Raw genomic sequence first — 82,084 nt, forward strand, 5'->3', positions numbered from 1 at the left:
CAAGAGATAAATAGAAAGTTAATACTCCAAGGTGTCGACTACCGACCGCATCTTGTTGAATTAAACATTGAATGAAGTACTCTGTATAGAGTTTAAATTCACTTTCTAAAAAGACAAATGGTTTTGCCCGAGTGGTGGGATCGGTAGGTACAAGGGATGTAAAATCCCTCGCACTTTTGCTATAAAGTGCGTGTGCCAGTTCAAGCCTGGTCTCCGGTATCATTTCTCTAATCAAGAATATTAAAGCCCTGATACATGTCAGGGCTTTAATATGTCTATTTTTAATTAATAGTTACTCTTGAAAAAATATAAATTCTACATATCCCGCCAAAGCAGGATTAGTGCTAAAACCATTAAAATATTCACATGAGTCACTATTTACACTGGAGTAAAGGGCTTGAGAATAACTTCCACCGCCTCCACCGCCAGAATAGCCCATGCCACCACCAGCGCCACCAGCACCACCAGCGCCATTGGCATAATGATCACCATAAGCACCAGCACCATCTCCATTATGTAGTCTGGTTAGTACTTCGGATGTATACCACCCTGAAAAGGTATGGTCTCCAACTCCACCAAAACCAGATTTCCCCCAATAAACTGAATTTTCGGGAGCATGATTATTAACGCCTTCGATCGCTTGAGAAGACAAGAATACGCTATCACTACAATCAGAATTGTTAAACTCACCAGATATACCGCCTCCTTTACCATACCAAGCATGGCCATTTGCACCGCCGCCATTGCTTCCTGCAGAAAAATTACATACACCTGAAATACTCGTTGATACGATTCCACCATCACCACCATGTCCACCGTTAATACCACTAGTCGCATCCACCCCATCTGCTCCGCCTCCAGCCATAATTAATATGTCATTGGCGTTAAATTCATAGGAGTTATCTTGAATTGAGTCTATCTCATCTTGTGGATCTTTAATTAATATGGTTGTTGATGTATTATATCTTCCAAGGTAAACATAAAGTGTATCTGTCATATTATGGAAATCAGAATATTTCAATACCGTTTGAGCCACTCCTCCGTATCCAGTAGTTCCACCTGTATTGTATATATTCTTTTTGAATGGCCTTGATTTAAAATAAGAATTTCCATGAAAGCCGGCACTGCCAAAGGCTCGAATACAAACAAGTGAATTTTCATCAATGTTATCATTTACCACTTGGGCGGTACTGAATATTTCCTCAATAATTATCTCACTGTTTTGACAGTGGTTTTCAAAAGAATGGTAGTAATCAGTAGTGCAAGTTGCTAAGCTATTATCACTGGAAGTATTTTCACAAATAATGGCACAATTTTGATTATTGCCGACCCATAACTCATCCTCTTCATTAGTATGGCCATATATTACGCTGTTATCGGCTTCAAAGACTTTAATTGTTTCTGACTCATTATTGTTTTCTGTTAAATCGTTAGGCTGTAGGTAGTGTAACCGCATTTCAATATGGTGATCATTTACAGATGGTAGTGCGATTCTTTGAATCTCTCTATAATCATCAACAATAATGGTTTCAACCACCTCATCAGTATCATTATCCTTGATGATATATTCTGTATAAAGATATTCATCTAAATCACCTTGTTCAGACTCACTTCCATGAATTAAGTATATTCGACCTATCGATGTTGGCTCTATGCTTAAGATTGCTGTTGTTTCTTCAAAAGTGTCAAAGCTATCGTTGTAGTCATCATCATTGCACCCTGCGGCTAATAATAGACTGGATGATATTAATGAAGCGTAAAAAATAAATCTTGATTTGAATGTCATAACTATTTCCTTTTGTCATATCCCTAAGATTACTCCCACTTGTATTTTAGTTGATAATAACCACAATATTTATCGTTTGTTGCTTTTGTGAGAGGGGAATAGTCGTATAAATGGTTGTAATTTATTCATCGTTCTATCCTGTCAACGACATTGTTAAGAAAGCGGGGGGCATGGGATATTTATCGATATGTAAGCCGTATTACTAGCTCTCGAACAATAAAATGTTCGCTTAAAAATTAATTTATGTTTGGGAGAATATCTCGGTATTTGTGGTAAAGAATGTTTGGATAAGGGATAAATTACACTGACATGCTGAGTGTCTATGTTTTTAGCGATAAAGTTTTTAGTGACTAAGGTTTTAGTGCGTTAGCTTGCTTCTTTCTAGCAATAACGATGTTGGTAATATCGTATAAATGAACAAGGCTCTCATAATGATTGATATCAACGAATTTGTTATAATGTCAATATTTACAATACTATGGGAAGTGATGTTAAATGAAAACCACAATACTAGCTGATGTACCAGAGACACAATCGCCTGCGGGTGCTGATGTTCGTTTTATGATGGAAGGCCAATCGGGAGGGATGATCCATTGAACCTTACCTCCCTTTCAAATCAATAAGGCGGTTGTTCATGCCACTGTTGATGAATTTTGGTATGTGCTTAAAGGACAGGGAGAAATATGGCGTAATAATGGCTTAAAAAGCAAGGTGACAAAACTTGTCGCCGGTACGGCAATTGATATTGCATCTGGCACTGTGTTTCAATATCGTAATATTGCTAATGAAGAGCTAACGTTTCTTTGTATTACGATGCCATCATGGCCTAACGATACAGAAGCAAGCTATGTTGACAATGGAAAATGGATCCCCACTGTTTAGCTCCTTGTTAAGGAAAATAGACATATTTTATTATTGATTTTTTGTTGGATGAATAACTAAGTGTAAATGAGCTTTAGGTGAGATATTGATTGAGGACGTTTTTCTTTCTTGGAGCTTAGGTACAGTGTTTCTCTTTAGTACAGTTGGGACCTTTGTTGCAGAACGGCAGAATTTATCTAAGTATTGTACAACGTAAGGAGGCGCTTGTAGAGGCATGCAATCCGATCCGGCTTTTTTATTATCTGTGATAGTGAATTGCTTAAGCTGACGTTTTTTTAGTGTTGAATTGAAGTTGGGAGTTATTTTTTTAGTCATAACTTAAATCCTTATAATCTATTTAAATAATACTATTAACTGTTATTAATATTATTGTTATATGTTTCATTACTTAGAGTATATTAAATTTTCAAATAAAGCTATTTATTTAAGGTGCCACCGAAGATGTTGTAAATAGAAAGGGTTTAAAGTGAATTGGTATTTCATGTTTGTAAATTAATGTATATACATATTTACCTAAGGTCATAATATGTGAATTTTAATTTTTTTTGTTGATTTTTTTATTATATCTTTCTGTTGATAAATACGTGGTTTTAAATAACATGATCTCTTTTATATAGTTTTTTATGTGTCATTACTTTAATGTATAGATGGTTTTTGTTTTTCGCTATTGAAAATTTCTTATTATCACTTAATTAATAGTGATATAACATGATTAATTTACTGTTTGGTGGTGTAGTTTTGCCTAATAAAATCAAGTGTATTTCTTCAAATAAGTTTGTCTTGCTATTGTCTCTTTATTATTTACTTGTCTTTAATATTCCTTTTTTTTATATGGTGAGGCGGGGACTTGAAGCTCAAAGTGATGTCAATGGACTATTTGTTTTTTCTATTCCTATTTTATTATTTTTGTTATTTTATTTTTTATTTACGATTTTCTCTGTAAAATATGTTGTTAAACCCTTTTTTATTGTTTTGACACTGTTATCTTCTTTAGTTTTTTACTCAAGTATGAAATATGGAGTTATATTTGATAGTAATATGATCCAAAATATTGCAGAGACTACTCAGTCTGAAGCGCTGTCTTATTTTAATGTGAGTGCGATATTTTATTTTTTATTGACTGGAGTGCTTCCTTGTTTGTTGATTTATAAAGTCAATATTACTTATCATTCTTTTTTTAAAACACTCATTGTTAAGCTATCAAGCTTGGTGGTTTCTTTCGTGGCCATTGTTATTATTTTAGGCTGTTTTTATCAAAACTATGCAGCTTTTGGACGGAATAATGATAATTTAAAGCGATTGATTATTCCTTCTTATGTCGTTGGTTCTCTCGTTAAGTATATTGATAATCGCTATTTTACAAAGCCAATTCCCTATCAGACACTGGGTACAGATGCTGTTGTGGTGAATGCAAAAGAAAAAAAACCTAATGTGATTGTAATGGTCCTTGGTGAGACAGCAAGAGCAAAAAATGATGCTTATTTTGGATATGATAGAGTAACAAATGCTTTTACAAAAGAATTTAATTTACTGGCTTTTCAAAATACTCGCTCCTGTGGAACGGCGACGGCAATATCGGTCCCTTGTATGTTTTCTCATCTTAATCGTACTGATTATAATTTGGCAAAGGCCCAGAGCCAAGATACTATTTTAGATGTGTTATCTTATGCTGACATTGATGTTCAATGGTTTGACAATGACAGTGGTTGTAAAGGTGTGTGTAATAAAGTAAAGCATAAAATGATCACTCGTCAGGACTTTCCGAAAGCATGTACAACAGCATCTTGTTTTGATGAGGCTTTATTAGCGCCTTTGAGTCAGGCGTTATTGGAAGTAAAACAGCAAAATACTCTGATTGTTTTACATCTTATGGGATCACATGGACCGACCTATTATTTGCGGTATCCTGAACGTTTTAGACAGTTTATTCCAGATTGTCAAAGAAGTGATATTCAAAATTGTAGCCAACAAGAATTAACCAATACTTATGATAATACGCTACTTTATACCGATTATATTCTTTCAAAAGTGATTCAAGAATTAGATAAATACCGTTCAGATTTTGATACTGGCATGATCTACATGTCAGATCATGGCGAATCTTTAGGTGAAAAAGGGTTATATTTGCACGGCGCTCCATACAGTATTGCGCCTGATGAGCAAACACATATTCCTTTTTTATCTTGGTTTTCTGATACATTTTATCAGCAAAATGGCTTAGATAAATCTTGTCTTCAAGATGTAGCTAAAAAAGGAGGATTCTCCCATGATAATGTGTTTGATAGCCTGTTGGGGATATTTAATGTTAAGACGAAAGAATATCATGCTAAACAAGATATTTTTAGTCAATGTAGAGCATAATTCTCTCTATTCTGGCCGGTTATTGTGATGTGGCTGGGAATAGAGGGAATTAGGCGTTCATACTTTGTATGACCTTGTCTGGAAAACCAAAGTATTGCTGATTACCGTCGGCATCGAGTAATAAACAATTATTCGATGCTGCAATAAAATGTTGACTATTAGTTGTATAAATAACCGTTGACTGGGCGAGTTTATCTGTTAAGAGTTTATCAATATAAGGTGCGTGCTCTTGCTCTACGCCGCAGAAAGGCTCATCAATGATAATGACTTGAGCATCACATGGACCTAAGCCTAACGCCAGTCTAATGGCTTGTAAGTGGCTACTGGATAATTGTTGAAGAAAGACATTATCCAGTATAGTGTCGAGCCCTTTAGGTAAGCATTGATTAAGATCTAAAATATTAAGAATATCATGCATTTGTTTTTCAGTGATCATGCCATTATGTAAAATAAAATTTGATGCAATACTGCCTTCAAATAGTCTTAAATCAAACGGCACATAATTGATGGCTTTTCTATATCGATAATTATTAAATTGTTTTATGTTATATCCATCCATATAAACAACGCCCTGATACTTATCTTCTAAACCCGCAAGAATAGAGAGTAATGTTGTTTTTCCTGAGCCCGAAGGTCCTGTAATTGCAACATTATCACCTATGGAAAATTTAAAACCCAAATTAGTGAGTCCTTTAGCGGCATGTAAATGTCGATGAGTTAACCCACTCGCGATTATTTCACCATCAAATGTACGAATAGGAGGGCTTTTTTCGAGGAAGGTTTGGTCATCATCAAGTGACATTAAGGCATTGATTTGTCTTGCTGAAGCTTGTATAGACTTGAATTTTACAATGGCGTTATAAATCCCCATGATAGGACTGAGTGCTTTCCAGACTAAGATCACGATAGCCAGCATAGCCCCTGCATCTGATGTACCGTTCATCACACCTAACACTGCAGTAACAATACTGGCTGTGCCTATTGTTTGTATAAGGGCTTGACCCATGCTTTGTATTTTACTGTTTGTTATAGAGACACTCTCTCCATCTTCTAAACTTTGTGAATGTGCCGCAGAAAAGCGAGATTGTATAATCCTTAATAAAGGGAGCCCTTGCATGCTACCTATACCCCTTAATAATTCATTCCATTGGTAAGAAACCATTGTATTTGCCCGTGAATTTTTTGAAGTCGCATGGATGTAGATATAACGAGCATAAATACAAAATAACAGCATAACGACGATACCAATTAAAACGGTTAATGCTGCTGCACCGGATAAAATAGTAATGGCCAAAATAAATACAATAATGAAGGGCATATCAAAGTAGCTTAAGGTTGACTCTGCAGTGACCAGTTTTCGAAATTGATCGATATCTCTTAATCGGGACAATTGGCTGGATACCCCTGCCGATGATGTCATTGAATAGGGAAGCCAAAGTAATTTTCCGACAACATTTTTTGAAATATGAATAGCGAGATCTTTTCCGGATGTTGTGAGTATATTCATTCGCATACGCTTGAAAAAAAACTCGGCTATTGCTAACAAAATAGCAAAACTGCCTAACCAATATAATGTGCTTATTGAATCTGAGGTCAGTGCAAAACTATAAACACTCATGATGAAGAAAGGTTGGAGTGCGCCTAAGATATTAACAATTAAGCTTAAAACAATAAGACTTTTAAATTCACTATTGTACCGATGAAAAGCATATTTAATCCAGTTTGATTTGTCTTGTGATTCAGGAGAGGGCTCTCGAAAAATCTTTGAATATTCTGAAACAATGCAGACGGTACAAGGAATAGCGTCTAAAGGGTGTTTTACTAAAATATTATTATTATAATCAAATAAATATGCAGTTTCATTTTCAATGTTAATTAGAATACCAGAAATATTTTGACATGCAACAAAAGCGGGACAAGTGATATTATTGAGATCTTTCATATGTTTGAGCTGAGTAATATTACATTGATACCCTAAACGGATCAGTGTGCTTTTAAATGACTCAATATCATTGTGCTCAGGAATAAAGGCATCTGAGAGGATGTCTGGCGTACCTTCCCATTGCAATGAGATTAAACTTAATGCAATGCCTTTTATGAGTGGTGAACGATGATATCTCGCACACATTTTAGATGCTTCAAAATCATTAAGTCTTTGTTCTATATCTCCAAAATCGATAAGAATACTCATATTAATATCCTTGTTTAATATGAATGTATTGAGTTGATGGATCTTGATAACTGAATTTATTTGAAATAATGATAACAATAAGATTACTTTTTTTGGATAATACTGTTGAAACCAGCATTTTCTCAAATATTTCATCATGGATCATATCAATATCATCCAATATAACAATGGATTTATGACTGAGTAATGCTCGAATGATGAGAAGGCAATAGTTGACTTTTCTAGAGAAGGGATGTTGTTGATGCCCTGTTATTTGAGTATAAAATCCATCTTTGAGTGCATCGATTTCACTTTTTATATTTAAGTTTTCACATAAAGTGAAAGCTGCATCATTAAGATGATTCCTAAAGCAGGTTAAATTATCAATGATGCTACCCTCTATGAGAGCACTATGAGTATCAATTTTTATTGATTTGCTTTTCCAAGTGTCATAATCGAGTGATGATAATGATTTATCATCAATGGTGATTTGAATATTGTTATCGTCTCTTTCCATTGTTAAACATTGTGCGATATAGGATTTCCCTGCATCTGCAGAACCATGTAGTACATACAGTTGCCCTTTGGTGAGAACTAAAGACGGATTATTATTTAACATTACTGATATATGATTAATCGTAAAATCTTTTATGTTGATGTTTTTTTCGTTTTGAAGATAGAAAAGCGTGCTTATTCTGGCAATATTGAGCTTATTCACTTTCCACTTACTTAGTGTCCGCATAACTTGTTGATATGGAGAAAAATACCGATTAGTTAATAGGATAATGGCGGCCATCACTCCTTGACTGATTTCTTGAGCAATAACCGATAAGGCGAGCATGACGACAACAGCAGCAATGGAAAGTTGTTGTATAAAAGAAAGAATAAGGCCTAATAATGAATCTAACTTTTCAAAAGAAATGCTGTGCTCTTCTCTATCATTGATCATAACATTCATTAGGCTCTCAATACGATACTCCATTGTTCTGCTTTTGATATCAAGGGGACTTGAAACAATTTCGATAATTTTTGAATTTGTTTTTCCTTCAATATCAGAGCGTTTTTCTAATACTGTTACTTTCTTAGAGGATATGATGACTGAAGAGATAATAAGGATTAATGAGGAGAGTAATATGATCACTCCAGAACCAACATTGATAATACCAATGATTAGAACAGTTATAATACTCGTGAGTGAATTAATAATGGCTTTAACGGACTCGCCTCCGAAAAAACTTTTTAATTCAGGTATGATAGCAATTCTTTCTAAGTACTCTCCTGGTGAATACTGAGTATATTTTGAGGAACTAGAATAGCAAATATCTTTAAATATTTTATTGGTTAGATCATTATCGAAATGTTTCATTACTAGTGAGGTGATCATTTCTTCTTTATTTTTTAAATAATAATCAAAATAGATGGCACTAATGATAATAAACGACAATAAAAATAAGGAGTCTTTGGATTGATTGGGTAAGATCCTATCAAAAATAATGAGTATAGAAAATGGAAGGACTAAGCCCAAAAGTGTTGTTATTATGGTTGATACGAATAAATAAAGTTTATCTGCTTTGCTTATTTTTCGAGTAAACCGCTCTGTTTTCATGTTTATCTCTTTATCTATTTGATTAAATGAAGCGGAATAGGTGATGAAGATAAATTGTCTGTCATAGGTACCATATCGCTCATAATACTGTTAATATAATGCATGTTAAGGAGGCCAATAACTTCATTTAAATTTATTAAATCAATCACATAGTTATATCTTGCGCTTTCATAGTCTCTAATGCTATTAAAAAGTTTACTTTCAGCAGAGAGCAAGTCAGTAATCGTTCTGGTACCCAGTTTGTGTGCTTTTTTTATGCCGTTGTAGGAAGCATAGTTTGCTTTAATAATTAAACTATAGCTTTCTAAAGATCGAGAAAAATCATTGATATTGGCGATAAGATTATTGAATGTTTGTAAGCTATCTTCCCCTGATTTGATGAGATCTAAATGACTTTTTTCAAATTCAACTTTATTCTTTCGATAGGTATATAAATCACTTCCACCTGTTGATAGAGGAAGACTGAAATTCAGAGAGTATACAATCGATTCATTAATTCCAAAGTCAGGCGGACTATTAGAGGATGGGTTGTTGGTATTATCTTTCCGATAACGAATATCCCCTGTTAAAGTTGGACTGAATGTAGATTGTGCCTCTTTAATTTGTTGTTTACTTTTCTTCAATTCCTTTTTTGAAATCAGAATGTTAGTATTGAGAACAAACATTGTTTTTCTGAGGAAAACTTCTTCAGGCTGGTTTATTTTAGGGAAGTGAGTCAATTTACTTAAGTCAAAAGAAGGGATTGTATTGACTTGTAAAATATTATTTAAATTATTTAGAATGACTGTTTTTTCTTTTTTTAATGTGAGTAGCCTATTTTTGATGTTTTCTTTTTGAGCTATTACTTCATATATTTCACTCTTAGCAGTATTACCTAATTGAATATTTCTTTCCATTTGTTTAAATCGTGCTATGGAGGAGGAAAATTCTGTTTCAGTGGCTTTAATTTGTGAACTATTCTTTAAAAAATTAAAGTATTCTGTTGCAGCTTGCTTGATAACTTCTTGCTCAGTTTGTAAGGATTGTAATTCACTCACGTCAATGTCAAGCTGGGTTGAAGTGATGGTATAAATATCATTAAGGTTAAAAAGACTTTGACTTAGCAGTAAGCTATAGCTATTTGAATTATAATCATTTTTAATGTGTTGATCCGTTGTTTGGAACTCTTTGTTTTCGTTCCATATAGTATCAGCATGAAGTGATAAACTGGGCAAAAATTTCGAACGGTGAATATCAGCATTGTACTGACTCGCTTCATAATTTTTTTTAGCACTTTTTAATGACAAATTATTGTTGAGAGCAATATCAACAATATCAGATAAACTGGATGCTTTTAATGTTATAGCGTTCCCTAATAAAGGAAATAAAATAATGATGAATTTTATTTTCATTTTATGAAACCTGTTTTTTATTGATATGGATATATTTCTTTATGGTTTTTAATATTTCATCACTTTTGTAAGGTTTACTGATTACAAAGTTCATTCCGGCTTCTAAACAAGATTGATGTTCAGAACGACTGGTGAGTGCAGTTGCACCTATAATGATACAAGGCATAGGTGTTTTTATTTCTTTTTCATGTTGCCTAATGAGTTTAGTGGCTTGTATACCGCCCATGCCCGGCATGATGCAATCCATGAAGATAATATCAACTTGATGCGTTTTTACCCAATTAACGGCTTCTAGTCCCCCGTTAACAATTTCGGCATCGTACTCGCATTGTTGTAATATTTTCTTGAGAATAAATTGTTGAATACGGTCATCTTCTACAATTAAGAATTGGTGTTTGATATCATCTTGTTCTTCTTCATTTTCGAGTGCATTAACAAGTTGAGGAATGAAATCATCGGGAACAATAGGAGTATAAAAAATATGATCGACATAAGGCTCTGTATTTTTTGCGACTTCATTCGATGAAACGGTTAAAAATAATTTTGTTTCCTTCTCTTTCGCTATTTTACTATAGAGTGTTTTACAAAATGATGTAAGTTGGATACCTTCAATGGTATCAGTTAAGATTATTGCATCATAAAGCTTTAAATTTGAAAGAGATTTGAAAATATCATTAGGTGAGCGTGCCACTTTTACTTTAGCGTCGTGTGAAATAAAAATATCTGATATAATATCGATTCTCAGCTCGGATCCAGCACAAATAAGAAAGAATTTATTTTTTAATAGGGGAGTTTTTTTGCTATAGGAAATAGGAGTGACTGATATTTTTGTTTCAAATTTTTGCTGTTTTCCTGATTGATACCAGCAAGTTGAAAATGAAGTCACTTTATCGAGAATGGATAAAGACCACTCATCATTTTTCATTGCATTGGTTTGCGTTTTTTCCCAATGAATATGATCAACCTTAGTGATATTAATATTAAGTGTGGTCAAAAATATGAGTTCTATTAAGATAACGGACTCTGCAATATCTGTTGCTGATTGACTATCGACTTTCATGAGTATGTTGCTGTTATCTTGTGCACTGATGGCATTTGATAATTGTAGAAATAATATCCAGAATAATTTTGTCGGATTACCAATAAGCTCATTAGGCAGGTTATTTTTGATGTCACATTCTATATTTAATGGGTGTTCACTATTTTTATTACTGAGGTGTATGATAATTTCGGTTAATAGTTGTATGAAGGAATAATGTTCTGTTTTTTCTTTTATGCCTTGAGAGAATAATTTATTATAGTTTTCAGCTAAATTAGATAAAGTTGTTGTGGCAATGGTGACATCTCGAGCAAAATTGACTGACTGTTCATCATTTTCGTTAATCAATAATTGAATGCCTCCTTTGATGGTGTTCGTTATCCCTCTTATTTCATAACCAATCATTGAGTAAAGTTGTTGTGATAAGTCAGTGTTTCGATTACTACTCTCTACTTTACTGTTTAACTCCTTTAGTTTTGAATATATTTTTCTTTCTTGACTACTAATATTAAAATCATTTAGCATTAAACTTGATGACGTATCATTAAAATTTTCAATGATTGATAGTATGTTATTAAAATCATTATTTTTCTTTTTTGCTTTGTTTATGATTTTCCTATTTTTAAATTCAATATAAATAGTAAAAGATATAGAGAAAAGTATAAGTATAATGAACAGAGAAAATATTATTTTATTGTTTGCTTCTTCTTTAGTAAGAAGACTATTGTTGAGCTTATCTATTATGTTACTGTGTTTTTTTTGCATATCAATAAGGACAGGAACTAATTGATTGATTGTCTTATCTGGTTCGTTATTAGAAGTGTATTTGTCTAATATTATGTTGAGCTTTGTGTATTCAGTGGCTCCAACTAAGCTAATTAGATTTTTGTCCTTTGATGCCATTAACTTAAATGCTTTTAAATTTTCTTTAATGGTACTAATTTGATTTGTGTATTTATCGCAAGGGCTTTCTTGGCATTGTATAAGGTTTAGTAAGAGTGTTTCTGTATTAACAATTAAATTATCTGAACTCTTTAATAAAGTAAGTGTTTTAGTATTTTTAGTATTGTTTTTAAAGAGCACCGCTGAGACTACTGTAAGAATAACAATACAAACCAACAACATTAGTACACTATAGGAGATTCTTTTGATTATTTTCATGTTTTACCTTTCATCAAATGTCTCTTCAATAGCTGACATAACGGGCTTTAGTGCATAGTCTATGACCGTTCTCGATCCGGTTTTAATTTCTGCTGTAAATTCCATAAAAGGAGATAAAGTGTATCTTATACCTGATTTTTCTAAATATGGTTGACTAATAGAGATATTGGCTAGATAAAACTCTGATTCTTTTTCTTCATAAGAAGAACGGCTAATAGATGCAATGACGGCGGAAACGCCCCCATATTGAGCAGAATTATAGGCATCAAATTTCAACTTGACTTCTTGACCTACTTCAACAAAGCCCATATCTTTCCTTGGGATCTTTGCTTCCCCATGCAATGTATTTTTTAAAGGCGCAATATCAGCAATACTTTCTCCTGGTGGGATCACTGCTGATTTAAAATTGTAGTGTATTTTATCAACGACACCATCTACAGGGGAGTAAACAATGAGTCTATCTACTTTATCTGATAATTGTGGCTTTTGCGCTTTTTTTATTTGTAACTGTTTGGCGTTCTCATTTATTTTTGATTGATATTCAGCATTTCGGTTAGATATTAAATCTGTGAGTTGTTTTGTTAATCTTTTTTGTTGAAATATTTCATTTAATGCCGCTTCTTCTAGATTTTCTATTTCGCGTAGCATATTCATTTCTTGTACCTGCATATTCAGTACATCGACATAAGAAGCCATTTCTTCTTCATGTAAAGTTTGTTTGATTAAAAGTTGTTTTCTAATGAGCGTTAATTGTTTTTTTGAGCTCTTGATTCGAGACTCCATGGAGTTGATTAGTTTATTTTTATGTTCAATATCATGCGTGATTAAGCCTTGGTTGGAGTTGTTTTTGTTGTACTCTAATTGCCATTTTTTTTGATAGTTATTGATGGCTTTTGGATACTGGTTGTATTGTGAAAAATCAGGAGAAAGCATGTTAGTTAAAGCGCGATAGGTGATAAGTTCTAATTCTAATTCAATAATTTCCAGTATTGTGGTATTGAGGGTTGAATTTCTTTCTACAGACTTTAGCTTTGCGATGGCTTGTCCTTCATATACGGTATCTCCCTGAGATACCATTAATTGCTCTAAAATACCTCCTTCTAGATGCTGTACTTTTTCGATATCAGAATCGAGGAGTAATTCGCCTCTGGCGGAGACAATAATATCGAGTTTAGCTTGCGATGTCAGGATTAAAACTATAATTAATCCAATAAATACAAAAAGTAATGACTTGTGTGTGCTTGTCATGACACTCTTGATTTGTATTTGATTATTTCTTTGAGTGATATCGTTTGATTGAGTTAGTGCTTTTTTTATATGCTTTTCTATTTCACTCATCTAAGAGACCTCGAGAGTATAAATTAACTCATCAGTATTTTATCTATTTGCTGATTAAGGCCTTCAATTTTATGACAAACAGTATCAATCACTTCTGAGGGGGGAACTTCACCTGACTTTGAACTTGTCTCGATATTTTCTAGTAAATCACATATTTCTTGTTCGAAAAAATTTGAAATGACACCTTTTAAAGAGTGAGAAACATGGAAGAGTTCATCGAGATTTTTATCGGCATAACTTGATTTTATTTTGATAATATCTTCGCCATGCTCTTCTTTATACATATTAAGGATGATGTCGACCATATCGGTATCATTGTCTAAGGTGTCTAAAAATTGTTGATAATGCTCCATAAATCCTCCTTGATAATGGTCTATTAATGCAATTGTGATCATAGGCTACATAACTTATATAACTGTAGACTAATAATATACAACTTGACATAAATCACATTTGTTTTTTTTATTTTAATTGTGATTTAACAGACAACTATCTTCAAAAATGACTGAATTTTGTTGTTAAATATTGTCATACTTATTGTCTTAGAGCGCTAATGTAGGAGATATTTATTCGAAAACGAATACTTTCTTTGATTCTGAATACCGTTCTACCTTGTATTTCCTATCATCCTAGTCTTTGCTTAAAGCCATAATGAGTCTATGCATGGAGCCGACATTATGGCTAAGAAACCCAATGAGCCAAGTGATATTAATGATACAGAAGAAAGAATTGTTACTGATGAGGGGCGGGTTTCGCCTGAAGAGGCGAAGAATCAGGTCAATACCGTTACCGGCGTTGCTGCTTCAGCTGTTGAAGCGGCTGATCAGGTTGATAAAAGGAATGAAGAGCTTAGCGAAGGTGCAACGGGCTCAGGTGTTGACTCTGATCTAACCGAGAATGGAGAAGTTCAAGGAGGGGCTAAAAATGCAGAGGAGCTTTCAGATGAGAAGGGAGCTCAATCGGCTGTTATTGATGGCCCTGATCATGATGAAGAGGCTCAGACTGTTAAGTCATCTTCTAATGAGCCTGTGGGACAACAATCCGTAGGCGGCGCTGAGGCTGTTTCAAGTACCGGTACTGTGCCTGATGTTAAGGGAAATGCCAATAATGTAAGTGAAGGCATCGCGGCTGCTCCGAGTGCATTCAGTGATAATGACCTTCAGGGAGAAGAGCAAGAGGAGGATGATTTTGATTCAAAAACCACTACCCAATCCATTGATGTTAATGTACAAGATACTGCAGAGGAAGGAGAGTTAACATCACATATAGAAGATAATTTTGACTCAAACACTTCAAGTCAAACCATCGCGGTGAATGTTCAGGATGTGAATGATGGGCCAACAGCGGATGATGTTTCTTTCATTATAGAAGAGGAAGGTTCATTAGTCATTACCTCTGAATATTTAATTGCCAATTCAAATGATATTGATAGTGATGATTTATCGATTATTTCCGTACGCTATGAAGGGCCTCATGGTGTATTACAACCCATTAAAGGGACAGATGATTATCATTTTTTTCCTAATAAAGATTTTTCGGGTGATTTGCAGTTACATTATGTTGTTACAGATGGCATAGACTCTGCGACAGCATTTATTGATATTCAAGTGACAGAAGTTAATGATGCACCGATTATTTCCGGTCCATTAGCATACAGTGTGGATGAAGATGGCTATCTGTGTCTGAGTCAAGAACAATTATTGCATAATGCAACGGATGTAGAAGGGGATCATTTAGTTGCACATAACTTGTCTGTTGGCGAGTTTGGTGAAGTAAGTGACAATCATGATGGCAGTTATAAGATAGTACCAGATCCAAATTATAGTGGACCACTTGAAGTGTTGTTTGATGTATCTGATGGTGAATACTCTACTCAACAACTCATGAATATCCATGTTGAAGCTATTGCTGATTCACCTGACTTAATGGTTAAGGATGATGAAGGTCGAGATTTGGATGGGACGACTCTGATAACTGATCCCAGTAATAGTATCGATTTTAGTATTGATGCTGCTTTAGAAGATACTGATTTATCTGAAACCTTAACTTTGGCTGTGGAAGGCATCCCAGAGGGAGCGGTGATTAGATTTGATGGTGACAGTGTATTACAAGGGCAAGATAACGGCTTACAATCTTTTGTTGATACACCAGTGACCGTGACCTTTGAGGGTGAAGGAGCTGGATTTAAAAATTCAATTGGATATTACAAAGTTGATGAAGAAGGTCATATTGCCGATGTAGAGCTGGTTTACAGTAATGCTTCTGCGGTGAATAGTGGAGGCAACTTAATACCAGGAGAGTCTGCTTTTTCTTTTGAACTTCAAGAAGGAGAATCATTTAATCTTTTTACCATCCCTAATGGGGCCAGTGCAATTGAAAGCTTGAATACTGCCCTTGGTGAATTTGTTTTTAGAAATGATGATGGTAGCCCGGCTACTGTGGAGTCTGTATCACCTCAATTAGTTTTTATTGACGACACAGGTAATGAAACTGTGATTAAAGGGCAGTTTGATGATGCTGTATTTCATGGCGGCAACCACACTCAGTTAAATGCAGACGATATTAAACATACCCGTTCTGACATTAATGCAGATGGAGAAATCGTTATTGGATTTGAAGATATCTTGGGGGGAGGTGATCGTGACTACGATGATTTTTCTTTCAGTATCGATATGGGAGAGATAAATCAACAAATTTACGCCGGTGAAATTGTGGTAGATGAAACGGGGATAACTGAGATCCCAACAACAGCCATAAGCGACAATATTAGTATTCAGTTACCCCAAGATTTTAGCGGAGAATTAGATATTTCTGTTAAAGCAACAGCCACAGAAATAGCGAATCAAGATCAAGCTTCTGTTATTCAAAGTTTCCATGTAGACGCAAGAGAGCATGCACCTGAAAGTATGGATCAAGCAGCGCGTATCGATGAAGATACTCATTATCATTTTACTTTGGATGATTTTAGTTTTAGAGATCAAAATGAAGACGATGTGTTGGAAAGTATCACATTGAATCATTTACCCAGTAATGGGCAAATATTTTTAGATGGCGAGCCTGTGAGTGATGGGCAAGTGGTGAATGCTACAGACATTGATATCGGATTATTACATTTTGAGCCTACAGATAACTTTTTTGGTGAGGTGAACCTGATTTTTACGGTATCGGATGGAAAAATGGTATCACTGCCACATGAGTTTACGATTAATGTGGCGTCAGTAAACGATCCAGTGATAGCACGTGATGATTACAGTACATCCTTAAGTGATCCCATGATTCGATTAGATGAAATGCCGGAGTATGGCATCATGCAGTTTTTCGAAGATGGAGAATGGAGGAACATGGAGTTAGGGGTTGAGTACCCCGCTGATCTACAAGTTCAATTTATGGCAAATGTAGAAGAAGTAAGAGAAATTACTCGAGATATTAAAGTGGGCAGTTTTGATAATAATAATGATAATAGTTCGTTTAGCGGTACGACTGACGTTAGCGATTGGGGGAATATTGAGGGAAATAAAGCCGTTTTTGAAACCACTGATGGTGCAAAAATTATCACAAGTGTCTCAGAAGGACACTTGACGGCTTGGAATGGTGAAGGACATGTTGGTTCAGGAATTGGTAATGAATCTGAAAATGGATTGAGTCGTAATGAGGAGCTTATTGTCAAAATTGAGGATGTCTTTGTTAATCATGTGACGTTTGCTATGGATGGGCTAGGTAGTTATTTTGATAAAGATAGCTCACATGCAACTGAAGTGATGATTAGGGCATATGATACTGATGGTAATATCATTGATACTCAAGGAGATTATAGAGATTCAGGAACAGAATATGATGAATATCATTTTACAACTGATAGACCTGTTGATCATTTCATTTTAGGAACAAAAGGGGGAGATGGAACCTATGTCGTACAAAGTATGACAGTATCAAGAACAGCGGCAGATGAAGTCAAAATGACTACGATACAAGGAGATGGCAGTGAAGTACAAAATGTTGTGCATCTTGATCTTAAACATGAAAATGCCGATGTCCCCTTAAATTTAACCGAACAGCTTATCTATGTTGATCCATCCATCGAGACCTCACCTTTTACCGTTCCTGAAGACACTGGTTTTATTTTGAGTCCTGATGAATTACTTCGAAATGATTTTGATATTGATGGTGATGTATTAACGATTGTTGAAGTGCATGCAACCGATGATACTTTTGGTGAAGTGCATATCGATTCTCATGGACAAATTGTATTTATGCCAGCACCCAATTTTAATGGCCAAACGAATTTTGATTATACCGTTAGCGATGGACAGGGGAGTGTTGATACTGCAACGGTTTATTTGAATGTTAAACCTGTGAATGATGGCGTCATTGCTGAAGATGACGTGGTGGGTGCACGTGAAGATATTGAGACCATTTTCGCTTCTAAAGAATTATTGGCCAACGATTTTGATCTTGATGGTGATAAGTTGTATATCACAGGAGTGGATACGGGTCCCCATAGCCATGGCGAAGTCTATTTAGATAAAGCAGGAGATGTGGTTTTTATTCCTGAGAAGGACTTCTTTGGTGAGGCAGAGTTTGTATATACGGTGTCTGATGGTGCAGGCAGTACCGATAAAGCCAGTGTTACAGTCCTTGTTACCCCAGAAAATGATCCTGTGATTGCGAAAGACGATTGGGCTGATGCACATGAAGACCAAACGGCCTTATTTACCGCTAAAGAATTATTGGCCAACGATTTTGATCTTGATGGTGATAAGTTGCATATCACAGGAGTGGATACGGGTCCCCATAGCCATGGAGAAGTCTATTTAGATAAAGCAGGGGATGTGGTGTTTATTCCAGAAAAAGACTTTTTTGGTGAGGCAGTCTTTGAGTATACGGTGTCTGATGGGGCTGGCAGTACCGATAGTGCGATGGTCACTGTGTATGTGAGTGCAGAAAACGATCCAGTGATTGCCAAAGCCGATAAGGTTGAAACACATGAAGACAGTAAAACCGTGTTCACCGCGAAAGAATTATTGGTCAATGATTCTGATGTGGATAAAGATCAATTGTATATTATCGATGTGGAGACTGGCCCACAGACTCATGGCCAAGCTTATTTAAATGAAGCGGGAAATGTGGTTTTTATTCCTGAGAAGGACTTTTTTGGTGAGGCAGAGTTTGTATATACAGTGTCTGATCTTGCAGGTAGTACTGATAAAGCCACTGTTACCGTGTTTGTTACCCCAGAAAATGATCCGGTAATAGCCAAAGCCGATTGGGTAGAAACCAGTGAAGATACTCTGACGGTATTTCCTGCGAAAGCATTATTAGCTAATGATTTCGATATGGATAATGACAAGCTGATTATCACAGAGGTGGAAGCTGGACGACAGACCCATGGCGAAGCATATTTAGATAAAGCGGGCGATGTCGTATTTATTCCAGAAAAGGACTTTTTTGGTGAGGCAACGTTTGAGTATACGGTGTCTGATGGGGCTGGCAGTACCGATAGTGCGATGGTTACTGTGTATGTGAGTGCAGAAAACGATCCTGTGATTGCTAAAGCGGATAACGTTGAAACACAAGAAGACAGTAAAACCGTGTTCACCGCGAAAGAATTATTGGCCAATGATTCTGATGTGGATAAAGATCAATTGTATATTACCGATGTGGAGACGGGTCCGCAGGCTCATGGCCAAGCTTATTTAAATGAAGCGGGAAATGTGGTGTTTATACCGGAAAAGGACTTTTTTGGTGAGGCGGAGTTTGTATATACAGTGTCTGATCTTGCAGGCAGTACTGATAAAGCCACAGTTACAGTCCTTGTTACCCCAGAAAACGATCCTGTGATTGCCAAAGCCGATTGGGTCGAAACGAAAGAAGATGTGCAAACGGTATTTACTGCGAAAGAATTATTAGCTAATGATTTTGATGTGGATAAAGATCAATTACATATTATCGATGTAGAAACGGGACGGCAGACCCATGGCGAAGCGTATTTAGATAAAGCAGGGGATGTGGTATTTATTCCAGAGAAAGACTTTGTTGGTGAGGCAGTGTTTAAGTATACGGTGTCTGATGACGCAGGCAGTACCGATAGTGCGATGGTCACGGTTCTTGTTACGCCAGAAAACGATCCTGTGATTGCTAAAGCGGATAAAGTTGAAACACAAGAAGACAGTAAAACCGTGTTCACCGCTAAAGAATTATTGGCCAATGATTCTGATGTGGATAAAGATCAATTGCATATTATCGATGTGGAAACGGGTCCGCAGACTCATGGCCAAGCTTATTTAGATAAAGCGGGCGATGTTGTATTTATTCCTGAGAAGGACTTTTTTGGTGAAGCAGTATTTAAGTATACAGTGTCCGATGGGGCTGGCAGTACCGATAAAGCCACTGTCACCGTGCTTGTTACCCCAGAAAACGATCCTGTTATTGCTAAAGGCGATAGTGTTGAGGCGAAAGAAGATCATATTACTGTTTTTAGTGCAAAAGAGCTGGTGGGTAATGATTTTGATGCAGATCATGATTACTTGCGTATTATTGATGTGCATGTGGGCCCAGAAACCCATGGTGATGCTTATGTGAATGAATTTGGTGATGTAGTGTTTATTCCTGAAGAGCATTATTTTGGGAAAGCGGTATTTGAATATACGGTGTCTGATGGGGCTGGAAGCCAAGACAGTGCGACTGTCACTATAAGGGTGAGTGAAGAAAATGATCCCGTTATTGCCTTAGATGATTGGGTTGAAACGAAAGAAGATGTGCAAACGGTGTTTACCGCGAAAGCATTATTGGCCAATGATTTTGATGTAGATAATGACAAACTCACTATTACAGAGGTGAAAGTGGGGCCGGAATCCCATGGTAAAGCTTATGTGAATGAATCCGGGGATGTGGTGTTCACACCTGAGGCCAATTACTTTGGGGAAGCGGTGTTTGAATATACGGTATCGGATGGAAGAGGCAGTCATGATAGTGCTTCGGTCAATGTATATATCAGTGAAGAAAACGATCCTGTTATTGCTAAAGACGATAGTGTTGAGGCGAAAGAAGATCATATTACTGTTTTTAGAGCAAATGAGTTATTGGGTAATGATTTTGATGCAGATCATGATTACTTGCGTATTACTGATGTGCATGTGGGTCCAGAAACCCATGGTGATGCTTATGTGAATGAATTTGGTGATGTAGTGTTTATTCCTGAAGCGCATTATTTTGGTGACGCAGTGTTTGAATATACGGTCAAAGATTATGCGGGGAGTCAAGATACCGCGAAGGTAACCATTCGAATAACAGAAGAAAATGATCCCGTTATTGCCTTAGATGATTGGGTTGAAACGAAAGAAGATGTGCAAACGGTGTTTACCGCGAAAGCATTATTGGCCAATGATTTTGATGTAGATAATGACAAACTCACTATTACAGAGGTGAAAGTGGGGCCGGAATCCCATGGTAAAGCTTATGTGAATGAATCCGGGGATGTGGTGTTCACACCTGAGGCCAATTACTTTGGGGAAGCGGTGTTTGAATATACGGTATCGGATGGAAGGGGCAGTCATGATAGTGCTTCGGTCAATGTATACATCAGTGAAGAAAACGATCCTGTTATTGCTAAAGACGATAGTGTTGAGGCGAAAGAAGATCATATTACGGTCTTTAGAGCAAATGAGTTATTGGGTAATGATTTTGATGTGGATAGCGAACATTTGCATATTACGGATGTGCATGTGGGTCCAGAAACCCATGGTGATGCTTATGTGAATGAATTTGGTGATGTAGTGTTTATTCCTGAAGCGCATTATTTTGGTGACGCAGTGTTTGAATATACGGTCAAAGATTATGCGGGGAGTCAAGATACCGCGAAGGTAACCATTCGAATAACAGAAGAAAATGATCCCGTTATTGCAAAAGATGATTGGGTTGAAACGAAAGAAGATGTGCAAACGGTGTTTACCGCGAAAGAATTATTGGCCAATGATTTTGATGTAGATAATGACAAACTCACTATTACAGAGGTGAAAGTGGGGCCGGAATCCCATGGTAAAGCTTATGTGAATGAATCCGGGGATGTGGTGTTCACACCTGAGGCCAATTACTTTGGGGAAGCGGTGTTTGAATATACGGTATCGGATGGAAGGGGCAGTCATGATAGTGCTTCGGTCAATGTATACATCAGTCCTGAAAATGATCCCGTTATTGCAAAAGACGATCAGGTTGGGGCGAAAGAAGATCATATTACGGTCTTTAGTGCAAAAGATTTAGTAGGCAATGACTATGATGCGGATAATGATTACCTGCGTATTACGGATGTGCATGTGGGTCCTGAAACCCATGGTGAAGCTTATGTGAATGAATTTGGTGATGTGGTATTTATTCCTGAGAAAGATTTTTTTGGGAAAGCGGTGTTTGAATATACAGTTTCAGATGGAAATGACAGTCTAGACAGTGCCATGGTGACCGTTCTAGTGACACCTGAAAATGATCCTGTGATTGCGCGTGATGATTATACAATGAATGCCGAACCCATGATCCGCCTAGATGAACCCCTTGATTTTGGTTCGATGCAATATAAGGATCTTCAGGGGCAGTGGGCTGATATGAAAGTTGGAGTGGAATACAGTGCTCAAACAGAAATACAGTTTACTCCTGATGAGGATATGATTTTAGAGCAGTCAAATGCGCTTCAGTTAGGTTCTTTTGATGAAAATATAGAGACTGATGAATTTGATGGTTTAGCCAGTTTGAGCGATTGGGGAACGCAAGAAGGAAATAGTCTTGTTTATACACAGGGGGATATCACGATAACCACAACGATGCATGGAGATACCTTAGATGTTTGGAACCCGAATGCAGGAGATCCTAGTCATGCTGGAACGGGTATAGGAGGCGCTGGTCGTTTTGGCACTGATCAAAATGAATTTATGTCAATTGATATCTCTGGTATGAAAGCAAATGCTGTCACATTTTGTTGTGGTGGTCTGGGTAAGTTTTTCTCAAAAAGTACAAGTGGCAGTGATCCGGTTGTGATTACTGCTTATGATCAAGAAGGAAATGTAATTGATATTCAAAGTAGTTATGGTAATGAGGATAATGGTGGTGGACTCGATAATGTTTATAGTTTTGAGACGGATAAACCTGTAACGAGTTTTGATATTCGGGTTGAAAATGATGGCCATACCGGTAGTTTTACTGTCACGAATATGACAATAGAAAATACACTTGTTCAGGATCTTAATTTAACGACTATTCACTCTGATGGGACGGAAGAGATTAATTCCACCTCTTTAACCTTGCAAAGCTCTCATCTTAATCCTGTCCTTTTAACCGAAGAGTTAATTGCTAGCACCTTAGAGGGAGGTGAAGCTCCCATAACGACGGCCGAAGATAAGTTACTCAGATTATCTCCTGATGATCTTCTTAAGAATGATTCAGATATAGATGGTGATGTGCTGACTATTGTGGAAGTTCGTGCAACAGAAGAGACTCATGGTGAGGTGCATATCGATGAACATGGGAATATATTGTTCACACCTGCTCCTGATTATCATGGTCCTGCTCATTTTGAATATACCGTGACTGATGGTCACAATAGTTTCGATACAGCTAAAGTCATAGTCAATGTTTCTCCTGAGAACGATCCTGTGATTGCTCACCATGATTGGGTCGAGGTGCAAGAAGATAAAACAACCGTGTTTAAAGCCAAAGATTTATTGAGCAATGATGAAGACACCGATGGCGATAAATTATACATTGCTGAAGTGTTTCATGGCCCTCACACTCACGGTGAAGTGTTCCTTAATGAGTTTGGTGATGTGGTGTTTATTCCTGAGAAAGATTTTTTTGGTGAGGCGGTGTTTGAGTATGTGGTGACGGATGGCCATGAGAGCTTTGATACGGCAAAAGTGACGATGAAGGTGACACCTGAAAATGATCCTGTGATTGCCCATCATGACCGAGTCGAAATACAAGAAGATGCAATAACAGTGTTTCACGCGAATGACTTGTTAGCGAATGATTTTGATGTGGATAAAGATCAATTGCATATTATCGATGTGAATATTGGGCCGAATACTCATGGTAAGGCTTATCTGGATGATGCTGGCGACGTGGTGTTTATTCCTGAGCGAGACTACTCAGGTGAAGCTGTGTTTGAATATGTTGTCTCTGATGAACAAGGAGGCACGGATAAAGCGCAAGTGATAGTGAATGTAGTGCCCCAAGCCGATGCACCGGAAATTAGTATTGGTAATGATACGTTACAAATCAACGAAATGTTAGTTTTCGTGAATGAAGATTTTGAATCAGGTAATGAAGGTTGGAATGAGTCTGTACGTGATAGTGGTAATATGGATTCTGGTAATATGTTAGGTGCCTTTGATGGTGATAATACACATGATGTGATTACAAAAGATTATGAAGTGCCTCATGGGGTCGATAAGGTCGATATTCGCTTTGATATGCATGAAATTGGTTCCTGGGATAATGAAACTTTTGCTGTCTATATTGATGGTGAGCCATTCACTCGTATTGATTTATCACATATTTATCATGCAAAAGAAGAGCGCGAATATGAAAATGAGTTGACGCCATTAGTTGGGCCAAATGGGGACGTGGTCGGTCAAGTTGTACATGGTGAGGATGGTATTCGAGCAAATTTGAATGATTCAAGCTCGGGTTGGACCGATACACGTGATTCGAGTCAATCCCATGAATTTACCCTGACGGTACCAGTTAATCAAGATACCGGTATGCTGCAGTTGGGCTTTAATGCTCAGTTGAATGGTCCAGAGAGTGATGAAGCTTTAGGGATTGATAATATTATGATGGCTGCCCATGTGGATACGAACCAGATTTTGGCAACAGAAGATGTTGCTTTAGCGTTGGATATAACGGCAATGCTGACCGATATTGATGGTTCTGAACATTTAAGTGATATTACTTTTTCAGATGTACCAGAGACTATTACATTATCATCAGGCGTAAATCAAGGTGATGGTGTTTGGATTTTATCTCAAGAAAACTTAGTTGGATTAGAGCTTATCCCAGATGATGATTTTACCGGTCTTGTTCACATGAACATCTCTGCGACCTCAACCGAGGAGGCTAATGGTGATAGTGCCACTACAACAGAATCAATTGCCATTATGTTTCATCCTGTCAATGATAGACCGGATGCAACGGATGATCACTTCGTTGGAGAAGAAGATCGGACACAATTATTAAGATTTGATACCGTACTACATAATGACTACGATGTGGACAGTACTGAATTAACGGTGATAGATGTCAATATGACACCTGATACTCATGGCCATGTAACCTTGACAGCAGACGGATTTCTATTTGAGCCAGAGTTAGATTATTTTGGTATTGCAACGTTTGATTATGTGGTGGTGGATGACGATGGCCTAGAAGATACTGCAACGGTGACGATTGACCTTGCACCCGTAAATGATGCCCCCGTAATACAGGGGCAAGTTTATGATTTACCAGAACCGATAGTCGATTTTAATTTAAGTGGAGTCGAAGGCATTGTCGGTGAGGCTCAATTATTTGGCGACGGCGAAGCGCAAATTGATAGCGGAGTCGACTCAGATCAAACCGGTGAGACATCCTATACATTAATGGCTTGGGTACGGCCAGATGAGGGTTCTTCGGGCCGTGAAATGATTATTTGTGGTGACGACATGGGCTATGATTTTAGTTTACTGGCCGATAATGGCCGTGCGGCGGTTTATACTGGTTCTGGGGTCGTGAGTTTACCCGATAAGTTACCAACAGATGAAATGACACAGCTAACAGCGGTGTATGATACGGCTAATGACGAAGTGAATTTGTATGTGAACGGCGAGTTGACATTAACGTCTCCAATCACTTATGAAGGAAGTGGCGGAAATTGGACCGTTGGAGGGCATTCTTCAACAGAGCACCAGCGGTGGGATGATGCAGAAGATTTTAATGGCGTTATTGATGAGGCTAAAGTATATGATGAAGCATTAACGGACACTCAAATAACGACAGTTTATGATCTTGAATCGCAACATATTAGTGTTGATGATATACAAGTAGGCAATGATAAAACGTTGTTTAAGCCCAGTATTGGTGAAGACGGAAGCTTTATGTTACATGACGCTGATATTTTAAAACATGTTACAGATGTGGATAGTGATGTCGTTAAAGTAACGGATGTATCTTATCATCACAATGATGGTGAACTTTTGAAGTTGGAAGGAGGGGGTTATCAGTTTATCCCTAAGGCTGATTGGAGTGGGAGTGTTGAGTTAGACATCACAGTGACGGATGACGGGGGGTTATCCGATCATGGTCATGTTCGCTTTACTGTTGAGCCCATTAATGATGCGCCAACAGCACCCGCTCTTACCATTGATGGTAAAGAAGATAACTTGGTTATTATCAATCCCAAGCATATTCTTAGGGAGGTCACAGACAGTGATAGTGAGCATGTTACGCTTGAAGGGATCACAATCAGACATCCTGAAAATGCGACGTTGCAGCTTCAAAACGATGGTATGTATCATCTACTAACGCCCCCTAATTTTAATGGGTTGATAGAATTAGGTTATCAAGTATCGGATGGTATTGACGTAACTGATGGTTCGTTAAATGTTGATATTATCCCCGTTAACGATGAACCTTTCATTAATGGTAATGCACAGTTTACGACTAAAGAAGATAGCGCATTTACTTTTCGTGAATCTGATGTATTGAATTTATTTAGTGATATTGATACAGAAAAATTAGTGGTTTCTCGCATTATTACTCAAGAGGGAGAAGAAGGAGGTGAATTGGTTAATAATAATGATGGAAGTTGGACCTTTAATCCATCACCTCATTTCGCAGGTACATCTGATTTGCAAGTGATTGTCAGTGATGGTGAATTTGAAACCGCGCTAGATTTTCCTGTCTATATACGTCCAGTTGCTGATGGTGCCGTGATCACCACGGCTCATAAAGGCCCCTTAGTATTTGATGAGGACAGTACTGGATTGTTAGGCATAAACATGTCGATGATTGATAGTTCAGAAACCTTATGTAATGTAATGATAACTGGGTTCCCTGTCGGTTTTGAAGTCTCTGATGGCACCTCTCTGATCACCATCACTGTGCCAGGACAAGCAATTAATGTCACAACATGGGATATTGAGCAGCTAGCATTAACCCCGCCAGAAAACTATTCAGGTAATTTTGTTTTGACCGTATCTGCAACAACGGTTGATTATGGTGAGGAAGCTTCACAACCCGCATCAGCACAACCATCTGTGTCAACAGGGGATTTTCACATGGGGTCAAATGAATCCTTATTACTCACTGATGCTGAATTGTTAGAAATGTCAGACTCTTTTGATGCTAAAGGAGAGGGAGATGTACATATGGTCAGTTTTGCTAAACCTAATCAAGGTGAGATTAAGGACAATGGGGATGGTACTTGGACGGTAACGCCGGTAGAGGGCTTCATGGGGGAGCTGGATATTGTGTACTTGGTTGAACAAAATGGAATGTTACATGATGCGCAAAGTTCTATTGCTGTGACGGGTGATAATGGTCATAACCAAGCGCCAATAGTGGAGCGTATTGAGACCGCAGAGTTAGAAGAAGGCAATACATTATTTTTTACAAAGGCGGATATGTTGGATCAATTATCTGATAAGGATGATCTTGAGATACAATCTGTGTTTCTTTCTTCTGGAAAGGGAATGTTAGAAGAACAGGGCGATAGAGGTTATCAGTTTATCCCTGAGAAAGGGTTTGTCGGAGAGGCACATGTTGCCTTTGTGGCATCGGATGGTGAGAATAGCATTGAAAGTTATTTCAATGTCGAAGTTCTCCCTACTTCTACAGAAACATCGTTGTTAATGGATGATGATGGCGCTGTGCTGATAGAACAAAGTCATATTACGCATCAACTGGGATTAGATTCAGCAGAGACCATCATGGGAGTGGACTATCTTGAGGGACATGGAACCATTATTAATAATGGAGATGGTACCCATCATTTTTGGTCAGATAAGGATTTTGATGGAAAATTAAACTTAGAAGTTTCAACATTAAATGATGATGTGATTGAGACTCAGCAAGTATTGTTCAATGTTCCAGTATATCATTTAGCTGCAACAGAGAGTTTTTCAGAGGTGGAGGGACTTGATGGGGCGGCACCTACTACTGAAAAAGTGGATGAGGCAGAGCATGTGTTGTCTGATGAAGTGTCTGAGCCTTCAGAAAATGTAGAAGTGAGTGCTGAAATTACTGCTGCACCAGGTGGCGACGTACGAGTGGCTATGCCTGAAGATATTATGGCTCACCATGAAGCGGTAGATCATGTATTGATTTCCCATTTACCTGAAGATGCGATCATTTTAGGTGGATTGCCCCAACCCGATGGTGATGTATTGATGGCAGGGGATCTCTCTCAATCTATTGGCATTCACTTTGGTGAGGCATTCCATGGTGATGTTGATATTCACTTTCAAGGGTTCGATGAATATGATAAACCGATACAGGAGGCCGGTGGTGATGTGAATATCAAGGTCAGTGAAGAGTATGCCCTTGACCCTCGTCATCCTGAAATTGAGCAAGGTATTGATATTCCAAGAGAGCAAGAACAAAGTTGGACGCATGCTGATGGAACGGATACGGCGATAGATGTCATGGATGACAGTACTGGCTTGGAGGACCATTCCTCGGATAAAATGTCGCAACGCCCTGATGAAGATGATAATTTAATGTGATTTTCAGATTATTGTTTTTTCATTAAAGGGGTAAATAGACTGTTTTTTTAAGGCTCAGCATTCTTTATGCTGAGCCTATTTTCTATTTTCTATTTAATGTTCATTCTCGTTAAAGCGCTATCATCAGACCAACATTTTGGCCTTTATTTGTGTTCTACTTCTATACCTTTTTGCTGGCCATGAGGCAAAAATTCACTTTGATATTAATAAAAATGCCGGCATTACATGACTTGGGGGCTATTGGGGATAAAATTCAACTGTGTCATTGATGCTATTTTTATCCATTTGTAAAAAATATCTTTCATTTTCTGCTCAATTTGTTATAAATTAAAACAACTGTTTTAATCTAACGTTTGAGAATGTTGTCATGAACCCATATAGCGCCCCTTTAGCAGATATGCAATTTTTACTTGAGCGAGTCTTTAACGCCCAAAAAACCTGGCGCTCATTGCCAGCCATGGCCGATACGGTTGATATTGATACCGCTTTTGCCATTTTAAATGAGGCCAGCAAAATTAGCCGAGATTTAATTCACCCCATCAATCGCAGTGGTGATGAGCAAGGTGTTATTCATGAAGGCAATAAAGTTATTACTCCTGAAGGCTTTAAAACGGTATATAAAGAATATGCTGAAGGTGGCTGGATAGGTTTATGTGGTGATCCTGATTTTGGAGGCATGGGAATGCCAAAGATGTTAGGGGTGTTGGTCGATGAGATGGCTTATAGTGCTTCAAACGCATTTACTCTATATGGTTCATTAACCGCTGGAGCGGCATTATGCATTCATGCCCACGGAAGTGATGCGCTCAAGAATACTTATTTACCACCTTTGTACAGTGGAGAATGGGCTGGAGCGATGGGGATGACTGAACCACAATCGGGTTCAGACTTAAAAGGGATCCGTACTAAAGCCATTCCACAAGAGGACGGGAGTTATCACATTAATGGTAGCAAAATTTTCATTACAGGTGGTGATCATGATTTAACTGAAAATGTCATCCACTTAGTGTTAGCCAAACTACCTGAATCAAAAGGGATTTCATTATTTTTAGTCCCTAAGATTGCTTTAGATATGAATGGACAACTTGCTAACGAAAATGGTGTTACAGTGGGCGCCATTGAGCATAAAATGGGTCTTAAGGCGTCATCAACTTGTGTCATGAATTTTGATAATGCGAAAGGGTATTTGATTGGTGAGCCTAATCGCGGTTTAGCATGCATGTTTACTATGATGAATTATGAGCGTTTAGCGATTGGGATCCAGGGACTTGGTACATCGCAAGCTGCCTATCAAATGGCATCAGAGTATGCTAAAGAGCGTTTACAGGGGGCTGCAGCAGGAGCATCGAGACAAGAACACAAGGATCCTATTATAGTACATGGCGATGTCAGGCGTATGTTGTTAAATATAAAATGTCTAACTGAGGCTGGGCGGGCATTATCGGTTTATACCGGGCAACAACTTGATTTGGCAAAATATGCTGAAGGGGAAGTACAAATTAAAGCTCAACAATATGTCGGTCTATTAACACCTGTGGCTAAGGCATTTTTAAGTGATCGCGGTTTGGATGCGGCTATTTTGGGTCAACAAGTCTTTGGGGGTCATGGTTATATTCGTGAAACTGGGATTGAACAATTAGTGAGGGACACTCGAATCGCACAAATTTATGAAGGCACTAATGGCATTCAAGCAATTGACTTTCTTGGGCGAAAAGTGATTGGTGATAATGTAGTGGCATTAAGACTCTTTATTGACGAACATAAAACTAATATCGAAAACATGTCTCAGGTGGCGCCTCATTATAAGCAACGTGTCATTGAATTGTTGAGTCGCTTATTAGATAGTGCGCTACAAGTGAATGAAAATAAAACCCGTTACCCTGCATTAGTGAATGCTTGTGCTGTGGACTTCTTAGATGCCTTTGGCTATATCCTGTACGGCTATTTTTGGCTAGCCATGGCCGATGCGGCTAATGGGCATAGTGATCCTCAATTTGAGTTGCAAAAGCAACATCTAATGCAATTTTATTTTGATAAAATGCTCGCAAAAGCAGACTTTCATTTAAGTCAAGTTAACGTGGGGGATAATGCGACTATGGCCATGCCTGAAACACTATTTTAAGGACGATTTTATTACCTCAAAGATACTGACAGTTTTGTTTATTGTTGTCAGTATCTTAACTTATTGTGGTAAATAGGAGAGGCTATTTTTATTGGGCGGCTAATAATTCAGTGAGTCGCACGTTAAAAGCGGGGCGTTTATTTTGCTTTGAAGGAGGTGAGATCCCATTTTCTAAACTGACAAAAAGGAATTGTTTACCTGATTGAGTGTTAATAAAGCCAGCTAAATTATCCACGCCTTTTAGTGTGCCTGTTTTTGCTATTACTCGTCCTTTGAGCCTTTTTAAGTTAAAGCCCTGGCGATGTTGCAGCGTACCTCTAATGCCTGAGATCGGTAGCGCTTGGATCAAATACTGAAATCGATGATCAGTAGCGATTAATTGCAGTACAGATGCAAGTTGTGATGCGGTTATTAAGGTATATCGAGAAAGTCCTGAACCATCGATGATTGTTGCTTGACTTAAATCAATGCCAAGAAAGCGCAATTCAGCTTTTAATGCTTTTATACCTTGTTTAAATAAATCCTGTCCGTCGTATTTTTGCCCCATCTTCTTAACTAAACTGTCCGCAATAAAGTTATTAGAATCTGAGAGCATGATATCAAGTAGTTGGCTTAACGGTGCTGATGAATGGGTGGCAAGAGGTTGGAGAGGCTGAATATGGGTCTCTTTTTGGATAAATTGGCCTTTCAGTTCGATCCCTAAGGATGACATGACTTGGGCCAAAACTTGCTCTGCATATCGCTTTGGATCGGTAATCGCAATCTGTAATTTAAGTCCATTAGGTTTTGAAAAACAACCCGTGAGGTGAAATTGATTATCCGGCAGTGGAATGAGTTCAAGATCACAGTCTTTGTTATTAGGTGTATAAATAGCGTTACTGGTAATATTAACAGGAATAACTTGTTCAAGGTGCAATTGGGCTGCTGCAATGGCTTTATTGGGAGTCAATTGGGCTTTAATACAGTTCTGGTCAATGGAATATTGAGATAGGGGGGCGGCATAGCACAAAGGTAAATCTTCCCAACTCCAGCCTGGTGCACGCCAGTTATTTTTATTTTCATCTTTACTGACTAAATAAACATCGCCAGTGATTGTTGTCAGCCCCATTTTTTTAACGGCTTCAAATAGTAAATAGACATCCTGCTGCGTTAGGCTAGGATCGCCATCAAAAGCAATGAAGAGGTCGCCATTGAGCTTTCCTTGAATAATGGGGGCATTGCTATAAATAACCGTTTTAAAGGTAAAGTCAGCACCAAAATAGGAATTCGCTGCAACAGCAGTAAGCAGCTTCATTGTGCTTGCAGGGAGAAAATATTGGCGAGTATTTTTTTTAAATAACACTGACGAATGAGATTGAGTATTTGATGCGATCTCTTGTACCCACACGGCAGTTTGTGAGCTAATGGGTATAATCTTGTTAATTTGTGCTGATAACGATTCTTTTGCAAGGGCTGGGACAGTGAACATACTCGTTAATAGGATGGCACTGGCCAGTTTGCATGTAAATACGGATGTTTTTTTTATCATATTTTAGAATTATAAACTGAATTATGCATCTTGATCCTTATCGTCTTTTTCCATCATTCGAAATAATTGTAATGTGATAAAAAGAACCAAAATGAGAAAGAGTGGAAATAAGAAAATACCCAAAATGGATTTAAAATGAAATAATCCCCAGGCGGCTAAGAGAGAAATCAGTATCGTGATAAGCGCTTTCATAATGGTGTGCTATTTCTTGTGAGAGTATTCAAGGTGAATGCTTAATCTCTTATAATACAGTTTACTTCAAAAGTGAATATTTTTGAGGTATAGAAAAATAATTTCTTAAAAATTTGTTTCTTTCATGAAATTAATGGGTAATTGTTTGCTTTATGAAGCATAAAGGTGGGTATAGGTAAGTAACATTGTTTCTAATGTGAGGGGGCATTTTTGTGGTGAAAATGTTTTTACACAAGATTAAAATGAGTCGCCCAAACGCTTCAAATGGTAAATTGGCCCAATTTGAGTCTATAGATTGACTCAAATTGATGGGCTAATGGCTTTTAGTTGTGATAATGATAAAAAGTTAAGAGGCTTGTGAGGTTCTATCTTTAATACTGACCATGTTAGACAGCGCATCAACTAAGGCTAATCTGTCATGTAAGCCGACATGATGTTTACTTCTTAGTGGGTAAAAATAAGTATTGTGTTTTTGCGTAGGAATGTTAGCGTGACAAAGCACTTTATCGACAATTTTAATACCGAGTAATTGATGACACCATTCTAACTTATCTTTTATATTGCAATTACTTATTGGTGATGGTTCTTTGGTGAGATTATCAATAAGAATAATCTCAGCGTTTGATTGGGTGAGCGCCTCAGCAAATTGTGGTAATAAAAGAGGTGGCATGATACTGGTTAAAAAACTACCTGGGCCTAATATGATCAGTTCAGCTTCTTTCACGGCCTCGCAAGCTTCTGCGGTAACAGATACTTGAGGTTCGAGTGATAGAGCAATAGGTGTATCAGCCATATTATCAACATTTAACTCACCTAAAACACGATTTCCAGATGCTTCTATCGCAACAAGGTGTGTGGGGTGCTCAGACATCGGGATCACTTTTGTTTCTATCTTAAGTAATCGACGAATTAAATTGACGGCTTCTAGTGGTCGGACACATAATTCATCCAGAGCGAGTAAAATAAGATTGCCTAAATTATGTCCTGATAATTCCATTTCCCCTGTAAATCGATATTCAAATAATAACGTTCCCATTGAAGGACGTTCTGCTAATTCAGAGAGGCAATTGCGTAAATCTCCCCAAGCAATACAATCTTGGTCGGCGCGAAGACGGCCAGTAGAGCCACCATTATCAGTTGTTGCGACGATCCCTGTGAGGCGGTCGCCTAAAAAAGAAAGAGATGATAGGACACGCCCCAGTCCGTGACCTCCACCAATAGCGACAACATGATTAAAGCGATTGAGTGCATTATGTTTCATGAATGCCAAGCCTTTTGTGTGTTTAAGTTGTTTTTAAAACATAAAGAAAACACATTATACATGTTTGTTCGATGTTTTAGCGATGTAATCTTCACTAAGCTAGCATATAATGGGCTGTGTTTGTCTATTTATTAATGAAATAGGTTAGGGTCTGTTGATCTTTAGTGGTTAATGATGTTCGAGATAAACGTGTTTTAATCGCGGCTGGAGGATTAATACTTAGTGGCCTAAGCCCTATCTTTAAACTAAGCGGCTAAAAAATGAAACAATAGAATAGCTATAGGGACAAACTTTGCGTTTATTACGGAGCCACTAACTGATGTAAAAATCATGACTAAAGATCAACGAGCCCTAAGTTAAGTAAGGAGTTGTGGTGAAAACAGGAAAACTTGGACGTATTACAATTGTATTGGGCTGTGTCATTATTTTGTTTATTATAGTGCGCCTCATGGTGATCCCTTCACTGTTAACCCAAGAAGTGGGGAGTCAACATCTTGAAAAAAATATCATGCCAGCTTCCAAAGTCCCAGATTTTGCTAAATTAGGGACGATCAGTGAGAAAAAAAGAGCTTTTTTTGATTATTTAAAGCCGTTAGTGCATCAGCAAAATGCGATCATTAGTGATGAGCGTTTGTTTTTATTCTCTATTCGTTCTGAGCTTTTGCAAGATAGGGAGCTTACTGCTGCTGAAGAGTTTAGGTTAAATCAGATAACAGAAAAATATCAATTTACTCTGCGAAGTTTAAATCCGGCAATCATTAATACCTTATTAGAAAGGGTGGATACGATCCCTGAACCCCTTGTGCTTATTCAAGCAGCTAAAGAATCAGGCTGGGGGAGTTCACGTTTTGCGAGGGAAGGCTTTAACTTTTTTGGACAATGGTGTTATAAAAAAGGCTGTGGTTTAGTGCCGAGATCGAGAACTCAAGGCCTTTCTCATGAAGTGGCTGTTTTTTCAAGTGTTGAGGGATCTGTTGCTGCCTATATGAGAAATTTAAATACAAATGCCGCTTATCAGCTACTTCGTAAAATTAGGACTGATTTGCGGGCTCAAGGGAAGGTGCCAACGGCAAATCAATTAGTCTATGGATTAGTTAATTACTCTGAGCGTCAACAAGCATATATCAATGAGCTATTAAGTTTATTGAAACATAATAAAAAGTATTTAGTGGAAAATTATGAACACAAACCTGCTGTCTAAATGTATTATACCAACACGTTTATTATTGAGTTGCCTGATATTCGTTCAAATGAGTGTGTTTGCGGCACCATTCTCACTGGAGTATCAAGGTTTTTATCAACGATTAAAAAAAGTAAACTTGGGCCATTTTCAATTAATTGAAATGGCTTTTTTAGTTCCAAATAAGACATTATGTCGAATTAAAAGTGGCAACATTGCGACAGAGAAACACATTTATCCTTTAACCTATAATGATGATCAACAATTATATTTGCCTTTTGATGCTCAATTGAAGAGAGATAGGGCGCTGATCAATATGGATATTGAAGGTAATGCCAGAGACTGTCGCATCATGATGCAAATTAGAGGTAGGCAGCTTAAAAGTAGCTACAAAGCAACTGAAATGAAGCAAATACAAAATGAAATGAATAGATTATTAAAAAGTCTTCAAGGTTTTCCAATGAAATATTTTTATCAACCCATTACAGGGGTAAATATTGAATTTGATGAACCAACACAAGTGACGATTGATGATATTCAAGTTTATATTGGAAAACAGTTTCATTTAGGCTCTAAAACAATCGAACAGTTATCTCAAGTATCATTTAGCCACAAACCTAAGCTTATTAGCCCTTGGCTCGAGGAGCGTTAATATCAAACAATCAGTCATAATCCTTCAATAATTTAAGGATTATGACGAATAAAATCGCTACCTACATTCTAATTATGTTATAAATAGAAACATAACAAACCCACGTCTTCAGCAAGACACACAGCCTAATCGTCGCAATGGCACCAGTCAAAAACCGTAAACACCTTGCAACTCAGCTTATTAAGAAACATCAAATTGATGAAATATGTCGCATCAAAGCATCAAAAAGCCTTTATGGCTGATTTAAAACTTGTTTATCGAGCCGTTATGAAGGAACTGCCGAGATAGCACTGGATGAACTTGAGGCTAAATGGGGTAATGATTATCCATTGTTATCAACGCTTGGCCTCGAAAGTGGGATAACTTATCGTACTACTTTAAGTATCCAGAGCATATACAACAGCGTCAACTCATTATCCCCCTATGTATCCTGACTTCCATACCAACAAGAAAAAGAAAGTGGAAAGAGCCCTATTTAATTGATTGGTGTTAACTGAAATGTATTTTGGAAGGATTGATAACCATACCAGGTTGATGTATCTCTTTTTCCTCTGCCACTTCCCCAAGTACATTTAGCGTGAATTTTTTCTTTTTTCCATTTGTAGTAAAGTCCGCCGCATATTTCCAGCTTGTCATAGCCTAGGCTGGCTTGAGTGTCGCGAATACTTCGGCTGGTTGACCAAACATAAAAATTACGGCCTTCAAAGGTACTTCTGGCTTGGTTAGAGGGTGATTCCACCTTGGTATAGCAGGAGCTATTGCTCTTTACATCAGGTGAAGGCATTTTAAACAACGCCGCCATTTCAGAGTATGCTGTGGAATTGGATATATTCGAGATGCACAGGGATGCGACGGTGTTAGATTCTGATGTGGCAAAACTCATTCCTCCCGTAACAGAGGTCGTGTTTGATGAGCCTATTTGGGTAGTGCCGCTGATTGATTCAGTCAGTGATGTGGTATATGAAGACGTACTGCAGTTAGTTTGTGTAGCAGGAGATGACTCTACAAAGCCTAGCCCATCATAGGATTGAAGCACATTGTTACAATTATAGCTGCTGTTACATATTTCCAGCCCGCCATCTGTCGGGGTGAAAAGATAACCGCAGGTGGGGTTACCCGGCCTATGATATCTTAATACGCTGTGCAAACCATATTCGGTTGCAAACCAGGAGCGCTGGTTCTTATCATCATGCGTATAGGCATTATCCATTGCCAGCGTTGCGGATACTTTTACAATATGGAAGTCAGTGTCGAGATCTTCAGAATATACGGTATAGGTGTAGACATAAACGCTATAGCGGCTATTGGGGTAGTCAGATGCGATGCTGGCGCAATTGGATGTGTTTAGCTCATCACAGCTATAATAATCGTCGTCATAATAAATTCGATAAATATCGGTGCTTGATTGTGGAGTGACGATATTATGTATCAGATTACCATCATCGACTTCGTTAGTGGTTTCTACAGGCTTGAGTAGCGTTTCTCCTTGCTCTGTGGTGATCTGTTTGGGGCTATTACTGTTAGCGGCAAGATCCTTTAGCTCATTGATGTTAAGTACTGCAGCTGAGGTGGGGCTGCTTGCTTGTTTGATTTCAGCAATTAAATCTTCAATCGAGTGAGCGATGGCTTGTCTATTTAATTCCGTAATAAAGTCACTATCGCCGACAGTCTCTGTAGAGGGAATTTCATGCCGATGGTTGGTCCAAATAGGTATTTCGTCTACCAAACGTAATTCTCGCCATGTAAGCGTATCCAGTCCAACTGCATAGATATCGGAAAAGCCCAAATGAGCCATCAGCTTATTGGTATGTTCACCGTCGGCTTGTATGAGAGTGACAGGTTTACCCTGATTCAGTACGGTTTTAATGAAAGCCTCATTCAGACTACTGGACAAAACGTCATCAATATGTTCCCCACCAATAAAGATAGCTGCAATATCTGTATCTGATGATAAATCCTCCGAAGTACTGTATAGGGTGAATTTCTCTGAGAGTAGTTCTGAAATATCTGTATCGGTGGTTTCTGTGCCGAGGTAAACAACATTCAGGCTTTCGGTGCTATCCGAACTTGAGCTATTGTCATTGCAGCCAAGTAGGTTACTAAGGCTAAGGTTTATTAGTGATAGCCAGAGAAAAGTATTGAGGCGAGACATTTTTTTCATGGAACTAGTCCTTTAGTGAATAAATAGCTTTTATTTTGTCATGCTGTTTTAGGCTTTAGTGTATAAGGCGTATTTTTCGAGAAGTGCGACATTCTCACCGTGGCAATTGGATGAGAAACCTTCTCTAACAAACAAGCCAATACCTAAACCATTAAGATCAACAACTGGGCGTGTAATAAGTAGTATAAACATTCTTTTTTCCATAAAGCCTAATATTTGGTCATATTGACCTCTTTTTTACCCCCAAAGCCAAAATGAAATGCACATGGACTCACATTTCAACTTAATATGAAATAAGCATAATATTTCGTGTTGAGTTATTTAATAAGGGTTTTATTTCATGGGTGGTAAACATCTAACTCAGAAAGAGCGGTTTTACATAGAAAAACGCTTAGCCTGTAATGGGTTAAATCTGCTCAGCCGCCGATATTGTTAAATGATATTAAAAATGATGAAACTAATTTGCATGATGTCATTGATATTGGACGCAATGTTTATTCTCTTATCTATCAGCTGTGTCACGATGAGAGTTTGACTCAAGATTTATTACAAGAATTAGACCTGTTGCATTTACGGCGACATGGTTTTAGGCAGCTTTCTACTGGTGAAACTCGGCGTGTCATGTTAGGTAGAGCCTTGGCTATAGAACCTGAACTGTTAATTATTGATAATATTTTTAATGGGTTAGATGTAGAGCATAGACAATCCTTGATCCGCTATCTGACTAAGCTATCTGTAAGGGAAAAAAGCCCAATACAAATGTTAGTGATTTTTTCAAGAGAAGAGGATATGCCTGAGTGGATTGATAATGTGGCCCTTTTTAATCAAGGTGAATTTAAAGGCGTCATGAATAAAACCACCTGGGAACAACATCCATTAATATCTCAGATAAAAGCACAGTCTATTCAACAAAGTGAGCAAATGATCGCTCTTATTCGTCGTCATCAATATCATACTGAATTTGATGATCCTGTTTTTGAAATTAAGCAAGGACAGGTTAATTATCTTGATAATATTATTTTTACCGGTATCAATTGGCGCATAGACAATGGTCAGCATTGGCAAATTCAAGGGCCCTACATTACTCGGTCTCATTTTTGGCGATCATCCACAGTGCTACAGTAATGATATCGATATTTTTGGGCGAAAAAGAGGTACAGGTGAAACAGTTTGGGAAATTAAAAAGCAAATAGGGATGGTTTCTGCTTCACTACACTTACAATACCGAGTGAGTTGTAGTGCCTTACAGGTTGTATTATCAGGTTTTTATGATTCAATCGGCCTTTATACTGAACCGACTCGTCAAGAAAAACAACTCGCTAAAGAATGGTTAACCATTTTACATATGGGTCAATATGAAACAACCCGTTTTAGACAGTTAGATTACAGCCAACAGCGATTATTGCTTATTGCTCGCGCATTAGTCAAACAGCCTAAATTATTAATTTTAGATGAGCCTTATCAAGGACTAGATTATATTGGTCGAAGGCTCGTTAAAAATACAGTCGAATTGATTGCAAAAGAAAACTTAAGCCAACTGCTTTATGTTTCTCATTATGATGACGATCAAATAAAGAGTATTAACAATGTGCTGACTTTCATTTACGATGAACAAGTAAAGTGTTTTAAAGTGAAAGCTATACATAAAAATGATATAAATCATTGAGCTTGGCTTCGATATAAATAGAGTTGTGGACTAATTAAGTCAGCTTCATATTCACTAATTTTCTCTATTTCTGGTTTATAATAATCATCGAGTGGCGTGACTTTGAGTGTGTTTTTTGAAAATACCAGTACAGGAGTCGTTGCACTGCATTCTTTCGGACGAAGGTGAGTACAAGGTTCGGAGCCGTATGCATTTTTATAGGATAATTTAATCATTGGCTTAATACGAACAGGACGTCGTATAATGAGCTTATCATTGCACGTGTGTAAGCTATTGATTTGTAACTGTATTGACTGTATTTTATTTTCAGACTCTTTGGATAAAGAAGCTTGATGAAGTAATTTTTCTAATTGATTAAGTGCTTGCTTTTTCGTTACTTTGGGGGAACTGACTTTTTTCGCCCAATAAAAACGGAGACGATCTGGGGTTGTAGGTGAGTCAGCAATCAATATTTGACGTTTTAATTGATGTGTCATAATGCGTTTAAAAAGGTAATGGATAAGATCCCATTGCTGCTGATGATCTTTAGTATTGCTTTTTAAGTAATGCATAAAATGTTGTTTGGTTATGTTTAACTGATTAATCACTTGCTCTATTGCGTTGGGGCAGCTGTCTAAATCAAATTGAATGAAACCAGGGTAACGTCTGACGAGTCTTGTGCTGTATTCCTTTTCAGATGTATTATCTTTTGCATAGTAAGCCGTAAGAGAATGAAGGGAGCTTTCAAATGCCGCTTTTCCTGTGAGTGAAGACACTGAAATATGCGCAGGTTGCTCGAGTTCATCTTCTTTTTCAAATGAAGGTAATTGGAAGAGTTGACATTCTTTTAATGGTAATCGACGCAAATATGTTGCTAGTTGCTCAGATAACGTTTGGATTTCAGACATTTGCTGTTGAAGAGTCGTTTCAACTTTTGCTTTTATATCCAAAGTAGATCCCTTAATTAAAAATATTTATTAAAAATCATATCGTTAAAAAAATTGATGTCAACACGCAATAGACAATCAGGCAGGTTATTTATCTTAAAATCAGTAAAGTAGTATTATATTTCAGCATCACAATTGTCTAACTAAGGATTTTTTTTAAGAAAATAACGCATAAAATAATTATTTATCATGAATATTCGCACTTTAACAAACTCATTTTATTGGTAAAGCTCCATCCAGTAGTGAAGTGTGCTGTAGACTTCATAGGTAATTCTAGTACCACAATTTTTGGTAGGAGAGCCTGTTGTATGTACCCCTCGTACATAACCTTGGCTGTCGACAATTGCACTGCCACTCACACCATTTGAAGTATCTATTTGATAACATAATCTATAAGGTGTTGAAGTCACAGGACCAGAATCTGTCCACATCGTCGCATAAGGTTTCTCACTTGCATAACCGGTAATACTGTGTGTCCCAGATACATAGGGGCCAAAACCTAACGAACCACCATTTGCATTACAATCAAGTACAATGAGTCCATAATCAAAATTAGAATTTCCTTCCTTAAACCAAGCTTCTGTTGTAATAGCCTTTTTCCATGAACATTTATTCCATGGCTTGTAATGACCATTTTGTGCCGTTGTGAAATCTAAGTTACTGTACCAGTTACCATTTCCATCAGCAATACAATGTCCCGCAGTCAATACATGGCTTTTACCAATTAATGTGCCTGTGCAGCCCACATCAATTCTTCCGATAAGCCAATAAGGAGAACTCAGTGCAGGGTTTGTGACTTGTTTTCTATTATCTTCTCCCATAATAACCATAGGCTTGATGATATTATCAATATTAAATGTTCCACTGTAATATGCACTGGATTGCTGCATCTTATCTTGAAAATAGTCAGAGTATTGTTCTAAATATGTTTGGTTATTGAACTGTTTTAAATCATCAATACTGATTGAGGAAGAAAACAGCTCTCCATTTTTAGAGACTGCAATGGCTGTGAATGCTTGAGATAACTCTTCATCGGAATAAATTTCTTGCTGCTCTGCGTTTCCTAGGTAATAAGGGGGAGTGGGATTTGCGGCTTCTCCATTATGAATAAAGTTTGCAGTATCATTTAATCGAATGATATGCGTTTGTTTAGTTTTTTCATCCATATCTACGGCAAATAATGGAGTGGCAATAAATAAAAAAGCAAATAAAAACAATTTATTACATGAATTCTTCTTGATGCTTTTTACATTTGTTATCATACATAATCCTAACTGATTATTTAATTATAACTATAGCCAAATCAATCGATAAATCTAATCTAGGTATAAAGCTTGCCAGCATGCCAGAAAATAATCATGACCTCGGCCATGTTAAAAATCCACCAGCACCAAATTCAAATAGTCGTTTGATTAATACACTTACAATGATGAGTCCAGCTCATACCAGTTAAACATAAATAACTTAGACATTATATTTAACCATGTTTAGTTTTACCGTGTATGAAAAAAGGTAAAACTAAACGATAACTAGCTATATATTTTCAATTGAAATGTATTTCATAAGGATAAGGCTCTGGTCGCCTTTAAACTCAAAGTAGGGGTTTACTTAAACTACCCCGAGGGTCTTTTTATTCGTTCTCTTGCATTTAATAGAGGTTAAGTTTGACATTCTTATATCACAGATTTAGGCATCTACTCATTCCGGTGCTTTTAACCGTTATGGCGATAACATTAAGCCAGGTATACCAAGCTAATTTAAATATATGGACTGACATTATTTCATCCCTTCCTTATTGGTTATTAATCATTACCGCCTTTATTGCCTTACAGTTTAATCGAAGCCGACTTGCTTTTTTATCTGTATTGTTCATGGGATATTATGCGCTTTATCAAAATAATTTATTCACATTATCACTGAACATGTTTAGTGATAAGCCTGTTGTCATTGCTGGAGCATTGGTGATTAGCTTATTCGCTACGGTAAAAGATAGGGGTATTTTATCAAGTCACGGCATTATGCGATTATTTTTAATTAGTATGTGTCTTGGATTCGGTTTCCTATGGTTTTGGCTACTAAACCGTTACGATCAACAGATCAGTTTACTATTAACAACGGGGTTGAAACCCCAATATCAACTGTTAATCCCTATGATTATCTGTTCAGCGATTGTCAGTTTTAATGCTATTCGCCATACGAATTTAGTCAATTCAGCTATTTTTATTTCACTTGCAATATGGATTATGCATTATTATCAACCTCAATGGCTGCCTTTATCCTATTTATTGTCTATTCTTGCTATTGTTTATCTTATTACTATTTTAGTAGATTCTTATTTTTTAGCTTATCGGGACGAATTAACAGGTTTACCGTCAAGAAGAGCATTGTTTAATTTATCTCTATCATTAGGCAGAAAATACAGTGTAGCCATGTTAGATATTGATCACTTTAAAAAATTTAACGATACTTACGGCCATGATGTGGGTGATCAAGTATTAAAGTTAGTGGCTTCTAAATTATTAAATGTGTCAGGGGGAGGAAAAGTTTTTCGCTATGGTGGAGAAGAGTTCACGATTATCTTCCCAAGAAAAGATACCCATTACGTTATCCCCCACCTTGATGCTGTTAGACAGGCCATTCAAGATTATAATATTGTTCTCAGGGATGAAAAACGAAAAACACAAACAAAAGCTAAACGGAAAACCAATTCTACAAAAAAATATAAAGCGGTTAAAGTCACCATTTCAATTGGCACAGCAGAAAGGTTGGCAGGCCATTCATTTACTCAAACCTTAAAAAAAGCGGACGAAGCCTTATATAAGGCAAAAAAGAAAGGACGAAATCAAGTCTGCAGTTAACCTTCATTCCTGGTACACAAGGCCTACATTCAAGGGACAATGTGTACCAGGGAGCTTCCTCACACCAAAATCCTGCTATTTTTAAATCAATAAACAAAAAGTATTAATATTGACGTGCTTACCTTTAGTCATTTATCTCTTTTTTTCTATAAAAATATCATTAACCTTCTGCTGGCTTGTTTAAAGTTCAACCAAGTTAGCATTAAGTTGATTTTTTGAGTTTAATTTGTGACTTAATACGGGTAGGATCATATCAAATAATGTTAAAATGTAACATTGTATTTCATTTCGAATGAAGCATAATATTCGAGCAATACGCATTATTAAAATCAAAATTGAATTTCTGTACTGGATTGCAGCAGTATCCCTATCGATATATAGACCGTTGTATGGGGCAATCATGTGTGCCTTAATCATAAAACATAAGGGAAATATCAAATGAAGTTGGCATTAAAAGTCACCTGTCCGTTACTGATTAGTATACAAGCTTTTTTACCTGTTCATGCGTTTACTCAAAGTGGCGCAAGCGTCGACTTTATAGGTAGTGGTGTTCCAATGGGTCATGAATGGTTGACACGCATGTCTGCATTTGAAGTAATAGGAAATGATCCTATTACGACCCCAGATCCAAATGATCCCAGAAGTCACTGGTCTGCAGGGCTTTCTTATAATACACAGCTTGATAGTCTCGCACTAAATGAAATTAATCAGCTAATGGAAAGCACTTTAAGTGATACACGCTATGAATCCACCTATCAATTTATTCATTCAACTATTTTAGGACAACGTTGGGTAGACTTAGGAGGATTTAATGTGACGTCATCGAGTTTAGGAAATGTGAATTGCTTTGATGTTGTCTCACAAGAACCCGCTGAATTACAAAAAGATCACTATATGCGTCGTTACGATGACTTGGGAAACCAAGGGGGTATTGATGCTGCAATCCGCTCTCAAGCACGCTTCATTGAGCATTTTGTTGATGCAGCAATGGCGACGGATCAGCAAATAAAAGTATGGGATGGAGGCGCTTATTCTACTAAAGAAAATGTGAATCACCAATACTTTTTATTTGGAAGAGCGGTACATTTATTCCAAGATTCTTTTAGTCCAGAGCATACTGTAAGACTAGATAGTGATAATTACGAAACCGTTTATCAAGTCAAAAGTTATTTGTGCGCTGAAGGTTCAGAGCAGCATACTCACGACTCAAAAGAAGTCTTAGATTACAGTAGTGATGATGTGATTTGGAAACAAGGTGTTCGTTTCCAAACGGGTTGGGATAGTTACAAAGCAAGCAACATGAAAGATATCGCTTTAGTTGCCACAGAAGCCAGTAAAGATTTATGGGCAGCTTTTTTTAGAACCATGGGGACACCGATTGAAGAAAGGGAAGCTGTTGCTTTATCTGAAGCACAAACATTAGTTGATAATTGGTTAGCAATCGACACCTTATCAGCGCTATCTTGGTATGATGAGAAAACAAATCAAGATACTACTTATGTGGCTATGTTAGATGATCTTGACCCCAATTATACCCAAGAGCAATGTATGATTGATATTGGTGTTGAGTCAGGTGATCAACAAGAAAAAGTTGAGCAACTCGAAGAGGATAGATTAACTTGCATGTTCAATATTGAAGTTGAATCTGGCTATGAAGATGTCAATGATCCCCATATGGACATTCCATATAATTGGAAGTGGAAAAATGCCACGACTTGGTTGACTCCAAGTGATGATTGGTTACCAGAAGAAAAAGAGGCAGATTTAGGTAAATTGGTTAACATTGTTAGTGTGATTAATGATGAAGCGATGACATTAGATTCAAATACTCTGGAAGATAATGCGATTATTTACGTCGAAGAAGGTGAGCCATTAGCACTTATTCAGGTTAATATCAGTGATAATGATACTGCTTATTTTAGAGCAAAAGATAACCCTGATCTTTTCTTAAGTTATGCTACTTTTTCTGGAAAAGTAAAATTAGCTGATACACCATTAAATGCCAGCTATGAAATACAAACAGATTTAGGGGTCAGTAAATTATTGAGCCAACGTTGGGATGATTATATGTGGTTCTATGAGCAAAATGGAACAGCATATGTAAGCGGTGATGCGGGCAAAAATGATACAGAATCAAGTTGGTATATCGAAACAATCACCGCTTTTTAAACGTTGTATTCTTATTTGATAATTTAATACAGCGAATCAATAAAGAGAAAGGCGAACAATATACAAAGTTACGCCTTTTTCTTTAATCATATAAAATCCAAAATCACTAATTGCGACACATAACTAATCTTTAGGTTTTAAATAGTGTTTCAGTGAACGAGGATCATTGTGTCCAGTTCGAGACATGATATATAGATGATCTTTATCGTTTTCATAAAGTTGAGTAACACAACCACTTCGTAAACTGTGCGCACCAAAAAACGCTGCATTTAATCCTGCCTTTTGGCAGTACTTTTTAATCACTTGATAAATATCATCGCCAGTTAGAAAACCAGATTGGCGACAGCTAACTTGGGCATTCTCCACATCACTTTGAACTTGATATTGCCTTATGGTCTGCCCATCTCTGGACAAAGAACGAAATAAATGGCCACTTTCAATCTTAGCAAGTGTCATCCAGTCTTTAACGACATCATAAGCAGAGAAAGGCTCTGATTTAGGAAGGACTTTCCATTCTTTCTGACCTTGTTGGTTATTTTTAGAGTAGGGGAGGCGAACTCTCAGTTTATCTCTTAAAAATGCAATATGATCCACTTCGATATTGGCTAGTTCTGAACGGCGAAATCCCCCTTGCAGGCCTAATTGTAAAATAGCCTTATCACGAGTACGTGTTAATTTTTGCGGTTGATTATCAATGACTTGAATTAATAATTCTAATTCATCATACATAATGGGTTGTTGATCATAAACGCTTGTTTTTCTCTGCTGATTTCGGCTAAGCCCTCTCATAACCCGTAAGATCAAAGGATGTTCACTAGGAGAATGATAACCAGCTTGAATATGATAAAAACGAATCGCCGCTAAGCGGGTTGTTAATGTTTGCTTTGATAGTTGCTTACCTGTGGAAGCTTGGATCATGTCTTTTTGTTGCCCAATAAAAGAGATCACTGTTCTAGGATCAGCAGGCAAAGCATTAAGTTCATGTTGTTGACAATACTGTTCAAAAATAGAAAAGCTGGACTGATATATACGGCGTGTATTATCGGATATTTCATAGCGTGTTTCTTGAGCAGCATTTTGAAAATCATCCAAAATGGACAAGGGGAGCTCACTCTCCTTGTAGAATTTGTCTCTATCTGTTACTAATCCAGTGTTATCTTTATTTTCCCCTAATACTGAATAAGTATGCTTAATCGTGTTTTTCATTCAGGCCTTTTTTATTGATGTATTTTGATTCTTACCTTTTTTAAACAAAATAGTAAGAATAAGGTTTTGATTAAAGATGTTATTTTAGCCTCTTTATTGCTCAATATTATAGCATAAAAGCCCATCTCTACCAGTGATAATTGTCATTATCACTGGTAGAGATGATTGTAAAAAGGAAAGAGGTTATTCCTCTTATGGAATACTGAATTTAAACCAAATATGTAAGTGACTAATTTGTGATTAATTATTCAAAAGTAACAGATGCTATTTTGTTACAGATGGCATCAAATGATAGGAAAGTGCATTATTATTTTTGGTTATCTAGTAGGAAATTGATGCTATTTAAACCAACCTTATCTTTCTTGTTTCTAGTTGGACTACGGTTCAAGACTATCAACAATAAGATGGTTAACCATCTTATTGTTGTGTTTTTTATTCAATATCATATGTATCCGCTAATGACGAGCGGTAAAGAAAAATAATCTGAGAACACAATTTTATTTATTGCTTCAAGAATACTGAAAGGGTTATTGCTAAACTTAAAAGGCACCTTAAAAAGAGAAGGATTTAATCAATAATTTTTAAATATCATTGTAAGAGAAGTAACGTATCTATTGATAAGAATACAGAAACCTTCACCACTTACTTCTAGTATCAAAATATAAATAAAGTGGTTAAACATTTTATTTGACTAATAAATAGCTTTATATGCGCGCTTTTTATTATTCATAGTTACAAAGCAAAATGACGTAAATTGACAAATAAAAATCAGTATTTAAACAGAAATAAATCTTTGTTTGCAACTTGTTAACTTTGGTAGGTAATGAAATTAAAATCTCTTATTATTGTTAATAAATTAAACTGTAAATGTTTATGAATTAATAGTTTCACATTCATTTGTTTTATATTTATTTTCTAATATTCAAATAGTTATAGTCATAACCGTGTCAAATTAAACTATGTTAACCTTGATGTTGTTGTGATAAGTAACGACAAGAATAATAATCAATAAACACTTTGATATAAAAAATAACAATGAATCGATTTTTTGATAAATAAAGTAAGGAGGTGTTAAAGACAAATAAAAAATTATAAACCCTACATATAATAAAATATAAACGATCTTAATTATAAATATAAAATGGAGTTAAATATGAATTTTATATACACAAAAAAAACAAAGTTTATTACAGTTTGTATTCTTTTTTTAACCTCAAACGTATATGCAGAAAACATCCAAAATACACTAGAACATAAAAATATTTTGCGCATAGGAGGGAATCAAACTTACTTATCAAGCGCACTTGAACAAAACAACCAAATAACAACCGTAAAAAATAACAGTAATGATATTAATTTAATGGATACTCAATCCACAGCCCTTACCGAGGAAAAAAACACCATAGAAAAAGAAGTCAGTAGTGCGGATGTTGTCTATGCTAATTTAAAAGATAACAAGGATAACGAGAAGGTCGATTTAGTCGTCAAAGAGGCGATTAAACAAAATAAAGTCATCGTATTAGAAAATATGCATAAAAATCAGCTAAAAAGCTACCCTATGTTTTTTAATGCGGAAGTCGTGATTATCAAACCAAACTTAAATGCACCCAACAGAACAATCACTTTTGGTCAGCAATCCCCTTTAGTTGAACACAATATCCAAGATTTAAGTCAACAAGAGCAAGGTAATATAATATTAAGCCAAATAAATACCTTATATTCTGAAAATGACAAGGTACTTCCTACTAAGTTTGATGATATGCTGGATTACCAAAAAGAACAGGCCTTTCAACAAATTTCAGAGTCAATTAATACTTTATTAACGCCATCAACACCTGCAGCACTAATGCAGATAAACTCTGGTTCATCAGGTGGGCAAATTGGCTACCCTTGCCCAGCAGAAGCAAAACAAGAGCAACTTTGCACTAATGAAATAGTCACTACAAACCCTGTTTATTATCAGAATAATAATGGCGCCATTTTAAATGTCGTCCATGGTTTTTCTTATGCGGCATATCGCACCGACTCTGGCACCAGTATTTTTGTCAGTCCATGGGGCAGTGCAAACCCCACTTTATCTAGTAATAGTGAATCACATAGAGGTTATTATTTAAAACAGGTTCGACCAGAAATAACGGTAGAACCTTCGACATCAGCTGGTATGCTACTTTACAGACGTGTGCCAGAAAATCAAAATGGTTCAACTACAGTGTCAACGACTTCTGGTATGAGTTATGACATTAATGCTAGCGTCTCTGAAAAACCCTCGATGGGAGGAAAAATTTCATATTCAACAAGCCAATCACAAAGCACGAATTTAAGTGACTGGGCCACAACAACTCGATCCAATACAGGTTATGATGCAAAATGGGATTACCATTTAAATAAATACAAATCAATTAGTGATTGGGTCAGTCAAAAGCTTTTTCAAAAAGCTAAATTAGGATCAATTCCCTCTATCTCTGCCAATGGTATTCAATACTCAGCAGAGGCTATTTGGGCGGGGTCAAATAATACCGTTTCTGGTAACTTTAACTTTAATTTAAAAACCTATATCGTAAATGAAAGAATATATTTCACCAGTAATGATATCTTTCATTGGAATGCCACGGCTGAATGGTATACTCACACACTGTATACAGGAGGAAATGGGGTTTCTTTTAATACAAATTGGCTAAAACCACTTTAGGTTATAATAAATTTATTATATACGTCAATAAGCAAAGCCATTTCATTTACTTTGCTTATTGACTTTTAATTAAATATAACCCTCTTATTACTGCTTATTCATTACGATTTAGTCATTGCTCACCAAATAAATCCAATTACTTCCTTAATCAATACTTAACCTCTTGTTTTTTTGTTAAAAACAAAGATTAAACATAGTTAACCATAAATGCACAAAAATGATCAGCAAAGGTTCAGCAATAATAATGATAATACCGATGTGATTACTTATTTTTAAAATAAGCAGTTCTATTTAACATAATGAATAAATGTACTCTTAAAAGAGATAAATGAATTTTATTTATATTTTATAAAATTCAATTTCAAAAAATATAAATAGGGAATGATTAATGAAGATAAATAAAAAAATACTGTCATGTATTATTGCTGCCTCTTTTAATGCACAAGCAAACAATATTATGCCAGAGCAAAAAGGTAATGTTCTTATGGGATATTGGCATAATTGGTGTAATAGCCAAGGCTATCAAAGTGGTATCTCACCTTGTATTTCGTTAACCGATATTAATAGCAAATATAATGTGGTTGCGGTGTCTTTTATGACAGCGAGTGGTGATTCCTCTATACCCACTTTTACATTAAGTACCGATCTTAAATCACAACTGGGTATGAGTGAAGGTGACTTTATTCAACAAATAAGTGAACTCAATGAGCAAGGGCGCAGTGTTGTATTGTCATTAGGTGGCGCAGATGCTCATATTGAGTTGTCTAGCGGTGATGAAATTGCACTGGCAAATGAAATCATCAGACTCGTTGATACCTATGGCTTTGATGGTATTGATATTGATTTAGAGCAATCAGCGATTAGTGCTGGGGATAATAATACTGTCATTCCTAAAGCGCTTATTCAAGTTAAGGAGCATTATAAAGATCAGGGCTTAAATTTCATGATCACTATGGCACCTGAATATCCTTATTTAAGGGATGGTGGAGCTTACGTTACTTACATTGAACAATTAGAAGAGTATTACGACTTTATTAACCCTCAATTTTACAATCAGGGAGGAGATGGTATTTGGGTTGATGGAAAAGGCTGGTTAGCTCAAAACAATGATTCAGTTAAAAGCGATTTCATTTACCATATTGCTGATTCACTCATTAATGGTACGAATGGCTATACACAAATAGACAATGATAGATTGGTCTTTGGCTTACCGACCAATATTGATGCCGCTAATAATGGTTATGTCTTTAACCCTCAAGATCTATATGATGCTTTTACTCAGTTAAGTAATGAAGGACATCCACTTAAAGGAATAATGGGGTGGTCTGTCAATTGGGATGTTGGCAAGAATTCAAGTGGTCAAAGTTATAATAATCAGTTTATTAGCGATTATGCGTCATTCATTTTAGATGATCAAACAAGTCATGATGACATAAAATTTTCCGGTATTTATGATCTTCGTGTCCAAAGAAGCGAAAGCTTTAATGCACTTGATGGCATTAGCGCAACAGATGCAGATGGCAATGATATTACCAGCAATATTAATACATCAGGTACCGTTGATACATTACAAGAAGGTGTATTTACCGTTTATTATACCGTTACAGATAGTAATGGAAATAAGTCAGAAGCAGAGCGGATAATCACTGTCTATAATGACGCGCCTGTATTGATTGGTGTAAACGATACAACAATCAATATCGATAGTGATTTCTCCCCTTTAGATGGGATAAGTGCAACAGACTCCCAAGACGGTGATTTAACCAATAACATTAATATTCAGGGCAATGTTAATACCGCTGTTGAAGGCCACTATACGCTCACTTATACCGTTGAAGATCAATGGCAGGCAACGACGTCACTTTCAAGAATTATCACAGTCACTCGCGATGATATAACTGAATGTAGTGCCGCAGCTTGGTCCAATGATAAGCCTTATCACTCAGAGGATACCGTATCTTTCGCAGGAAAAATTTGGTCTGCAAAATGGTGGACTAAAGGAGAAGAGCCAGGCACAACGGGTAAATGGGGTGTTTGGATTAATGTCGAGGACTGTAGTGGCGATAATAATGATGAAGGTAATACTCCAAGTGTATGGACGCATTCGCAAGAGTACTCAATGAATGACACTGTGACTTATAACAATAAAACCTGGAAGGCAAAATGGTGGACTCAGGGAGAAGAGCCCGGCACAACTGGTGAGTGGGGGGTCTGGAAAGAAATAACCAAAAATTAAATAAGAATAAAACCAAAACATTATTTTCAGAAATTTAACTTTCATATTAACTTAAAGGAATACCCATGAAACTAACACTTTCAACATTAACATCTATTGTTTTTTTACCCTCTCTTTTAATGAGTAGCATTGCGCAAGGGCATGGATGGGTAGAGTTTCCCAGCGCACGTCAAAATACATGTTACAACGACGGTGGCTTTTGGAGTAATTCGATCCCTAATAAAGCATGTCAATTAGCTTATGATCAATTATCAAATGCTTACCCATTTGTACAGCGTAATGAAGTGGCAGCAAATGTCCCTGAACTGGATGGTGTTAAGGCATACAATGATATTGAGGAAGTGAAAAAAGTGGTTACTGACGGTCACTTGTGCTCAGCAGGAGACAGCCAAAAAGCAGGGCTTGATATTACCTCTCCAGATTGGCAAAGAACACAAGTATCTTTAGATGATAATAATCAATTTGAATTGACCTTTAATGCCACAGCCCCCCATAACCCCTCTTTTTGGGAATTTTATTTAACCAATGAAAATTATGACTCATCGACACCTTTAACTTGGGCTGATTTAACCTTAATCGATACTGCTGGTAATGTCTCGGTTGATAATAATAAGCAATACAAAATCAATGTAACCGTTCCTCAAGGCCGAAACGGAGATGCTATTTTGTATACCCGTTGGCAACGTGATGATGCTGCTGGTGAAGGATTTTATAACTGCAGTGATATTACGTTTAGCGATAATGGTGAGCCAAGCGATCCAGATGAACCGACCGATCCAACGGATCCAAATGAAAATCAACTCGTATCGCTTGGTTATTTTATCAGTACTGATTTTACGGGTGTAGAAGTGGATGATACTGTTCGTTTTCGTACCTTTAACAAAAAAGGGGATGAAACAACGGATGTCCAACTGGTAATTAATGATGGTAACTTAACCACTTGGCCAGCTTTACTTGCGGGTCAATTTAACGACAATAAAGCAGGGAAGTGGTATATCGGTATTTGGAGCGAAGATATGCAGCACTATATGTTCGATACACAAAACATACATGCTAACAAGGTATTTGCTCAGTCAGCAAACCCCAGTTATCAACTTTCATTAATAAAAAATAAAGATACTGATGAAAGATTATGGGATGAACAAACTGTCTATATTCAAGGCAATACGGTAGATTATCAAGGTTGTACTTGGGAGGCTCAGTGGTGGACTAAAGGCGAGGAGCCCGGTAACAACGAAAGTGGAGTATGGCGAAAATCAGATGGAAATTGCAACGAAGAGGGAGGCGGTTCAACAGATTATTCTCCTAGTTCGATATATCATCAAGGCGATATGGTGACATATAACAGCTGTACTTGGGAAGCTCAGTGGTGGACCAAAGGTGATGAACCAGGTACCACAGGCGAGTGGGGAGTTTGGCGTACTACTGATGATAACTGCTCAAATTAATTAAAATTGTCGTTAAGAAATAAAAAGTGAATAACGTTACTATGTTATTCACTTTTTATTCTTTATCTTTAAACCGTATTGCTTTATACATCACATACAAATAAAATGGTTACACCATAATATAATAATAAAAAGTCGAGACCATGTCTGAACAATGGCAATATCATGGAATAGCACCGAAAGCAGGACGCAGACTCCTTTTACTCAAACAAGATGAATTACATCTTGCTCTACCGTTAATTTACCGTCGTATCAATCCTAAAAGTGTGTCACTTCAACCTAAGTGGTTCAATGAAGCACTTAATAACCGAGAACAAGCTTATTTTCTACTGGAACCTTTGCTGACGCAACTGGTTTTACAACGTAAAAATAAAGAGAATATTGATAAATTACTTATCGAAGTCAATCGTTCTCTCAATGCTTATTTTAGTGACTTCGGCTGGCGTATGATCCGAAAAGAATTATCACAAATTAAAAAACGCCAAAAAAAATCACATATTGAATTAAGTAATGATATTATTTTCAAACTCAAACATTATATGCAAAAACATCAATTTGATAATCTCGATCAGACTATCGATAATCTATTGTCAGAGCATGAGTCCAACCTTTAATACCTTTTATCTCGATACTGATGAGAACCGTTAAATCAGCATCAATATTCTTTAAAGATATCACTGTCCTCTAAAATTTCTTTGTGTCAATTATCATCATCTGACATCACTTTCACCAAAGCATTCAAAAAGTGCTTTCCTCTTGGGGAGCCAAAGCCCGTAGTCATATCCCAGCCCACTGTCGTTGGATAACCAGGGACATCACCATAAACAACAGTCCCGTCATCAAGATATGTAAATGTTTGATTATTTTGTTGTTCTCCAGCCAATACAGTGCCTTGTGAAAGAGGTAAAATATCGTTGTAGGCTGTGTTATCATTAATTTGGTATAGCAAAGGGTTCAAGTGGCCAATATAACCCATGCCTTGTTCAGCTAAATACTGATTGATGAGCACAAAAAATGCAGCTACTTGCGGAACAGAAGCACTGGTTCCACCTTCAATTCCCCATACACCATCTGTATAAATAAGACCCGCACCATTCACCGCTGCATTCCATGCTAAATCAGGTATTCCACGACCATTGCCAGAATTAGTATAAATAGTTTCTTTAACTGAAGCTTGCCATTTGGGTATATCAAAAAGAATACTGCTTCCTCCTCCAGTAGAAGAGGCTACCCAAGGTTCATTCCACACTGTTTCAAGTCGCGTTAAAATAGGGTTAATGTTAAAATAATTGGGATTTCTATCGCCCGAATTTAAATATGGCTTATTACTGGTAGGGGAACGGCTCCAGCCATACTGTAAGAATGTACCGCCAACAGCAGTAACAAATGGACTTGATGCTGGATAACTAACTGTTTTTTCACTGAAGCCATTGCTACTACCAATATCTCCAGTAGAAGCAAAAAAAGTTATCCCTTTCATCACTCCAGCTTGAAAAGCTTCTTCTAAATTTTCAATTTCCAAGGCAGTATAATTAGACTCAATATCGCCAAAACTCATCGATACAATTGTTCCAGCAGGATATTCTTCAACAATGTAGGCAATGGCTTCTTCAGTATAAATATTTTCTTCATCGGGTAAAACAATGAGATCAATGTTTGCTCTTGGGGCAATAGCATGGGCCCATTGAATATCTAATGATACTTCTATTTCCCAACTATCATCGTTATTTGGCTCCCCAAATGGAAAAAGAGCTTGAAATGTAGGAAATAATTGTTCAGGAAAAAATGTATCATGGAACATTAATAAATCTTCTTTTGCAGTTGGGCTACCAAAGGAGTCAATAATCACTATTTGTCCCCCTTCACCAGTTAAGCCCATATCATAAAGAGCATTTAACTGATAAGCATCATGAATATCTTGTGGTGTATAGCAATGTAGTGATTTATATTGTGTGAGTGTTCCATCGACATTGTAATCAGGCGCAGTACATTGTTGGTTATCATCTTCATTAGAGCAGGCAGACAATAATAAAACGCTAATTATAATCATTATCTCTTTAGAAGTACGATAAAACATAATCATAAGATCTCCTTGTTTTTAGGTAAATATTATCGTTATACTTATCCTGTTAAAGTAAGAAATTGCCATCAACTTTCCTCTTGAAGGAACCCAAGGTTGTCACTCCCCAGCCTTCTCTGTTGAAGTCTTACACGCCTCTATGCATTAGATTATCTTCATTGCTTATTGAGCATTAGCTTCATTTTTCTTAATTTTTGTCAAAAATGCTCATACCTTAACAAAGCGTTAAAAAATATTGATTTGAGTATAGACCTGAATAACGACTAAACAATCATGTGTATTAATAATATATAAATTTATTTGATTTAATTAGTAATAAGGTCGCATTGTTTAAATAAGTGTTAACTGATATACCATTAAGGGTTGTTTTTTGAACAGCCAGAAGCGCCGTAATTTAATCTATCCAATAAAAAAATGTAAAGGAATAACATGAAACTGATACCAAGTTTAACCTTAACTTTAGCGTCAATAGGTTTATTTTCGACATCATTACAAGTTGTTGCGAATGAATCTAAAATTGAAGTGACTTCCCTGTACCAGAAAGAAGTGTTATCAAGTTCAATAGCCCATGAAAAAAGAGCCATATCAAAAGAACTTGCGATAAATTACAAACACTACCGTCGTCATTTAAAATCTCAAGTCAATCAGTATCAACTCAGTGTTAACCTTGAAAATTTTCATTATTTAGATCCAAAAACAGATGCCAATATTAAGCACCTTAATCAAAATATTAGACAATTAAAAGGGATCACAAAATACAACAGCAATATCATTGATTTACGGTTAGCTAATACGAAAATGTTAGGCCAGTGGCAAGCGGGTCAATCGCCATTATTTGCTTATGCACCGGAAGGGAATGACACTCAGTGGACTTATATTGAAGCCTTTGACGAAGCAGGTAATATCCATTTACTCGATGCCCATGTAGTGCCTGATAGGCCCGTGTTCATTATTGAACTTAATAATGAGCAAACAATGAAAGAAGGTATCGAAACGATGCGGTCTATGTTTAATTCCGCTAAGAACAATAATGGCATAAGCACATTGAGTAGTGAATTTTCTGCTTCTGCGGATGAACCATTATCAACGACTGCTATTAAAAATATTAAGCTTAAAAATGTAGAAGAATCTTGGATATCAGGTGATGCGGAGGTCTATGCTATTGTATCCGGAATAAGCCCTGAAAATACAGATATTGCACCTCAACTCGATATTTTAGAGTTTCCCTATCTAGATGAAGCTGACACGAATTACTCTCCGAATCAAATTATCGTTCAGTGGGAAAACTATCGTTGGCAAGCTGTCGATATTCTCCTTATGGAAAACGATGATAATACAAACTATAAAGATCTTGCTGGGACTATCTTAGACGCTGCAGAAGCCGTTTTAAGATTAATTCCCGATCCTACTGTTCAAGGTTATGCCATTATACCACAGCTAACCAATGCAATTATTCAAGCTATGCCGGATTCATGGTGGACTAATGATGATGATTATCTTGATGTATTTTACACTATTTTTGAAAATCAAACCTATACTAATCATAAAGGGGCAAGTAATAATGCCACTGTTGATTTAGAGCCATTGGTTATTCAGCCAAGAAACTAGCGCATAAAATTAAACTTCACATTAATAAAATATAAACGGCTTATATCCATGATACAATTAGCCGTTTATATTTGAAAATAAACAGAATGACTGTAAAACAACAAATAAGAAGCTAATGGATTAATTAGCAATGTTAATATAATAGTGCACTCTTATTTGTTTGACTTTTTTATTGTATATAAAAAGTAATAACGACTATCTAACTCACCTGCATTTTAATAATCAAATAATAATAAACTTGGTGTAAAACAAATGAACTTCACATTGATGTCGATTTACTTGATAAAAGAGATAAGGCTGCTTGGCTGATTTTTTGGCTAAAAGCATTATTTTTTGGGTGGTCAGCTGACCACCCCAATAAAAATCGCTGAAAATCCGCCCAGGCAAAGCTAAATAAGCCGCGCCATTCATTTTCAAGTTGAACAACATCGAGTAGTGGATGAGCGTCATTGGCAGATTGTTTTAATTCCGCGAAATAATGATCCAATAAATCATGATAATAATCTTCACACTCTTTTTCTGTTAAACAGCTCCCTAAGAAATACACCACATCTTTTATGCCACAACCCGCACCAATATACTGAAAATCAACCGCCGCCACCTCATCAATTGGTGAAAAGCAAAAGTTAGCAATTTTTGCATCACCATGGACTAACGTTTGAAACCGACAAGCATTTAATAAAGTATCAATTTGGCTTGCAGCTTGTTTAAGGGGCGAGGAGGGCATGTTTTCAAATTCATCTTGTCTTGTGGCCAAGTGCCAATAGGTTCCCGTTTTCCATAGTGGGTTGACCCAATTTTCTCGTGGATTTTCTTGCAAAAATTGACCATGAAAATGGGCAAGCCAAGTCAGACACGCTTTGGCTTGCTGTAGACTGGCATGTTGATGACGCAATGAAAATCCTTGACTATCCAAATCACTTAGTACTATCAATTTTTGAGCCGCATTATTGGTTATCTTCTCACCAATAAAGACACCATAGCATAAAGGCAGCGGCGTTTTATCTATACACAAATGTGACCAATGTTTATACCAATCAGCTTCTACTTTATATGACATTATTTTACGTTCAAAGGATCTTTGAGTATTCCAGCCTCTTGGATGCTGATAACTTTGCTGAGGGTGAATATATTTCACAATTACCGAGTGAGGTTGATTGATATGTAAATCGTTTGACGAATAAGTGATATGATAGCGACTAATCTCACCATAACCACTCCATAAAAACTGTATAACAGCTACTTTGTGGACCGCAATGGCATTAAACTGTTTGAATAAGATTGACTCAATATCCATGGAAGATAAATAAAAATTTGAATGAGATAAGCATAATAACAGAAGTAAAAAAAAGAAAAAGGCTCAAATAGAGCCTTTAATACTTCGGGTTCGTATATTAATCCCAGCGATTAAAAATCATATGAACACTATGATCCGCGCCAGTTACAAAAACAAAATACCCTGCATTGGTATTTGGTAACGAACAATATTGTGTTCCAGAAGTTAGCATTGAACATTGCATGCTTGAAGCTGGCTCATCTGTGGTTCTATAATAACAATAATCATTACGATTCGCGATTTCTTTAACGGTATCCCGTGTCGTTCGGGCTAATACATAACGAAAATCGCCAAAATAACGGTAACTGCTGGCATCCACAAGATAAGCCTGTGAGTCCATTCCACCTTGAAGTAAACCATCGTAACAATGACCCGGATTGGGCACATATAATACTTCTGAGTCATGACTATTATGAATACTCGGCCATACCGCATTATCGTGTTTGCTCAACACAATATTACTGGCATCAACATAATCTTTTACAATAACAAAATCACCCGTATCACTTTCTAGTGTACAAATATTAGTCCCACCAATTTGTGTCTCACATTGAATATCATCAAGACTTGCTTGCGTATATTGCTGACAAATAGAATCTGTTTCGGCAAACTGATGAGTCAGTTCTTTAAGGGCGGCAACGGCATATTCTTTTGGATCATTGTATTCATAATAAAAATCTGAAAACACGTTATATACTTGTGTGTCACGTGTATTACTTTGCGCTAATTCCGTATTACATTGACTAAAAACAGGCACATCGACTGTATTCGCGACAGCATTTGCTTGAAAAAAAACACCGACAACCACAGGCAAAAATGCGCGTCGAATAAATACGTTATACATAAATCCTCCCTTGATCTATTAAAAGCAGGTTAACCTCTTCCAGCCATCATCGACTTTAACCTTAGAGGGAAACGCCAACTTACAGTTGTTACAACAAAAACACTAAAACCCCAATCACGTAACATATTTAACTAGGCGGCACAGTAAAAAGGGTTTTGAAGGTAAAGTCAAAATTAATTGATATAAAATTCATTTTCTGCTTATTTTGTCACAAAAATGATTGTTTTTTACCTATATCTCACAATAAATTAGCGTTATCTATAAATTAATCGTTATATTTTGGTGTTCCCACCTAAAAATACATGCCTGTTTTCTCAAAAAAACCTCCTTCAGCTCGATTCATTCCGTTACTATTGTTTTTATTTTGTTTGTTAAATGTTGCGTGAACCCTGCTGCTCATGTAGTCTTTTTTGTCTGCTCAAAAAGAAGACAACTTGTTTGAGTGGCGGAGAATAACAATGACTTTCCATGTCAGTCTAACTCTTCTCAACAAGACATAGGAATACAACAAATAGAAAGGATTTTATTTATATGATTAAAAAAAGTATTTTATCCATTGCCGTGGCGTTATCTATCATCCCCGTAGTGGCCATTTCAGCGTCTCACTCGTCATCATCCGCTCCGTTAGATATGGTTATCGCTGACGAACAACGTCTTATTGAGATGTTAAAAAAATCTGGAAAAATTGCTCACAATGCGTCGATTTCAGAGGCTGAAGTTGCACTAAGAAACTATTTAAAAGCAAGGCAAGAACAAGAGAAACAAAAACGCCGTTTACGTCAAACTGCTGAAACAGATTTATTTGATATGGAACCCAAAGTTAGACAAAAACGTAAAAACCCTTACCGGCATCCCAGTATGGATGGAAAATTAAGTTCTGGACGTCAATATCGTCCAGAAAACATGGTGGAAGAAGTTTATCAAGGTGAAACTCGAGAAGGACGGGTGCTTGCCATTTTGATGGAGTTTCCTGATTTTCCTCACAACAGCATTTTACCTGAAGACAGTAAAATGTATTATGAGGATTACAACCAAGCACATTACCGTCAGATCCTTTTTGGCGAAAATGGTTGGGTTGCCCCCAATGGATTCCACGCAAATTCTTTCAATCAGATGTATCAAGCACAATCCGGTGGCAGTTACTCATTAACCGGTGACGTTGCGGGCTGGTATATGGCTAGCCAACCCGCCGCTTATTATGGTAATAATATCGATGGTGACGCAGCTAGCTTAATACGTGAAGGCCTTGCTGCAGTTGGTATGGATCCGACGATTGATTTAAGCCAATTTGACATCGAAGACAGATATGATCTCGATGGTGATGGCGATTTATGGGAAGCAGATGGCCTAGTGGATCATGTAATGGTATTTCATTCCAGTGTGGGTGAAGAAGCTGGAGGTGGTCAAATTGGAGAAGATGCCATTTGGGCACATCGTTCAAATTTAAGAAATGTCTTTGCAATTGAAGGCACTACCACTGATATTCCTTATTGGGGGGGATTGATGGCGGCTTACGATTATACCATTGCTCCGATAGACAGTGCTGTAGGGGTGATCAGCCATGAATATGCCCACGATTTAGGGCTGCCTGACGAATATGATACTAATTATACAGGTAAAGGTGAACCAGTATCCTATTGGTCTTTAATGTCATCAGGAAGTTGGGCAGGGCAGATTGGTGGTACCCAGCCCAGTGGTTTTAGTGCTTATGCCAAAGAAATGCTGCAAAACAGTTTGGGGGGAAATTGGCTTAAAGGGGCAAAAATCGATATCAATGATATTCCTCATGATGGAGTGATTGGTTTACTTGACCAAGCAGTCAGTAAAGGCACCAATTTCGATGCCATCCGCATTGATTTGCCACAAAAACAAACCATTATCACCACGCCAGTCAGTGGTGAATACACTTACTTTAGTGGTGCCGATAACGATCTTAATAATGAAATGTGGACGACAGTCGATTTAAGCAATGCTACATCGGCCACAGTGAAATTTAAAACTTGGTATGATATTGAAGTCGATTATGACTATGCTTATCTCGTCATTGAAACCAGTGAAGGGCAATCGTATATTGAAGGCAACTTAACAACGAATGAAAACCCAAATGAAGCCAATCATGGTAATGGGATCACTGGTCGTTCAGACGGTTGGGTAAATGCTGAATTCGATTTAAGTGCTTTTACTGGCCAACAGATACAGCTTGGTTTGCTTTATCAAACCGATGTCGCCGCAGTCAATGCGGGGATGTATATAGATGATATCAGTGTTGAGACCAATAATGGCATTATTTTACAAGCCAATGCCGACGACAGTGACAATGAAGCCTTTACCTTTTCAGGTTTTAATCCTGATACGGGCATTCAATTATCAGAGCATTACTATTTACTTGAATGGCGTACTCATCAAGGGGTTGATAGCGGTCTTGCCCACCTTAATGTGCGTGGTGAAACCATGCGTTATGAAGAAGGGCTATTGGTTTGGTATGTCGACCGCCAATATCGTGACAATTGGGTTGGACTTCACCCTGGTAACGGGTTCCTGGGGGTCGTCGATATGGATCAAAGCCCCTTATTTTGGAGTGATGGCGAAGTGGCTGATACACGATATCAAATCCATGATGCGACATTAACTATTCGTCGTCATGAAAAAATGTTCCTAGATTTAGATGATATTTTGGGTAAATCACTACGTGACAGTCGGATTAGTGCCAAAAGAGTGTTTAAAGATCACCGTAATTATGTGAATACAGCAATCCCAGATGCTGGTCGCAATGTGCCTCAGTACGGATTAAATATCCGCTTGCTCAATCAAAGCAATGATAAAAGTGTTGCTGCTGTTTACTTATCCCGTTAGCCTTTAATGCCTGACTATGCAAATAGACATGCTTATAATGGTATGTCTATTTTTTAAAGCACAACGCTTAATAAGATATTTATTGCTTTAATATGAATGTTTTTTCTGTTTGAAACCTATTTAACTTGATAAGACAGGAGGGAACCATATATGAAGCCGGAATGTCGACAAAAATATTGTCATTTAGCAAAAAATGAAATAAACAAATTTTAAGTCACTTAAGAGAACCTCCATATGTCTATTGCTTTTAATAGCACAATTAACAGCTACACTCTAGCAAACACCCACAATGTCAGCCAAAGTAAAACTCAACTTACTGAAATCGATCCCGTTTCGAATAAAGGCTATCAATTTGAATATAACGAATTAAGCCGTCGTGGCGTCCTTAACGACAGTAATGTGATATTTTCTTTTGAAAATGAACTTAACCTTGTTAATGCTGGTTATGACTCAAATACACAAATGGATTTTTCCAGTATCATTGGGGCTTATGAGCAAGCTCAAATCAAGATAGCATTACCAATACAAATTACAGATAAAGATGAACGTCAATTTAATGCTCATGTGGCGCCAGGCGGCAGCCTGATGTCAACAAGCAGGCCTGACGGGGACTTAGCAGCATATGCTAGCATGCTGAAAAGTTATAATGTTGGGGCACTCATTTCTATTGATGCTTTTGCCCCAAAAGCGTTAACCGCAGAACTTGATGCCAGAGGTATAGAGCATATTAACGAAGCAACATTTTTTATTGAAGACTTTTTCTCCAAAGGACAATTGCCAGAAACCAAGTTAAGTGACATCGTTAATAAAATCAAAGAATATGAAAGCCAAGGGCAGAATGTAGCCATTCATAACGATTTTCTTAGCCCCAAGGATGGGGGGAAGGATAATAGAGACAATTCACAAAATCGTTTTATGAGAACTTAATGTAAAATACGCGAACAAACTAATTACTAATACTCGCTATTTAACATAATATACATTGTGCGCACTGCTATATCGATCCATTGTAGATCCAATATAGTAATGTCACATTTCCCCAACTTAGAGATGTCACATTTTGGTATGCTGGGCCCAAATAATCCAGTGTATTAGATTGGTGCCATGTTAATTACGATGAGCGAAGAAGAGCTGCACCGCATTGGTGTTATTAAGGACGTTTGCAATAAACAATTAACCCAACTAACCGCCGCGTCGATGTTAGGGCTTACTCGCCGGCACACACAAAGGTTAGTGAATCAATTCCGCAAAAGTGGTGAAGCTGGTCTAGTCTCTAAACGTCGTGGATTGCCGAGTAACCGTCGTTTTCCATATGAATTTAAAGATAAAGTTTTAACGCTGGTTAAGCAAAAATACGCGGATTTTAAACCGACCTTTGCCTGTGAAAAATTAGCAGAGCTACATGGTATAAAACTCTCCAGCGAAACCTTAAGGCAATGGTTAATTACAGAGGGATTATGGCGAGTTCGCAAGCGTAAGCAGAAAAAAGTCTACCAACCTCGATATCGACGTGAATGTTATGGTGAGCTGGTGCAAATAGATGGCTCTTATCATGATTGGTTTGAAGGCCGTTCACCTAAGTGTTGCTTGTTAGTGTTTATTGATGATGCGACCAGTCAGTTGATGTCATTGCGCTTTTGTGAATCAGAGACCACTTATGATTATATGAATGCGACACGAGAATATTTGGATAATCATGGCAAACCCATTGCTTTTTACAGTGATAAATATGCGGTATTTAAGGTCAATTCACCGAGCAAGAAAACCAATAAGCAAATGACAGAATATGGACGTGCGCTCTATGAACTTAATATTGAATTAATCTGTGCTAACAGCTCACAGGCTAAAGGACGAGTCGAACGCGCCAATAGGACACTTCAAGACCGCCTGATTAAGGAAATGCGCTTAGCAAACATCAATACCATAGAAGAAGCTAATGTGTGGCTTCCTGAGTTTATGGCTGACTTTAATTGCCGCTTTGCTTGTGCTGCTCAGTCTTCTCAAAATGCTCATCGCCCAGTACAAGAATCAAAAACTGAACTGCATAATATTTTTTCAAGGCAAACAAGCCGAAAACTGACCAAAGCACTAACTTTACAGTATGACAAAGTAATGTATATTATTGACCCTACTGATAAAGCTAAAAGATTAATCGGTAAATCTGTCATGATTTATGATTACCCTGATGGCACCATATCGATTCAATATTGTGGTGAAGAATTACCTTATAGCGTGTTTGATAAACTCAGAAGTGTGCAGCAAGGGGCTGTTGTTGAAAATAAACGCTTGGGCGCAGCATTGGCCTTTGCAAAAGAGAGTCAAGCAGAGCGTTCAGAAACCTACGAACGTACTCGTAATGCTAAAAAAGGGAGTCGAAAAGCGCAAGCAAGGGCGATTAATCCACTTGTTGAACAAGAGGTTAAATTTAAGCCAAGTTTGACGCGAGAATAACCTCTATTACCAAAAGCTTTCAAATTTAGCTCAGCGATATGAGTGTTATATTAATTTATTCATTAAATTCAAAAGTAACTGAAATTGAAGGTGATTCTTCAATATTTATAGTAAAGCCTGATGGAGTAAGATAAGGGTTATCTTTATATTTATGTTCAAAATCAATTAACAATAAAATCAAGTTTTTGTACAATAATTCAGATGACTGAGTACTAAGTTTAGTGATGTTAGATAAAATATTTGAAGGTAGAACATCTGAAGATTCAATCCAAGCAAATTTTTTACCGAAGTATATAGCATTTAGTTTTACTGCATACCAACCTTCTTTTTTATCAATAACCTGATATGAAATAGCTTTGGTGGTAGTTGTCACTATTTTTGAAGTGATGCTTGCTTTAGAGTATAGATTGGCTTTATCAACTAATATATCAACATAAGCTGGGTTATTAACCTTGATTTTACTTTCTTTATGATTTTTCCTACTGAATATGTCAATTGTTTTTTGAATGATAGCCAAATCTTTAGACATTTCTTCGTAGGTTTCTTTTTTGGTTTCGGCGTATATATGGCTACAGAATAATAAAAGTAATATTAAATATCTCAATTGCATGAGTATTAGAATACTCCTGCTAAATATGCAATTAGTGTGTATAAAAAAGAGCCTACAAGTGCTCCCAATACGATCCCATTAAAAAAATTTTCATTTTTCAATAAAAACATGCACATACAAAATAAAGCAGACCATAAAGTAACCAGTATAAAATGATATGGTTTAGGCAAAACCCCATGAAATGAATTGTATAGCATAATTCCAACTTGAATAATCAATAAACCACCAAAAATTATCGCTGAAACTTTTTTTATCAAGTCAGTATCTGTATCTGTATTTAATTTCATATGATGTAACCTTTTGTGTTCTTACACTATAAAGTGTAGAAAATAGAGGTTATCTGTCAACAAAGATAAAAAAAGCCCTTAAAAAGGGCTATAGGCAACCTTAGATTGGATATCAAGTGGCTATGAAACACCTGATTTAAGAAGTTTAGTTGGTAAATCATTTTATATCTAATAACTAATGATGTGACATTTCTACTTTGCCCAACAATGTGACATTTGAAACTTGCCTTAACAGCTATATCGATCCATTGTAGATCCAATATAGTAATGTCACATTTCCCCAACTTAGAGATGTCACATTTTGGTATGCTGGGCCCAAATAATCCAGTGTATTAGATTGGTGCCATGTTAATTACGATGAGCGAAGAAGAGCTGCACCGCATTGGTGTTATTAAGGACGTTTGCAATAAACAATTAACCCAACTAACCGCCGCGTCGATGTTAGGACTGACTCGCCGGCACACACACAAAGACTCGTTAATCAATTTCGCCAGAATGGTGAAGTTGGTCTGGTGTCTAAACGCCGTGGGCTGCCGAGTAGATTAATTTAATAAACAAATAATTTTCCACTCGAAATAATCATTATTAGTAGTAAAATTAATGATGCAACAAAATATGATATGTTCAATAATATTTTTCTATATTTCATTCCAAAAAATCGATTCAACCTATTCATATTCAATCCAACTTAGCTGCGTGGTTATCATTAATTGAACACTTAGCTAAAACTTTAAATGATAGCTTACAAACTGTATAAAAAACATGCGTAAAATACCGTTGGAATACTTAACCCATACTGAATGGTTAAACAATAAATAAATGTTTTTTAAATTGAATTATTACTCTAATACAATAAGTTACCTTGTATCATTCTATATAAGTTAGTGTATACCATATTATTTCAGGTTTCAGTTATAAAGTATGCTATATAAACTTTTTTAAGTATTAATGAATATAGTATTCTCATCTGGAATCAAGACAATCGAGTTCAATGATGATTATTAAATTTAATGCCGATAAGTATCATTATCGGCATTAAAACGTTACGTTAACATCAACAGAAATCTACTCAATTCCATCCAAGTGATTAAGCGGTTTATTCATCGCACTTTGATGACGCTCAGTTTTTGTTGTATGTAAATATTGAGAGGTTGTATCAATACTTTCATGACCTGCATCAGCCTGGACGTGGGATAATGGCCTGTGATTTAAATTGATATCATGGGTGATCCCTGTATGACGAATATTATGGACGGTTAAGGCTCTCATATCGGCCGCATCATCATTAAAGCCCTCACTCTGTGCTTTATCGGCCGCTAAATTAATAACTTCCTGCACTTCATCACGTAAATGCCGAATACCAAGGTTAGCACTTAACACTCCACTATCCCGCCCTCTTCCTGCGGCCTTATGTCGAATGAATAATGGGTGTGTTTCTCGTGGTGTTGGGAGATCACTTAAGCCTAAATATCGACGATAATCAATTAAAGCTGTTAATAAAGCATTGGAGATCGCCACATGCCTGCGTTTTCCTCCTTTGCTTTGGGGAATATAAAAACGCCAAATTCCGGTTTGCCGATCCTGTTGGAATTGACTCATGATAGGTGAATACCCTGCTCTAGCAGCCACTTCAGAGATACGTAAATAACAAGAATAAATCAATTTAATTAAAAATAAGCTTCTTTGATATACAGCAGGTTTTTCAATCGCTAATGCCTCAATTGTGGAGATAACATAGGACCATTGCAACTCAGTAAACGCAAGTTGTGAGGCTTCTTCAGGATCGTATTGATATTTTTTCTTTGATGAAAACCGACTTTTATTGAGCCAAGCTTGAGCTGGATTGCGTTCACAATGATCTTCACTCATCAAGTAACCATAAAAAGATGACAAGATAGCCATTTTGGTTTTTAATGCATTATCACTGAGCTGATACGGCTGAATATCACCTAATTTTTTCTTTCCTAAAAAAGGCCGCCACTGAGGATTAGGCACACGCCTCTCCCCTTCATCATTATTGTTTTTATCAAGTTTAAATTGTGGCACATTATAATAGGCAATTAATGCCTGAGGTGGATGCTGACAATAGTCAACATACAAATTGATATCTTTACGGCTAACTAAAATAGGAGACTGTTTGAGTACATCAAAACACCAATGAAAATATGTCGTTAATTCACTCCGGTAGGCTTTGTAATTATTTTCATTATATTTTTGTTCGTATAGCCAATCACTGGCATGTTCAATTAACAACCCAGCATCTGTGACATGATACAAAGACACTTGGGTAATATGTTGACTAACGATGGCATTTCCGGATAGCAAAAAATCAGGGCCATCAAAAAGAGGCATAACAGGCGGTAATTCCATAAGCAATACAGTTCACTGAAAAATAAAAACATACTGTCTATTATAGATTTTAAACCCTAAAAGGGATAGTTTTAGCCGAGAAAAATAACTTATTATTTTATTTTAAAACAATAAGTTAAATATTAACCAAACGATAGTAAAATTCAAGTTATTTATCATTTATTGCCATCTGCTAACTGAGCCACAATACTTGATAGAATAGTAATCTCATTTTATAGATGAGATAAAAATCAACCGATTTAGGTGAAAGTAACATCAAAAGGCGATGGTATTTCTATGACAGGTATTATTTTTATTGAGTTTATTAAAATAGTTAAGACCAATTTCGGCACTGAAATATTTGAAGCCATGACAAAGGCTGCCGACGATAATGCACTATTTATTAAAACAGAAAGTTATTCTCACCAACGACTTTTTAATTTAATCAATGCATTAAGTAAACTCACTCACATTGCCTCTGAAGATTTATTAGCCCTTACTGGCCAACAAGTGTTTTTGCCTTTACTGCTCAGTTTACCCATCAAGATGGGTAGCATCAACAATACCATTGATTTTATTATTCACGTGGAAACTTACATCCATCATGAAGCACAAAAACTGTATCCTAATGCAACCATGCCAACATTTGATTTCATTTTTATATCATCAAATCAATTGATTATGGATTATATCTCGCCTCGTTGCTTGGGGTATATTTGCTTTGGGTTATTAAAAGGTTGTGCCGAATACTTTCAAGAAAAAATCAATATCACCTTGCAACTCATGAATGAATCAGGTTCTCACGTACGTTTCAACTTGACTAAAATTGAATTGCCTTAGCTCCGCTTTCCAGTTAATGCGTGTTGACGTTTTTTCTTTTGCCAATAATACTTAGCTAAAGCGTATATCGAGTATATCGTTTAACATAATCGTTAAGGAAGAGGATATGAAAGGGCTCATTTTTACCGAGTTTTTTGAAGTCGTTGAAGAAGCGTTTGGGCTTGAGGTTTGTGAACAAATGCTTGAACAAGCCAATGATGATGGCATTTATACCAGTGTGGGTAGCTATGATCATAAAAAATTAGTAAAAATGATCATCATATTAAGCCAATTAACCCAAGTGTCCGTTGAAGATCTACAACAGGTATTTGGGCAGAAAGCGTTCAGCACATTACTAGAAAGCTTGCCCATTCCCACAGGGAATATCACCAACACCATTGACTTTATTCAACATGTTGAAGCTTTTATTCACGTTGAAGTTAAAAAACTTTACCCTGATTCGACGCTACCCACTTTTGAATTTATCTCTATCTCCCCTACTCAGCTGATCATGGATTACCTTTCACCTCGTTGCATGGGACATGTTTGTCTTGGATTGATCAAAGGCTGCGCTGCACATTTTAACGAAGAAATGGCCATTGATATGGTACCCGTTGATGAATTAGGTTCGCACATACGATTTACCATCAATAAGTTGTAATCTATCGATATGGACTTAGAAAAAAATAACGCGTTACTTAACAAAAAAATTGCCAGAGAAAAAGCGGCCAGAAAAGCGGCTGAAAAGCTATTGGAAGCAAAAAGTTTGGAGCTTTACAATGCCAATATTCAACTACAAAAGTCACTTTCTAGCGCACAAACTAAGCTTGAACATGACTCAACACTGCTGGCTTATAATGCAAAAATGGACAGTATTTTACTGCATTTTAGCCAGCAATTTTTACAGCAGTCCCCCACGCCAGCATTACTGAAAGAGCTGGTTGAAGTCTTAATTGACGATAATTCAATATCGGGTATGCATACCCATATCAAATTACAAAGTGACGATCACATTCATTTTAAACATCGCTGTCAAGCAGGACGTAAACAAACCTGGACACCACCAGAAACATTATTAACTGATAACACTCACTGGGACGAAAAAAATAAAATATTTTGGGTCTCTTTGGCTGAACAGCCTGATTGTTATATCGCAGGGAAGATCGCAGCAACAGAGAGTTGGTTAGTTCCTATTCAAAAAAGTCTGTCTTTAATTGGAGAAGTGTTGAGCGCTGCCCTCATTCGTCAGTTGACATTAATTAAAGAAGTGAATGCGAGAAAGCAGGCGGAAGAATCGGAAAAAGCAACACAAAGCTTTTTAGCCATGATCAATCACGAACTCAGAACACCGTTAAATGGTTTACTTGGCAGTGCGGAACTATTAGCTGATACACGACTTCAAGATGATCAAAAAAGGCTACTTGCCACCTTAAACAGCTCAGGAGAATTATTAAGGAACATTATTAATGATTTGCTAGATTACAGTAAAATGAATGCCAATATGTTTGAGTTGATTAATGGAACCTTTAATGTTCAAAAAGTTGCCGATCTTCTCGTGGCCATTTTTACTCATTCAACCGAAGATAAAAGGCTCGATTTTGTTGTCAACTGTACTCCTGAAGTACCATTGAACCTAATTGGTGATGTGGATAGAATCAAACAAATTTGTGTTAATTTAATTGGTAATGCGATCAAGTTTACTGAAAAAGGCGGCATTAAAGTGAAATTTGACTGGCATGACAGTCAATTACACCTTTCTGTCACCGATACTGGGGCGGGTATAAAGGCCTGTGATATTGAAAAATTATTTAAACCTTTTAGCCAAATTGATTTATCCAGCAAAAAAGCACATGAAGGGACTGGTTTAGGTCTGTCAATATGTAAAAAACTATCCCAACTCATGGGCGGAGATATTCAGGCCAGTAGTGAAATAAATAAAGGCTCAACATTCAGCGTGACTCTGCCATTGGAAATCGCTAAAAAACAAGCGACAAATAATCAGTCTAAAAACCCATTAGACACGCCACTAGAAGGCATCAAAATTTTAGTGGTCGAAGATGTCAAGACGAACCAAATGATTATTAATCTCATGTTGAAAAAGCTAAAACTCACTCCCCAATTTGCCGACAATGGTCTTGAAGCATTAGAACAACTCAAAACAGACAACTTCGATATTATTTTAATGGACTGCCGTATGCCCGTAATGGATGGTTTTACTGCAACAGAAACATTACGTCACCAAGGGTATAATAAACCAATCATTGCACTCACCGCTGGCACAACGTCAACTGAACGGGAACAATGCATAAGCGCAGGCATGGATGATATTTTATTTAAACCTTATAAATTACAAGAGATCCAAGATACGTTATGTCATTGGAGTCAATCTACCTAATAAAACTTAGATAGGATTATCTGCTAAAATAGCAAATACTAGTTGGTGACTTTTGCCTAAATAATCAAAAGTGACAATGGCATTCCAAACCATATAACCACTACTGCAGCTACCATAAAGTAATTCGCCAGAAAAACTTGTGTCATCAATCGGTGTCAGCTTAACCGGAATAACCCCCATAAACATATCCCGACCTTCTAAACGCATGGTCACATTTTCAACCAGTTGACTCGTTGTTAAATCAAAACGAAATGGTACTTCACTTGGCGCATCTGGCTGAGATAAATGTAAGACAACTTCAACCTCGTTATTTGTCGTTTTCTTCAAGCAATCCGATGCTCTAAACTCACATAAAGGAGATATTTCAAGAGACGTATTAGAAGGAATTTCTTGATACTCACAGGCTAATAACAAGAAACAGCTTGCTATAACAATAACCAATTTCATGGGAATAATTCACACCTCAATATGCCATTTTTAATCTCAATTGATTAAACCAATAACATTCTATTGAGTAGCTTGATCCAGATCAACTTTTAACACCCCCTAATTCCTATCTTTTTTAACATGGCTACAGTATCATGAGCGCACCTTAAGGGGTACTTGTAAACCTTAGGTTACACGCTGGCATAATTGTAACTTTTTTTTAACTTATAAGTGTTAATTTTGTCATTTTTACCGAATCGAGTCTGTCTCTATTCTTACAATAAATAATAAGTAATAAGCAGTGGAAGCAATATGATGAACCATTCCCAGCCTAAAGGCGCTGATTACAATTACACCGTCGTCAGACAATTTGCCCTAACCACAGTGTTATGGGGAATTGTCGGCATGTCTGTCGGTGTGTTAATCGCAGCACAGTTGATCTGGCCTCAGCTAAACTTTGAAACACCTTGGTTGACTTATAGTCGACTTCGTCCATTACATACCAATGCGGTTATTTTTGCATTTGGTACCTCCGCTTTGTTTGCAACTTCCTACTATATCGTACAACGTACCTGTCAAACGCGCTTATTCGCGCCAAGATTAGCTGCGTTTACGTTTTGGGGCTGGCAAGCAATCATTATCGCCGCAGTCATCACATTACCTTTAGGTTACACACAAGGTAAAGAGTATGCTGAACTTGAATGGCCTATTGATATTGCCATTGCAATAGTGTGGATTTCTTATGCCACCGTCTTCTTTGGCACTATCATTAAACGAACCACGTCACATATTTATGTTGCAAACTGGTTCTTTGGTGCCTTCATTATTACGGTTGCTGTTTTGCACATTGTTAATTCAATGGCAGTACCTCTCACATTGTGGAAGTCTTATTCTTTATACAGTGGTGCGGTTGATGCAATGGTACAATGGTGGTATGGCCATAATGCCGTTGGTTTCTTATTAACGGCAGGCTTCTTGGGTATGATGTATTATTTCGTGCCTAAGCAAGCTGGTCGTCCCATTTATTCTTATCGTTTATCGATAGTGCATTTTTGGGCATTAATTGCCTTATATATTTGGGCCGGTCCTCATCATCTTCACTACACTGCCCTTCCCGATTGGACACAATCACTTGGCATGGTGATGTCGCTGATCTTATTTGCACCTTCTTGGGGCGGCATGATCAACGGCATTATGACCTTGTCAGGAGCTTGGCATAAACTGCGTACCGATCCTATTTTACGCTTCTTAGTCGTATCATTATCTTTCTATGGTATGTCAACCTTTGAAGGGCCTATGATGGCCATTAAAACGGTAAATGCGCTGTCACATTACACTGACTGGACAATTGGACATGTTCATTCAGGTGCATTGGGCTGGGTCGCCATGATTTCAATAGGTTCACTGTATCACTTGATCCCTGTGTTATTTAATCACGGTCGTATGTACAGTACCAGTTTAATCAATGTGCATTTCTGGCTAGCGACTATTGGTACAGTGTTATATATCGTCTCCATGTGGATTTCAGGTGTGATGCAAGGATTAATGTGGCGAGCAGTCAATGCTGACGGCACATTGACTTACAGCTTTGTTGAAAGTTTAGAAGCTTCTTATCCTTTCTACTTTGTTCGTTTCATCGGTGGCTGTTTCTTCTTAACCGGTATGCTTATCATGGCATATAACGTTATTCGCACCGTGAAGGCGCCTAAAGATTCTTTACCCGCCTTGGCTGAAGCCAAAGCTGTATAAGGAGAGATTTGATGAAATTTAATCATGAACTCGTAGAAAAAAATATCGGCTTATTAGGTATTTTTACCGTCATCGCCATCAGTTTTGGTAGTTTAGTTGAAATCACACCTCTGTTATTTCAAAAGGATACTACTGAGCCGCTTGACGGGCAGATCCCTTATACTGCACTGCAAATAGAAGGTCGAGATATCTATGTCCGTGAAGGTTGTTATAACTGTCACAGTCAAATGATCCGCCCACTACGTGCTGAAACTGAGCGTTATGGTCATTATTCCGTGGCTGCAGAGTCCGTTTGGGATCACCCTTTTCAATGGGGCTCTAAGCGGACGGGACCTGACTTGGCTCGCGTAGGAGGACGTTACAGTGATAAATGGCATGAAGTGCATTTAATCGATCCTCGCGCCGTCGTACCACAGTCAAATATGCCTGGCTTTCCTTGGCTTGCAGAAAATACATTGGATGGTGAATTAACCGGTAAGAAAATGAGTATCTTACGCAGTTTGCACCCTAACGATGATATGTATACTGATGAAGAAATTGCTAATGCAAAACAAGCTGTTGAAGGCAAAACAGAGCTACAAGCGCTGATTGCCTATTTGCAATCGCTTGGACATGCATTGAAATAAGGAGCAAATAATGGATTACGGTACATTACAGGGGATTATTACTCTGGTTGTCATGTTGACCTTTGTTGGCATCTTTGCTTGGGCATACAGTTCGCGTCAAAAAGCCTCTTTTGACGATGCGGCTAATCTGGTTTTTTCTGATGAAGAAACGGTAAGCGAAACGCGCCAGCAAGGGATAAACGCAAGGGAGCAAAAGTGATGGAAGATGTAATGACAAACTTCTGGAGTTTGTGGGTATCGATACTCACAACGGTGGTAATTTTAGGCTGTATCTTCTTATTGCGCGTGTGTACTAAAAACACCACAGGCGTAAAAGAGGGTGAGTCTATGGGCCACTCTTTTGATGGTATTGAAGAGCTCAATAATCCACTGCCTAAGTGGTGGAGCTATATGTTCTACATTACTATCGTTTTCAGTATCATTTATTTAATCCTTTATCCCGGTATGGGAAACTACAAAGGCCTGTTTGAATGGTCAAGCGCTAACCAAAGTATTCGTACCCTTGAAGAGTCAAAAGCTGCTGTGATACAAGCGGCAAAAGAAGGTCGCTGGGTACAATACGATCAAGAAGTCAAACATGCAGATGAAAAGTTTGGTCCTATTTTCCAAGCTTATGCTGATACGCCTCTTGAAGAGTTAGTGAAAAACAAAGAAGCCCTTAAAGTGGGTGGGCGCCTTTTCTTGCAAAACTGTGCTATGTGCCATGGCTCTGACGCACGAGGCAGTAAAGGCTTCCCTAACCTAACCGATGGTTCTTGGTTATACGGTGGTGATTTAGCCACCATTAAAACCACTATCATGAATGGTCGTAATGGCATGATGCCACCTAAAGGCGGTCTTCCTATCGAAGATAGTGAAATTAAAGGCTTAGCTGAATATGTTGTCAAATTGTCAGGACGTGAACATGACGCAGCATTAGCAGCTCAAGGTCAAGGTTCCTTCATGAAAGGCTGTTTCGCTTGTCATGGTATGGACGGCTCAGGTAATAAGTTCATGGGCGCACCTAATTTAACCGATAACGCTTGGTTATATGGTGGCAGCCGAGGTGCGATTGAACAAACCATCAAACATGGTCGTACTGGAGTCATGCCTGCTTGGAAAGATGTGCTCGGTGAGCAAAAAGTGCATGTCATTACCGCTTACGTGTACAGCTTGTCACATAAAGAAAATAAAGAGTAGTCACGGCCCATTTTATGATGCCAAAGGATAAGGCCTTCGACATGACGTCGAGGGCTTTTTTTTAAGCCATCTTTATTATCAATATGTTGCTTTATTTTAATTTTATTTTGAACATATGTTTATTTAATGTCGTTTTTAGAAGGATAGTATCATGTCATCACCACAAGCCTGGTATAAGCAGTTCTGGCCTTGGTTTTTAATTATTTTACCTTTATGCGCTGTTGTTGCGAGTATCAATTTACTGATGCTCGCCATCGATAATAAAGATCCCCTCGTATCGGATGACTACTATAAAGAAGGCAAAGCCATCAACTTAGATTTACGCAAAATTAAACAAGCACAAAAACTGGGAATGAACTACGCCCTTCGATTTGATGATGAATATGTCGAAATTAAACAAGAAGGTGGAGAGCACTATCTTGCAGCATTAAGTGTCGGTTTTTTTCATCCAACAATTGCGTCTAAAGATTTCAGTGAAATAGTGACCCCTGATGCAAATGGGATTTACCGTATTGAACTGGATCAAAATATCGCGGGTCCATGGGAAGTTCGGCTCGAAGGCTATGATCAATCTTGGCGTATTCAAAAGCGCTTAACACTTGTTGATGATTCTGATTACTGGTTGAATTAAGATTATGACACAGACTCGCTGTTATCATTGTGGTGAAGCCGTATTAGGCAATCCGTTATACACCCGTATTCAAAATAACGATGAAGCCATGTGCTGTCTCGGTTGCCAAGCAGTCTCAGCAGCGATTGTTGACGCGGGTCTGTTAAATTATTACCAATTTAGAACTCAGCCAGGCACACCACAACAAAGCCTCATCCCTACTGAATTATCTCAGTTTAGCGCATATGATTTACCAGAAGTACAAGAAGATTTTGTTTACCTGAAAAGTCAAAATATTAAGCAAGTCTCTCTGACACTTGAAGGGATCACTTGTGCTGCGTGTACTTGGCTGATTGAGCATAAGCTAAAGCAACTTTCGGGCATTGAAAGTGTCGCAGTGAATTCCACCACAGAGCGAGCCCTTATAGCCTGGGATCCTGAGCAACTTCAACTAAGTGATATTCTAAATCAAATAACTCATATTGGTTATCAAGCTTACCCTTTCCAAGTCGATGAACAAGAAATTAAAACCAAAAAAGAAAGTCGACAATTTTTATTGCGCTTAGGCCTTGCAGGTTTTGCCACTATGCAAGTCATGATGTTTGCCCTCGCCCTTTACTCTGGCTTTTTTACTGATTTAGACAATGAGTTTCGAGATTATTTTCGCTGGGTCAGTATGTTATTTGCCGCACCAGTTGTGTTTTACTCTGCGCAACCTTTTTATTTTAGTGCGATCCGCTCTCTTTTGATGGGGAGAGTCAATATGGATGTTTCTATCAGTATTGCGATTTGTGGGGCTTACATTGCCAGCTGTGTAGAAACCATCAATGGCAGTGGCGAAGTGTATTTTGAGTCCGTCTCCATGTTTACTTTCTTCCTATTGCTCGGGCGATATTTCGAACAAAACGCAAGGCAAAAAGCCTCTGTTAACGCCAGTAACTTACACAAGCTCACTCCCCTTACAGCAAATAAAGTTCACGACACGGGCGTGACAGAAATTCCTGCAAAACAGCTGGTGGTTGGTGATATTATTTTAATTAAGCCCGGTGACGTTGTCGCAGCAGATGGAAAAGTCATTGAAGGCTGCAGTAGTGTTAATGAATCCATGTTAACAGGCGAGCCACTGCCTATTATGAAAAAAAATGCCAGTATTGTTTATGCTGGCACCATTAATATGGATCATCCCCTCAACGTAGAAGTTACAGCGGTTGGACAGGCACAGTTAGTTGCCGATATTATTCGTTTGCAAGAAGTGGCGAGCCACAATAAACCTAAAATCGCTTTATATGCCGATAAGTTTTCTAACTATTTCACCGCAGGCGTCTTAATGATTGCTTGTTTGAGTTATCTTTTTTGGTCTTTTTATTCTCCTGCTGATGCGTTTTGGATCACACTGTCAGTGCTTGTTGCAACTTGCCCATGTGCCCTCGCTTTAGCAACCCCAACCGCTATCACTTGCAGTACATCCATTTTGACTCGAATGGGGATCATTAGCCGAAAAAATGATGTACTTGAAAAATTACCTTCACTTGAACACGTGGTTTTTGATAAAACAGGTACCCTCACATGCGGTGAGTTTTCTATTGAGGCTGTCTCACTTGTCACAACAGAGCACTTTGATGCAAATCAACAGGATATTTTAAATATTGCAGCTGCGTTAGAAGCCCACTCTTTACATCCCATAGCTTCAGCATTTCGCGCTTACCAGCAACATGATATTGTTGCGAGTCAATGCGAGAATAAAGTGGGTCAAGGGATCTCAGGTGTCGTCAATAATCAACACTATAAATTGGGCAGTGCTGAATTTGTGGGGGTTGATCATCAGCATGCAGCCTTATCGCAATTGAAAGTCAGTGAACACGGGCAAGTCATCTGGCTAAGTGAAAATAATCGCATTTTAGCCCATATTCAACTGAGCGATACATTACGCCCTGATTCAGTCAAGGCTATCAATCAATTACAAAAAATGGGTTGTAGCCTGAGTATAGCCACAGGAGATGACGGCCCTCATGTCAGTGAGTTAGCACAAAAATTGAATATTGCCGATATTCATCAAGGTTTAAAGCCACAACAAAAACTTGAACTGATCCATCAATTACAACAAAAAAAGCATGTCGCTATGTTTGGCGATGGGATCAATGATGCTCCCGTTTTGGCGGGGGCTTATCTGTCGATTGCAATGGGCAGTGGTGCCGCAATAACAAAAAACAGCGCTGATTTAATTTTACTGGGGGATCATCTCTCTCGGTTTGGTGATGCGATACGCATTGCGAAAAAAACCAAACGTATTATTCAACAAAACTTATGTTGGGCAATTGGGTATAATGTGCTTGTGATCCCACTGGCGTTATCGGGTCATCTCCTACCTTATGTCGCAGCACTGGGTATGTCAGCTAGCTCTCTCATTGTTGTGTTCAACAGTTTGCGATTATTAAAAGGTAAAATATGAGTATCATTTATGTCTTAATTCCCATTGCAATTATTTTTGTCATTATTGCAGTTTGTGTCTTTTTTTGGGCTGTCCGTTCCGATCAGTTTGATGATCTTGAGAAACAAAGCGTCTCTATTTTATTTGATGATGAACCCAGCACGGCCCACTCAGAGTCAAAAAGCCCCATTCAAAATCAGCATAAACCTCAAACAGAGAAGATCTCGCGTTATGAATGAGTATGGTATTGTCGGTGCTTTTATTGTCGGTCTCATGGGTGCGGCGCATTGTGTGGGCATGTGTGCCGGCATTGTTGGCGCCCTTTCTAGCCAACAAGCCTTACCCAACAAACCATTAACCGGATTAGCGCAACGCCAATCTGGAATGCCTTTTGCCAAACAATTAGCACTGGTGCTCAATTATAACCTCGGCCGAATAAGCAGTTATACTCTTGCTGGCGCTATGGTCGGTGGTTTTGCTAGTGGTCTAGGTGCGTTGTTTAATATCGATGCTTACCTGTTATTTTTACGTGCTCTCGCGGGTTTGATGATGATTGCCACTGGCTTATATATTGCTCAGTTTTGGGCTGGTGTGATGCAAATTGAGCATATAGGCAAATTTATTTGGCGTTGGCTTGCGCCTCTGGCACAAAAATTTATCCCCGTTGAAACGCCCCGCCAAGCCATTGCGGCAGGACTGCTTTGGGGCTGGTTACCCTGTGGTTTAGTGTATAGCACCCTCACTTGGTCAGTTGCGGCAAATTCGGCTCTAGAAGGCGGGCTGATTATGCTGGCCTTTGGGCTTGGTACCTTACCGGCTTTGCTTAGTATGGGCATGGCGGCAACCCAGCTTAGCTACTGGGTTCAACGCAAAGCAGTACGAAGAATAAGTGGTTTTATTTTAATCTTATTTGGCATACAAACCTTGTATATCGCTTTAGCTCAATATCAACATTAACATCATACCAATTTAATTAAATTGGTATAACTCCCTTTTTTCTATCGCTTTCATTCCTATTCATTCAAAATAGAGGCCTTAAGAAATGACTCAAGTCCTCTATTTTCTGGGTTGCTCTGTGTGTAGCGATCAACATCACACAATCCTTATAAAAAGTAGGGTAATATGAAATAATAAAGTCATATGACGAAATGTACGGATGTAAGTTCATGAAACCTGCTAATAATCAAGCCTGTCGAAAAACAACATCGACGCTGCATTGCCATGACTGTAGCATGGCTGAACTGTGTATACCTTTTAGTTTAAATCATCAAGAACTCGATTTACTTGATAATATTATTGAAAGAAAAAAGCCAATACATAAAGGTGAACAAATTATTAAAGCGGGCGAACCATTACGCTCTCTTTATGCTTTACGCTCGGGTACACTTAAGAGTTATACCATTACTGAACAAGGAGATGAACAAATAACAGGATTCCATCTCGCAGGTGATGTCATTGGTTTTGACAGTATTTATTCTGGTATTCATCAAAGTTTTTCACAAGCATTAGAAACCGCTATGGTATGTGAAATCCCTTACTCGACCTTAGATTCATTATCGGGTACGCTACCTAAACTGAGACAACAAGTCATGCGCTTAATGAGTAATGAAATCCAAAATGATCAGGAAATGATTTTGTTACTCAGTAAAAAGAATGCCGAAGAACGCTTGGCCACTTTCTTAAGCCAGTTGGCGAGACGTTTTAGTGAACGTGGATTTTCTCAAAAAGCTTATCGTTTAGTCATGACACGAGGTGATATTGGTAATTATCTTGGATTGACAGTTGAAACCATTAGTCGTCTCTTAGGGCGTTTTCAAAAAGCCAATATGATCCAAGTTCAAGGTAAAGATGTTAACATTATTGATTTTAATGCACTCAGTCAATTGGCGGGAAGTAATAAAAGCTAAGAGAAAAATGGATCTCACGCTGAGCTTTATCTACAGTAGTATCATTAATACCCTCTTTAAACACGCTATGAATGCGCAGATCAGAAGGAAAATGCTATGACGGAATATCACAAACTTCTCGTCGTTATCGATCCAACAACGGATACTCAAGCCGCTTTGGCCAGAGCCGTTGAGCTTTCCATTCCTAATAAAGCCAGTATTACTGTCTTTCTCTCTATTTATGACTTTTCTTATGAAATGACTTCTATTGTTTCTCATCAAGAAAGAGAAGCGATGAGAGCTGGGGTGATCAGTCAAAGAAAAGCTTGGCTAGAAGAAATACTCACTCATTATCGTCAAGAAGGCATCATTATTAATACCAATGTGGTTTGGCACAACCGCCCTTTTGAAAGTATTATTCTTTATGCCATTCAAGGAGAATATGATCTGATTATCAAAGGAACCCATGAACATGATAAATTTAAGTCTGTTATTTTCACTCCAACTGATTGGCATTTAATGCGCAAAGCCCCTGTGCCGGTATTATTGGTAAAAGATCATGATTGGCCCGTACAAGGTAAAATTTTATGCGCCATTAATGTTGGTTCTGAAGATGATGCACATCAAGCGCTCAATAATAAAATTGTTGAGCATGCCATTCAACTCGCCGCTCAATTTAATGCGCAGGTTCACTTGGTGAATGGCTATCCAGGCACGCCTGTCAATTTGGCCATAGAACTGCCAGACTTTGACAGCTACGCTTATACCGAAACATTACGCATGCAACATGAGCAAAGAGTCAATTTTCTTGCGAGTCATCATGCAATAGCGACCGATTGTTGCCATGTAGTAGAAGGATTAGCTGAAGATGTGATCCCAGATGTGGCTAAACAAATTGATGCTGAACTGGTCATCCTTGGCACCGTTGGGCGTACTGGTTTTTCAGCGGCACTGATAGGTAATACTGCAGAGCATGTCATTGATAGTTTAAATTGTGACTTATTAGCCATTAAGCCTGATGGCTATCGTTCGCCTTTAGCTGATGATTAACAAGCAATGAAAGTCGTGGAAAGTAAATAGCATGAAAAAGCTCATAATAACAATGGGCTTTAATCATTTTACCGCTCGAATATTAGAGATGTTATTAGTCATATACATCATAATTAAAGCATAAATGATGATTACAAAATCATTCAATAAACTGGCGATTCAAACAATAAAACGGCTGGTGGAATAATGAAATAAAAGCAAGCAGATAAGGAACAAGAATATCAAAATGCTTATAAAGACCAAATTAAAGACTTAAAAGCCTCAATAATACTTTAAGTTCATTTCATACATCAATAACGCTTACTCAATAAACAATCGGCTTAATAAGATTAACCACATAATGGGATGTTTTTTCTTTTCAGTGAAAAAAGTGAATCGAAAAAGCCATTAAGCTTTACCCTTAAGGTTGAAACTGGAATAATATGCGCCTTAAATTGACCGCAATGAAGTATGTTTTATGTCTGAAGAAAAATCACCCGAGCAAGTCACTCGAATGAACAAACTGCGTAAGCGTTTGCGCCGTGAAGTGGGTAGCGCTATTGCCGATTACACTATGATTGAGGATGGAGATACAGTCATGTGCTGCCTGTCTGGCGGAAAAGACAGCTATGCCATGCTCGACATTTTACTCAACTTACAAAAACGTGCTCCAATTAAATTTGATATTGTTGCTGTCAATTTAGATCAAAAACAACCTGGATTCCCAGAGGAGGTATTGCCTCGTTACCTTGACGCATTAAATGTGCCTTATCATATTTTAGAAAAAGACACTTATTCTATTGTCATGGATAAGGTACCAGAGGGTAAAACAACCTGCTCCTTGTGCTCACGTTTACGCCGTGGCACCTTATATGGATTTGCTCAAAAAATTGGTGCCACAAAAATTGCGCTTGGACATCATAGAGATGATATTATTGAGACCTTATTTTTGAATATGTTTTTTGGTGGTAAAATGAAAGCCATGCCGCCTAAACTATTATCTGATGATAAAGCAAACATGGTGATCCGTCCTCTTGCCTACTGCCGTGAAAAAGATATTGCAGAATATGCGAAGTTGAGCGAATTCCCTATCATTCCCTGTAATTTATGTGGTTCTCAAGAAAACCTTAAACGAGCTGCAGTTAAAGATATGCTCAAACAGTGGGATAAACAACATCCCGGCAGAATCGAAACCATTTTTACTGCCATGCAAAATACCGCTCCCTCTCAAGGGGTTGACCGTGAACAATTTGACTTTCAAGCCCTAAAACGAGATGAAACAGTCATTGCAACTGGCGATGTGGCCGAGGCTTCCTTACCCGCATTTGATTTTTTTGACGTGTCTAATAGTGGTCATATTGATCTTGATAGGTCTACTGCTGAACGCATTGATATCGTCAATACTTATTCCCCTAAATAATCATATCATTTCAACTAATAGCATCGTCTTTATTCCACAACTATAGGTGTATTTACTTCCAATAAACACACCTTTAGTGATTCAATCATTCAATACTTGCCACCTTGTGAACTACACTCAACTGGTCAATCATTGATTAACGGATCACCATGTTCAAAAGCTCTCAGCCCATCAACAGCGTATTCTCATTTTATGCAGTTTAGGTGGGTTACTCGAATTTTATGACTTTATTATTTCTGCTTTATTAGCCAGTTAAGTACCTGAGTATAAAATTACCAACAATTAGAATGATATTTGAGCGTTAGATTACCAATGACTGATGCTTGCATT

The 82,084-nt window shown here is 37.4% G+C and carries 56 protein-coding genes and 1 pseudogene; 33 read left to right on the forward strand and 24 right to left on the reverse strand.

Going from position 1 to position 82,084, the window contains the following annotated elements:
* Both Q0976_RS18355 and Q0976_RS18360 read right to left on the reverse strand, forming a co-directional pair.
* Positions 1-223 (reverse strand): hypothetical protein (locus Q0976_RS18355; protein WP_299495331.1); only part of this gene is annotated, 223 nt, incomplete at its 3' end.
* A 69-nt stretch (positions 224-292) separates the two neighbouring features.
* Positions 293-1,786 (reverse strand): hypothetical protein, encoded by a 1,494-nt coding sequence (locus tag Q0976_RS18360; RefSeq protein ID WP_299495332.1) that lies wholly within the window; start codon positions 1,784-1,786, stop codon positions 293-295.
* A 615-nt stretch (positions 1,787-2,401) separates the two neighbouring features.
* On the opposite strand from Q0976_RS18360, the gene Q0976_RS18365 reads away from it, so the two are divergent.
* A complete protein-coding gene (locus tag Q0976_RS18365; protein ID WP_299495380.1) occupies positions 2,402-2,668 on the forward strand; it encodes a cupin domain-containing protein in 267 nt (88 codons plus the stop codon).
* 30 nt (positions 2,669-2,698) lie between these two features.
* Here Q0976_RS18365 and Q0976_RS18370 read toward each other — a convergent pair whose 3' ends face one another.
* The gene (locus tag Q0976_RS18370) at positions 2,699-2,983 is read right to left on the reverse strand and encodes a hypothetical protein (RefSeq protein ID WP_299495333.1); all 285 of its coding nucleotides are present in this window, start codon (positions 2,981-2,983) and stop codon (positions 2,699-2,701) included.
* Positions 2,984-3,406: 423 nt separating this feature from the next.
* Between Q0976_RS18370 and Q0976_RS18375 the strand changes: the two genes are divergently transcribed.
* Positions 3,407-5,029 (forward strand): phosphoethanolamine--lipid A transferase, encoded by a 1,623-nt coding sequence (locus Q0976_RS18375; RefSeq protein ID WP_299495381.1) that lies wholly within the window; start codon positions 3,407-3,409, stop codon positions 5,027-5,029.
* A 49-nt stretch (positions 5,030-5,078) separates the two neighbouring features.
* Here the strand turns inward: Q0976_RS18375 and Q0976_RS18380 are convergent, their stop codons facing one another.
* Genes Q0976_RS18380 through Q0976_RS18405 form a run of 6 tightly spaced genes read right to left on the reverse strand, consistent with a single transcriptional unit; the run spans position 5,079 to position 14,087 of the window.
* Complete coding sequence (locus Q0976_RS18380; protein ID WP_299495334.1) at positions 5,079-7,220, reverse strand: ATP-binding cassette domain-containing protein; 2,142 nt, start codon at positions 7,218-7,220, stop codon at positions 5,079-5,081.
* Position 7,221: 1 nt separating this feature from the next.
* The gene (locus Q0976_RS18385) at positions 7,222-8,805 is read right to left on the reverse strand and encodes an ABC transporter transmembrane domain-containing protein (RefSeq protein ID WP_299495335.1); all 1,584 of its coding nucleotides are present in this window, start codon (positions 8,803-8,805) and stop codon (positions 7,222-7,224) included.
* Positions 8,806-8,819: 14 nt separating this feature from the next.
* Positions 8,820-10,196 (reverse strand): TolC family protein, encoded by a 1,377-nt coding sequence (locus Q0976_RS18390; protein WP_299495336.1) that lies wholly within the window; start codon positions 10,194-10,196, stop codon positions 8,820-8,822.
* A 1-nt stretch (position 10,197) separates the two neighbouring features.
* The gene (locus Q0976_RS18395; protein WP_299495337.1) at positions 10,198-12,396 is read right to left on the reverse strand and encodes a response regulator; all 2,199 of its coding nucleotides are present in this window, start codon (positions 12,394-12,396) and stop codon (positions 10,198-10,200) included.
* A gap of 3 nt (positions 12,397-12,399) precedes the next feature.
* The gene (locus Q0976_RS18400) at positions 12,400-13,734 is read right to left on the reverse strand and encodes an HlyD family type I secretion periplasmic adaptor subunit (protein ID WP_299495338.1); all 1,335 of its coding nucleotides are present in this window, start codon (positions 13,732-13,734) and stop codon (positions 12,400-12,402) included.
* Positions 13,735-13,757: 23 nt separating this feature from the next.
* Positions 13,758-14,087, reverse strand: coding sequence for an Hpt domain-containing protein (locus Q0976_RS18405; RefSeq protein ID WP_299495339.1), 330 nt, complete (start codon positions 14,085-14,087; stop codon positions 13,758-13,760).
* Positions 14,088-14,411: 324 nt separating this feature from the next.
* On the opposite strand from Q0976_RS18405, the gene Q0976_RS18410 reads away from it, so the two are divergent.
* Both Q0976_RS18410 and Q0976_RS18415 read left to right on the forward strand, forming a co-directional pair.
* Positions 14,412-28,475 (forward strand): tandem-95 repeat protein, encoded by a 14,064-nt coding sequence (locus Q0976_RS18410; RefSeq protein WP_299495340.1) that lies wholly within the window; start codon positions 14,412-14,414, stop codon positions 28,473-28,475.
* Positions 28,476-28,842: 367 nt separating this feature from the next.
* Complete coding sequence (locus Q0976_RS18415) at positions 28,843-30,597, forward strand: acyl-CoA dehydrogenase family protein (protein WP_299495341.1); 1,755 nt, start codon at positions 28,843-28,845, stop codon at positions 30,595-30,597.
* Between the two features lie 88 nt (positions 30,598-30,685).
* Here Q0976_RS18415 and dacB read toward each other — a convergent pair whose 3' ends face one another.
* From dacB to yvcK, 3 genes are all read right to left on the reverse strand, one after another.
* Positions 30,686-32,125: a D-alanyl-D-alanine carboxypeptidase/D-alanyl-D-alanine-endopeptidase gene (gene dacB, locus Q0976_RS18420; RefSeq protein WP_299495342.1), complete on the reverse strand. Its 1,440-nt coding sequence runs from the start codon at positions 32,123-32,125 to the stop codon at positions 30,686-30,688.
* A 21-nt stretch (positions 32,126-32,146) separates the two neighbouring features.
* Complete coding sequence (locus tag Q0976_RS18425) at positions 32,147-32,317, reverse strand: hypothetical protein (RefSeq protein WP_299495343.1); 171 nt, start codon at positions 32,315-32,317, stop codon at positions 32,147-32,149.
* A gap of 346 nt (positions 32,318-32,663) precedes the next feature.
* A complete protein-coding gene (yvcK, locus tag Q0976_RS18430) occupies positions 32,664-33,578 on the reverse strand; it encodes a uridine diphosphate-N-acetylglucosamine-binding protein YvcK (RefSeq protein WP_299495344.1) in 915 nt (304 codons plus the stop codon).
* Positions 33,579-33,951: 373 nt separating this feature from the next.
* Here yvcK and Q0976_RS18435 point away from each other — a divergent pair, with 373 nt between their 5' ends.
* The 3 genes and pseudogenes from Q0976_RS18435 to Q0976_RS18445 form a co-directional block, all read left to right on the forward strand.
* Positions 33,952-34,779 (forward strand): glucosaminidase domain-containing protein, encoded by an 828-nt coding sequence (locus Q0976_RS18435; protein ID WP_299495345.1) that lies wholly within the window; start codon positions 33,952-33,954, stop codon positions 34,777-34,779.
* Complete coding sequence (locus Q0976_RS18440) at positions 34,757-35,410, forward strand: DUF2987 domain-containing protein (protein ID WP_299495346.1); 654 nt, start codon at positions 34,757-34,759, stop codon at positions 35,408-35,410. Before Q0976_RS18435 ends, Q0976_RS18440 begins: the two co-directional genes overlap by 23 nt.
* 168 nt (positions 35,411-35,578) lie before the next feature.
* Positions 35,579-35,807: pseudogene (locus Q0976_RS18445) on the forward strand (transposase); the annotation flags it as partial.
* Positions 35,808-35,885: 78 nt separating this feature from the next.
* On the opposite strand, the gene Q0976_RS18450 reads toward Q0976_RS18445, so the two are convergent.
* Complete coding sequence (locus Q0976_RS18450) at positions 35,886-37,571, reverse strand: hypothetical protein (RefSeq protein ID WP_299495347.1); 1,686 nt, start codon at positions 37,569-37,571, stop codon at positions 35,886-35,888.
* Positions 37,572-37,619: 48 nt separating this feature from the next.
* A complete protein-coding gene (locus Q0976_RS18455; protein WP_299495348.1) occupies positions 37,620-37,763 on the reverse strand; it encodes a hypothetical protein in 144 nt (47 codons plus the stop codon).
* Positions 37,764-38,000: 237 nt separating this feature from the next.
* Here Q0976_RS18455 and Q0976_RS18460 point away from each other — a divergent pair, with 237 nt between their 5' ends.
* Both Q0976_RS18460 and Q0976_RS18465 read left to right on the forward strand, forming a co-directional pair.
* Positions 38,001-38,696, forward strand: a complete 696-nt coding sequence (locus Q0976_RS18460; protein WP_299495349.1) for an ATP-binding cassette domain-containing protein — start codon at positions 38,001-38,003, stop codon at positions 38,694-38,696.
* Positions 38,620-39,237, forward strand: a complete 618-nt coding sequence (locus Q0976_RS18465) for an ATP-binding cassette domain-containing protein (RefSeq protein WP_299495350.1) — start codon at positions 38,620-38,622, stop codon at positions 39,235-39,237. The genes Q0976_RS18460 and Q0976_RS18465 overlap by 77 nt, the downstream gene beginning before the upstream one ends.
* On the opposite strand, the gene Q0976_RS18470 is transcribed toward Q0976_RS18465, so the two are convergent.
* Both Q0976_RS18470 and Q0976_RS18475 read right to left on the reverse strand, forming a co-directional pair.
* Positions 39,231-40,166, reverse strand: coding sequence for a DNA replication terminus site-binding protein (locus Q0976_RS18470; protein WP_299495351.1), 936 nt, complete (start codon positions 40,164-40,166; stop codon positions 39,231-39,233). The two genes, Q0976_RS18465 and Q0976_RS18470, sit on opposite strands and share 7 nt — an antisense overlap.
* A gap of 215 nt (positions 40,167-40,381) precedes the next feature.
* Entirely contained in the window at positions 40,382-41,425 is a 1,044-nt protein-coding gene (locus Q0976_RS18475; RefSeq protein WP_299495352.1) for a trypsin-like serine protease, read from the reverse strand.
* Between the two features lie 459 nt (positions 41,426-41,884).
* Here Q0976_RS18475 and Q0976_RS18480 point away from each other — a divergent pair, with 459 nt between their 5' ends.
* The gene (locus Q0976_RS18480) at positions 41,885-43,021 is read left to right on the forward strand and encodes a GGDEF domain-containing protein (protein ID WP_299495353.1); all 1,137 of its coding nucleotides are present in this window, start codon (positions 41,885-41,887) and stop codon (positions 43,019-43,021) included.
* A 438-nt stretch (positions 43,022-43,459) separates the two neighbouring features.
* Entirely contained in the window at positions 43,460-45,190 is a 1,731-nt protein-coding gene (locus Q0976_RS18485; RefSeq protein ID WP_299495354.1) for a hemolysin D, read from the forward strand.
* Positions 45,191-45,313: 123 nt separating this feature from the next.
* On the opposite strand, the gene Q0976_RS18490 is transcribed toward Q0976_RS18485, so the two are convergent.
* Positions 45,314-46,396, reverse strand: coding sequence for a tyrosine-type recombinase/integrase (locus Q0976_RS18490; RefSeq protein ID WP_299495355.1), 1,083 nt, complete (start codon positions 46,394-46,396; stop codon positions 45,314-45,316).
* Positions 46,397-47,549: 1,153 nt separating this feature from the next.
* Between Q0976_RS18490 and Q0976_RS18495 the strand changes: the two genes are divergently transcribed.
* The 4 genes from Q0976_RS18495 (at position 47,550) to Q0976_RS18510 (ending at position 53,383) form a co-directional block, all read left to right on the forward strand.
* Positions 47,550-49,085 carry a hypothetical protein gene (locus tag Q0976_RS18495; RefSeq protein WP_299495356.1) on the forward strand — a complete coding sequence of 512 codons (1,536 nt, stop codon included), beginning with the start codon at positions 47,550-47,552 and terminating at the stop codon, positions 49,083-49,085.
* A gap of 388 nt (positions 49,086-49,473) precedes the next feature.
* On the forward strand, positions 49,474-51,321 hold the full coding sequence (locus Q0976_RS18500) for an immunoglobulin-like domain-containing protein (protein WP_299495357.1): 1,848 nt from the start codon (positions 49,474-49,476) through the stop codon (positions 51,319-51,321).
* 65 nt (positions 51,322-51,386) lie between these two features.
* Entirely contained in the window at positions 51,387-52,769 is a 1,383-nt protein-coding gene (locus Q0976_RS18505; RefSeq protein WP_299495358.1) for a lytic polysaccharide monooxygenase, read from the forward strand.
* Positions 52,770-52,912: 143 nt separating this feature from the next.
* Positions 52,913-53,383 (forward strand): hypothetical protein, encoded by a 471-nt coding sequence (locus Q0976_RS18510; protein WP_299495359.1) that lies wholly within the window; start codon positions 52,913-52,915, stop codon positions 53,381-53,383.
* An 86-nt stretch (positions 53,384-53,469) separates the two neighbouring features.
* Here the strand turns inward: Q0976_RS18510 and Q0976_RS18515 are convergent, their stop codons facing one another.
* On the reverse strand, positions 53,470-54,852 hold the full coding sequence (locus Q0976_RS18515) for a S53 family peptidase (RefSeq protein ID WP_299495360.1): 1,383 nt from the start codon (positions 54,850-54,852) through the stop codon (positions 53,470-53,472).
* Positions 54,853-55,278: 426 nt separating this feature from the next.
* Here Q0976_RS18515 and Q0976_RS18520 point away from each other — a divergent pair, with 426 nt between their 5' ends.
* Entirely contained in the window at positions 55,279-56,457 is a 1,179-nt protein-coding gene (locus tag Q0976_RS18520; protein ID WP_299495361.1) for a DUF3103 family protein, read from the forward strand.
* A 259-nt stretch (positions 56,458-56,716) separates the two neighbouring features.
* On the opposite strand, the gene Q0976_RS18525 is transcribed toward Q0976_RS18520, so the two are convergent.
* On the reverse strand, positions 56,717-57,754 hold the full coding sequence (locus Q0976_RS18525) for an oxidoreductase family protein (protein ID WP_299495362.1): 1,038 nt from the start codon (positions 57,752-57,754) through the stop codon (positions 56,717-56,719).
* A 97-nt stretch (positions 57,755-57,851) separates the two neighbouring features.
* Complete coding sequence (locus Q0976_RS18530) at positions 57,852-58,637, reverse strand: hypothetical protein (protein ID WP_299495363.1); 786 nt, start codon at positions 58,635-58,637, stop codon at positions 57,852-57,854.
* A 531-nt stretch (positions 58,638-59,168) separates the two neighbouring features.
* Here Q0976_RS18530 and Q0976_RS18535 point away from each other — a divergent pair.
* From Q0976_RS18535 to Q0976_RS18545, 3 genes are all read left to right on the forward strand, one after another.
* Positions 59,169-61,490, forward strand: a complete 2,322-nt coding sequence (locus tag Q0976_RS18535; RefSeq protein WP_299495364.1) for an immune inhibitor A domain-containing protein — start codon at positions 59,169-59,171, stop codon at positions 61,488-61,490.
* 234 nt (positions 61,491-61,724) lie between these two features.
* Complete coding sequence (locus tag Q0976_RS18540; RefSeq protein WP_299495365.1) at positions 61,725-62,417, forward strand: hypothetical protein; 693 nt, start codon at positions 61,725-61,727, stop codon at positions 62,415-62,417.
* A gap of 189 nt (positions 62,418-62,606) precedes the next feature.
* Positions 62,607-63,941: an ISNCY family transposase gene (locus tag Q0976_RS18545; RefSeq protein ID WP_299495382.1), complete on the forward strand. Its 1,335-nt coding sequence runs from the start codon at positions 62,607-62,609 to the stop codon at positions 63,939-63,941.
* Positions 63,942-63,996: 55 nt separating this feature from the next.
* Here Q0976_RS18545 and Q0976_RS18550 read toward each other — a convergent pair whose 3' ends face one another.
* The 3 genes from Q0976_RS18550 to Q0976_RS18560 form a co-directional block, all read right to left on the reverse strand.
* Positions 63,997-64,470: a hypothetical protein gene (locus Q0976_RS18550; RefSeq protein ID WP_298775141.1), complete on the reverse strand. Its 474-nt coding sequence runs from the start codon at positions 64,468-64,470 to the stop codon at positions 63,997-63,999.
* 86 nt (positions 64,471-64,556) lie between these two features.
* On the reverse strand, positions 64,557-64,838 hold the full coding sequence (locus tag Q0976_RS18555) for a hypothetical protein (protein WP_298775142.1): 282 nt from the start codon (positions 64,836-64,838) through the stop codon (positions 64,557-64,559).
* Positions 64,839-65,903: 1,065 nt separating this feature from the next.
* Positions 65,904-67,208, reverse strand: coding sequence for a site-specific integrase (locus Q0976_RS18560; protein WP_299495366.1), 1,305 nt, complete (start codon positions 67,206-67,208; stop codon positions 65,904-65,906).
* 276 nt (positions 67,209-67,484) lie between these two features.
* Here Q0976_RS18560 and Q0976_RS18565 point away from each other — a divergent pair, with 276 nt between their 5' ends.
* The 3 genes from Q0976_RS18565 (at position 67,485) to Q0976_RS18575 (ending at position 70,401) form a co-directional block, all read left to right on the forward strand.
* On the forward strand, positions 67,485-68,027 hold the full coding sequence (locus tag Q0976_RS18565) for a heme NO-binding domain-containing protein (RefSeq protein ID WP_299495367.1): 543 nt from the start codon (positions 67,485-67,487) through the stop codon (positions 68,025-68,027).
* A 106-nt stretch (positions 68,028-68,133) separates the two neighbouring features.
* A complete protein-coding gene (locus Q0976_RS18570; protein ID WP_299495368.1) occupies positions 68,134-68,667 on the forward strand; it encodes a heme NO-binding domain-containing protein in 534 nt (177 codons plus the stop codon).
* Between the two features lie 9 nt (positions 68,668-68,676).
* Complete coding sequence (locus Q0976_RS18575) at positions 68,677-70,401, forward strand: ATP-binding protein (protein ID WP_299495369.1); 1,725 nt, start codon at positions 68,677-68,679, stop codon at positions 70,399-70,401.
* A 6-nt stretch (positions 70,402-70,407) separates the two neighbouring features.
* On the opposite strand, the gene Q0976_RS18580 is transcribed toward Q0976_RS18575, so the two are convergent.
* On the reverse strand, positions 70,408-70,848 hold the full coding sequence (locus Q0976_RS18580; RefSeq protein WP_299495370.1) for a hypothetical protein: 441 nt from the start codon (positions 70,846-70,848) through the stop codon (positions 70,408-70,410).
* A gap of 291 nt (positions 70,849-71,139) precedes the next feature.
* On the opposite strand from Q0976_RS18580, the gene ccoN reads away from it, so the two are divergent.
* From ccoN to ttcA, 11 genes are all read left to right on the forward strand, one after another.
* Positions 71,140-72,576 carry a cytochrome-c oxidase, cbb3-type subunit I gene (ccoN, locus tag Q0976_RS18585; RefSeq protein ID WP_299495371.1) on the forward strand — a complete coding sequence of 479 codons (1,437 nt, stop codon included), beginning with the start codon at positions 71,140-71,142 and terminating at the stop codon, positions 72,574-72,576.
* Between the two features lie 11 nt (positions 72,577-72,587).
* Positions 72,588-73,202 carry a cytochrome-c oxidase, cbb3-type subunit II gene (gene ccoO / locus Q0976_RS18590; protein WP_298774244.1) on the forward strand — a complete coding sequence of 205 codons (615 nt, stop codon included), beginning with the start codon at positions 72,588-72,590 and terminating at the stop codon, positions 73,200-73,202.
* Positions 73,203-73,212: 10 nt separating this feature from the next.
* On the forward strand, positions 73,213-73,401 hold the full coding sequence (locus Q0976_RS18595; protein ID WP_299495372.1) for a cbb3-type cytochrome c oxidase subunit 3: 189 nt from the start codon (positions 73,213-73,215) through the stop codon (positions 73,399-73,401).
* 11 nt (positions 73,402-73,412) lie between these two features.
* Positions 73,413-74,381 carry a cytochrome-c oxidase, cbb3-type subunit III gene (gene ccoP, locus Q0976_RS18600; RefSeq protein WP_299495383.1) on the forward strand — a complete coding sequence of 323 codons (969 nt, stop codon included), beginning with the start codon at positions 73,413-73,415 and terminating at the stop codon, positions 74,379-74,381.
* Between the two features lie 151 nt (positions 74,382-74,532).
* A complete protein-coding gene (locus tag Q0976_RS18605; protein WP_299495373.1) occupies positions 74,533-75,012 on the forward strand; it encodes a FixH family protein in 480 nt (159 codons plus the stop codon).
* Positions 75,013-75,016: 4 nt separating this feature from the next.
* A complete protein-coding gene (locus Q0976_RS18610) occupies positions 75,017-77,440 on the forward strand; it encodes a heavy metal translocating P-type ATPase (RefSeq protein WP_299495374.1) in 2,424 nt (807 codons plus the stop codon).
* Positions 77,437-77,658 (forward strand): cbb3-type cytochrome oxidase assembly protein CcoS, encoded by a 222-nt coding sequence (gene ccoS / locus Q0976_RS18615; protein WP_299495375.1) that lies wholly within the window; start codon positions 77,437-77,439, stop codon positions 77,656-77,658. The genes Q0976_RS18610 and ccoS overlap by 4 nt, the downstream gene beginning before the upstream one ends.
* Positions 77,651-78,376 carry a sulfite exporter TauE/SafE family protein gene (locus Q0976_RS18620; RefSeq protein WP_299495376.1) on the forward strand — a complete coding sequence of 242 codons (726 nt, stop codon included), beginning with the start codon at positions 77,651-77,653 and terminating at the stop codon, positions 78,374-78,376. The genes ccoS and Q0976_RS18620 overlap by 8 nt, the downstream gene beginning before the upstream one ends.
* Positions 78,377-78,585: 209 nt before the next feature.
* Positions 78,586-79,326: an FNR family transcription factor gene (locus tag Q0976_RS18625; protein WP_299495377.1), complete on the forward strand. Its 741-nt coding sequence runs from the start codon at positions 78,586-78,588 to the stop codon at positions 79,324-79,326.
* A gap of 96 nt (positions 79,327-79,422) precedes the next feature.
* Complete coding sequence (uspE, locus tag Q0976_RS18630) at positions 79,423-80,355, forward strand: universal stress protein UspE (RefSeq protein ID WP_299495378.1); 933 nt, start codon at positions 79,423-79,425, stop codon at positions 80,353-80,355.
* Between the two features lie 457 nt (positions 80,356-80,812).
* A complete protein-coding gene (gene ttcA, locus Q0976_RS18635; RefSeq protein ID WP_299495379.1) occupies positions 80,813-81,754 on the forward strand; it encodes a tRNA 2-thiocytidine(32) synthetase TtcA in 942 nt (313 codons plus the stop codon).
* The last annotated feature ends 330 nt before the right edge of the window (positions 81,755-82,084 follow it).

This window comes from uncultured Shewanella sp. (assembly GCF_947501665.1).
GTDB lineage: Bacteria > Pseudomonadota > Gammaproteobacteria > Enterobacterales > Shewanellaceae > Shewanella.

Coding starts and splice junctions, on each gene's coding strand:
- Q0976_RS18360 (WP_299495332.1), bottom strand. CDS start 1,786: ATGACATTCAAATCAAGATTTATTTTTTACGCTTCATTAATATCATCC.
- Q0976_RS18370 (WP_299495333.1), bottom strand. CDS start 2,983: ATGACTAAAAAAATAACTCCCAACTTCAATTCAACACTAAAAAAACGT.
- Q0976_RS18380 (WP_299495334.1), bottom strand. CDS start 7,220: ATGAGTATTCTTATCGATTTTGGAGATATAGAACAAAGACTTAATGAT.
- Q0976_RS18385 (WP_299495335.1), bottom strand. CDS start 8,805: ATGAAAACAGAGCGGTTTACTCGAAAAATAAGCAAAGCAGATAAACTT.
- Q0976_RS18390 (WP_299495336.1), bottom strand. CDS start 10,196: ATGAAAATAAAATTCATCATTATTTTATTTCCTTTATTAGGGAACGCT.
- Q0976_RS18395 (WP_299495337.1), bottom strand. CDS start 12,396: ATGAAAATAATCAAAAGAATCTCCTATAGTGTACTAATGTTGTTGGTT.
- Q0976_RS18400 (WP_299495338.1), bottom strand. CDS start 13,734: ATGAGTGAAATAGAAAAGCATATAAAAAAAGCACTAACTCAATCAAAC.
- Q0976_RS18405 (WP_299495339.1), bottom strand. CDS start 14,087: ATGGAGCATTATCAACAATTTTTAGACACCTTAGACAATGATACCGAT.
- Q0976_RS18410 (WP_299495340.1), top strand. CDS start 14,412: ATGGCTAAGAAACCCAATGAGCCAAGTGATATTAATGATACAGAAGAA.
- Q0976_RS18415 (WP_299495341.1), top strand. CDS start 28,843: ATGAACCCATATAGCGCCCCTTTAGCAGATATGCAATTTTTACTTGAG.
- dacB (WP_299495342.1), bottom strand. CDS start 32,125: ATGATAAAAAAAACATCCGTATTTACATGCAAACTGGCCAGTGCCATC.
- Q0976_RS18425 (WP_299495343.1), bottom strand. CDS start 32,317: ATGAAAGCGCTTATCACGATACTGATTTCTCTCTTAGCCGCCTGGGGA.
- yvcK (WP_299495344.1), bottom strand. CDS start 33,578: ATGAAACATAATGCACTCAATCGCTTTAATCATGTTGTCGCTATTGGT.
- Q0976_RS18440 (WP_299495346.1), top strand. CDS start 34,757: ATGAACACAAACCTGCTGTCTAAATGTATTATACCAACACGTTTATTA.
- Q0976_RS18450 (WP_299495347.1), bottom strand. CDS start 37,571: ATGAAAAAAATGTCTCGCCTCAATACTTTTCTCTGGCTATCACTAATA.
- Q0976_RS18455 (WP_299495348.1), bottom strand. CDS start 37,763: ATGTTTATACTACTTATTACACGCCCAGTTGTTGATCTTAATGGTTTA.
- Q0976_RS18465 (WP_299495350.1), top strand. CDS start 38,620: ATGGTCAGCATTGGCAAATTCAAGGGCCCTACATTACTCGGTCTCATT.
- Q0976_RS18475 (WP_299495352.1), bottom strand. CDS start 41,425: ATGATAACAAATGTAAAAAGCATCAAGAAGAATTCATGTAATAAATTG.
- Q0976_RS18480 (WP_299495353.1), top strand. CDS start 41,885: ATGGCGATAACATTAAGCCAGGTATACCAAGCTAATTTAAATATATGG.
- Q0976_RS18485 (WP_299495354.1), top strand. CDS start 43,460: ATGAAGTTGGCATTAAAAGTCACCTGTCCGTTACTGATTAGTATACAA.
- Q0976_RS18490 (WP_299495355.1), bottom strand. CDS start 46,396: ATGAAAAACACGATTAAGCATACTTATTCAGTATTAGGGGAAAATAAA.
- Q0976_RS18495 (WP_299495356.1), top strand. CDS start 47,550: ATGAATTTTATATACACAAAAAAAACAAAGTTTATTACAGTTTGTATT.
- Q0976_RS18500 (WP_299495357.1), top strand. CDS start 49,474: ATGAAGATAAATAAAAAAATACTGTCATGTATTATTGCTGCCTCTTTT.
- Q0976_RS18505 (WP_299495358.1), top strand. CDS start 51,387: ATGAAACTAACACTTTCAACATTAACATCTATTGTTTTTTTACCCTCT.
- Q0976_RS18510 (WP_299495359.1), top strand. CDS start 52,913: ATGTCTGAACAATGGCAATATCATGGAATAGCACCGAAAGCAGGACGC.
- Q0976_RS18515 (WP_299495360.1), bottom strand. CDS start 54,852: ATGATTATGTTTTATCGTACTTCTAAAGAGATAATGATTATAATTAGC.
- Q0976_RS18520 (WP_299495361.1), top strand. CDS start 55,279: ATGAAACTGATACCAAGTTTAACCTTAACTTTAGCGTCAATAGGTTTA.
- Q0976_RS18525 (WP_299495362.1), bottom strand. CDS start 57,754: ATGGATATTGAGTCAATCTTATTCAAACAGTTTAATGCCATTGCGGTC.
- Q0976_RS18530 (WP_299495363.1), bottom strand. CDS start 58,637: ATGTATAACGTATTTATTCGACGCGCATTTTTGCCTGTGGTTGTCGGT.
- Q0976_RS18535 (WP_299495364.1), top strand. CDS start 59,169: ATGATTAAAAAAAGTATTTTATCCATTGCCGTGGCGTTATCTATCATC.
- Q0976_RS18540 (WP_299495365.1), top strand. CDS start 61,725: ATGTCTATTGCTTTTAATAGCACAATTAACAGCTACACTCTAGCAAAC.
- Q0976_RS18545 (WP_299495382.1), top strand. CDS start 62,607: ATGAGCGAAGAAGAGCTGCACCGCATTGGTGTTATTAAGGACGTTTGC.
- Q0976_RS18550 (WP_298775141.1), bottom strand. CDS start 64,470: ATGTCTAAAGATTTGGCTATCATTCAAAAAACAATTGACATATTCAGT.
- Q0976_RS18555 (WP_298775142.1), bottom strand. CDS start 64,838: ATGAAATTAAATACAGATACAGATACTGACTTGATAAAAAAAGTTTCA.
- Q0976_RS18560 (WP_299495366.1), bottom strand. CDS start 67,208: ATGGAATTACCGCCTGTTATGCCTCTTTTTGATGGCCCTGATTTTTTG.
- Q0976_RS18565 (WP_299495367.1), top strand. CDS start 67,485: ATGACAGGTATTATTTTTATTGAGTTTATTAAAATAGTTAAGACCAAT.
- Q0976_RS18570 (WP_299495368.1), top strand. CDS start 68,134: ATGAAAGGGCTCATTTTTACCGAGTTTTTTGAAGTCGTTGAAGAAGCG.
- Q0976_RS18575 (WP_299495369.1), top strand. CDS start 68,677: ATGGACTTAGAAAAAAATAACGCGTTACTTAACAAAAAAATTGCCAGA.
- Q0976_RS18580 (WP_299495370.1), bottom strand. CDS start 70,848: ATGAAATTGGTTATTGTTATAGCAAGCTGTTTCTTGTTATTAGCCTGT.
- ccoN (WP_299495371.1), top strand. CDS start 71,140: ATGATGAACCATTCCCAGCCTAAAGGCGCTGATTACAATTACACCGTC.
- ccoO (WP_298774244.1), top strand. CDS start 72,588: ATGAAATTTAATCATGAACTCGTAGAAAAAAATATCGGCTTATTAGGT.
- Q0976_RS18595 (WP_299495372.1), top strand. CDS start 73,213: ATGGATTACGGTACATTACAGGGGATTATTACTCTGGTTGTCATGTTG.
- ccoP (WP_299495383.1), top strand. CDS start 73,413: ATGACAAACTTCTGGAGTTTGTGGGTATCGATACTCACAACGGTGGTA.
- Q0976_RS18605 (WP_299495373.1), top strand. CDS start 74,533: ATGTCATCACCACAAGCCTGGTATAAGCAGTTCTGGCCTTGGTTTTTA.
- Q0976_RS18610 (WP_299495374.1), top strand. CDS start 75,017: ATGACACAGACTCGCTGTTATCATTGTGGTGAAGCCGTATTAGGCAAT.
- ccoS (WP_299495375.1), top strand. CDS start 77,437: ATGAGTATCATTTATGTCTTAATTCCCATTGCAATTATTTTTGTCATT.
- Q0976_RS18620 (WP_299495376.1), top strand. CDS start 77,651: ATGAATGAGTATGGTATTGTCGGTGCTTTTATTGTCGGTCTCATGGGT.
- Q0976_RS18625 (WP_299495377.1), top strand. CDS start 78,586: ATGAAACCTGCTAATAATCAAGCCTGTCGAAAAACAACATCGACGCTG.
- uspE (WP_299495378.1), top strand. CDS start 79,423: ATGACGGAATATCACAAACTTCTCGTCGTTATCGATCCAACAACGGAT.
- ttcA (WP_299495379.1), top strand. CDS start 80,813: ATGTCTGAAGAAAAATCACCCGAGCAAGTCACTCGAATGAACAAACTG.